This window comes from Sulfitobacter sp. EE-36 (genome assembly GCF_000152605.1).
GTDB classification, from domain to species: domain Bacteria; phylum Pseudomonadota; class Alphaproteobacteria; order Rhodobacterales; family Rhodobacteraceae; genus Sulfitobacter; species Sulfitobacter pontiacus.
Genome location: NZ_CH959310.1, coordinates 2,302,612 through 2,416,525 on the forward strand (window position 1 = coordinate 2,302,612; position 113,914 = coordinate 2,416,525).

The window sequence follows — 113,914 nt, forward strand, 5'->3', positions numbered from 1 at the left end:
TGACCCCACTAAACCTCCCCCCACACATCACCAGACGTAAAAAAAGCAGGGCAAAACCAGCCCCGCTTTCCAAATGGTATAAAATCCTGGGGTCCGGGGCAAAGCCCCGGTCCAGCGTCGCTTTGTTTACGCCGACTTTGCCATCCGTTTCCGCTCGTGCGGGTCCAGATAGCGCTTGCGCAGACGGATCGCGTTTGGCGTCACTTCAACCAGTTCGTCATCATCGATATAGGCGATGGCTTCTTCCAGGCTCAGTGTCATGGGCGTGGTCAGACGTACGGCCTCGTCGGTGCCCGAGGCGCGGACGTTGGTCAGCTTTTTGCCCTTCAGCGGGTTCACCTCAAGATCGTTCTCACGGCTGTGTTCGCCGATGATCATGCCGGTATAGACGTCAGCCTGTGCGCCGATCATCATCTTGCCGCGTTCTTCAAGGTTCCACAGGGCGAAGGCCACCGAGGTGCCGTTCTCCATCGAGATCAGGACGCCCGCGCGACGGCCGGGAATCGTGCCTTTGTGCGGTGCCCAGGAATGGAACACGCGGTTAATGACGCCTGTGCCGCGTGTGTCGGTCAGGAATTCACCGTGGTAGCCGATCAGCCCGCGCGACGGGACATGGGCGATGATGCGGGTTTTGCCGGCGCCGGCAGGTTTCATTTCAACCAACTCGCCCTTACGGGTGCCAGTGATCTTTTCGATGACCGCGCCGGAGTATTCGTCATCCACGTCGATGGTGGCTTCTTCGATGGGCTCGTGACGCACACCGTCGATCTCCTGGAACAGAACCTGCGGGCGCGAGATCGAAAGCTCGAACCCTTCGCGGCGCATGTTCTCGATCAGAACGCCCATTTGCAATTCGCCACGACCGGCAACCTCGAAGGCGTCGCCGCCGGGGGTGTCGGAGATTTTGATCGCGACGTTGGATTCGGCTTCCTTCATCAGGCGCTCGCGGATCACGCGGGACTGGACTTTCTTGCCGTCACGACCGGCCAGCGGGCTGTCGTTGATGCCGAAAGTCACGGTGATGGTGGGCGGATCGATCGGCTGGGCAGGGATGGCTTCGTTCACTGATGTATCGGCCAGCGTGTCGGCCACGGTTGCCTTGGACATACCGGCAATGGAAACGATGTCACCTGCTTCGGCCACGTCGATGGCTGTCTGCTCTAGCCCGCGGAAGGCGAGGATCTTGGTGCAGCGGAAGTTTTCAATCAATTTGCCGTCGCGCGACATCGCCTTGATGCTTTGGCCGGCTTTCAGCGTGCCTGTTTCCACGCGACCGGTCAGCAGACGGCCCAGAAAGGGGTCACCGCCCAATGTGGTTGCCAGCATGGTGAAGGGCTTGTCGGCGTTTTCGATCTGCTTGGGCGCAGGCACATGCTTGAGCACAAGCTCGAACAGCGCGCTGAGGTCTTTGCGCGGGCCGTCCAGCTCTGCATCGGCCCAGCCGGAGCGGCCGGAAGCGTACATATGCGGGAATTCAAGCTGTTCGTCTGTCGCGTCAAGGCTGGCGAAAAGGTCGAAACATTCGTCCAGTGCGCGGTCAGGCTCCGCGTCGGCCTTGTCGACCTTGTTCAGCACAACGATCGGGCGAAGGCCCAGTTTCAGCGCCTTGGAGGTCACGAATTTGGTTTGTGGCATCGGGCCTTCAGCCGCGTCGACCAGCAGGACAACACCGTCGACCATCGACAGGATGCGTTCCACCTCGCCGCCAAAGTCGGCGTGGCCGGGCGTGTCGACGATGTTGATGCGTGTGTTGTTCCAGACGACAGAGGTCGGCTTGGCAAAGATCGTGATGCCGCGCTCGCGCTCCAGATCGTTGCTGTCCATCGCGCGTTCGGTTGTGGCCTGGTTTTCGCGGTAGGTGCCGGATTGTTTCAGAAGCTCGTCAACCAGCGTCGTTTTGCCGTGGTCAACGTGAGCGATGATTGCGATGTTACGCATGTCCATTGGGGTATGCCTTTGATACGGGAGGGGGCCGCGCACGCTCTCGCACCGCAGCATTTGCGCAGCGCTTACCGTGCCCGGCATCAGAAAGCTAGCCCTAAAGGCGATTAGCCGCCGGTGCCTGTGTCTTCTGTGCTGTCGCGGCGGTCGTCGATGGGCAGCGGTTCATTAAAGGTCAGCGTGCGATAGGGGAAGGGGATCTCGATGCCCGCATCATCCAGCGCGCGTTTAACGGCGGCCACGACTTTGTCACGGCTGCTGCGGATGTCGATGGGGCGCGAGCCGGTCCACCATGTAACCTCGAAGTTGATCGCGCTATCCGCGAACTCCTGCGCAAAAATCTCGACGTCGCGCACGTCGTCGCGTACCGCATCCACACCGCGCACCGCATTGGCGATCACGTCGCGCGCAGCGTCCACATCCTCGCCGTAGGCCACGCCGCAGATCACCGTGGTCCGGCGCACATCGCGGGCAGTACGGATGGTGACGGGGTTCTTGAAGAACATCGCGTTCGGGGCGACGACAAGCTGCCCGTCGGTCTGGCGCACATGGGTATCGCGGATCGTGATCTCTTCGACCTGACCCTCAAACCCTTCGCATTCGATGTAATCCTCCACCGCAAAAGGCTCGCGGATCAGCAGCAAGATACCGGCGAGGAAGTTTTCGAACACATCCTTGAAAGCGAAACCGATGGCGACACCGCCCACACCCAGTGCGGTCAGCGCCTTGCCGGGGGTGATTGTGGGGAAGGCGATGGTCACCGCGATCAGCACCCCGAAGAGCCACATGCCCACCACGATCAGCATCATGATCACATCGACAAGCGACCGCCGCATATGGGCGCGGCGCAGGGTACCGGGCACAACGGCCTGGACGATGCGGATGATGGCCCAGAGAAAACACAGGAAAACGATCGACAGGATAAGCTGCGGCAGGACGCTCCAGAACCCGATGGCGTAGCCTTCTAGCTGATTGCGCAAAGGGTCGGGGAGGGTGCCCCAAACGGAGCTTAGTGAGTCTAACATGCGGCACTTTCGGTCGTTGCGTTACACGCTAACGCCTAAAAGCTGCTGCAGGTTCCGAGAAAGCGCGCGTCAGTGCGTGGCGCTGTGGGAAAACAGGTGGATGACCAGCACGCCGCCGATGATCATCGACAGGCCCACCACTGCGGCGAGGTCGAGCTTTTGTCCGAACACGATATAGCCGATGCCCGCGATGCAGACGATGCCAAGGCCCGACCAGATCGCATAGACGATCCCCACGGGCATCACCTTGAGCGTCAGCCCCATTAGGTAGAAAGAAATCGCATAGCAGACGACGACGCCGACTGATGGCCAAAGCCGCGTAAACTGTTGCGAGGCTTGCAAAGCGCTGGTGCCCAACGTCTCTGTCAGGATCGCGATCATCAACCAAAAGTAATGCATATCCTGACGCCCCCGTTGCTGCTTTCCGGCCCAGTCCTGCGGCGGTCACGGGCCGGTGTCAAGAGCGGGGCAGGTCTGTGGATCAGGTCGCGATATAGCGGTCGCGGCGGTGGTTGAAGGTGATGATCAGGTTCAGCACCAGTGCCCCAAGCAGCGAATAGCCCACGACAGAGGCTGGAAACAGGAACAAGGCGACCGAAAAGATCACGGCGTCGGTGATCAGCTGGACCCATCCGGCTTTGAACCCCGTGGTGTCCTGCACCAGCAGGGCGACCACTCCAAGGCCGCCAAGCGACCCGTTGTGCCGGAACATCGCCAGCAGCCCCAGACCCACCAGCGCGCCAAAGATCACCGCCGCAAGGGCAGGGCTGAGCGACTGGATCGCGAAACCATAGGGCAGGAATTCGGTCACGACCGACAGCATGGTCACGGAAATCAGCGACTTGATCGTGAACTCGGCCCCAAGCCGTTTATACGCAAGGAAATAGAATGGCAGGTTGATCAAGAAGAAGACCGTGCCAAAGGAATAGCCTGTCAGATAGGCGATGATCACCGCCAAGCCCGCCGTCTGTCCGGTGATCAGACCGGCAGAGGTCAGCACAAAAATTCCGATACCGCAGAGAAAGACCCCAAGGCTGAGGCCTTGAACATCATCTAGCGAAGAATGGTGGAGGGGATCAGCATATGTCATATCGCTCAGATAGGGCAGCTATGTTGACCTGTCTAGGGGTGCTGCAGTGCAGAATAATATTTTTCCCCATGACATCACGTCACACAGGGGGTCGTGCACAGAAAAAGGGCCACCCGGTAGGAATGGCCCTTAATTTAAGCATTCGGCTTACTGCGCGCCAAGCGCCTTGTCGAGGTTCTCGTCCACTTTTTCAAGGAAGCCCATTGTCGTCAGCCAGCCTTGGTCAGGGCCGACCAGCAGCGCGAGGTCCTTGGTCATGAAACCCGATTCCACTGTGTCCACCACGGTTTTCTCGAGCGTCTCGGCAAAGCGTGTCAGCTCGGCGTTGCCATCCAGCTTGCCGCGGTGCTTCAGCCCGCCGGTCCATGCGTAGATCGACGCGATGGAGTTGGTCGAGGTTTCCTCGCCCTTCTGGTGTTGACGATAGTGGCGGGTGACCGTGCCGTGGGCGGCTTCAGCCTCGACCGTCTGGCCATCGGGGGTCATCAGCACGGATGTCATCAACCCGAGCGAGCCGAACCCCTGCGCAACGGTGTCTGACTGCACGTCGCCGTCATAGTTCTTGCAGGCCCAGACATAGCCGCCGTTCCACTTCATCGCGCAGGCGACCATGTCGTCGATCAGACGGTGTTCATAGGTAATGCCCGCCGCTTTGAATTTATCTTCGAACTCGGTCTCGTAGATGTGCTGGAACAGCTCAAGGAAACGGCCGTCATACTGCTTGAGGATCGTGTTCTTGGTGCTCAGATACACCGGCCAGCCAAGGTTCAAACCGTAGTTCAGCGAGGCGCGGGCGAAGTCGATGATGGATTTATCAAGGTTGTACATCCCCATCACGACACCGGCGTCGGGGGCGTCGAAAAGCTCGCGTTCAATCTCTGTCCCGTCTTCGCCGACGAATTTCAGGGTCAGCTTGCCCTTGCCGGGAAATTTGAAATCGGTCGCTTTATACTGGTCGCCATAGGCATGACGGCCCACGACAATCGGCTTGGTCCAACCGGGCACAAGGCGGGGGACGTTCTTGCAGATGATCGGCTGACGGAAAATCACGCCGCCCAGAATGTTACGGATCGTCCCGTTGGGGGAGCGCCACATCTCTTTCAGGCCGAATTCCTCGACCCGGGCCTCGTCAGGGGTGATGGTCGCGCATTTGACGCCAACGCCGTATTCCTTGATCGCATGGGCCGCGTCTATGGTGATCTGGTCGTTGGTCTCGTCGCGGACCTCCATCCCCAGATCGTAATATTTCAGATCCACATCGAGATAGGGAAGGATCAGCTTTTTCTTAATGAAATCCCACATGATGCGGGTCATCTCATCACCGTCGAGCTCAACGATCGGGTTTTCCACTTTGATCTTGGTCATCATCTGCGGTCCTTTGAAATGATACTGACACCCGCATAGCCTATTCAGGCATGAATGCCTAGTCGGTATGCAATGGTATACTGAAAAGAGTTGCGCGGCTTAGCCCATATCATCGCGCTGCGACAGGCGTGTGACACGCGTGGTGGGGGATGATGGGTAGAGGGGGCGGGCAGTTAGCTCCGCGCGGCAAACCATGCAGAGACACGGGCGCGGGCAAACTCCCAAAGCCCTGGCGCGCCGGTCTGGATTTTGCTGCCGACTTTTTCCACGAATTGCGCTTCGGTCACTTTATATTCGACCCAGCTGCCGCCGCCCGCCGCGAGGTTCTGCATCGGGGGCTGGAACCGGTCGAGCGATTTCGCAAAGCGGGCTGTAGGGGTCTCATTGGCTTCAAACTCTTCCCATGTCGCGCGAAGATCATCGCGCAAGTCGTTGGGAAGGAGGCCAAAAATACGATCAGCGGCAAGCTGTTCCTGCGCTTCCATATCGGCAGTGTCGTAGCTGCCAAAGATCGGGTTGTCGCCTGCGTCAATCTCTACCAGATCATGCAGGATCAGCATCTTGATCACGCGGGTGATGTCGACATCGGGGCCCGCCTGATCCGCCAGCACCAACGCATAAAGCGTCAGGTGCCAGCTGTGTTCAGCCGAGTTTTCGGCCCGCGACGCATCGCAAAGCAACGTCCCGCGTGTGACCGACTTGAGCTTGTCCGCTTCGTTCAGAAAGGCGATCTGCTGCTCAAGTCTGGTGGTCATACGTCAGCTTTCCTTTGCACGGTGCGCGGCAAGCGCCTTGGCCATAAAGTCACGCCCCTGTGCGGCGGCAAGCCGCGTGCGGATCGCCGTGACAAAGGCTTCTTCCATCGTCTGCGACGACGCGCCCAGAACAGCAGCGACTTCCATAAAAAGCCGCTCCTGTCCGGTTTCGCGTTGGACCGCCAGACATTCTTCGGCCATTTGGTTGGCCAGTTCGACGACTGTCGGATCCGCCATTAGCGGGTTGTCTCCGTCAGGCGGCGCTTCACGTAATCTGTGGTAGAGGTGATCAGCGTCTCCATATGCGGCTCTTCAAAGAAGTGGCCGGCACCCTCGATCTCTTGGTGGGTGATGGTGATGCCTTTCTGCTCGTGCAACTTGTTCACGAGGTTCACGGTATCTGCGGGCGGTGCCACACGGTCAGCGGTCCCGTTGATCACCAGACCGGAGGCCGGGCAGGGTGCGAGGAAGCTGAAGTCATACATATTCGCCGGTGGTGCGACAGAGATGAAGCCCGTGATCTCGGGGCGGCGCATCAGCAGCTGCATCCCGATCCATGCGCCAAACGAGAAACCGGCAACCCAGCAATGCTTGGAGTTGTTGTTCATCGATTGCAGGTAATCCAGCGCCGAGGCCGCATCGGAGAGTTCACCAACCCCCTGATCGTATTCACCCTGGCTCCGGCCCACGCCGCGGAAATTGAAGCGCAGAACGGTGAAACCCATATTGTAGAAGGCATAGTGCATATTATACACGACCTTATGGTTCATCGTCCCGCCGAATTGTGGATGCGGGTGGAGCAGAATGGCGATGGGTGCGTCGCGTTCTTTTTGTGGATGGTAGCGGCCTTCGAGGCGGCCTTCGGGTCCGGGAAAAATAACCTCGGGCATGAGCGTCCCTGCTTGGGGTTCTAAGTGCAGCGGAATAGTTGACGAATTCGCTAGGGCAGTTTAGAACGGTTCTAACTTGTGTGATCCCCGTTTCTGGGGGTCAGACTTTGCGTTTAGGCATTTCAGGCGTCGTCGTCAATCAAACAGGCGCTTATGGGGAAGGGAACACTGCGATGAAGCTGTCAACCAAGGGGCGGTATGCGATGGTCGCTTTGGCCGATATAGCGCTTCAGCCTGCGGATCGTCTGGTCAATCTGGGCGATATCGCGACGCGTCAGTCCATTTCCCTGCCGTACCTAGAGCAGCTTTTCGTCAAGCTGCGCCGGGCCGATCTGGTGTCGTCGGTGCGTGGTCCGGGCGGCGGCTACCGCTTGGGGCGGCCTGCGTCGGACATTCGCGTTGTCGATATTCTGGCGGCGGTCGACGAGAAGGTCGATGCGATGCATGTGGGGGCCGGTGCCTCTGGCGGGTCATCGGGCAGCCGGGCGCAGTCGCTGACCAACCGCCTGTGGGAGGGGCTGAGCGCACAGGTCTATGTCTTTCTGCACCAGACGCGGCTGTCGGATGTTGTCGCGAACGAGCTTGCCCCCTGTCCGGCGGTGCCGAACCTCTTTGCCATCGTGGACGAGGCGGATGCGGAATGAGGGACGCTGTCCCTCACACTCCCTGGGATTTAGGACCATTTGGAAGGTGATGTGAGAGTATATCTTGATCATAACGCGACCACGCCCCTGCGGGCAGAGGCGCGCGCGGCCATGCTGGCGGCGATGGATGTGGCGGGCAACCCGTCCAGCGTCCATGCCGAAGGGCGTGCGGCCAAGATGATGGTCGAGAAGGCACGCGGGCAGGTGGCGGCTTTGGTCGGCTGCGATGTGTCGGAAGTGATTTTCACGAGCGGCGCCACCGAGGCGATTGCGGGGGTGGTGCAGGACGCGGGCAATGTGACCGGCGCAGCCGTGGAGCATGAAGCGGTACGCATCTGGTGCCCGGAGGCCGAGCAATTGCCTGTGGATCGCAATGGTCACGTGGATTTGAACGCGCTGCCGGACGGAGCCTTGGCGGGCAAAACGCTGTTTTTGCAACGTGCCAATAGCGAGACAGGGGTGTTGCAGCCGGAAAGCCTGTTGGCCGAGCTGGCGCGTTTGGGCGCGTCGCCTGCAAGCGTGTTCCGTGACGCGGTGCAAGCGGCGGGTAAGCTGTCGGATCTGGGGCGCTGGCGCTCGGATGTGGGTCGTCATGCGTCATTGGCTGTCTCGGCGCATAAGTTGGGCGGCCCCAAGGGCATCGGTGCGCTGATCGCGGGGCCGGAATATACGCCCGGATTGATGCAGCCGATGTTGCGCGGAGGCGGGCAGGAATTGGGCCGTCGTGCGGGGACAGAAAACGTTATCGGCATCGCCGGTTTCGGAGCTGCATGCGCTGCCGCAGCGCAGGATTTGGCGGATGGCGTATGGGAACGGGTTGCAGAACTTAGAAATGTTCTAGAGAAGGCTCTTGAGGCTGCGTCAAAGAAGACTATTTTTGTTGGGAAAGACGTGGCGCGTTTGCCGAACACCTCTTGCTTTATCACGCCCGGGTGGCGCGGTGAGACGCAGGTGATGCAGATGGACCTTGCGGGCTTTGCGATCAGCGCGGGGTCTGCGTGTTCTAGCGGTAAGGTGGCGACAAGCCGGGTGTTGACGGCGATGGGCTTTGACGACGCTGAGGCATCCTGTGCCGTGCGCGTATCGCTTGGGCCGGACACCACAGAAGAACAGGTCTTGCGTTTTGCAGACGCCTGGACCGCGAAATTGAAGAAACACGAGGCGCGGGCCGCTTGATGCGCGCCGCCAGTTGAAGGATAAAAAGCATGGATAGCACTTTGGTCAAGGACGACCCGAACACCGGCGTTAAAGAGGGCGTTGATCAGGAAACCGTGGATGCCGTGCGCGAAGTCGGCGGTGCCTATAAATACGGGTGGTCCACAGATATCGAGATGGACTATGCCCCCTTGGGTCTGAACGCCGATATCGTCAAGCTGATCTCGGAGAAGAACGAAGAGCCCGAGTGGATGCTGGAATGGCGTCTGGCTGCCTATGAACGCTGGCTGACCAAGAAAGAGCCGAACTGGGCGATGGTCGACTATCCGGAAATCGACTTTCAGCAGCAGTATTATTATGCGCGTCCGAAATCGATGGCCGAAAAGCCCAAGAGCCTGGATGACGTCGATCCCAAGCTGCTGGAGACCTACAAGAAGCTGGGTATCCCTTTGAAAGAGCAGGCGATTCTGGCAGGCGTCGAAGGCGCAGAGAAGATTGGCGACGAGCCCCGCAAGGTGGCTGTGGATGCGGTTTTTGACTCTGTTTCGGTCGGCACCACCTTCCAGGACGAGCTGAAAAAGGCGGGCGTGATCTTCTGCTCTATCTCCGAGGCGATCCGCGAACACCCCGAGTTGGTCAAGAAATACCTTGGTTCGGTCGTGCCGGTGAATGACAACTTCTATGCGACGCTGAACTCGGCCGTCTTCTCTGACGGGTCGTTCGTCTACGTGCCGCCGGGCGTGCGCTGCCCGATGGAGCTGTCGACCTACTTCCGTATCAACGCGGAAAACACCGGCCAGTTTGAACGCACGCTGATCATCGCCGACAAGGGGTCCTATGTGTCCTACCTTGAAGGCTGTACCGCGCCGCAGCGCGACGAGAGCCAGCTGCACGCCGCGGTGGTCGAGATCATCATCGAGGAAGACGCCGAGGTGAAATACTCGACCGTTCAGAACTGGTACCCCGGTGATGAAGACGGCAAGGGCGGGATCTACAACTTTGTGACCAAACGTGCAGACTGCCGTGGCGACCGTGCCAAGGTGATGTGGACGCAGGTCGAAACCGGCTCTGCCGTGACGTGGAAGTACCCCTCCTGCATTCTGCGCGGCGACGACAGCCAGGGCGAGTTCTATTCCATCGCCATCGCCAACAACATGCAGCAGGCCGACACCGGCACCAAGATGATCCACCTGGGCAAGCGCACCAAATCGCGCATCGTGTCCAAGGGGATTTCGGCAGGTAAGGCGCAGAACACCTATCGCGGCTTGGTCACCATGCACCCCAAAGCCAAGGAATCGCGCAACTATACCCAGTGCGACAGCTTGTTGATCGGCGACAAATGCGGGGCCCACACGGTGCCTTACATCGAGGTCAAGAATAACAGCAGCCGGGTGGAGCACGAGGCGACCACGTCAAAGGTAGACGACGATCAGCTGTTCTACTGCCGTTCGCGTGGCATGGACGAGGAAGAGGCGGTTGCCCTGGTCGTGAACGGGTTCTGTAAGGACGTGCTTCAGGCGCTGCCGATGGAGTTCGCGATGGAAGCACAAGCGCTGGTTGCGATCTCGCTTGAAGGGTCCGTGGGGTAATCACGATGATGCGCAAGCTGACATGGGACGTGACCATTGCCGCGCTCGTTTTCTGGGTGCTGATGGCGCTGTTTCGCGGGGGCGGGCTGACGCTCGTCGCCTTCGAGAACACGTTCTTCCAGATGCTGATCTTTGCGATGATCTACGCTGCGATCCGTGTGGCCCTATTGGTGCTGCGCAAGGGGGATGGCGAATGATCACCGTAGGGACCAAAGGCGCAGCGCTCTGATGCAGGCATCGGCGGACACCACTCCCTTGCGCCTGCACTGGTGGAAGGCGGTCCCGAATTTCGGGGACGCCCTCAGCCCTGTGGTGCTCGCCCATGTCGCGGGCCGGCCTGTGGAGCATGCCGGTGTGCGCAAGGCGGAGGTCTGGGCCATCGGGTCGCTTTTGCAGGTGGTCAAGCGCAACTTCAGCGAGTCGCAGGATCACCGCCCGGTGATCTGGGGGGCGGGCCTGTTGCATCCGGTGCAGGGGACGGGGTTTGTCGATCATGTCGATATCGCTCTGGTCCGTGGGCCGATCACTGCCGCGCTGCTGGGGTTGGAACTGTCGGAGTTTGGTGATCCCGGTCTGTTGATCAACGCCGTGTGGCCGCAGGAGCGCGCGCCCAACGGCAAGATCGGCATCGTGCCGCATCATTCGCTGGTGGATGACCCTGTGTTGCAGGCTCTGATCGCCAGTGACACGCGGTATCAGCTGATTGACCCGCGCGGGCAAGCGCAGGATGTCTGCGCGGCGATTGCGGCCTGTGATCATGTGTTTGCGTCTTCCCTGCACGGGTTGATCGTGGCCGATGCCTACGGCGTGCCCAACAGCTGGCTGGCCCCGATGGGGCAGTCGCGCTTGAAATATCTGGATTACGCGGCCTCGGTCGGCCGGCCTCTGCGGGCCCCGATCAACGTCGAGGACATCCCGACGGTGGTTCTGCCCGACCCGCTGTCACCGCTTTCCTATCAGGCGGGCATAGATGCCTGCCGCACCGCTCTTTATGCCCGTTTTCCCAAAGCCTTACAGGCGGGGAGGGCGGCATGAAATCTTACACCGATGACGGCCCCTCGACGGGGTTTTCATTCACTCAATTCACTGTCATTGCAGCGCCAAAGCGCAAGAAAAGGAACCCATCATGCTGAGCATCAAAGGCCTGAAGGTCAAACTGGAAGAAGAAGACAAGCAAATCCTGAAGGGTGTCGATCTGGAAGTCGAAGCCGGTAAGGTCCACGCGATCATGGGGCCGAACGGGTCCGGTAAATCCACGCTGTCCTATGTGCTGTCGGGCAAAGACGGCTACGAGGTCACCGAAGGCTCCGCCCATCTGGGTGACATCGACCTGCTGGACCTTGAGCCAGAAGAGCGTGCCGCCGCTGGCCTTTTCCTCGCCTTTCAATATCCTGTTGAAATCCCCGGCGTTGGCAACATGACTTTCCTGCGCACCGCTGTGAATGCGCAGCGCAAGGCCCGTGGCGAAGAAGAGATGTCTGCCGCGGAATTCCTCAAGGTTGTGCGCGCCCGCGCCAAAGAGCTGAAGATCGACGCTGACATGCTGAAGCGCCCCGTGAACATGGGCTTCTCGGGTGGTGAGAAGAAGCGTAACGAGATCTTGCAGATGGCGATGCTTGAGCCGAAAATGTGCATCCTCGACGAAACGGACTCCGGTCTGGACGTCGATGCGATGAAACTGGTCGCTGATGGCGTGAACGCACTGCGCACCGAAGGCCGTGGTTTCCTTGTAATCACCCACTACCAACGTCTGCTGGACCACATCAAACCCGATGTGGTGCATATCATGGCTGATGGCCGCATCATCAAGACCGGCGGACCCGAGCTGGCGCTGGAAGTCGAGAACAACGGGTATGCCGACATCCTGTCCGAGGTGGCGTAATGGCCGAAGCAGCGACACAACAAACCCCGACCGAGGCGTTGATCGCCACGTTGGACCTGCCCCAAGGGGGCTGGTCCGATGCGGCGCGCAAGGATGCGTTGTCCCGTCTGCAACAGGCAGGTCTGCCCGAGCGTCGTGACGAATACTGGAAATACACCCGCCCTGATACGCTGACCCAGCCGCAGGCGATCTCTGCCGCGGTGCGCGCGTCCGAAGACGTGGCCCTGTTTGATCAGATCGACCGGCTGAAGCTGGTGTTCGTCGACGGTGTGTTTGATGCCGATGCGTCGGACGATCTGGCGCTTGAGGGCATCACCATCGAACGGCTGGCCCAAGCGGATGCCGACCTGCATTGGGCGCGTGATCTTTATGGGACGTTGGAAAAGAACGGCCAGACGCCTGTGGCACGGCCCCTGGCGGCGCTGAACACGGCCTTTGCCGCGGATGGTGTGTTGATCCATGTAACAGACAAAGTCTCCAAGCCGGTGAATATCGTTTATCGCCGGACCTCGGAGACAGCGGATGTCATGCTGCACCACGTCGTCAAGCTGGACGCCGGCGCTGAATTCACGCTGCTGGAGAACGGCCCCGTCGCCGCGCGCTTTAACGGTGTGCTTGAGGTCGAAGTCGCGGATAACGCGTCTTTCCACCACGTGCGCGCCCAAGGCCGCGATCACGAACAACGTGCCGCGACGCATATCTTTACCCGTTTGGGGACTGAGTCCGCGTTCAAATCCTTTACCCTGACCGCCAATGGCGTGATGACGCGCAACGATTGCGTGATCGAGCTGACGGGTGACGATGCTGCGGCGCATGTCGCGGGGGCCTGTGTCGGTGATGGTGCGGATTTCCACCACGACGACACGGTGTTCATTACCCACGATGCGGTGAACTGCGAAAGCCGTCAGGTGTTCAAGAAGGTACTGCGCAACGGGGCGACCGGTGTGTTCCAAGGGAAGATCCTGGTCAAGGCCGACGCGCAAAAGACCGATGGCTACCAGATCAGCCAGTCGTTGCTGCTGGACGAAGACAGCCAGTTCCTTGCCAAGCCAGAGCTTGAGATCTACGCCGATGACGTGGCCTGTTCGCACGGCTCCACTTCGGGGGCGATCGATGAGGACGCGCTGTTCTATCTACGCTCGCGCGGTGTGCCGCATAATGTCGCGACGGATCTGCTGACCTTGTCCTTCCTGGCCGAGGCCGTGGAAGAGATCGAGGACGAGACCCTGCGCGAAGAGATCACCGCACGGCTTGCCGCGTGGCTTGAGCGGCACGCAGCCTGATGGCGGCGACACGCGATATCGTGGCCAGCTACCGCAACCCCGCCGCCGTTGTGCGGCGGTTGTTGGGGCAGGGCCCGCGGGAGGATCGCAACCTGGTCTATCTGATGGTCGCGTGTCTCATCTTTTTCGTGGCCCAGACCCCGCGTCTGGCCCGCGAAGCCCATGTCAACGGCACCGAGCTTGACATGCTGCTGGGGGCGACCCTGCTGGCATGGCTGTTCATCGCGCCGCTGATTTTCTACATGCTGGCGGCGGGGACGCAGATCATCCTTAGGGTGATGCGCGGTCGCCCCAGCGGCTATAGCACGCGTCTGGCGCTGTTCTGGGCCTTGCTTGCGTCCAGCCCGCTTGTGCTGTTGCACGGGCTGACGGCAGGGTTCGTCGGCGAAGGGATCGAATTGCGCATCGTCGGTCTGGTCTGGCTTTGCGTGTTTTTATGGTTTTGGATCAGCGGGTTGCTGGTCGCATATCGGACACGCTCATGAATGCCCCTGATACAAGATCGGTTCTGACCGAGCTGGTCGTGCTTAGCCTGCGCGACCCGCGTGCCGCCGCGAACCAGATCATGGGATGGCAGCTCGGGCGGGACGTGCTGTGGACCGCGCTGGCGCTGGCGGCGGCGATCAACACGTTGATCTTCTCGGTCAGTCTGGTGCTGCAACCGACGCCCGCGATGCCTGCGTTCTTTACCAGCCCGCTGGCGATGTTTGTCCTGCTCTCGGGCGTCTTGGTGATCACGACCCACGGGCTTTACTGGGCCGGGCGTGCGCTTGGGGGCGAAGGCGACCTTGGCGATGTGCTGGCACTGGTGGTGTTCTTGCAGGTCCTGCGCATCATCGCGCAGGTGGCGATTTTCCTGCTGATGTTCATCTCTCCGGGGGTGTCGGTGCTGGCATCCTTGGCGACGGGCCTGATCGGGCTTTGGATATTGGTCAACTTCATCGCCGCCGCCTTTAACTTTACCGGATTGGGCAAGGCTGTCGGCGTTTTGATGATTTCTATGGCGGCCATCGTTCTGGGGCTCAGCCTGCTTCTCTCTATCGTGGGCGTTGCCGCCCAAGGAGTGCTTCTTGATGTATGACCTAAACGCCATCCGCAGCGACTTTCCGATCCTGTCGCGCGAGGTGAACGGCAAGCCGCTGGTCTATCTCGACAATGGGGCCTCGGCCCAAAAGCCGCAGGTCGTGATTGATGCGATCAGCCGCTCGTACAGCCATGAATATTCCAATGTTCACCGCGGCTTACACTATCTTTCTAATCTCGCAACCGATCAGTATGAATCCGTGCGCGGCACCGTGGCGCGGTTCCTGAACGCGGGAAACGAGGATCACATCGTCTTTACCTCCGGCACGACAGAGGGGATCAATCTGGTCGCTTACGGTTGGGCCATGCCGAACCTGCAGGCAGGGGACGAGATCATCCTGTCGGTGATGGAACATCACGCCAATATCGTGCCGTGGCATTTCCTGCGCGAGCGTCAGGGCGTCGTGATCAAATGGGTCGATGTGGACGCCTCTGGCGCGCTTGATCCGCAAGCCGTGATCGACGCCATCACCCCCAAGACCAAGCTCATTGCCGTGACGCAGGTGTCGAATGTTCTGGGCACGGTGGTGGACGTCAAGGCGATCACCGCAGGGGCCCATGCCAAAGGGGTGCCCGTCTTGGTTGACGGGTCGCAGGCGGCGGTGCACATGCCTGTAGATGTGCAGGATATCGGCTGCGATTTCTACGCGATCACGGGTCACAAGCTTTATGGCCCCTCGGGGTCCGGCGCGATCTATATCAACCCCGATCGCATGGCCGAGATGCGCCCGTTTCTGGGCGGCGGTGATATGATCCGCGAGGTCACCAAAGACGGCGTCACCTATAACGATGCCCCGATGAAGTTCGAGGCGGGCACCCCCGGCATCGTGCAGACCATCGGCATGGGCGTGGCGCTGGATTATATGATGAACATCGGGATGCAGAATATCGCCGCCCATGAAGCATCCTTGCGCGATTATGCCGTGTCGCGTCTGTCGGGACTGAACTGGGTGCAGGTGCAGGGCACCACGCCGGACAAGGCCGCGATCTTCAGCTTTACATTGGACGGGGCGGCGCATGCGCATGATATCTCTACCATTCTTGATAAAAAGGGCGTGGCGGTACGTGCGGGTCAGCATTGTTGCGGGCCGCTGATGCAGCATCTGGGCCAGACCGCCACCTGCCGCGCGTCCTTCGGGATGTACAACACCAATGCCGAGATCGACACGCTGATCGAGGCGCTTGAACTGGCGCATGATTTGTTTGCGTGACCCAAGGCTGATTTTGTAATTGCAGGGGGCGGGTAGTCTGGCTATACCGCCCCTAGATGGACCCTTAGCTCAGCTGGATAGAGCGCTGCCCTCCGAAGGCAGAGGCCAGAGGTTCGAATCCTCTAGGGTCCGCCATCTTCTCTTGAATTAGATATGTTTGTGTGCGGCTTCGCCCTCAGACCTGCACGGCTTCTGGCGTGTCGCCTGTCGTTGCGGAGGTAGGGGTGTTGTCCTTGTTGCCAGCGGCTGACAGGATCACAGTGGGCTGCTGTGCGGCGACGGTGGTGAATTCCATGTGGAAGGTCGTGCCTTCGCCGACAACGCTGTCGTAGAACAATTTTCCCGACATCTGCCGGGCCAGCTGTTGCGAGATATGGAGCCCCAGACCGGACCCCTGTGTCGCATATTGTCCGCCGTTCTTGACCTGTTCAAAGCGCCCAAAGACCTGCCCCTCCATCCCCTCGGGGATGCCACGGCCGCTGTCCTTGATCGACAGGCGCACATGGCCGTTGCGGATGGATAGGCTGCCTTCAACGGTGCTGCCCTGTTCGGAGAATTTGATGGCGTTGGACACGAGGTTGTCGATGATCTGGCGGAGGGCAAAGGCGTCACCGGTGATCGTCGCGGTTTGATGGCCTTTCGGCAGCACGAGGTCGATCTTCTGCTCGGCGGCGAACATCTTGTTCTCTTCCAGGCTTTCTTTCAGTAGCGCCCCCAGATCGACCGGCAGCGCGTCAAGCGACAGCGCGTCCACGTCGATCTTTTGCGCCAGCAGGATGTTATCGACCAGACGGGACAGGCGCATCCCGTTGCGCTGCGCGATTTCGAGGGGGGAGCGGATGCGCGCGTCGATCTCGCCCAAACGCCCGCTTAGCGCCAGCGCCAACCCGCCCTTGAGCGAGGTAAGCGGCGTGCGCAGCTCGTGGCTGACGACAGAGATGAATTCGTCCTTGGCGCGGTTGGCCTCGTCGGCGCGCAGCAGCGCGTCTTCAAGGGCGCGGGTGATGACGATACGGTCGGTGATATCGACCAGCGTGATGCTCCACCCCAGAATGGCACCGTTCGGATCCAACGGGCTTTCGATTTCCTGAATACGCGGGTCATAGATGCGCTGTTCGATGGTCAGGGATGCGTCCGTCGTGCGGGGGCTGCGGGTGTCGATCTTGGCCAAAAGGGCGTCGGCTTCGCCCTTGGACAGGTTGCACAAGCCGCTGCGTTTCGCGGCAGAGTTCATCAACGTGACACGGCGGTTGTTGTCGATCAGGATCACCGGTTCGCTGGTCGTATTGAACAGGATCGACTGCCCGATCAACGCCATATCCATCGTCTTGTTTGTCAGCAGCATGAAGGTAAAGGCCAGGATACCGACGGTGAACATAAACGCCGTGGGGTCCAGCCCGAAGACGGTGAAGCCGAAAATAACGTAAGATGCATTGGCAGACAGCGGGGTGATCGTAACCACCGCCAGCATTGTCAGCAGCGGCCAGGCAGAGCGGCGGGCCCGGGCAAAGGCCTTGATCAGCGCATAGAAGGTCGCGCCGACGAAAGTATACAGCACGGCCGTGATCGCGAAGAATCCCGGCCCGTGGATATAGGTGATCTGCCGGTCACCGGGCAGGATGGTAGTCTCGGCGGTATAGACCAGCTGGTGCATACTATTGGTTGCGGCAAAGACAAAGCAGCCCACGGGCACCAGCACCAGCGCGGCCACCACACGCTTTTTCGACAGCCACTCGGCCTGATGCACATAGGCGAAGACAAAGAAGCACCACGCCACAGGTACCAGCGCATTGCCCAGCCATGCGACGACGGCCATGTCAAACTGACAGGCAAAGGACGGGGTGGAGGCTTCGGCCCCGACGGTGATCAGGGTCCAGATCATTGCGATGAAGGTCAGGGCGTAGAACCGCTTGCCGTGGAAGTGCTGGTATTTCAGCATGCAGACCATAACGACCGCGGCGACAGCGCTCACGCTTGCGGCAGCCCAGAACACGGGCTGCATTGCTACACCTTCAAAGCACGTTGTCATCAATTCACCCACGGACTGCGTCTTTGCAAAGCAATCTAGGCATACGGATGTGTTGAAACTTTGACAGAAGTTAGACAGTAGGCCCGTGCGTTCGGGGCCGTCGTTCTATGTCAAAGACAATACAAGGCATAGTATAGCTTTGTGCCGTGATCATGCGTGTGTGGGATGTGGGGTCAAGCGCTGGAGCGGTTAAACACTGGCCTGAACACAAAAGAAATCCCCGCAAAACCGTGGTTTGCGGGGATTTTGAACTTGGGGGTAGGGAGAATCCCCATTACCGGCGGCGGCCACCCTTGCGGCCGGCGCGCCCACGCCCCTCTTGACCGGCCTTGGGCGCGACCTTGTTGAACTTGATCCATTCGGTGCCGTGAGGGTCGCGGTCGAACAGGAAGTTGGCGGCGCGGATCGCCTCCATCTCTTTGCCGGGGGTGGGCTTGGTTGATCCCATCCCGAAGAGCGTCACAAAGGTTTCGTCGTCGATCTCGTCCGGCAGGATAATGCCCGCCGTCACCAGTTCGGCCTTCTTCTCGGCAATCTTGGTCTGGTTCACGGGCAGGGTGATCGGGTTCATGATCGCCGAGGTCATGCCAGCGCCCATTGCCATCGGCAGGAAAGCATTGTTGATGCCGTGACGGTTGGGCAGGCCAAAACTGATGTTGGAGGCACCACAGGTCGTGTTCACGCCCAGTTCCTCGCGCAGACGGCGCACAAGGGTAAAGACCTGATGCCCCGCGGTCGCCATTGCGCCGATGGGCATGACCAGCGGGTCGACCACGATATCATGGGCCGGAATACCGAAGTCGGCTGCGCGTTCTACGATCTTCTTGGCAACGTCGAAACGCACGTCGGGATCTTCGGAAATGCCCGTGTCGTCGTTCGAGATCGCAACCACAGGCACGTTGTATTTCTTGACAAGCGGTAGCACGAGCTCCAGCCGCTCTTCCTCGCCGGTGACCGAGTTCAGCAGCGGGCGTCCTTCACAGGCCTCAAGACCGGCTTCCAGCGCACCGGGGACCGAGCTGTCGATGCACAGCGGGATGTCGACGACGTTTTGCACGACGCGGATCAGTTCGGGCATCAGCATCGGTTCGACAAAGTTATTATCCGCATAGCGGGGGTCTTCGGCCATCTTGTTCGAGAAAACGGCACCCGAGTTCACGTCCAGAATATTCGCGCCCGCCGCGGCTTGTGCAATGGCGTCCGCCTCGACGCGGCTGAAATCGCCACGCTCCAGCTCTTCGGCGAGGATCTTGCGGCCGGTGGGGTTGATCCGCTCCCCGATCACGCAGAAGGGCTCGTCAAAGCCGATGATCGCTGTTTTTGTTTTGGATTCGACGACAGTTCTGGTCATGGTGTTCAGTCTTTCCTTAGACGGAGTTGGCTGGTTGAGCAGCGGGTCCGCCATTTTCAATGGCCCAATTGGCATTCGTCTTGATCCCACCCAGCGGGAAGAAATGCACATGGGTAATGTTGAAATCTGGGTTGGCAGCTTTGTGGGCGGCCAGTTCGGTGATCACATCTGTCGGCTCGTAGGGCAACAGCAGTTTGGTGACATCCATCGCGCGCTTTTGCAGCACCTTCAGCGAAGGGCCGACCCCGCAGGCGATGGCGAATTTGATCAGGGTTTGCAGCTTGGCGGGGCCTGCAATGCCGATGTGGATCGGCAGGTCGATGCCTGCGTGTTTCAGGCTATCGGCCCATTCGATGATCGGCTGCGCCTCGAAGGCGAATTGTGTCGCGATGGCCATCTTCGCGTCCGTCCGTTCGGAAAACCCCTGCTTCCAGCGCAGCGCATCGTCCACCCGCAGACGGGATCCATCGGTGTCGATGTCGCGGTTACCCTCGGGGTGGCCCGCGATGTGCAGCCGTTCAAACCCGTATTTGTCGAACAATCCGGTGTCCATCAACTGCATGGAGTCGCTGAAATCGCCTTGGGGCGTCGTGACGCCACCCGCCAGCAGCAAGGCTTGGCGTACGTCAGCCTCGCCCTGATACATGGCGATCCAGTTTTCCAGCGTGGCACGATCCTTGATGATGCGGGCGGGAAAATGCGGCATGACCTTGTAGCCGTCCGCACTAAGCCGCGCGGCTGTGGCGACCATGTCTTCGATCGGGGTGCCGTCGATATGCGCGATATAGACCCGTGTCCCCTCGGGCAGCAGATCGCGGAAGTCTTCGACCTTTTCCGCCGTGCGCGGCATCACCTCGATCGAGTAGTCGCGCAAAAAACCCGCGACCTCGGGGGTAGGCAGATCGGACACGGGGGCTTCTTTGCGCCGGAAGTTCAAAAGGGACATGAGCATTTCTTTCATGAAGGGATCAACTTTTGCACCGGCAACAGGCGGTCAGGCCCAGCCGTCATTGGCAATCAGCGTCTTGATGCGGTCACGGTCGAACTCTGCGTCGATGCGCGCGACCTCTGCATCGGCCACGGCGTCGGGTTCGCCGTCGACCGTATAGGGATCGGCCTTGCGCCATTCGGCCAGATAGGCATCGCTGTCATCCGCGCCGATTTTCATTGCGGCGCGGTCGATGGCCTGTTCGAACCGTTCGGGCAGCGGACGCTTGGACCCGCGACGGCCTTTGCCGACGATGACCTGCGCAGGAATATCACGCCAATAGACGATGGTAACTTCGGGCATGATTGATTCCTCTGCTGTGCTTGTTTTTCTTAGCGGCTGTTGATCTGTCCCCGTCGCCGTTTTTCGACATTCAGAACGGCGTCTGCGACGTGGTCACACTACAGCGCGCAACCGCGACAGGCGAGGGGGGCGGGGCGTCTTAATTCTCAAGATGGTTGTGAGGGCGACTATAAGCTTACGCTGCCGGATCTCTGGTTTCCCGCTTGCCCCTTGCCCGCAGAAACATTACCTTGGGGGCAACTCAATATGAAAGGCGCAATCATGGCGCCACAGCGTCCCAAAGGTGCGGGCGCGCTCGATGTACCGCCGGCTCTGAGCCCCGCGCCAGTTCCGCCCAGATCGACCGAACTTTATGCGGCCCTTGATCTGGGCACAAATAGTTGTCGCATGCTGATCGCACAGCCAAAAGGCAGCGGTTTCCATGTCGTCGATAGCTTCTCGAAGTCCGTCCAGCTTGGGGCGGGGCTTGAGAAAACCGGGCGATTGTCGCGCGGATCGATGACGCGTACCATTCAGGCATTGCGGATTTGCCAGCAAAAGCTGCGCCGTAACAAGGTGCGGCGGATGCGGCTTGTCGCGACCGAGGCGTGCCGCCGTGCCGCCAACGGTGCGGAATTCATGCAGCGTATCCAGCGCGAGACAGGGCTCAAGCTTGATATCATCAAGCCCGAGGAAGAAGCCCAGCTTGCCGTGATTTCCTGCGCGCCGCTGGTGAACCGCAAGACCCACAACCTGCTGGTGGTGGATATTGGCGGCGGTTCGACCGAATTGGTCTGGATCGACATCTCTAAGGTGCCAAAGGCGGATCGTGCGCAATCCATCATGCGGCTGCATGGGGGCTTCCATCAGGCGAAAACAGACGTGCCCGCCGCGCGTGTGGTCGACTGGATCAGCGTGCCCCTGGGCGTGGCGACCCTGCGCGATCAATTCTCTGACGTAGAAGACGACGCCGCACGCTTTGCCTTGATGAGCTGGTTCTTCGAGGAGAACCTGACCGACTTCACCCCCTATCAGTCGATCCAATCGCAGGACCATTTCCAGATTGTCGGCACCTCGGGCACGGTCACCACTGTTGCTGCCAGCCATTTGGGGCTAAAGCGCTACGACCGGACAAAGGTGGACGGGCTTCGCATGACCTCGGCGCAGATCGACAAGGTGATCCATTCCTATCTGGCGATGGGGCCGGGAGGGCGGCGTGCCGATCCGCGTATCGGGCTGGACCGTCAGGCGTTGATCATGTCAGGGGCCGCGATTTTGCAGGCGTTGATGCGGTGCTGGCCGACGGATAGATTAAGTGTTGCAGACCGTGGTCTGCGCGAGGGGCTGCTATATGCCCAGATGAGCGCGGATGGCGTTTTGGAAGAAGGATTAGGCTGATGGCGAAAACTCCGACAGGCAAGACGCCCACGGGCGGTGCGTCGGGCGGGAAGACCCCCACTGGCAAGAATACATCAGGGCGCGGCCAGCGTGACCTCAAGGTCAAGGTCAAGTCGGCCCGCGGGCGCAAACTAAGCTCGACCCGTTGGTTGCAGCGCCAGTTGAACGATCCTTATGTCAAACGCGCCAATGCCGAAGGGTATCGCGGGCGCGCGGCTTACAAGATCATGGAGCTGGACGACAAATACCGCTTTCTGGTGCCCGGTGCGCGGGTGGTCGACCTTGGCGCGGCCCCCGGTGGCTGGTGTCAGGTCGCGGTCAAACGCTGTAACGTTCTGGGCGAGAAAAAGGGCAAGAATGTCGGCACCATTCTCGGGATCGACCTGCAAGAGATGGAGCCGATTGCAGGCTGCGAATTGCACCAGCTTGATTTCATGGAAGACGACGCGGACGAGATCGTCAAAGGCTGGCTGGGGGGCAAGGCCGATGTCGTGATGTCCGACATGGCGGCGTCAAGCTCGGGTCACAAGCAGACCGACCACAACCGGATCATCGCGCTGTGCGAAGCTGCGGCCTATTTTGCTTTTGACGTGCTTGAGGATGGCGGCACGTTTGTCGCGAAAGTGCTGGCCGGCGGGGCGGAGGGCGACTTGCAACAGCTCCTCAAACGTCGGTTTACCAAGGTCGCCAATATCAAACCTCCCGCCAGCAGGTCCGACAGTTCCGAGAAATTCGTGGTCGCCACCGGTTTCAAAGGGGCGCTACCCGAAGACCAGGAGAATCTGTAGGCCCCGCACCGCCCCAAGGCGCGCGGAATTATCAAATGTGATGCGGCAGTTAGACGACTGCCGCATTTTTTTGTGCGGTGGAAGCGGTTGGTCTCTTACATATTCGTGAAATGGACCTAAATTGGATCATCGCGCCGCGGCAAAGTTCAATTGCTGCGACAAGAAGCCCTCATAAATCCGTATTTTTCCATCGCAATTTGCGAAAAGAGGGCTGGTCGTTTTGGCGTGGCTCATGACATAGTTGCGGCCATGTCTTTGTTCCTGATTATAGCCCTCCCGTTTCTTGGCGCCTTGCTGCCCGGCCTGATGTATCAGGCAGGCCGTCAAAGCTGCTTTTTGGTGACCTTTCTGGTGACGGCCTGCGCCGCGATCGGCCTTGCGACACATGCACCGGCCGTTCTTGCAGGCGAGGTCGTGACCGCCAGCCTCTCGTGGCTGCCGCAGCTGGGGTTGAACGTGAACCTGTTCCTCGACCCGCTGGGGTTGATGTTCGCGGGGCTGATCCTTGGGATCGGGATGCTGATCATCCTTTATGCGCGGTTCTATCTGTCGCGTGACGACAATATGGGCGCGTTCTTCACCTATTTGCTGCTGTTCCAAGGCGCGATGGTCGGGATTGTTCTTTCGGATAACATCTTGATGTTGCTCATTTTCTGGGAGCTGACGTCGCTGTCGTCCTTCCTGCTGATCGGGTTCTGGAAGCATCTGCCCGAAGGGCGCCAAGGCGCGCGGATGGCGTTGACCGTGACGGGGATGGGCGGTCTGGCGATGATCGGTGGCATGCTGCTACTGGGGCAGATCGTGGGCAGCTATGACCTGACCGTGATCCTTGAGAACCGCGAGCTTATTCAAGCGTCGCCGTTGTATCTGCCTGCGCTGATCCTGATCCTGCTGGGCTGTTTCACCAAATCCGCGCAGTTCCCTTTTCACTTCTGGCTGCCGCACGCGATGGCGGCCCCGACGCCTGTGTCGGCCTATCTGCACTCTGCCACGATGGTGAAGGCGGGGTTGTTCCTGATGGCGCGCATGTGGCCGGTGCTGTCGGGCACTGAAATCTGGATCGTGCTGGTCTGCTCTGCCGGGTTGATCACGATGGTGCTTGGCGCGCTGATCGCGATTTTCAAAAATGACCTCAAGGCGCTGCTGGCGTTTTCCACTGTGTCGCATCTGGGGCTGATCACCTTCCTGCTGGGCACGGGCACCTCATTTGGGGCGATGGCGGCGGTGTTTCACATTCTGAACCACGCGAGCTTTAAGGCCGCCTTGTTCATGAGCGCCGGCATCGTGGATCACGCGGTGCATACCCGCGATATGACCCGACTGGGGGGCTTGCGCCGTCTGATGCCGATCACCTTCGCGATTGCCACGTTGGCCGCATTGTCGATGGCGGGTATCCCGTTGCTGAACGGGTTCTTGTCAAAAGAGATGATGCTGGAAGAGGCGCTGCACACCACGCTGTTCGGCTCGCCCTATCTGGTGGCGGCAGTGGCGACGCTGGGGGCGCTTTTCTCGGCCGCGTATAGCTTCCGGTTTATTGCGCATACCTTCCTGGGCAAAGAGCGGAACGATTACCCCGCCAAACCCCACGATCCCGAGTTTGGCCTGTGGATTTCCCCCGCCTTGCTGATCATCCCCGTGATCGTCATCGGTATGGCACCGTTTCTGGCGGAACCCTTTGTGCGCACCGTGACCCAAGCGGTCATCGGCTCTGCTGCCGAGATGCCAAGCGCGCATATCAAGCTGTGGCACGGCTTCGTGCCCGCGCTCGGCATGTCGGCGATTGCTGTGGTGGGTGGTTTGCTGCTGCTCGCCGCCTTCGGCCCGCTGGCGCGTCTTTGGGCCGCCACACCGCGCCCCGAGGCCAAGGACATCTTTGACCGTATCATCGCCGCGGCCGTGGGTCTTGCCGGTCTGGTATCGGAGCGTCTGCACAACGGGTCCTTTACCCGCTACGCCGCCGTCTTCGTGACCGCCGTCGTCGCCATCGGGGCCCATGCGTGGTTTACCGGCACCGATGGCGCCCCCGCGCGCGAGATGCTGCCCATCACGCCCGTCGGCTTTGCCGGTTGGCTGATGCTGATGATCGCGACGGGTTTCCTCGTGACGGTACATCGCAACCGTCTGGCGGTTCTGATCCTGATGGGGATCATCGGCTTGATGGTATCGGTCGGGTTCAACTATTTCTCGGCCCCCGATCTGGCGCTCACGCAGATCTCGGTCGAGGTGGTGACGATTGTCCTGTTGTTGCTGGCGCTCAACTTCATGCCCAACAGCACACCTAAGGAAAGCACCATTCTGCACCGCAGCCGTGATATCGTGGTATCGGTTGTGGCAGGGCTGGCGGCAGCCGGCCTGATCTATTCGATCCTGATGTCGGATTTCCCGATTGCCTCTATCGCTGACTACCACCTTGCCAATTCCTACAAAGGCGGCGGCGGCACCAATGTGGTCAACGTGATCCTCGTGGATTTCCGTGGCTTCGACACCTTTGGCGAGATCATCGTTCTGGGGATCGCCGCGCTGGTCATCTATGCGCTGACAGAGGCGCTGATGTCCGGCCCTGTGCGCGCGCGTCTGCTGAACCGTGGCTATGAGGAAGAGCGCGCAGGCGATGCGCATCCGCTGATGATGGTGGTGCTGACACGCGTGTTGATGCCTGTCGTTCTGCTGGTCGGTGTCTATATCTTCCTGCGCGGTCACAACGAACCGGGCGGTGGTTTTGTCGCCGGTCTGGTGGTCGCGATCGCGGTCGTGATGCAATATATGGCCAGCGGCTTTGCCTGGGCGGACAAGCGCCAGCGCTATCATTACCACGGGATCATCGGGGCAGGGGTGCTTTGCGCTGGTCTGACCGGTATCGGTGCGTGGTTTGCCGGTGCGCCGTTCCTGTCCTCTGCCTTTGGCTACTTCCGCATCCCCCCGATGGAGAAATTCGAGCTCGCCACCGCTATGGGCTTTGACCTTGGGGTCTTCCTCGCCGTCGTCGGCGCGGTGATGCTGTCGCTGGAAAGCTTCTCGCGCTTGGGCCGTCGCGCCGGCATCGAGGAAAGCGAACACGCAATGGATATCGACCCGTCACGGGATGAACCGAAAACCGAGACGGAGACCTGATATGGAGCTTTTAGTCGCGTCCGCCATTGGCGTTCTCACTGCTGCCGGGATCTATTTGATCCTGCGTCTGCGTACCTTTCCCGTGATCATCGGCACCTCGCTGATCAGCTATGCGGTCAATGTATTCCTGTTCGCCTCCGGGCGGCTGGCGTTGAACGCCCCGCCGATCCTGCGCGACGGGGTCGAGGTCTATACCGATCCGCTGCCCCAAGCGCTGGTGCTGACGGCGATCGTGATCTCCTTTGGGATGACAGCCGTGGTCGTGATGATCGCGGTCGGGTCCTACCTCAGCGCGGGCGATGATCTGGTCAACGAACCCGACACGCTGGCCGGAGCCGATACCGCAGAACCCTCCCCACGCGGAGGAGGCCCGGCATGACCCATTGGCTTATTCTTCCGATCGTTCTGCCAGCCATGCTGGCGGCGTTCATGGTGCTGGCCGCGCGCTATCACCTGCTGATCCAACGGGTGCTGTCCCTTACGGGCACGCTGGGGTTGCTGGCACTGGCGCTTGGGCTGTTCTGGCAGGCCTCTGACGGGACGGTCAGCTTGTACCAGCTTGGCAGCTGGGCGGCACCTTTCGGTATCGTACTGGTCGCGGATCGTCTGTCGACGCTCATGGTCCTGCTGACCTGTGTGCTGGCCCTGCCGGTGCTGCTTTATGCGATCGGGTCGGGCTGGGATAACCGTGGGCGGCATTTTCATCCGCTGTTCCAATTCCAGCTTATGGGGATATTGGGGGCCTTCCTGACGGGTGACGCCTTCAACCTGTTCGTTTTCTTCGAAGTGTTGCTGATCGCCTCTTACGGGTTAATGATCCACGCGGGCGGGCAACGGCGTCTGCGCGCGGGGACGCAATATGTGCTGTATAACCTGCTGGGCTCGACCCTGTTCCTCTTTGCCCTTGGCACGATCTATGCCGAGACAGGCACGCTGAACATGGCCGATCTGGCGATGCGTGTGGCGACGCTTGATGCGGGCGATGGTGCGGGTATTCGCGTCGCGGCCGTGCTGTTGCTGCTGGTCTTTGCGGTCAAGGCCGCGATCCTGCCGCTGCATTTCTGGCTGCCCGCCAGCTATAGCGAGGCACCGGCTCCTGTGGCGGCGCTCTTCGCGATCATGACCAAGGTCGGGGCCTATTGTATCATCCGGTTCTACACGCTGGTTTTCCCCCCCGATCTTGAGATCACGCAGGGGCTGTTTGATGTCTGGCTGATGCCCGCCGCGCTGCTGACCGTCGCCCTTGGTATGGCGGGCGTGTTGGGGGCCAAAAGAGCCGACCGCATGGTCGCGTTCTCGGTGATCGGGTCGATGGGCATGCTGCTGGCCGCCGTGTCGGTCTTTACCCCCGCCGGAATTTCCGCCGCCCTTTATTATGCGATCCATTCCACTTTTGCCGCCGCAGCGCTGTTCTTGCTGATCGACGTGATCCGCAGCCGTCGCGGCGCGGCCGAGGTGTCCTTTGTCGATGCGCCGCCGCTGGCAGGTGGGGCGCTTGTCGCGGGTATGTTCTTTGTCGCGGCGATAGCCATGACCGGTCTGCCGCCGCTCTCGGGCTTTCTGGGCAAGCTGCTGATCCTTGACGCGGCACGCAGCGCTGATCTGATGTGGTGGGTCTGGGGTGTGATCCTTGTCGGGTCGCTGATCGCGGTTGTCGGTTTTTCCCGCGCGGGAAGCCAGATTTTCTGGAAAGCGCACCAGTCCGCCCCAGAGCCAGCCGAGGGTGATGAGGCACCGGTCGTTGCCGAGGGGCAGGGCGTCTTGCCGATGGTGGCCATTGGCGGGCTGCTGGCCCTGCTTGTCGCGCTGACCGTTGCGGCGGAGCCCATGACCCGCGTGCTGAATGCGACCGCTGCCCAGCTGTTCAACCCCGAACGCTATCTTGCGGTGGTCCTGACCACGCCGGGTAAAGAGATCACGGACCATTACGCAGAGGATGACCACGGCGATGCCGAAGGATCAGCCGATGCGACAGAGGACCACGGCGCAGAGGATGCCGCCGCACCAGAAAAGGATCACTGATATGTTGTCCCGACTGCTTCCGCACCCGATGCTGACGGCGATCCTCGCGATTGCATGGTGTCTGCTGGTCAATGAAATCAAGCTTGGCACCATTGTCTTTGGTGTCATTCTGGGGCTGCTGATCCCGATTGCCACCGCGGCCTATTGGCCTGACCGCCCGCCGGTCGCGAAACCGGTCAAGCTTCTGGGCTATCTGATCATGGTCATGTGGGATATTCTGGTCGCCAACGTCGTGGTTGCGATGATCGTCCTGTTCAAGTCCAACAAGAACATGCGCCCCGCCTGGGTCGTGATCCCGCTAGAACTGCGCACCCCCGAGGCGATCACCATGCTGGCGGGGACAATCACCCTCACGCCCGGTACGGTGTCGGCGGATGTGTCTGAAGACGGGAAAGCTTTGCTGGTCCATGCGCTGGATGCTGAAAACCCTGACGCGGTGCGTGACGATATCAAACAGCGCTACGAGCGTCGCCTGAAGGAGATTTTCGAATGATTCTGATTGCTCTGAATATCGCCTTTGTCGCTGTCGCGGTCTCGCAACTTCTGGCGATGCTGCGGTTGTTGAAAGGCCCCAATACCGGCGACCGTATCCTGTCGCTGGATACGATGGTGGTGAATGCGATTGCCCTGATCATCCTGCTGGGGATGCGTTTGGGCACCGACATCTATTTTGAAAGTGCGATGATCTTTGCCATGCTTGGCTTTGTGTCGACCGTGGCCATCGCGCGCTTTGTGCTGCGAGGTGATATCATTGAGTGATCTACCCCTAATCCCCGAAATCATCATCTCGGCCCTGCTGATTGTGGGCGGGTTCTTTACCCTTGTCGGTTCCATCGGCCTGATCAAGCTCGACAACTGCATGTCCCGTCTGCACGCGCCGACCAAAGCATCGACACTGGGCGTGGGGTCGCTGCTGATGGCGGCGATGATCTATTCCTTCGTCTCCGGCACAGGGTCCCTGCACGAGATTCTGGTAATGGCGTTCTTGTTCGTCACAGCCCCCATTACCGGCAATTTCATCGCCAAGGTGAATTTGCACCGGCTGCATCAGACCAAGGATATGCCGCCAGCGCCCAGTGATCATGTCTGGGGCACATACTCCGATAAATAAGCCAAGCCCGCGCCCCAAAGCGCGGGTTTTTTCTTGGGCGCAAGGTAGGTCGGGCAGGGCGTCTGACGGCGGATCAAAGAAAATTTCAATTTTCCTGCCGATCCATGCAAAACCCCGCTTGACGCCATCGCGAGCAAACCCTATCACCACCAAACGCTTCGACGGCAACGACGAAGTACGCAGTGGGCGGTTGTAGCTCAGTTGGTTAGAGTACCGGCCTGTCACGCCGGGGGTCGCGGGTTCGAGCCCCGTCAACCGCGCCACCGCTGCATTTTATCAGATATTTTGATAACAAGCACACGCCCTTCGGGGCGTGGTTTGCTTGTGCGTTCAGGCCAGTGATTTCCGCCACGAGCAGGGGATTTCCGGTGCTGATTCATGCGCAAAATGCCGTGGTGAAAATTTCCAAAATTCTTTGTAGTTTTCTGCGGTTAATCGCTTGACGCTCTGCGCTGGTTATCTTATTCCGCCCTTACTGCGCGGTTGTAGCTCAGCTGGTTAGAGTACCGGCCTGTCACGCCGGGGGTCGCGGGTTCGAGCCCCGTCAACCGCGCCACTTCTCCCTTTTTAGATTTCTGATTTACCTCGTCCTAAAAAGGGAAAAGCGGGCCGTTAGGCCCGCCCGTTTGCTTACGTCATCGCATCCAGAATACGTGCCCAGCTTCGGATTCCCTTGTGGAAGCTTTCGAGGTCGTATTTCTCGTTCGGGGAGTGGATGGCGTCGTCGTCTTTGCCGAATCCGATCAGCACCGGCGTGGTATCCAGAATTTTCTGGAAATGCCCCGCAATGGGAATCGATCCGCCACATCCGACATAGGCAGCGGGAACATTCCATTCATCGGTCAGCGCTTTGCGGGCATCTTCGAATGCGGGGGCGGTGGTCTCGAAGACCGATCCTTTGCTCGACCCGTGGGCGTGGAACGTCGCTTCGCAGTCCTCGGGTATCATGTCGGTTACCATCTTGCGAAAGCTTTCGCGGATGACGTGAGGGTCCTGGGTGCCCACCAGACGGAAGCTGATCTTGGCGTGGGCCTGCGAGGGCAGCACGGTCTTGAAACCGGCACCTGTGTATCCGCTCCACATGCCGTTGACCTCGCAAGTGGGGCGCGACCAGATCATCTCGATCGGCATGCGGTCCTGTTCGCCGGCGGGTTTCGACAGGCCCACATCGCCAAGGAAGCTGTCATGATCAAAGGCAAGCCCTTGCCACTGCGCCTGAATATCGTCGGGCAGTTCTGGCACCCCGTCGTAGAAACCGGGCACCGTGATGCGGCCCGTGTCATCGTGCAGGGAGGCGATGACCTTGGACAGGACGCGCGCGGGGTTCATCGACACGCCGCCGTACATGCCAGAGTGCAGGTCAAGATCAGGGCCGGTGATGGTGACCTCTTCGCCCATCAAGCCGCGCAGCATCGTCACGATCGATGGCACCTTGGACTGGAACATGCCTGTGTCGCAGATCATCGCGTAATCGGCGCGCAGCTCGTCGGCATTCTCTTCCATAAAGGGCACCAGCGACGGGGAGCCTGATTCTTCCTCGCCCTCGAAGAAGAAGGTCATGCGGCAGGGGAAGTCGCCATTGACCGCTTTCCACGCGCGCAGCGCCTCGACAAAGGTCATCAGCTGGCCCTTGTCATCTGCGGCACCGCGTCCGCGGATCACGCGGCCTTTTGCAGTGTCCTCGACGGCGGGATCAAAGGGATCGCGGTGCCACAGGTTCAGCGGATCGACAGGCTGGACGTCATAGTGACCGTAGAACAGGATATGCGGCTTGTCGGCGGGGCCGTCCACATGACCCACCACCATCGGGTGACCGGGGGTGGGGCGTTTGGTGGTTTTGATACCGATGCTGTTCAGATCTTCGACCAGCCAATCGGCGGCGCGGTCGCAGTCTTCCTTGAACGCGGGGTCAGTCGAGATTGAGGGGATGCGCAGCAGATCGAGCAGCCGGTCGGTGGCCGCATCCAGATCATGATCGATCCGTGCCAATACGTCGGGTAGGGACATGGGGGTAAACCTTTCTGTCAGGGTGAAGATTGCCGCGACCGTATCAGCGCGCTTGGCCGTGTCCAGTGGTCCGCCCGAGGTGCCCGCAGCTTGCGCGCCATACCGCGTGAGAATCGCTTGAGAATCAGGCCTTTGACGCAAGCGGGACAGCGTGCAGGTTTCCGATGCGCGACATCCGACTGCGATGCGATGCGCCCCGGGGCGGCACCTGCGACAATCGGTTCCTATTAAGGCATTGAATTGAATGGCTCTAAACTATATTCATTCTAAAGCACGAATATGGCGAATGATCCGGTTGCCTTTGCTGGTCCCGCCACCGACGAAGGAGCAAGGCGCAATGGACTATACCAAACAGCTTGATCAGGCGATTGACCGGCTGCACGAGGAAGGTCGCTACCGCACCTTCATCGACATTGAACGCCGCAATGGTCAATTCCCCCACGCTGTCTGGACCCAACCCGACGGGCAAGAGAAGAATATCACCGTCTGGTGCGGGAATGATTACCTAGGGATGGGGCAAAACCCTGTCGTTCTGGCCGCGATGCACGAAGCACTTGATGCGACAGGTGCAGGGTCGGGCGGGACGCGCAATATCTCGGGCACCACGATTTACCACAAACGTCTTGAGGAAGAGCTGTCGGATCTGCACGGGAAGGAAGCCGCCTTGCTGTTCACCAGCGCCTATATCGCCAATGACGCGACGCTCAGCACGCTGCCCAAGTTGTTTCCCGGCCTTATCATCTATTCCGACGAGCTGAATCACGCGTCGATGATCGAAGGAGTTCGCCGTAATGGCGGGGCCAAGCGTATCTTCCGCCATAACGATGTGGAGCACCTGCGCGCGCTTATGGCTGCCGATGATCCCGCCGCACCCAAGCTGATCGCCTTTGAATCTATTTACTCGATGGATGGCGATTTCGGCCCGATCGAGGCGATTTGCGATATTGCCGATGAATTCGGCGCGTTGACCTATATCGACGAGGTCCACGCCGTGGGGATGTACGGCCCGCGTGGGGCAGGGGTCGCCGAGCGTGATCGCCTGATGCATCGGCTGGATATTATCAACGGAACGCTGGCCAAGGCCTACGGCGTGATGGGTGGCTATATCGCGGCCTCGGCCAAGATGTGCGACGCCATCCGGTCTTACGCGCCGGGGTTCATCTTTACCACGTCCCTGCCGCCAGCGGTTGCCGCCGGTGCTGCGGCCTCGGTCGCCTACCTCAAGACCGCGCCCGAACTGCGCGAGAAGCACCAGCAGCAGGCCAAAGTGCTGAAACTGCGGCTCAAGGGATTGGGTCTGCCGATCATTGATCACGGCAGCCATATCGTCCCTGTGATTGTCGGAAACCCCGTACACACCAAGATTCTGTCGGATCGCCTGCTGGAGGATCACGGTATCTATGTGCAGCCGATCAACTTCCCCACCGTGCCCCGCGGGACAGAGCGTTTGCGCTTTACCCCGTCGCCCGTCCATGGCCCGCTGGAAATCGAAGGGCTGGTCCACGCGATGGACGCTTTGTGGTCCCATTGTGCGCTGAATCGTGCCGAAATGGCGGGGTGACCCCGAATATTTCGTATAGTCCGTTGATTTATGCTACCGATATCGAAAGAAAAGCTTAATCTCGAATCAACATGTTGTTTCGATTAAGGGCAGCGGGCATAGCTACGGGACATTTTTATGATTGGGCGGTGGTCTTCCAAGTCGGCAGATAACGAGCAAGTTGAAGCCAAAGGTTTCGACGCGTTCGACTTGCGCCTTGGTGACCTGATGCGCGGTGAACGCGCGACGCTTGGTAAATCCCTGCTGGATGTCCAACGCGAGCTTCGGATCAAAGCCTCCTACATTGCCGCGATCGAAAACGCCGACCCGGAAGCCTTTGATACACCTGGATTTATTGCCGGTTACGTGCGGTCTTATGCGCGCTATCTGAACATGGATCCAGACAAGGCGTTCGCGGCCTTCTGCGCTGAATCGGGTTTTGCCGTGGCGCATGGCATGTCCTCTAAAGCGTCGGTTGTTAAAAAGCCCACCCGCGAAGAGCGTATGACCCGCAATGGCGAGAGCGATATTTTTGCCCGCCCTGCGACGCCCTTCACACCCGTCGGTGATTCCCTTCTGGCGCGAATAGAGCCCGGTGCTTTGGGCTCGCTGCTGGTGCTCGTCGCTTTGATCGGCGGGATTGGCTATGGCGGGTGGAGCGTGCTGAAAGAAGTGCAGCGCGTGCAGGTCTCTCCGGTGGATGAAACCCCTGTTGTGCTGTCTGACCTTGATCCGCTGCAAGGCGCACTTGCCTCCGCCCCCGAAACGACCGAAGACCCCGATGCGCCGACCGCGATGGCTGTGCCACGTTCCGACGCGCTGGACCGGCTTTATCGTCCTGCCGCACTGGATGTGCCTGTTCTGGTCGCGCGGGATGCGCCGATTTCCTCGATTGATCCGCGCAGTATCGGCAGCTTTGCCTCGACCTCTCCTTCGCCTTCCGTCGGGGATGCGCTGCGCACCGCAGAGAATACCGTGGTCCAACGGGATTCGCCCGAGGTACTGCCGGGTGCCGTGCCGCAGGTGGTCGAAGGGCCCGCGCCGCAGTTGCGTATGGTTGCAGCCTATCCATCTTGGGTGCGTGTACGCGCCGCAGATGGCAAGGTTATCTTTGAAGGCATCATGAACAAGGGCGACAGCTGGGATATCCCCGCGACCGAAGAGCCCCCGACGCTGCGCACCGGCGAATCCGGCGCGCTGTATTTCGCGATGGACGGGCAGTATTTCGGGCCTGTTGGCGATCGGGGTGCTGTGACGTCGAACCTGCCGCTGCACCGTCAGGCGCTGGCGGAGCTTTACGAGCCAGCCGTAATGGAAGAGAATTCCGCGCTCGCGACAATGGTGGCCGAGCTGAAGAATGCGGCGACTTCGCCGACGGAATAAGCCGGATACCATTGCAACAACGCGACGGGCTGAATAGGTGTAGGGCGAACCGAACCTGACAGACCCTTCGACTGTTTTATTGCCAAAGGTAGCTTTGCATGTCCCTCAATCACATTCGCCCGTGGCGCAACATTTACCGCCGGAAGTCCCGTCAGATCATGGTGGGGAATGTGCCGGTCGGGGGCGATGCGCCGATCACGGTGCAGACGATGACGAACACGCTGACCACGGATGTCAAAGCGACCATCGCGCAGATTCAGGCCGCTGCCGATGTGGGGGCCGATATCGTGCGTGTGTCGGTGCCGGATGTCGAAAGCTCCAAGGCGCTGAAAGAGATCGTGCGCGAGGTCTCGGTGCCGATCGTGGCTGATATCCATTTCCACTACAAACGCGGAATCGAAGCCGCCGAGGCGGGGGCCGCTTGTTTGCGGATCAACCCCGGTAATATCGGCGATGAAAAGCGCGTCAAAGAGGTGATCAAAGCCGCGCGGGACAATAATTGTTCGATCCGCATCGGCGTCAACGCGGGGTCGCTGGAACGCCACCTGCTTGAGAAATACGGCGAGCCATGCCCCGATGCGATGGTCGAAAGCGGGATGGATCACATCAAGATCCTGCAAGACAATGATTTCCACGAATTCAAGATCAGCTGCAAAGCCTCTGACGTCTTTATGGCCGCCGCTGCCTACCAGCAGTTGGCCGAGGCGACGGATGCTCCGATCCACCTTGGCATCACCGAGGCGGGGGGGCTGACCTCTGGCACGATCAAATCGGCCATTGGCCTGGGCAATCTATTGTGGATGGGTATCGGTGACACGATCCGCGTGTCCCTGTCTGCGGACCCTGTGGAAGAGGTCAAGGTCGGCTACGAGATCCTGAAATCCCTTGGCCTGCGTCACCGTGGTGTGAACATCATCAGCTGCCCCAGCTGCGCACGGCAGGGCTTTGACGTGATCAAGACCGTCGAGGCGCTGGAACAACGGCTGGAGCATATCAAGACCCCGATGAGCCTGAGCATCATCGGCTGCGTCGTCAATGGCCCCGGTGAGGCGCTGATGACGGATGTGGGCTTTACCGGCGGGGGCAACGGGTCGGGCATGGTCTATCTTGCCGGCAAACAAAGCCACAAGCTGGGCAATGACGCGATGATCGATCACATCGTCGAACAGGTTGAAGCCCGCGCCGCCATCATCGAAGCAGAGACCCAAGCGGCAGAGCAAGCAGCCGAGTGACTTTGCCCCAAGCGGCGCATTTGCCATCGACAGATATTTGCGTATTCCATATCAATAGATATGCCTGATCACGCCGCCAAGACCCCGTCTTACGCCGAGTTTTTCTGCGGCGGTGGCATGGTGCGCGCGGCATTGCAGGACCGCTGGGATTGCGTGCTGGCCAATGATATCGATGCGATGAAATGCAAGGTCTATGCCCAGAATTGGGGTCAGGCGGCATTGCATCAGGGCGATATCGCGACCATGCCCGATGACCTTCTGACGCGTCAGATCGATATGTATTGGGCGTCGAGCCCTTGTCAGGATTTCAGCCTTGCGGGCAAGGGGCGGGGATTGGGCGGCGCGCGCAGCGGTGTCTTTGCCCATTGGGCCGACAAGATCGCCACGGCCATAAAAGCAGGCTTTGCGCCGCGTATTATCGCCTTTGAAAACGTCGTCGGGCTGGTGTCGCGCAATGGTGGGGCGGATATGAACACCGTACTCGCGACCTTTGTGCGGCTTGGCTATAAGGTCGGCGCGCTCGAGATCGACGCGCGGCGTTTCCTGCCGCAAAGCCGGCCGCGTCTGTTCGTTGTGTGCGTGCGCGAGGATATCGATATCTCGGGGCTGACGGTGCCAAAACCGTCCCATGTCTTTCACGGCAAGAAGCTGCAAAAATTTCTCGCCTCCGCCGCACGGCCGGTCCGATCCAACTGGGTCTGGTGGAAGCTGGGGGACGCCCCCGCCGACGAACAGGCGCTCGAGCGCGTGCTTGAACGGCGTGCCACCATGCCGTGGTTCAGTGCCGCGGATACCGACCGTCTGCTCACGCTGATGTCGCCCCCCAGCCTTGAACGGCTGCGTGTAGCGCGTAAAGCGGGGCGTACGGTGGTGGGCACAATCTATAAACGCGGGCGCCCCGATGCGGATGGGAATGTCCGCCAACGGGCAGAGCTGCGCACCGACGGTATTGCGGGCTGCTTGCGGACCCCTGCGGGCGGGTCCTCGCGGCAAATACTTATGTTTATCAAGGGCAACCAGACGAAGGCCCGGCTTGTTTCCTCGCGCGAGGTGGCGCGGCTGATGGGGTTGCCGGACAGCTACAAGATGCCCGACACCTACAACAACGCCTACCGCGTGGCGGGGGATGGGGTCGCCGTGCCCGTGGTACGCTATCTCGACGAGGTGTTGTTCGCGCCCCTGCTGGAACGTCAGTCGCTGGGGGCCGTCGCGTGAACGCGGCGCAGGCGTTTCGGGGCAAGGCACTGGCGGCGCTGACCAATCAGATCGGCGTCTATGCGCTGTGCGATCTGGACGGCAACCCGATTTATGTGGGCCAGTCGGTTGATGGTATCCGCACGCGGGTGCGCCGGCATCTGACATCGGCGCGGTCCGACGTGATTGCCAACCGTCAGATCGACGTGTGGGAGATCGCCTTTGTCTGGGCCTGGCCGGTGGCGACGAAGGCAGAGGTAGAACCGCTGGAACGCGCGATCTTTGCCCATTACGACGCTGAATTGCCGCTGATGAACGGCAAGGCGATGGTGGCCGATGCGCCGCTGTTCGACTGGCCGGAAAAGCAGGTGGTGCAGGTCATCGACGAAGAGGAACGACAGTCGCGCCTGACCCCGTCAAACCGGCTGCCGCGCCAGATCAAACAATATGACTTGCTGGTTGATTATATCCTCAACGTGAAAGAGGCCCCGCATCTCAAGCGGTCGCTTGATGCGCATTTCAAACGCATGGTGCGCTATCATCAGCGGTTTCTCTAGGCGCTACGGGGCGAGATACCGCCGCAGCACGATGTCGGGCATATGGCCACGCAAGATGCGGTCTGCCATCACGTAGAAGGGAGGATCGGTCATGCCAAGCTCTGCCGCAAGGGCGGCGCTGGCAGGATCAGACATCATGTGATGCGTGAAGGTGGTTCTATATGTATATGTTATCGCTTCCAATTCCGCCAGTGCGCGATCACAGTCTGCGCAGTCGTCGCCGGTAAACAACGCAATCGGCGCTCCGGCCAATACTTGATCTGTCAGGGATGAGATAAGCGCGAGATCCGCCTGCGCCTTCTCTTGATAGGCTTCGGCAGCATAGTTGCGGGGGGCCACAGCGGGTGCTGCAAGCTCCGGCTCTGCCAGAAGCAACGCCCGCACTTCTTCCCCCAAGGCGCGCCGTTCTGCATGGGTCAGCGCGCCAAAGTCGGTCTGCGCGGCCACCGGAAAGGCCGCCACGCAACAGGCTAGTGCCAAGCGCATCTTAGCCGCGTTTTTCTTCCAGAATGGCTTTCATCTGGTCGTAAGGCAGATAGCCGCGCAGCAGTTCGTCCTGCATCACAAAGGTCGGTGTGCCGGAAATCTGCAGCGTTTGTGCCAGCGCGCGGGTCTTTTCGATCTCGGCGGTGACTTCGGCGCTGTCCATCTTTTCCTGAATGGCCTCGGCGTCCAGATCAAAGCTGCTGGCCAAACGTCCCAGCGACGTCGGGGTGATGTCGCCGTTAAAGCTCATCAAAGCGTCATGCACGGATTTATAGGCCTCGTCCCCCGCAACGATCTTGGTCGCGATGGCAAAGCGCGAGGCGACCATGGATTGTTCGCCCAGAATGGGCAGTTCTTTCACGATAAAGCGGATGTTGCCGTCGCCATTGACCAGTTTTTCAACCTCGGAGAACGCTTTTTTGCAGTAGCCGCAGCGGTAGTCCATGAACTCTACGATGGTCATGTCGCCTTCGGGGTTGCCCCCGACATAGGAATAGCCGTCGTCAAAGATCGCGGCAGCATTGTCGGACACCAGCGTGAAATCCGCCTGCGCCTGTGCTTCGGCCTGACGGGCCTGCAGCTGGTTCACCGCTTCCATGATCACTTCGGGGTTTTCCATCAGATAGGCGCGGACCTCGGCGCGGAATTGCGCGCGTTCTGCATCGGTCAGTTCGGTCAGGTCCATCGCATGGGCGGGGGCTGTCAGGGAAAGGGCCACTAGGGCGGGGGCGATCAGCTTTTTCATCAGGGTCACTCGCTTGTTGTTGCGCAGGGGTGCAGGCACCGGTTGCAAGGGTGGTGCGCGATTTTGCCAGCGCGCACAAGGGTTGACGGCACCGGCGGGGTGCGGTGAAAGGTTCGGGCTCAACAGTAGGATCAAGCCCATGCGCATTTCAACCCGATCTCAGGTCGATCCCTTTATCGTGATGGATGTTATGCAGGCCGCCGCCGCCGCCGAGGCGGAAGGCCGCCACATCATCCATATGGAGGTCGGCCAGCCCGGCACGGGCGCGCCCAAAGGGGCCAGCACCGCATTGACCGCCGCGATGGAGCAGGGCGCGCTTGGCTATACCGTCGCATTGGGGCTGTCTGCGCTGCGCCAGCGGATCGCGCGGATGTACGGGGAATGGTACAATGTCGATCTGGACCCGAACCGCGTGGTGATCACCTCTGGGTCTTCGGGCGGGTTTATCCTGACGTTTACCTCGCTTTTTGACACCGGGGACCGTGTGGGCATCGGGGCACCGGGGTATCCCAGCTACCGCCAGATCCTGAAGGCGCTGGACCTTGCCCCCGTCGATCTGCCCACCTCGCTTGACAACCGCTTGCAGCCGGTGCCTGCGGATTTCGCGGGCATGGACCTGCAGGGGCTGCTGGTGGCGTCGCCGGGCAACCCGACGGGCACGATGCTGGATCACGCTGCCATGTCCGCGCTGATCGACGCGACGAAAGCGCAAGGGGCATCCTTCATCTCGGACGAGATTTACCACGGCATCGAATACGAGAAAAAGGCCGTGACCGCGCTTGAGATCACCGATGATGTCTATGTCATCAATTCGTTTTCCAAGTATTTCTCTATGACCGGTTGGCGTGTCGGCTGGATGGTTGTGCCAGAGGATCACGTGCGGGTGGTCGAAAGGATCGCGCAAAACATGTTCATCTGCGCCCCCCACGCCAGTCAGGTCGCCGCGCTTGCCGCGATGGATTGCATCGATGAGCTTGAGGCGAATATGGATGTCTACCGCGCCAACCGCGCGATGATGATCACCGGCCTGCGCGAGGCGGGATTCACCCGTTTCGCGCCGCCCGACGGGGCCTTCTATGTCTACGCCGATGTGTCCGAGCTGACGGATGACAGCCGCGCATTGGCGCGCGATATTCTGGACAAGGCGGGTGTGGCCGTGACCCCGGGGCTCGATTTCGATCCGGTGCGCGGGCATCACTGGCTGCGGTTTTCCTATGCGCGCAGCACCCAGGATATTGTCGAGGGGCTGGGGCGGCTCAAGACCTATATGGCGGCCCGCTGAAAGGCTGGCTCGGGTTGCGGCGGGGTGCTATACCTGCCGCAACCACCCCGAGCAGAACGGTGACAGGCATGCGTATTCTTCCCATTATCGCAACGGTTTGCGCGCTGTCCTTGCCAGCGTCCGCGCAGGATCTGACCGCGCTGGCGCGCGTGGACCCTACCAAAAGCGCCATCTCGGATGGCTGGTTCGGGGGCACGACGCTGACGCTTGGGCTGAGCCAAGGGGTGCCGTTTCGGGTGTTCTTGCTGGATGATCCGGCGCGGCTGGTGGTCGATTTCCGCGAGGCCGACTGGAGCGGTGTGAACACCAAAGACCTGCTGCCTGAACCCGGACGGATTACCGGTCTGCGCTTCGGCCCGTTCCAGCCCGGTTGGTCGCGTCTTGTCGCGGATCTGGCCGAACCGATGATCCCGCGCGAGATCGGGATGCCGGTCAACAAGGGCTCCGGTCACGCCACGCTTGAAATCGCCTTGAAATCCGCCACTCCCGAGGAATTTGCCGCCGCCGCCGGTGCGCCTGTCGATCCGGCGTGGACCATGGCGCTGGCCGCACCGCCCAAGGCGGTTGCCGACCTGAAAGAGGTGCCGTTTCGCGTGGTGCTGGACCCCGGTCACGGGGGCGTTGATCCGGGGGCAGAGACCGACGGTATCCTGGAGAAAGACCTGATGCTGTCCTTTGCCCAAGCGCTGCGCGATACATTGGTCCGCGATGGGGTCGATGTGGTGATGACCCGTGACACGGATCATTTTGTCGCGCTTGAAACCCGCGTCGCCATTGCGCATCAGGCCGAAGGCGATCTGTTCATCTCGCTCCATGCGGACAGTTTGCAACACGGCGGCGCAAAGGGGGCGACGGTCTATACGCTGTCGGACGACGCCAGCGATACTGCCACCGACCATCTGGCCGCACGCCACAACCGCGCCGATATTATCGCGGGGGCCGATCTGACCGGATCGGATGACGAGGTCGCCAGCGTGCTGCTTGATCTTGCCCGCCAAGAGACAGAGCCGCGGTCGGTCGCCGCCGCTAAAGTGCTGGTTGAAGGCATGAAAGCCGCCGGCGGTCCGATGAACCGCCACCCGCTGCGCAATGCGGGCTTTTCGGTGTTGAAATCGGCTGACATCCCGTCGGTCCTGATCGAAATCGGCTTCCTCAGCTCGAAGCGTGATCTTGCCAATCTGCGAGACCCGATCTGGCGGGCGGTCATGGTGTCGGCGATTGCGGATTCCATCGCCAAATGGCGCGACGCGGATGCCGCGCTCAAGCCCTTGATTCGCCAGTAAACCGCACCCGAACGCCCCTCTAGGTGTTGCGCGGGTTACCGCACAGGGCCACTGCATCGTGTTTTGACGATTCCCGCAGGGTTGCGTATAGACGGGTCACCAACCCTCCTTGCAAGGAACTGCCAGCCGTGTTTCGTTTGATCCTGTCTTTCTTCGGGGGTATTTTTACCACCCTCACCATGAGCATCGGTATGGTCGCGCTGACCATCGGCGCGGTGTTCTGGATGTATGGCCGCGATCTGCCCAGCCACGAATCCCTTGCGCAATACACGCCCCCGACGATCAGCCGGATTTATTCGGGGCAGGGGCGGTTGATTGACGAATTTGCCAAGGAACGTCGCCTGTTCGCGCCGGCCAATACGATCCCGCCGCTGATCAAACAGGCCTTCATCTCGGCCGAGGACAAGAATTTCTATACCCACGAAGGCTATGACCTGCGCGGCATCGGGGCGGCGGCCGTAGATGCGGTGCGCACAAGGGGCAAGGACGTGCGCGGTGCATCGACCATCACGCAGCAGGTGATGAAGAACTTTCTTCTGTCCGGCGACCGTCGGGCCGAACGGAAAATCAAGGAAATCATCCTCGCCGCACGGCTTGAGGAAACGCTGCCCAAGGAAAAGATCCTTGAACTTTATCTGAACGAGATCTTCTTGGGCCAGAACTCCTACGGTGTGGCCGCCGCGTCGCAGACCTATTTCAACAAGACATTGGGGGAACTCGCCCCACACGAGGCTGCGTTCCTTGCCTCGCTGCCCAAAGCACCATCTGATTATCATCCCGTGCGCCGCAAGGACCGGTTGCTGGCACGCCGGAACTTCGTGCTGCGCGAGATGAAGGAAAACGGCTATATCACCCCCGCCGTCTACGAGACCGAGGTCGCACAGCCGTTACGGTCGGTGCAGAACGGAGACTTTGAAAGCTTCAAGGCCGAACTGCCGCCGCGCGATTACTTTACCGATGAAATCCGCCGCCAGCTGTCCGAGAACTTCGGCGAGGGCGAATTCTTTACCGGCGGTCTGACCGTGCGTGCCACCATCGACAACGAGATGCAGCCCATTGCCGCACAATCCTTGCAGCAGCAGCTTGAGGAATATGATCGCGGCATCGGTATCTACCGCGGCACCGGCAAGAAGATCGCGCCCGAAAAGCTGACCACCGAGGCGGATTGGCGCGAAGCCCTGTCGGACACCCGTGTGCCACGTGACGTTGATCTGGAAAACCCGTGGTATCCTGCCGTGGTGTTGAGCCTGACCAATGACGCCGCCCGCATCGGGATCGAAGGCGTGGATGAGGACGCAGACGGTCATTTCATCCCCGCCAAGGATGTCCAATGGGCGCGCAAACGTCTTGAGAACGGCAAGCTCGGCAACCGCGCCCAAGTGCCCGCTGACCTGCTTGAGGTCGGCGACGTGGTGCTGGTGCGCCGCATGACCGCGGATAGTGACGGGTCGTTCATCCGCTGGACTTTGCGTCAGATCCCGGAAGTGCAGGGCGGCTTTGTCGCAATGGACGTGAACACAGGGCGCGTGATCGCGATGCAGGGCGGTTTCTCCTATCAGGCGTCGGTGTTCAACCGTGCGACACAGGCGAAACGCCAGCCGGGGTCGAGCTTCAAGCCCTTTGTCTATGCCGCGGCATTGGACAGCGGCTATACCCCTGCGACCATCGTTGTGGATGCCCCGATCGAGATCAACACACCCCAAGGCATGTGGCGGCCACGAAACTCGTCGAACAAGTTCTACGGGCCGACGCCCCTGCGGACGGGTATCGAACAGTCGCGGAACCTCATGACCATCCGTCTGGCGCAAGAGGTCGGAATGAACACCGTTGGCGACTATGCCGAACGGTTCGGGGTCTATGACAACCTCTCGCCGGTACTGGCCAACGCGCTTGGCTCGCAGGAAACCACGCTCTACCAGATGGTGTCGGCCTATGCGATGTTCGCCAATGGTGGCGAACGGGTGCAGCCGACGCTGGTGGACCGTGTGCAGGACCGTTATGGCCGCACTGTCTACAAACACGACCAACGCATCTGTAACGATTGCCAGCTTGAAACGCTGGCCCCCGGCGTGGGGCCGCGCATCATCTCGAACCGTGAACGGGTGATGGACCCGATCACGGCCTACCAGTTGACATCGATGATGAAGGGCGTGGTGGATCGCGGTACGGCGCGTGGGGCGGTGAACCTGCCCGTGCCAATCGCGGGCAAGACCGGCACCACCAACGACGCCAAAGACGTCTGGTTCGTCGGCTTCTCAAGCAATATCGTGGCGGGCTGCTATATCGGTTTTGACAACCCGCGCTCGCTGGGGCGTCGTGCCTATGGGGCGGGGATGTGTGGCCCTGTGTTCCAGCGGTTCATGAGCGAAGCGATCAAGAAATACGGCGGTGGCCCTTTCGAAGTGCCCCCCGGCGGTCACTTCATCAAGATCGACCGCTTCACCGGTGCACGTCTGTCTGACAGCGCCGCAGGTAATAACGTTGTGGCCGAATACTTCCGTGACGGCGAAGAGCCGCTGTTCGGGATCACCTTCGATGGTGGCTTTGCGATGGGGGCGGATCTGCCTCTGGTCGAAGAAGCCGGCGGCGGCGCGCGCGAGGTCACAACCTCTACCGGTAAGAAGGCGCGTGTCGGGCCTAAGGCAAGCTTTGGCAGCATCAGCTCCGGCGGGTTGTACTAGGCCCGGCCCCATTCTACAGCGCTTGCCCAAGTTGCGGCGCTGGTCTATTTGAAACGCGGCCCCGGCTATTCGGGGCCGCGATCTATTTAAAGGCAGGATACCATGCGCGCAGATGCACAAAACACAGCGGATAAGATCAGCAAATCGCTGGAGCTGTTGGCACAGCGTCTGGACGTCGAAACCGCGCCATACCGTCTGGAAGAATTTAACGCCCGTGTCGAAGACCCCAATCTGTGGGATGATCCCGATGCGGCGCAAAAACTGATGCGCGACCGTCAGGCGCTGGTCGATTCCATCGCCACCTACGAGGGCATCAAACAAGAGCTGGCCGATAACATCGAGCTGATCGAATTGGGCGAGATGGAAGGCGACGACGAGGTCATCGCAGAGGCCGAGACCGCGTTGAAAAAGCTGGCCGAGACAGCCGCCCAGAAAGAGCTCGAAGCGCTGTTGAACGGCGAGGCCGACGGGAATGACACCTTCCTTGAAATCAACGCAGGGGCAGGCGGCACCGAAAGCTGTGACTGGGCCAATATCCTGTCGCGCATGTATGTCCGGTGGGCCGAGAAAAAGGGCTATAAGGTCGAGCTGCAATCCGAAAGCCCCGGCGAAGAGGCGGGGATCAAATCGGCGACCTACAAGATCAGCGGCCCGAATGCCTATGGCTGGCTCAAGTCGGAATCCGGTGTACACCGTCTGGTGCGGATCAGCCCCTTTGACAGCGCCGCCAAACGGCACACGTCCTTTACCTCTATCTGGGTGTATCCGGTGGTGGACGACAACATTGAAATCGACATCAACCCCAGCGACATCCGCATCGACACCTATCGGTCCTCGGGGGCCGGTGGTCAGCACGTAAACACCACCGACTCGGCCGTGCGGATCACGCACCACCCCACCGGCATTGTGGTTACCAGCTCTGAGAAATCGCAGCACCAGAACCGCGACATCGCGATGAAGGCGCTGAAATCGCGGCTGTATCAGATGGAGCTGGACCGCCGCAACGCGGCCATCAACGAAGCCCATGAAAACAAGGGCGATGCGGGCTGGGGCAACCAGATCCGGTCTTACGTCCTGCAGCCGTACCAGATGGTCAAAGACCTGCGCACCAACTATGAAACCTCGGATACCAAAGGGGTGCTGGATGGCGACCTTGACGGGTTGATGGGGGCCGCGCTGGCACTTGCCGTGTCGGGCAAGACCCGCGCCGAGGCGCAAGAAGGCTAAGGCCAAATATCAGGCAACGACGCGCGGGCGGCCTTGTCTCGTGCAGCAGTTTTGCCGGTGCCTCTTGCATCCCGCGGCGGCCTTCCGTTCTATGACCCCGAACGGAGGGCTCGGCCATGAACATACTAGACATCGGGGCCTTGGCCCAATCGGAGGCATTGGCGAACGGCAGCCTGACGGCGCGTGCTTTGATGGAGGCCACGCTAGAGCGGATCGATGCTGTGAACGGCGCAGTCAACGCCATCGTCGCGCTGCGCCCGCGGGCCGAGCTTCTGGCCGAAGCCGATAGGGCCGATGCCACGCCTCGGGTCGGATGGCTGCACGGTATTCCCATTGCGATCAAGGATTTATCCGATGCCGAAGGCTTGCCAACCGCCAAGGGATCACCGCTGTTCGCCGGAACGATTGCCCAGAAGGACAGCGTCTTTGTCGCCCGCATCCGCGCGGCGGGGGCGATCATCATTGGCAAGACGAATACGCCTGAATTCGGGTTGGGCAGCCACACGTTCAACCCCGTCTACGGCCCGACGCGGAACCCCTATGACCACACACGCTCGGCTGGCGGGTCTTCGGGCGGGGCGGCGGCTGCTTTGGCCACGGGGATGCTGAGCATCGCGGACGGCTCCGACATGATGGGCAGTCTGCGCAACCCCGCGGGCTGGAACAACGTCTACGGCATGCGCCCCAGCTGGGGCACAGTACCGGCAGAGCCAGAGGGCGATATGTTCCTGCATCAGCTGAGCATGGCAGGCCCGATGGCGCGCTGCCCCCGCGATCTGGCGGCCTTGCTGGACACGATGACCGGAGAGGACCCCAAACAACCCCTCGGCCTGTCACCCGGCCCAAGCTTGCCGCAGATGGACACCCCGTCGCCCGCGCGCCGTATCGGGTGGCTGGGCGATTGGGGCGGGGCCTATGCCTATGAAGACGGGATCGAGGACGTGAGCAAAGCGGCCCTGGATCAACTGGCCGCCCTGGGGCATCGGGTGACCCATGTGCCAGCCCCCTTTGACGCAGACGCGATGTGGGACAGCTGGACCACGCTGCGGTCTTTTGCCGTTGCTGCCGGATTGGGCGCGCTCTACCGCGATCCGGAAACCCGCGACAAACTCAAGCCCGCCGCCCAATGGGAGATCGAGCGCGGGCTCGGGTTCACGGGGCAGGAGGTGCAGCAAGCCAGCCTGACGCGGTCGGACTGGTATCGCCGTGTCACCGCGCTGTTTGACGAGGTTGACGTGCTGGTGCTGCCCTCGGCGCAGCTTTGGCCCTTTGACGTGGATCAGGAGCATCCGACACAGATCGCCGGACGGGACATGGATACCTATCACCGCTGGATGCAGGTCGTGGTGCCCGCCGGTCTGGTGGGGCTGCCGGTTGTCAACATCCCCGCCGGTTTCGGCGCAGAGGGGCTGCCTGCGGGGCTACAGATGATCGGACCGCGGGGCAGCGATACGGCGCTGCTTCAACTGGCGCAGCAGTGGCACGCGGCAACGCAGTGGCCCCAGATGCGCCCGCCGCCGCTGGCGTAGCGGTCATTCAAAGGCGAATTCGGTGCGCAGAAGGTGGCGGTGAAAGGGTTCAAGATCGCTTGCCTCGCACAGCCCCTTCAAGCGGGCGGCCTGCAACACGGCCGACGGGGTTTGCGGCAGGTATTCATAGACCAGCCGCGTCGCCCGCAACCCGATCGAATTTTCCGGCACCGTGCGGGTGATGTATCCGACCCAGAAATTATTGTTGAACGACGCGATCCGCCCCAGATAGTTGAACGAAGAGGTCATCGCGCCGCGCCGCGAGGCGATAATGGCGATGCCTTCTTCCTGCTGCAGCACCACGCCGCGATATTCGCGCAATTCCGAATGGGTGGGTAGGCTTTGGATGCGCATGGCGTGAGGGGCCTCGTAGCCGCGCAGATATGTATGCCGGCCACTGCGAAACACCATAACCAATCCCAAGGCGAATTTCTCGGGGTAAAGAAAACTGCGACGCGAGAACCGGTAGAAACCGCTGGGAAACGTGGCTTCGGGCAGGTCCAGCGCGCCCGAAACGATGAAGTCGCCCATGAAATCCGGGGGGGTGGGTTCGATCTTCTTGATCTCTTCCAAGGGCTCCAGAAGGACACGCGCATCAACGTCGAAAAACTTGCACATCCGGTCCAGAATATCGGGGCGCGGAAAGCTTTCACCCGATAGATATCGATTGAACTGCGTGCGATTGATCCCCAGTTCCTGCGCGAGGTAAGTGATGGAGGGGTAACCTACTGAAAGTTTTTTTAAATTTGACCCGAAAATTGTCCTGATATCGGCGGGGTTCGTCATGAAATCAGTCCGTTAAAATTAATTGAACTAAACTTCACAACCTTTGAACGAATTTGCAAGGAGATTTGCAATATAGGGCTGTGTAATGACGCTAATCAGCGTCAAATTTCGGTGCGCGCGACACAAAATGATTTCGTAAAAAAATCGACAATTTGTAAAAATGACATGATTATCTCTCATGTCTGCAAGCATCTGGAAGGAACAGTTAAATGTACGGTGTGGTACTTTGGAGCGATGCCCGATCCAACAAAGCTGTGTTCTGGTGCGAGGATCACGGCGACCTTGCGTATTTCCAAGGTGACCCCGCGACAGTGAACCAGACGACGAGCTGTTTCGATGCCGGTGATCTGGTCCAGTTCGAGGTCTACCACGAGGCCAAATTGCGCAAGGCGCTTAACCCCAAGGTCGTGCGATCGAAGGCGGACGCTGATTTGCCGAACAAACTGCTGCGCCATTCCGCGGGCATTACCCGAAAGCAAACCGGCGGCGAGGTGCTTCCATTCCGCCCAAAAGCCGTCCCGCCGGTAGAGTTCCGCCACCGCGGTCAGGCTTAGTCCGGCCGAAGCCGGCCAGACCTCAGCCTGCCACCTTAGCGTATCAGTCGCCGCGCGACAGGGCTGCCACACCCGTCCGTGCCACGGACACCAGCCCCAAGGGGCGCATCAATTCGGCAAATGCGTCAATCTTCTCGGGCGCGCCGGTGATCTCGAACACGAATGTTTCCAAGGTGCTATCGACAACGTTGGCGCGGAAGATATCCGCCAGACGCAGGGCTTCGACCCGTTTGTCGCCGGTGCCATTCACCTTGAACATCGCAAGCTCACGCTCGACCACGGGGCCTTCGACGGTCAGGTCGTGCACGTCGTGTACTGGCACAATCCGCCCCAGCTGCGCCTTGATCTGCTCGATCACCTGCGGCGTGCCCGAGGTGACGATGGTGATGCGGCTAAGGTGGCCTGTGTGGTCAACCTCTGCCACGGTAAGGCTGTCGATGTTGTATCCACGGCCCGAAAACAGACCGATGACGCGCGCCAGCACACCGGGTTCGTTCTCGACCAGTACGGCCAGCGTGTGGCGTTCGATCACATCCGAGAAATTGGGACGTAGGTTATAGGCGGAATGGCTGTTGGAGCCTTTTTTGATCTTTAGGGCTGACATGACACTGTCCTTCTAAGATTTGTTCAAACTCGGCGCGCGACCCCGCGCCGATGTGTTTCCTTGTGCCGTTGGCGGCTTAGACCAAGACCGATCCTTTGGCGTCGATCACACCTTGCGTATCGACACCGGCCAGCATCATGTCGTTATGCGCTTTGCCCGACGGGATCATCGGGAAACAGTTTTCGTGTTTTTCCACCAGACAGTCAAAGATCACCGGACCGTCATAATCGAGCATCTCCATGATCGCGTCGTCCAGATCATCGGGGTCCGAACAGATGATCCCCTTGGCCCCGAAGGCTTCGGCCAGCTTGACGAAATCGGGCAGGGATTCAGACCAGCTTTGGGAATAGCGCTCGCCGTGCAGCAGCTCTTGCCACTGGCGGACCATGCCGAGGCGTTCGTTGTTCAGGATGAACTGTTTCACCGGCAGACCGTATTGCATGGCGGTGCCCATTTCCTGCATGTTCATCAGCCAGGAGGCTTCGCCCGCAACGTTGATGACCAACGCCTCAGGATGCGCCATCTGCACGCCGATGGAGGCCGGGAAACCATAGCCCATGGTCCCCAACCCGCCAGAGGTCATCCAACGGTTCGGATCCTCGAAACCAAGGTATTGCGCGGCCCACATCTGGTGCTGGCCCACCTCGGTGGTGACATAGCGGTCACGCCCCTTGGTCAGCGCTTCAAGTCGCGAGAGCGCGTATTGGGGTTTGATGATCTTGCCCTTTTGTTCGAACTTGAGGCAGTCAACGTTGCGCCATTCCTCGATCTTCTTCCACCATTTGCCAACGGCTTCGGTGTTTGTCTTGCGGCCGCGCGATTTCCAGACCTTAAGCAGATCTTCCAGCACATGGCCCACGTCGCCGACGATAGGGATGTCCACGCGGATGATCTTGTTTATCGACGAGGGGTCGATGTCGATATGCGCTTTCTTGGATTTCGGGCTGAACATGTCGACAACGCCGGTGATCCGGTCGTCGAAGCGCGCGCCGATGTTGATCATCAGATCGCAGTCGTGCATCGCCATATTGGCCTCGTAAAGACCATGCATGCCGAGCATCCCCAACCATTTGTCACCCGACGCCGGATAGCTGCCAAGCCCCATCAAGGTGGAGGTGATGGGAAAGCCTGTCGCCTCGACCAATTCGCGCAGCAGTTGCGACGCCGCAGGGCCGGAGTTGATGACGCCGCCGCCGGTATAGAAAATCGGGCGCTTGGCGGTTTCGATGGCGGCCACCAGTTCGGTGATCTCGGTCATGTCGCCTTTGACGGGCGGCTGGTAATGCGAGGTGGACGGCTTCTTGGGCGTGTATTCCCCCGTGGCGAATTGCACGTCTTTCGGGATGTCGACCAGAACGGGGCCGGGGCGCCCGCTGGTGGCCACATGGAACGCCTCGTGCAGGACGCCGCCCAGCTTGTCGGTCTCTTTCACCAGCCAGTTGTGCTTGGTGCAGGGGCGGGTGATGCCCACGGTATCGGCCTCTTGAAACGCGTCAGAGCCGATCATGAAGGTCGGCACCTGACCTGTCAGGACCACCAGCGGAATGGAATCGAGCAAGGCATCCGTCAGGCCGGTCACCGCATTGGTGGCACCGGGGCCCGAGGTGACAAGAACAACGCCCGGTTTACCGGTCGAGCGCGCATAGCCTTCGGCGGCATGCACCGCCCCTTGTTCGTGACGCACCAGCACGTGTTTGATGCTGTTTTGTTGGAACACCTCGTCATAGATCGGTAGGACAGCGCCGCCGGGATAGCCAAATACGGTATCGACACCCTGATCAATCAGGGCTTGAACGATCATTTTCGCTCCGGTCATTTTACGTGTCATCTTGGTGCTCCGTCAGGCGGTGGTTTATCAAAAAATACGTTGCGCAAAAAAAAGCCCCCGATTTTGACGGGGGCGCATGGTGACTATTATGGTCTGCCGTTACCGGCCCATGCGCGTGTGTCTTAGAATGACGACGATATCTGTCAAAGCTAGATCTGTCATAGCCAAAGGCCCCTCATTGCGTGCATGGACATTATGAGCGCCACAAAGGGGCGTCAATGCTCTATTGTCGATAAAAGTGTCGCTGGGTGCAAAAAATCTTTTCATTTATTGCGCGAAATCCTGAATTTTCTAATTTTTGCAAAATTGGGGGCATTTCTCGGGCCGATATCAGCTAGAGTCGCACTCCGGTCCCTTGCAGCACGCCGTGTTCCATCGCATAGCGCGTCAGCCCTGCGGTGGAAGAGATGCCAAGCTTGCGTTTGATATTCTTGCGGTGGGTTTCGACGGTGCGCACAGAGATATCCAAGGTCAGCGCGACCTCTTTGTTGGATTTCCCCTGTGCCAGTTGCAACAGGATCGTCTGTTCGCGTTCGGTCAGGGATTCACGCGCGGCATCCTTGGGTTCAAGCGACCCTTGCGCGCCGGTGCACAGATACCGTTCGCCGCGCATCACCGTATCGATCGCCAGCTTGATCTCGTCCGTCGGCACATCCTTGAGGATATACCCCATAGCACCGTGGCTCAGCGCCGAAGAGATATATTCGGGGTTGTCATGCATCGACAGGATCACGATGCGGGTGTCGGGCTGGCGTTCCAGCAAAATCTCGGTCGCGGACAGCCCGCCGATCTCTGGCATGTTGAGGTCCATGAGGATCACATCAGGGTCCAGTTCCGCGACGCTCTCAATCGCGGCGCGGCCATTGGGCAGACAGCCGACCACATTGATATCGTCATAGCTTTCAAGAATGGACTGGATGCCCTCGGCGACCATCGGGTGATCGTCAACGATCATCACTTTGATCAACGCGGGCGGCTGGGTGTCTGAAAGGGTCATGGGGCAGCTTTCGGGAAGGGGCATATCAGGGCTTAGGGCAGGGCGGTTGGCGGCGGGCGCAGCATATGGGTCAGCGGGACGGTGGCGGTAATCTCGGTGCCGCCTTGGGCAGAGGTTTGCATGGTCAGCGTGCCGTCTAGCTGCTCGATCCGCTCTTGCATATTGCGCAGGCCCAACCCCCCGGCGGTGGAGCGTGTCTTGGCCAGCCCCAGCCCGTTGTCAGAGATCGACAGCGTCGCGCCCTGTCGGTGACCGCGCAGATCGACGATAACTTCGGTGGCGCGGGCGTGGCGTTCGATATTGGTCAGCGCCTCTTGCGCGATCCGGTAAAGCGCGATCTTGGCCTCGTCGTCCAAGCGGTTGCGGAATACCACGGTGTCAAAGCGGCACTGAATTCCGGTGCGCAGGGCGAATTGTTCGACCAGCGTTTTCAGCGCGGGACCAAGGCCGAGATCATCCAGAATACTGGGGCGCAGGTCGCGGCTGATGCGGCGCACTTCGGCGATGGACTGTGCAAGGCTGTCGATCCCCTTTGCCAAAGGCTCTGCCGCGCGGGCATCGCCCCTTTCCAGCCGGCGTCGCGCGTTGTCGAGCGCATAGCGCACCCCCACCAAGATCTGGCTGATGCCGTCATGCAGTTCGCGCGCCACGCGGCCGCGCTCTTCCTCTTGGGCGTCAAATACCCGCTGCGTCAGCTTTTTGAGCTTCGCATCCGCAAGCCGCCGTTCACGCAGGTTGACCAGCATGCCCGTGCCAAACACCAGCAGCAGGGCGGTCACCGTAATAACGCCGATATAGAAGAACGTACGCTGCACCCGCGCCTGCACATCGGATCGCGCCGCGGCCCCGCTGGCAAGCACGTCGTCGATGAACACACCCGTCCCAACGGCCCACTGCCAGCTGGGAAAAGAGGTGACATAGGTGATCATCTGCGCATCCTCTCCGGTAGAGGGTTTGGGCCACATATAGGTGTGATACCCGCCGCCACTACGCGCGATGCGGATCAGCTCGTCCACCACGGGCGTGCCGTCGCTGTCCGTCTCGCCGGCAAAGTTGCGGTTGATCCGGTCGGTCTGGCGCGGGCTGACAAGGGCGGTGCCGTCGTAGTCATAGACAAAGAACTGACCTTCCTCGCCATAGATCATCGCCGCGAGGATCTGCGCCACCTGCGATTTCGCCGCCCCGTCATCAGGAGAGGCGGACCCGTAGACAAAGTAGAACCCGTTGCGCGCCTGTGTCACATAATTGCGCAGCTCTACCTTCTTGGCGTCCAGCAACTGCTGCTCGAGCGTTGAAATCTCGCGGTCGGCCACCGCGCGCGCCTGCAGTGCCACGACAAAGGCAATCGCCGTCACCGCCAGCACCAGCGGCACAGAGGCGATGAGCGTCAGCTTTTGGGCGTAGGTGGGGGCGATCATGAAAGACGGGCGGCGCATGCAGCGCTGATACTGGGAAATCCACGCGAATCAAAGTGCTAGATGCAGTCACAATTCACCCGCTATACGCGTGTATGCACAACATATGGCAGGTGCGGCGGGAGATTTGCCGCATATTTGGGCGGTAAATCTGCACGCTCTACGCAGTAGTTGGTATTTTCAACCATTCGCTTTTGCGTAGAGTGAACGACACTTGAAATGACCCGCGCGCATATAATGAAGCGCGGGCACCCTCATATAACTCGGGAGGAGTATCCAATATGGACCGTCGTTCATTTCTGAAGACATCCGCGCTTGGCGGGTCTGCCGCCGCTGCATCGACACTGGCCGCACCGCTGTACGCCCAAGGCAAACGCACGCTGACCATGGTCACCGCATGGCCCCGTGGCTTTGCCGTGCTTGATGACGCCGCGACCTACCTCAACAACATGGTTAACGAGATGTCTGACGGCACGTTGACCATCGAAAAGAAAGCCCCGGGCGAGCTGGTCGGCGCGTTCGAGGTCTTTGACGCCGTTTCCTCCGGTCAGGCGGACATGTATCACGCGGCTGACTACTACTTCATCGGCCAGCACCCCGGTCTGGCGTATTTCACCGCCGTGCCTTTCGGTGCCACAGCACAAGAGCTGACCAACTGGTATCTGCACGGTGGCGGCCATGACCTGCACAACCAGATCGGTGAAATCTTCAACATGAAGATGTTCCTCGCCGGTAACTCCGGTTCGCAGTCCGGTGGCTGGTTCCGCAAGGAAATCAACTCTGCCGCGGACTTCAACGGCCTGAAATTCCGTATGCCCGGTCTGGGTGGCAAGGTGCTGGGTAAACTGGGCGCGTCTGTTCAGAACATCCCCGGTGGCGAACTGTATCAGGCGCTGTCCTCGGGCGCGCTTGACGGGCTCGAGTGGGTTGGCCCCTTCGCGGATGAGCGCGCCGGCTTCCAGGAAGTCGCCAAGATCTACTATACCGCTGGTTTCCACGAGCCAGGATCGGGCCTTACTGCATCGGTCAACCTTGATGTCTTCAACGACCTGACACCGGCGCAGCAGAAGATCATCGAATATGCATCGATGGCGACCACGCACACCGGTCTGGCCGAAACACTGGCCAACAACGGTGCCGCATTGGCACGTCTGCAGCAGCAGGGTGTGAAAACCATGCAGTTCCCCGATGATGTCTGGGATGCATTCGGTGCGGCCTCCAAAGAGGTTATGGACGAGAACATGGACGACTCCCTGTTCGCCGACATCCGCAACAGCTTTGAATCCTCGCTGTCCGCATCGGCTGAATGGCTGTCCAAATCCGACGCCTACTATGTCGAACAGCGCCAGCGCGTTCTGGGCAAAATGTAAGCCATCCCCACGGGATGACAGGGGGGCTGCCTTTGGGCGGCCCCACACGCGACTTTGCGATCCGGAAAACGGGCGCGCAAAGCGAGGATAATTTTCGCACCAAGCCCACACTGAAACCGGGCGGGCGAAGGGGGGATATCAATGGCAGAAGATGCAGTATGCGCTGGATTTTTCCGCGCGGCGGAAGGGGCCAAGATCAGCTGCTTGGACCAGTTCCAAGAGGGCAACCTGATCAGCTTCATTCTGGGCAACCTACTTGAAGCGTTCTACAATTTCTTTGCAGCGGTGCTGAACCCGTCCATGTGGCTGGACTGGTCCAACAGCGAAGCCTTGATGCGGTTTATCTATTACGGTGCCTCGGTAGAGCTGTTCTTTGTCTTGCTCGTCGGACTGCTGATTGTCACGGCTGTCGGCATCTGGAAACGCAGCTTTATGTGGGGCTGTGTGCGCGGGCTTGAAGGCTTCGCCAATGTCACCGGGCGTTTCTTTGCCTGGGCCGGGCTTTTGATGGTGCTGCAACAGATCATCATCGTCTTCATGCAACGTATTTTCACCCGGCCCGATATCTCTATCGGCTTTGGTATTCCGCTGCAGTTCGACATCAGCTGGTTTGCGGAAGAGTTGAAGCTTTTCAATGCTTTGGTCGTCTGTCTTTGTGTGTCCTACACCTTTGTACAAGGCGGGCATGTGCGCGTTGACCTCTTCTATGCCGGCGCAAAATTCCGTACCAAGCGCGTGATCGACATGTTCGGTGCGCTGTTCTTCATGATCCCCTTCGCGATTGTCACATGGCTTTATGGCTGGTTCTTCCTGTGGCGCCATCTGGTGACACCGAACCCATCGGCCTCTGACCGGTTGGAGCTGCTGCTACGCAAGGCGCGCTTGCTCAAGTGGAACGTGGAAACCATCGGCTTTTCGCCCAACGGGTTCAACGGCTACTTCTTGTTCAAGATCCTGCTGTGCGCCTTCTGCGCAATGGTGATCTTGCAAGCAATATCAGTGTTTTATCGCGCTTTGTTAGAGTTCCGTGAAGGGCCTGAAAGCGAAGATAAATATCTCGACCGCGATACGTTGGGCGAGGGCGAAGAAGCCTATGAGGGCACACATTAATTCAAGGGGCGTCCCATGCTATTTGGTCTCGACGGGGTCGAAATTGGCCTGATCATTGTTTTTGCCTGCCTCTTTGGCGGCATCCTGTCCGGTTTCCCGGTGGCCTTTGCCATCGGCGGTGCTGGCATCATCTCTTTCGGTATCATCGCCGCACTCGATAGTGCGGGTCTGATGGTGCATCAGGCGATTGACCAATCGTCGCAAGCCTATCGCGATCTGGTGAACTCGGGCGTTCCCAATGACGCGGTATCGAAATTCCGCTATCCAGATTTGCCGCTGATCGGTGAATCTGTCTTCCCCCAAGGCTGGGAAGTCGCGCTGGACCGGAACGTCAGCTTTATCGTGAACCGTATGAACGAACGCGTTCTGGCGGGGCAGTCGATCGAGACGTTGCTGGCGGTTCTGATGTTCGTTCTGATGGGCATCACGCTTGAACGCTCCAAGATCGCGAACGACTTGTTGACCACGATGGCGCGCGTCTTCGGCCCGCTGCCCGGCGGTTTGGCGGTATCGATTGTGGTTGTGGGCGCGTTTCTTGCGGCCTCCACCGGGATCGTGGGTGCGACGGTTGTAACCATGGGGCTGCTGGCGCTGCCGACCATGTTGCGCAACAACTATTCGCCTGAAATTGCGACAGGTGTCATCGCAGCCTCCGGTACTTTGGGCCAGATCATTCCGCCGTCCATCGTTATCGTCCTTCTGGGCACATTGGCGGGCGATCTATACTCCGCCGCCCAGGAAGCGCGTGCCACCGCCGTAGGCTGTACCGATGCGCTGACCTACTTGGGCCAGCCCGCGGTTGTGTCTGTGGGGACGCTGTTCCAGGCCGCGTTGCTGCCGGGGATCATGCTGGCGTTGCTTTATGCGCTTTACGCCTTTGTTTATGCGCTGCTGAACCCTGAAAAGGCTCCCGCCGTGCCGATGGGGGCGACCAATGCCGAACCCATCACGCGGGGCGAAGGCTTTACCTGGTTCCTTGGCATGCCAGCCCTGCTGATCGTGGGCACGATTGTTCTGGGCAACCTTGGCATCGTGGGCAGCCAGTCGACTGTCGTGTCCAGCTTTAGCGACATCGGGCAGGGCGCCAGCCTGCGTACCAACGTCGGCGAGGCCTGTCAGGCCGCGATGATCGAACTGCATGGGCAAAGCGCATGGGATCAAGCGGTAACCGAGCAAGCCGCGATCGAGGCGGCGGGCGGTCAACAGGCCAGCGAAAAGCTGACCGAAGAAGCGCTGGCCGCCAAGCAGGCTGAAAAGATCGCCAATGCCGCCCCCATCGGGACCGGTGTTGCGATCATCCTGATCCTGCTGGCGCTGGTCATGACCACCGGTCGCGGTGTCGCACCATCGGCGGACAAACGGCCGCTGATCATCGGTGGCATCGGTCTGGTGCTGACACTGCTGGTCGATATCCTGCTGGTCGGTCCGGCTACGTCCTCGGGCGCGATGGTGCTGCTGATGGCGCTGCCTTTCGTGGCTGTCATGTATGGCGTGGTCTATGCGCTGAAGCTTTGCGCCGGTAACGAGCTGATCCGCGTGGTCTTCCCGCCGCTGGTCCTGATCGTTGCGGTACTGGGGTCGATCCTTGGCGGGATCACCAACCCGACGCCCGCTGCGGCCTTGGGGGCAGGTGGCGCGATCATGCTGGCCGCCTATCGCAAGCTCAAGGATATGGACCGGTCGCCCAAGGTGATCATCTGGTCCACCCTGGCCATCCTGATCGCGATCCTTGTCGGCGTGAACTTTGACCTGCGCATCAACCAAGAGGGCGTGAGCGTGGAAAGCTGGTTTGCCTTCTTCGTCGCCTATGGCGCGTATCTATACGCGGTGTTCGGTCTGCTGTTCTCGTGCTGGATCCTCTATACCTCGGGCGTGCTGAGCCCCGTGGTCCGCGAGACGGCCAAGGTGACCTCAATGGTGTTTACCATCCTGATCGGGTCGCAGTTGCTGAACCTTGTGGTGATCTCCTTTGGTGGCGAGCACTACATCCAGCAGTGGCTGAAAAGCTTCGACAACGAGCTGACGGTCTTCCTGATCGTGATGCTGGTGCTCTTTGTGCTGGGCTTCGTGCTCGACTTCCTCGAGATCATCTACATCGTGATCCCGATTGTCGGGCCGGTGATCTACGGCGGCACCTTCGACCCGAAGTGGGTGACGATCATGATTGCGGTGAACCTGCAAACCTCGTTCCTGACACCGCCCTTCGGCTTCGCGCTCTTCTACCTGCGCGGCGTAGCCCCCGCGAGCGTCACCACTTCGCATATCTATCGCGGGATCATTCCTTTCGTCTTGATCCAGGTCGGAGCACTGGCGCTGTTGTGGATGTTCCCGGTCATCGTGACCATCGTGCCGGACCTGATCCCCAATTGATCTGGGGTCAGGCCACCACAAAAACAAAAGGCACCCTGCGGGGTGCCTTTTTCGTTTCAGCGGGCGACAGCGGCTCAATGTGCCGCAGCGCCACGGTTTACCCTTTGGTCGGGCTCAGATCGGGGAGGGCGATATTGGCCACCTGTTCGGCAATCGGGTCGGTGTTCAGCGGATGCTGTTCGGGTTCGAAATCATCGGGGTTGCGCATCTTCTGCCACGCGCCGCCCATATAGACCTCAAGCCCCGAGAACTTGGCCTTATAGCCCATCTTGGGGCTGCCGGGCACCCAATAGCCCAGATATACATAAGGCAGACCCGCCGCACGGGCGATTTCGATGTGGTCAAGGATGATGTAATTGCCCAACCCGTCACGGGGCCGGTCAGGGCTGTAGAACGAATAGACCATGCTCACCCCGTCATCGAGCACATCTGTCAGGCAGACGCCAATCAGCTCGCGGGTTTGGGTATCGGTATATTCGATCACACGGCTGCGGATCGGGGTTTCCTCGATCATCGCGGCGAATTCGAAGACATCCATATCGGCCATGCCACCGTCCGCATGGCGGCTGTCAAGATAGGTGCGGAAGAGGTCGTATTGCTCTTCCGTGGCCCAAGGCGAAGTCGCCCGCCGCGTCAGCCCCGCGTTGCGCTTGATCGTGCGCTTCTGGCTTTTGCTGGGGGTGAAGTCGGCTACGTTGATGCGCGCCGACAGACAGGCCGCGCAATCCGTGCAAGACGGGCGATACAGTACATTCTGCGACCGCCGGAAGCCTTGCCCCGACAGGCTGTTATTCAGCTTGGTCGCAGAGTCGCCTTGCAGCGCGGTGAACAGTTTACGTTCCATCCGGCCGTCCAGATACGGGCAGGGCTGGGGCGCAGTCACATAGAACTGCGGAGCGATGGGAAGTGTATGGCGCATGAAAATCCGTTGTTGTTCGGAGGAAATTCTAACAACTGGTCCAAAGCGCGCCAAGCACAAGTTTGGGTCAGTTCACGCTTTCGACACGACGGTTCAGCGGGACTGTGCCGAGGATCACGTCGCTCAGGCTCTGATGGCGCGAGGTGGCGCAGATCAGAATGATCGAAATCACCTGCAAAGGCATCATGGCAACGCTGACCGTATAGCCCGAAGTATGCAAGAACGCCGAGGCCAGATCCAGCGGTTCATCGCGCGCCGTGCGCAATTCCATGCCGAACAGGCGCATGCCCCAAGTGGCCGACCCGCTGGCAAGCGTCGCCACACGATAGGTAAAGCCCACCATCAGCATCAGCAGCGGGAAAAAGAACAGGCCGGTGAAGGCGGTGAACGGCAGGATCAACACGCTGGCGATCAGCACCAACAGGGCGTCCACAACCCAAGCCATGAACCGCTTGGTCGGAATACCGCTATAGAATTCAGGCTGGTCGAATGGATCGGGGGTGGTGGGGGTCATCATGTCCTGTCCCTTGAGAAAATCGCCCCCCCCCGCCAAGGCGGAGGGGGTGTTGATTGAACGCGCAGGCTTTAGGCCTATTGCGCATCATCGTCGTTTTTGGAGCCTTCGGCCATGAACTGGTCGAACTCTGCCTTGTCCTTGGCGTCGCGCAGACGGCTCAGGAAGGCTTCAAAATTGGTTTGCTCTTCCTCCAGACGGGCCAGGGTGTCGGCCTTATAGGCATCAAAGGCGGCGTTTCCGGTTGAACGTCCGGTGATAGACCCACGGCGGGCGCGTTTGCTGCAAGACGAAGATTTAAACATGCGTTTGCTCCAGATCATATAGGCAAGAAGGGCAAGGCCAAGCGGCCAGAAAAGAATGAAACCGACAACCATGGCGGCGATCCAGGCACCTTTGCCCTTGTCGTCAAGAAAGTCCTCGGTACGGCCCAGCCAACTGCGTTGTGCGGTGTAGGTGGGTGCATAGGTCTGTGTCATCAAGTTCCCTTTCGGTCAGAGTGTGGTGGCCCTGAACGCTGCGGGCCGGTGCGGTGGCGGGCAATGTAAATGCCTTTCACATCACAATAGATCGGAGCGCGCCCTAAGGTTTGCAAGGGATAATGTAAATCTTTTTTACATTATTTGGATTTGCACGTGTTTGGTGGGGGTTAGCAGGTGCCACGGTGCCATTGACGACGGGCATAGAACCAGCGAATGCTTGGCGTATGAGAACACTTGCCAGTCAGACCACCCGCTGTCCCCGCATCTTTACGGCCGATCAGGCGCAGGATGCGCGCGCGCTCTTTCCCGATGCGTCGCCCGAAATTGCCGCGCTTGTGGCGGGGGCGGGATCGACGTCGCCCTATCTTCTGGGGTTGATGCAAAAGGAAACCGACTGGTGTCATGCGGCCTTCGATGATCCCGCAGGGGCGGTGCAGCAGGTGATCGACAGCGCGGGCGCGGTGCCTCCGGACCAGTTGTCCAGTCATCTACGGCAAGGCAAGCGGCGCGTGGCGCTGATGACGGGGCTGGCTGATCTGGCGGGGGCTTGGTCGCTGGAGGAGGTGACCGGCGCGCTGACCGATTTCGCCGACGCCGCCGCCCAAGCCGCGCTGACCGCAGGGCTGAAAGCGCAGATCAAACGTGGAAAGCTGCCCGGCATGTCGGAAGAGGACGCCGACAGCGGCGCAGGCATGGTCGTGCTGGCTATGGGCAAGATGGGCGCGCGCGAGCTGAATTATTCGTCCGATATCGATCTGATCTGCCTGTTCGACGAAACGCGCTTTGACGCCAGCGATTTTCACGACGCCCGCACCGCCTTTGTCCGCGCCACCCGCGCGATGAGCGGGACGCTCAATGATCTCACGGGCGAGGGCTATGTCTTTCGCACAGACCTGCGGCTGCGGCCTGATTCCGGTGTGACGCCCGTGTGCATCGCGATGGAAGCGGCAGAACGGTATTACGAAAGTCTGGGTCGCACATGGGAGCGTGCCGCCTATATCAAGGCACGCCCTGCGGCGGGCGATCTGGCGGCGGGTGATCAGTTCCTTTCGGTGCTGCGACCCTTCGTCTGGCGCAAGCATCTGGATTTTGCCGCGATTCAGGACGCCCATGACATGCGCCTTGCGATCCGCGAGCACAAAGGGTTGGGGGGCAGTGTCTCGCTTTCGGGGCACAATATGAAGCTGGGACGCGGCGGTATCCGCGAGATTGAATTTTTCACCCAGACCCGTCAGTTGATCGCCGGTGGGCGCGACGCTGATCTGCGCGTGCGCGGCACCTGCGACGGCATGGCCGTGCTGGCGGAAAAGGAATGGATCCCCTCAGAAGTGGCCGAGACGCTGTGCGATCACTACCGCGCGCATCGCACCGTGGAACACCGCGTCCAGATGATCCGTGACGCCCAGACCCATACATTGCCCCAAACGGAAGAGGGGTTCGACCGGCTGGCCGCGATGATGGATATGGATGTCCCCGCGCTGCGCAGTGACCTTGAACGGCGGCTGGATGAGGTTCACCAACTGACCGAAGGGTTCTTTGCGGGCTCGACCTCACGCCCTGAAGCGGCTGCCGCGCCCGAGGAACATGTCTTTGACGCCGCGATTGTGGACCGTTGGCTGAACTACCCCGCCTTGCGTAGCGCCCGGGGGGCGGAGCTATTTGCAGAGCTGAAACCCGGATTGCTGGCGCGTCTCGCACGGGCCACCAAACCGGACGAGGCATTGCTGGCCTTTGACGGCTTTCTTGGTGGGCTGCCCGCGGGGGTGCAGTTGTTTTCTTTGTTGAAGATCAACCCGCAACTCTCTGATTTGCTTGTTGATATCGTCAGCGCGTCACCTGCGCTCGCTGCCTATCTGTCGCGTAATGCGCAGGTGTTCGACGCGGTGATAGGTGGGGATTTCTTCAGCGAATGGCCGGCAGAAGACGCTTTGGTCGACAGTCTGACAGAGGTGCTGGAGGCCGAAGAGGATTATGAGGCGCGGCTGGATACCTGTCGTCGATGGGCCAAGGAATGGCATTTCCGTATCGGGGTGCATCACCTGCGTGGGCTGATTGATGCCGCGACGGTGGGGGCGCAATATGCCGATCTGGCGCGGGCGGTGTTGCGCGGGCTCTGGCCGGTGGTGATCGACGAATTCTCGCGCCGCCACGGGCCGCCGCCCGGGCGCGGCGCGGTGCTGGTCGGGATGGGGTCACTTGGCGCGCGCCGCCTGACCGCTGCCTCTGATCTGGATATGATTGTGGTTTACGATTCCGCTGGCGTCGAAAGCTCTGACGGCAAGCGCCCGCTGGCGTCGCGGCTGTATTATGCGCGGTTGACGCAGGCGATGATCACCGCGATGACCGCGCGGATGGCCCAAGGCAAGCTCTACGAAGTGGACATGCGCTTGCGCCCGTCGGGGACGCAGGGGCCGGTCGCGACCAGTTTAGCGAGTTTTGAAAGCTATCAGATGGGGCAGGCCTGGGTGTGGGAGCATCTGGCCCTGACCCGCGCCGATTGTGTGACCGGCCCCGATGATCTGATGCAGGATGTGGCGCGCCTGTGCGACAAGGTGCTCGCCCGTTCGCGCGACCGTGCCGATACCCTGCACGAGGTCGCGGCGATGCGCGCACGTCTGGCAACGGCCAAGGCGGCGGGCGGCATCTGGGATGCCAAGAACGGGCCGGGGCGCTTGCAGGATATCGAATTGCTGGCGCAGGCCGGGGCCTTGCTGGCGGGCACCACGGCGCGGGATATCACCTCTGCGCTTGGGGATGCGGAGGCGCAGAACGTCATCACCGCCGATCAGGCAGAGGTGCTGCGTCGCGTCTACCGCACCTGTTGGGCGCTGCAATCCGCGACGCGGTTGCTGTCATCCTCTGTCCTGCGCGAGGATTCTCTGGGGCAGGCGGGTTTGCGGTTTCTATGCCGCTCCCTCGATGTGGACACGCCCGAAGAACTGCACGCGCATCTCGCGCAAAGCTACGATCAGGCTGCGACGATCATCGCCGATGCATTGGCGGCTTATGTGGACAAAGCGAACGGGGGCGCGACATGAGCAAAGGGGACCCCAACGATCCCAAAGGGCTGATCTTTGAATCCTACCGCATAGAGGGGATCACCCAGGCGGAGTGTCGGTCAATCTTTCTGGATTGGGCGCTCAGCCTGCCAGCGGAAGCGGATACCAAAGCCGCCCTGCGCGCCTTGTTGAACAGCGTGGCAGCAGAGAACCAAGACCATCCCATGACCCAAGTGATGCAAGAGGGGTTGATCGACATGGCCACGCCCCGGCGGCGCGGCGGCTGGCGCACCCGACCGCGCAGCTAGACAGGCCGACATTAAGGCGCAAACGTGCCGAAATACCCTAATGATGCCTTAGGTTTTGAACATTATTGCCCCATTCCTGCCTTAATTGAGCAGCATTACCGTTACATGGCTGCACAATCCGTATCGTCAGCAGCTTTTGGAGGGGTAAATGAAACATCATAAACTGTTGATCGCTTTGGCCTGTGCCGCTGCCGTGTCCGGTTGTGCACCGGCGGATATTGCCAGCCGGAATGCGATGTATGACACATCCTCGACCCGCATGTCCTTGCTGGACAATCTGAACGCCTACCAGCCCGATACGTTGCTGGACGCGGTGCATATCCAGCACACCAACGTCTCTGTGCCCGATCACCTGCGGGTCGCACAAGCGCCAAGCCTGCTGCAATCGGCCGACATCGTCTGGCATGGCGAAGCAGACACGGACCGCCGCGATCAGGTGCGCGCGATCTTCGAGGCCGCGATCCGCCAGGGGGCAGTGACCGCCTATGGTCCCGTGCCCGCCGCGCTGGAGGTCGAGGTCTTGCGGTTCTACAACCCCGCCTCTGAAGCCCCGTCGGCAGAGTTTATCCTGACCGTTGTCGATGCCCGCAATGGCAACCCGCTGGCCGAGCCCCGTCAGGTCGCGGTAGAGCTGAGCAGCTTTGCGCCCCCCGTCGCAGAGGCGCAGCCGGACAATGCGGTGATGATCCATGATCTGGCCCGTGCGATCGAACAGCAGCTCGCCACACCGGGCAGCTATAAACGCACGAAGCTTGCCGCCTATTAAGGCAGCAAGCGAACTCTGCGCTTCCCCAAACGCGCGGAACCGACTAATGGGGGCGGTATGACAACGCCCCTTTCCCCTCCCGCTTCGACCGACCCTTCCGATTTGCCTGTGGTGCGCCTGCTGCCCAAGGCGAATGCCCGCGCCATCCGGCACGGGTTTCCTTGGGTTTATGCCAACGAAATGGTCACCGACCGACGCACCAAGGCGCTTGCGCCCGGCAGTCTCGCGCTGCTGGAAGACAGTGCCCGTCAGGTGATGGGGGTGGTCGCGGTGAACCCGGCCTCCAAGATCTTCTGCCGGATGCTGGACCAGAACGCGCAAGCCGTGGTGAACCAGAACTGGTTCGAGGCCCATATCAACCGCGCCGTGCAACTGCGTGACCAGATGTATGACGCGCCCTATTACCGGTTGATCCACGCCGAAGCCGATGGGTTGCCCGGTGTGGTGATCGACCGCTTTGGCGATACGGCCGTCATTCAGGCCAACGCCGCATGGGCCGATGTGCATATCGATGCGCTGACAGCAGCGCTGGTGGAACAAACCGGCGTGCGCCACGTGCTCAAGAACGCGTCGGGCCGGACTCGCAGTCTTGAAGGGCTGGATGACGTAAGCGGTGTGCTGCAGGGCGAGGCTCCAAGCGCGCCTGTGCAAGTGCCGATGAACGGCGCGATCTATATGGCTGACCTCACCGGCGGCCAGAAAACCGGCCTGTTCTACGACCAACGCCCCAACCACGCCTTCGCGGCGAACCTGACCAAAGGCAAACGCGTGCTGGATGTCTTCGCCCATGTTGGGGGGTTCTCACTCGCCGCGCTGGCACATGGCGCGTCTTCTGCGGTTGCGGTCGACGGATCGGCACCCGCGCTTGAGCTGGCGCAGCAGGGCGCGGAGGCTATGGGCGTCACGGACCGCTTTGCCACGCGCCAGGGCGATGCCTTTGACATCCTGACAGCACTGCGGGCCGAGGGCGAAGAGTTCGACGTGGTGATCTGCGATCCGCCCGCCTTTGCCCCCGGTAAACCCGCGCTTGAAGCCGGTCTGCGCGCCTATGAACGTGTGGCGCGTCTGGCGGCGCAACTGGTGGCCGAAAACGGCGTGCTGGGTCTGTGTTCCTGTTCCCATGCGGCGGATCTGACGCAGTTCCGCACCGCATCTGTGCGCGGTATCGGTCGTGCGGGACGGCGCGCGGCGCTGCTGCATACCGGTTTCGCCGGACCTGACCACCCGCAGCTGCCGCAACTGGCCGAGACGGGATACCTCAAGTCGTTGTTTTTCCGCCTGTAATGGCGGTGCGCATCCTGATTGACGCCTGCGTGCTCTATCCCACCGTCATGCGCGAGATGGTGATGGGCGCGGCGCGGGCGGGGGTGTTTGAACCGCTGTGGTCCGCGCGTCTGTTGGAAGAATGGGCGCGCGCCGCGATCAAGCTTGGCCCCGAGGGCGAGGCACAGGCACGCGCAGAGATTGCCTTGCTGCGCGCCGCCTGGCCCAAGGCGGAAGTGCCCCCGAGCCCCGGTGTGGCGGCACGGCTGTACCTGCCGGATGAGAACGACGTGCACGTGCTCGCCGCCGCGATCACCGGCCATGCCGATATTATCATGACACTGAATGCCAAGGATTTTCCCCGTGGCACGCTGGCTGAGGAGGGGTTGGCGCGGGTCGATCCCGACAGCTATCTACACGGCGTCTGGCTGGCGCGGCCTGAGGTGATGGAAGCTGTAGCCGCCCATGTTCTGGAAGAGGCACGCCGTCTGTCAGGCCACCCGTGGGAGATGCGACCGTTGCTGAAGAAAGCACGGCTGCCGCGGCTGGCAAAGGCGCTTGGTTAACGGTCCCAGGCGGTTTGCAGCGCAGTAAGAGCGCCGATCCTGTCTGCGGTCTTCGGGTGGCTCAGCAGCCAGGCGGGGGCGGTGCCGTGGTTGCTTTGGGTCAGCGCCTCCAGCTTCTCGAACAAGGAAATCTGTGGCGCGATGCCGATACCCGCTTTGGTCAGCAGGGCGGCGGCATAGGCGTCTGCCTCGTATTCATCGCTGCGCGACAGGCGCGCGGCCAGGAGCGTGGCCAGCATATTGGCGATCCAGATGCCGACACCGGGGAGGATACGCCCCAAGATCATCCCAAGCGCCGCGCGCATGGCATTCTGCCCAGAAAAATCGATCATCCGTCGCCGTGAATGCCCCAAGGCCACATGGCCGAGCTCATGTGCAATCACGCTCGCGAGCTCCTCGGCGGTGACGGCGCCGGATTTGAATTTCTCGTAAAAACCGCGGGTAATAAAGATCCGCCCATCGGGGGCGGCAAGACCATTGACGGGGGCGACTTCGTAGATATGGACCTTGATCCGCGGCAGATCGAGGGCGCTGGCCAGTTTCGAGGTCATCTCGCGCAGGGCAGGGTCGAGCAGTTCTGTCGATTTTTCATCCAGTTCCTTCGCGGTGCGCCAAGCGGAAAAGCGATACATGGCAAGCCCGTAGAGCACGGCGAGAAGTATGGGGAGGATGCGGATCATGCACCCAATATGGACGCAGGTACGCGGGGTGCAAGGGTGGAATGAGTATTTGGGAAAAGGGTGAAGGGGTCGTGGTAGGGGCCGCGAGCGGGCGCGGCCCCTGGGGTAGGGTCAGGACAGTTTTGCGTCCATCGTGATTTCGGCAGTCATCAGTTTGGAGATGGGGCAATTCTCCTTGGCGGTTTTAGTCGCCTCTTCGAACTGCTCTTGTGTGGCGTTGGGGATGACACACGCCACATCAAGGTGGATCTTCGGCACATGGAAGCCGCCGTCTTTTTGTTCAAGGAAGACCGTGGCCTTGGTTTCGATGCTATCGGCGACCAGATCGTAGTCTTCAAGGATCATCGACAGCGCCATTGAAAAACAGGACGCATGGGCCGCGCCGATCAGCTCTTCGGGGTTGGTGCCGTCTTTGCCTTCGAAACGGGTGTTAAATCCGTAGGGTTGGTCACTGATCACGCCGGTCTGGGTGGAGACATGGCCTTTGCCCTCTTTGAGGTTGCCTGTCCATTTTGCGGAGCCTGATTTCTTGATCATGGGAATTCCTTTCACCATTTGGGTTCATGGTGAAAACGCGGGGGCGCGGTGGAATGTTCCGATCTGTGGTGGGGTGGCGGCTGATTACCGGGTCAGGGTCTTCATCCCGCGGCTCAGCCCTTCGAGGGTCATGGGCACCATTGCCTCTGCGCCAAAGATTTCCTGCACCATTTTGATGGATTGTGTGTAGGGCCAGTATTTCTCGGGGATCGGGTTGATCCAGAGGTTGCTGTTCCATTGTTCGCGCGCCCGAGAGAGCCAGACCGATCCGGCCTCGGCGTTCCAGTGTTCATTGGCGCCACCGGGGTAGGCGATTTCGTAAGGGGACATGGACGCGTCGCCCACAAAGATGCATTTGTAATCCGGCCCGTAGGTGCGCAGCACTTCCATCGTGTCCAGCTGTTCTGTCCAGCGGCGGCGGTTGTCGCGCCAGACGCCTTCATACAGGCAGTTGTGGAAGTAGAAGTGTTCGAGGTGTTTGAATTCGGACTTGGCGGCGCTGAACAATTCTTCGACAGTTTTGATATGCGGGTCCATAGAGCCACCCACATCCAAGAACAGCAGCACCTTGACCGCGTTGCGCCGCTCGGGGCGGGTTTTGACATCGAGGTAGCCATGTTCAGCCGTCGCACGGATGGTGCCGCCCAGATCAAATTCGTCATTGGCGCCGTCGCGGGCCCACCGGCGCAGACGTTTGAGCGCGACCTTGATGTTGCGGGTGCCCAGTTCGACCGTGTCGTCGAGGTTCTTGAATTCGCGTTTGTCCCAGACCTTGACCGCGCGCTGGTGGCGCGATTCATTCTGGCCGATGCGCACGCCTTCGGGGTTGTAGCCATAGGCCCCGAAAGGCGAGGTGCCTGCGGTGCCGACCCATTTATTGCCCCCCTGATGGCGGCCTTTCTGTTCCTCGAGCCGTTTGCGCAGCGTCTCCATCAGCTTGTCAAAACCGCCCGCGGCCTCGATCTCGGCCTTTTCCTCGGGGGTGAGGTGCTTTTCAGCCATTTTTTCCAGCCACTCGTGCGGGATGTCCACGGCCTCCATCACATCGTCGAGGCTGATGTTTTCGAGGCCCGAGAAGGCAGCCGCAAAGGCGCGGTCGAACTTGTCGATGTTGCGTTCGTCTTTGACCATGCTGGTGCGCGCGAGATAGTAGAAGGCATCGACATCATAGGTCGCGAGCCCGGCTGCCATCCCGTCGAGAAAGGCGAGAAACTCGCGCATGGACACCGGCACCTTGTGTTGGCGCAGTTGGTCAAAGAACGGCAGAAACATGAATTACGCTCCGGTTAGGACTCGGTCCAGAACGACTGTAAGGATCATGCCGACGATGATAAAGGCCATCGCAAACCCGGCCGCATATTGTGCGATATCCTTGCGGTTGCCGTTGCGTTTTCGGGCGGTCAGCCCCCCGATAACAGCGCCGATCACGGCGAGAAGTATGACGATCATTTTAACCCGTTTCGCTAGTTATTTGAGCGGGTTAAGAGACGCGATCTCGCGCATTTTGGCCCGCACAGCCCAGTCAGAGCCAAATCCGTACCGTGCCCAGCCCAAACTGTCCAGTCTGACGGCCTGTGCCTCGGCCGCGCGGTTTTCAAGCTCGAGCGCTTCGGCACGCAGCAACAGCAGGGTGCTGAGCAGGGCGGCGTTCTCGCGTCGGCGTGCGGTGTCGATATGCGGCGCGATCAGACGTAGCGCTTCGGCACCCTGACCCTTGGAGACCGAATAAGCCCCCAGTTGCGTCGCCACATAGGCGCGGTGCAGATCGGTGCCGGGGGTGCGGGCGTAGAAGAGGTCGGACATCTTGTATTGTTCATGCGCGGCTTCGGCATCACCCGATTGCAACGCGCGTCCCATGGCGTAATGGGCAAACGCGCGGCGGTGATCCTGCCAGCCTAGGCTTTGTGCGATCTTGATAGCGCTATAGGCCGCGTCTTGGCGTTGCCCGCTGGAGCGTCCGGGCCCGAGCGCGCCCTGAACGGCGGCATTCCAGGCGCGGGGGGTGCGGGTCAGGAAGCGTGCTTTGGTCGATGTGCCGCCCGGATTGATCCGTGCCAGAATACCCGGCAGGGCGTTTGCCACTTGGCCCCGTGTCATGCCCGACCGCAGCGCCGGATCGTAGTAGGCGCGCAGGATCATCATATCAAATCCGGTCAGCACCGTATGCACGTTGTCATCGTTAAAGACGGAATCCGGCAGGCGGTAGAGATCGTTGAGCGGACCAAGCGCTTGGGCCAGTTCTTCGTGCAGACAATCGCGGACCTCTTGCGGGCTGGCGTCATTCGGGATGAAGATCGACACGCGGCTGCGGGTTTTCAGCAAGGACCAGTTGGTCTGCGCGGTGCGGCGGACTTTCTTGTATTCATCAAGGCTGCTGACATTCGGGGCCACAAAACATGCGGCCTGGGGTAGCACCTTGCTGATGGTGCGACGGCTGACAGCTTCGACGGTGATATTGGCATTCGGGCCGCTGGTGGGGCTGATGTCGATGCGGGCCTCCTGCCGCAAGCGATTGAGCAGCGCGGTCAGATCGGGGCCAAGGGTCGGAGGCGGCGCACCGATGACGCGCACGGTGACCGGACCTTCGAAACGGGTGAAAACGGGGAGCTCCTTGCCGCTTTCCATGCGGAACGACAGTTCGATAAAATCGAGGCTGAGGTCGTTGTTGGAGCGCGGTGCCGGCAGCGATTGATGCACGGTGAACCGTTTCATCGCGGGCAAAGAAGAGGTTGAGGCGGGTTCCATCGCGGCGCGGGTCACCACACCGGGATGCGAGGCCGGAACGCAGGCGCTGATCGCCAGCATCAAGGGCAGCAAAAGGTATTTCTTCATGGATGCGACCCCGTTGTGGCAGGTGCAGGGACCGCGAGGACAACTTTAACAGTCTCCAACACGCGGCGCACGAACGGAGCAAAAATCATATCCATCATCTACCTGACTGCCCTTTTGAGCTGATTACAGGTGTTTTTCGCCCGCCATCCAGACCATTCTAGGGAGCAACCATGTCAAAACAGAGAAAAATGTTAACAAATAAGGCAGGCTTATGACCATCGTTGCTTAGACGTCACAAATAGGACGGGCGCGTTTGCTGCCTTGAAATAACGCGCGAGCGGTTGGATATTCGCTTTATGCGGGATCAGGGCGCGGCGCACCGCGCCCCTTTGGGGTCACTTTTGCGCGCGTGCCATGAAGGCAAGCCGTTCGAACAGATGCACGTCCTGTTCGTTTTTCAGCAGCGCACCGTGCAACTTTGGCAGGGCGGACTTGCCGTCTTTTTTCAGATCGGCGGCATCCATATCTTCGGCCAGCAACAGCTTGAGCCAATCCAGCACTTCCGACGTGGATGGTTTTTTCTTCAGCCCTTGCTGTTCGCGGATTTCGTAGAATTGGGTCAGCGCCGTGGTCAACAGGGCTTCCTTGATGCCGGGGTGGTGGACCTCGACGATCTTGCGCAGTGTGTCCATCTCGGGGAACTGGATGTAGTGGAAGAAGCAACGGCGCAAAAAGGCGTCGGGCAGCTCTTTTTCATTGTTCGAGGTGATGATGACGATGGGGCGGTTTTCGGCTTTGATCGTCTCGCCGGTCTCGTAGACGAAGAATTCCATCTTATCGAGCTCTTGCAAAAGATCGTTGGGAAATTCGATGTCGGCCTTGTCGATCTCGTCGATCAGCAACACGGTTTTGCCTTCGGCCTCAAACGCCTGCCACAGTTTGCCCTTGCGGATGTAGTTTTTGACATCATGCACACGCTCTTCGCCAAGCTGGCTGTCGCGCAGGCGGCTGACGGCGTCATATTCGTATAGGCCCTGTTGCGCACGGGTGGTCGATTTGATGTTCCATTCGATCATGGGCAGGCCAAGGGCGGCTGACACTTGTCGGGCCAGTTCCGTTTTACCTGTGCCGGGCTCACCTTTTACAAGCAGAGGTCGTTCCAGCGTTACAGCCGCATTCACCGCAATCGTGAGGTCATCTGTGGCGACGTAATCTTGAGTACCTTGGAATTTCATCTTGTTTTCAACCTTCTTCAACGCGCTATTCTTGGTCCTTAAACCAACAAACATAAGCATTGTGTAGTGACAATCCGCTAACGCTGCGTTAGATGCACGCCACGGGAGTGATGTCGGGAGACGCGCCTTCATGACAGGATTTAAGACCGCGATGGGGAATGATATGAAGCAGGAAGTTTTTTTGGCGGATGGTTATACACCTGCCGAAGACGAGCCGTTCATGAATGATCGGCAAGTCGAATACTTCAGACGCAAACTATTGAACTGGAAAGCCGAGCTGCTGGCGGGAAGCCGGGACACGATCGAGGGCTTGCAAGACGGGACACGCAACATCCCCGATGTGAACGATCGCGCCTCCGAGGAAACGGATCGCGCGCTGGAATTGCGCACACGGGACCGCGCCCGCAAGCTGGTCAGCAAGATCGACGGGGCGCTGCGCCGCATCGATGAGGGTGAATTCGGCTACTGCTCTGTCACCGGAGAGCCGATTTCGCTGAAACGTCTGGATGCGCGTCCAATCGCCACGATGAGCCTTGAGGCGCAAGAGCGTCACGAGCGCCGCGAGAAAGTCCACCGCGACGATTGATCGTCCGGTAACGGGCTGCAAATGACTGCATTTGCGCGAGAACGATAATGAAAGCGCCGCGGTGAGAGCCCGGCGCTTTTGTGTATGAAGCTGGCAAGACAGGCTAAAGCGAAATGGGCATCAGCAACGCAATCGTTATTGGTGGGGGTATCGGCGGCTTGGCCGCCGCAGCGGCTTTGTCGCGCCGCGGCATGGCTGTCACGCTGCTGGAGCAAGCTCCAGCGATCACCGAGGTTGGTGCAGGCCTCCAGATCAGCCCAAACGGTATCGCGGTGTTGCGAGCGATGGGGCTTGACGCGAAGCTGACCGAACGCGCGGCGGTGCGCGGGCAGGCGGTGGTCTTGCAGGATTATAAGGCCGGCGCGCGGGTGGCGCGGTTGGACCTGATGCGCGGGCAGGGGGCATATCCCTATATGTTCGTGCACCGCGCCGATCTGGTGGACATCCTGCTGGGCGCGGCCAAACGGGGCAATGTGACGGTAGAGCTCGGGGCCGAGGTGGCAGAGGTGACCCCCGGTGCCACACCGCAACTGCGCCTGACCGATGGGTCGCGCCGACGGGCAGAGCTGATCGTTGATGCCAGCGGGATCCACAGCCGGGCGCGTGCGGTGTTGAATGGCGCGGATCAGGCAAAGTTCACCGGTCAGGTCGCGTGGCGCGCCGTTGTGCGCAATGATTTCAACCACCCCGACGAGGCCCATGTCACCATGGGGCCGGGCCGGCATCTGGTCAGCTACCCTTTGCGCGGCGGGCAGCAGGTCAATCTGGTCGCGGTGGAAGAGCGTGAAAGCTGGGCCGCCGAAGGCTGGAACCATGCGGACGATCCGGCAAACCTGCGAAACGCCTTTGCGGGTTTTGGCGGGCGGGCTGCCGCGATGATCAATGCGGTTGAGTCCTGCACGCTTTGGGGGCTCCACCTGCATCCGGTTGCGCAGACGTGGCATCAGGGCGGGGTTGCTTTGCTGGGGGATGCCGCGCATCCGACACTGCCGTTCCTTGCGCAGGGGGCCAATATGGCGCTTGAAGATGCATGGGTGCTGGCCGACAGCGTGCTGAACCACCCCGCAGAACAAGCGCTCGCCCGTTACCAAAGCCTGCGCCAACCCCGTGTTACCCGTGTCGTCAAAGCGGCGGCAGGCAATGCCGCGCGCTATCACTTGCGCCCCGGGCCTTTGCGGTCGGCCGCGCATCTGGGACTGAAACTAGGCAGCACCCTTGCACCTTGGGCGATGGTCGGCGCGTTCAACTGGCTGTACCACCATGATGTGACCGCGCCGAAATAGGCTGCCGTCGCCGTTACTTGGCCCGTTGCAACATGCCGAACAGATCCCGCGGATCTTCGGGGTCGGCCAGCAGGTCAAGCGGGTCGAACAGATCGGTCGCTTTGATCTGGTCGCGCACATAGCGCAGCGCCGAGAAATCCTCGATCGCGAAGCCGACGCTGTCGAACAGGGTGATCTGCTTGTCATCTGTGCGCCCCTGCGCCTGACCGGTCAGCACCTGCCAGATCTCGGTCACAGGGTGATCCGGTTCAAGCTGCTGTATCTCTCCCTCGATCCGGGTCTGCTCGGGATATTCTACAAAAATCCCTGCGCGGTGCAGGATCGCGGGGGCCAGTTCGGTCTTGCCCGGACAGTCGCCGCCGATGGCGTTGATGTGGATGCCGCTGCCGACCATATTATCTGTCAGGATGGTGGCATATTGCTTGTCCGCCGTGCAGGTAGTGACGATCTGCGCGCCCAGCATCGCTTCTTCCGCGGTGTCGCAGGGCACGACCTTGATGCCCAGATCTTGCAGGTTGGCGGCGCATTTGGCGGTGGCGTCCTTGTCGATGTCATACAGCCGGACCTCGTCGATGCCGACAATGGCCTTCATGGCGAGGGTCTGGAATTCGGATTGCGCCCCGTTCCCAATCATCGCCATCACATGCGCGCCCTTGGGGGCAAGCAACCGCGCCACCACGGCAGAGGTCGCCGCCGTGCGCAGCGCCGTCAGCATCGTCATCTCGGACAGCAACACCGGATAACCGTTGGCCACATTCGCCAGCAGGCCAAAGGCGGTCACAGTCTGCAAACCGTCTGCGGTGTTCGAGGGGTGGCCGTTCACGTATTTGAACCCGTAGACCTCGCCGTCCGAGGTCGGCATCAGCTCGATCACGCCTTGTTCCGAATGGCTGGCCACGCGCGGGGTCTTGTCAAACAGCTCCCACCGTTTGAAGTCCGCCTCGATATACTCCCCAAGCCCGATCAGCATGGGTTCAATCCCGATATGGTGAATCAGCTTCATCATATTGTCGACGGAAACAAAGGGCACCAGCGCCTTGTCAGAGGGGGTCAGATTGGTCATGGTCGTGGTCCTTTACTCAAATCAATAGGCGCGGGTGGGGCGGTCGAATACGCGGCGGCCAAAGGCAGAGGCGGCCAGATCGACCATCAGCTGCGCGGTGCGGCCCCGTTCATCCAGAAAGGGGTTCAGCTCTACCAGATCAAGCGAGGTCATCAGCCCGCTGTCATGCAGCATTTCCATTACCAGATGGCCTTCGCGCACGGTTGCACCGCCGGGGACGGTCGTGCCAACCGCGGGGGCAACCGACGGATCAAGGAAATCCACATCAAGCGAGACATGCAGCATCCCGTTCGCCGCAGCGACCTTTTCAAGGAAGGTGTTCAGCGGCGTGGCGATCCCCGTCTCGTCAATCTCGCGCATGTCGACGCGCTGGATAGTGGTTTCCTGCAGGGCCGCACGCTCTGCCGCGTCGACAGAGCGCAGGCCAATGATGGCGATATTGTCATGCGGCAGCGGGTAGGGAAGATCGGGGAAGGCATCAAAGCCCTCGCGCCCTGTTACATAGCCTAAAGGCGTGCCGTGCAGGTTGCCGCTGTCGGTGCTTTCGGGCGTGTGGAAATCGCTATGCGCGTCCAGCCACAGCACAAACAGGGGGCGTTCCTGCGCCTGCGCATGGCGCATCGCGCCCAACACGGTGCCTGAGGCAAGCGCATGATCGCCGCCCATGATGATCGGGGTGCCATCCTGCAAGGCGGCTTGGGTGGCCTCGGCCAGACTGTGAGTCCAGGCGATGGTTTCCTCAAGCGCGTGCAGTTTCGGGTGCTGGCCAGGTGTAAAGGGCGCAGGCGCGACATTGCCACGGTCTGTGACGCTATGGCCCAGGTCGGTCAGCGCGCCCGCCAATCCTGCGGTGCGATAGGCATCGGGGCCCATCAGACAGCCCAACCGGCGCTTGCCGCTATCCAGCGGGGCCCCAAGAAGAATACAGTTTTGTCCAGACATGGGTGAGATCCTTTCGTCAACGTTTCCAAGACGATATCTAGCTGGTCTGGTCAGAAACAATCATCTAAAGTGATCAAAGCGGAGATTATTTGACCAAACTGGACAGCTAAAATGGACACAACGGACGAAGCAATTCTGGCAGCGCTGCGCGACGACGCGCGGGCGTCTCTGTCTGATCTGGCGGCGGCCTTGCGGCTGTCACGTACCACCGTGCGCGCGCGTCTCGCCCGTTTGCAACAAAGCGGAGAGATACTGGGCTTTACCGTCGTGACGCGCTCGGACGTGCGTGCCGATCCGGTGCGCGGGTTGATGATGATCGAGATCGAGGGCCGTGGCGCTGACCGCATCACCCGCACGCTGGCCGGAATGGCGGCGTTGCGTGCCGTGCATTCGACCAATGGCAGATGGGATGTGATCGTCGAGATCGGCACCAAAACGCTTGAGGAGTTCGACGAGGTTCTGGCCCGCATCCGCAAGCTAGACGGGGTGGTCGCGAGCGAGACGAGCCTTTTGCTCAAGACGCGCAAGGCAGGGCAGGCCGCACCCTAGGGCGGCGGCCTGCGAGATGGTTCAGCGCGGGGCGCGCGCGGCAGAGACCCAGAACGCCAGCAGGATGGCACAAATGACCGTGTTCCAACCCGCCATGGACAGACCGAAAAGCTGCCATACGATGTCATCACACATGACCAGACCGGACGGCGCGCTGGTGGACAGAAGATCGCTGCCGCTCATCGCGCCAAGGTCCATGCCACCGCCTGTGCAGGACGACGGACCGGGCCAGAATTTCCATTCCACCCCCGCATGATAAACCCCGATCAGCCCCGTGATCGCCACCGACAGCGCGCCCAGCCAGATCAACGCACGCGGCGCACCAAAGAGCACGATCACTCCGATCAGGATCGCCGCCGAATGGGGCCACCGCTGCCACAGGCACATTTTGCAAGGCGCATAGCCGCCGATGTGTTGGAACCCAAAGGCCCCCAACAGCAGCGCAGCAGACCCCAGCGTAGCGATCAGGACATAGGTGTTTCGCGTCATCACAGATACCTCAGCAAGAAGAAGCTGCCGAACAGCAGCACGACAAATACCGTAAATACCAAAGGCAGACGGCGTTCAATAAAGTCGCGGATAGGTGCGCCAACTTTCCACAGCAGCGCCGCCACGATGAAGAACCGCAGCGCGCGCGCAAGGATCGAGGTCACGATAAAGGTCGCCAGAGGCATCCCCGTCCACCCCGACATGATCGTGATTACCTTGTAGGGGAAGGGCGTGACACCCGCAGTCAGCACAGCCCAGAAGCCGACGCCGTTGAACCGGTCCGAGAATTCCGCCATCGCGTCGCCTTTGCCAAGGCTGGCAAGGATCGGTTGGCCCAGTTGTTCAAAAGCCAGCGCACCGATGGCGTATCCCAGCAGGCCCCCCAAGACCGACGCGACAAGCGCGATCCCCGCGATGAGCCATGCGCGGTTCGGGCGCGCAAGGATCATCGGAATCATCAGCACATCCGGCGGAATGGGAAAAACAGAGCTTTCAAGGAATGCCACAACCGCAAGGGCCCAAAGCGCGTGCGGGTGGTTTGCCAGGCCCAGAACCCAGTCATATAGCCGTCGGATCATACTGCGGTCTCCGGTATTGTTTTCTGTTCAATGGCAACACCAGAACAATCGGACGGGGTCAAGCAAAAGCGGTAAAATTGCTCTTGCCGTGGGGCGCGTGGCACGGTAACAGACCCCCATTGTGCCCAAGTGGCGGAATGGTAGACGCAGGGGATTCAAAATCCCCCGCCGCGAGGCGTGCCGGTTCGAGTCCGGCCTTGGGTACCACCTTGTTCTTGCAAGGCTTTCCGTAAAATTCAGTTTTGATCGTCGATAGGTGTGAAGGTTGCTTTTGCGGCCTTGGTGATGTCGCGTGCTCTTGTCCGTTGCATATCAAAAGCCGCGCAGGGAATTGCTGCGCGGCTTTGCGAAAGGGTCCGTCTGGGGGTGGTGTCTGCGTTAAAGCTCGTTCGCCCAAGGCGGGTTGGCACCGGCGCGTGACACGGTGATGGCGGCAACGCGGGCACCATAAGTCATCGCGTCGCGCAAAACGTCGGGATCAAGTGTGCCAAGGGCTTCGGGCGTCAGCAGGTCCAGTTCGGACAGCTTCGCCAGAAATCCCGCATTGAACGTATCACCTGCACCGATTGTATCGACGACGTTGGTCTTTACCGAAGGCACCGTGATGGATGTACCGTCGGCAAGCGTTGCGATGGCACCCGCGGCCCCTTGGGTGACAATCACAACCGACGGGCCGGTGTCGAGCATTGCGCTGATCTTTTCGGCCTGCGTCAACGGGGCGGGGTTCAGCCAGTTAAGATCCTCGTCCGAGACTTTGACGATATCCGCCTGTCTGATCATCGCCGCCATCCGACGGCGGTAGCCCTCTGCGTCAGTGATAAACAGTGGGCGGATGTTGGGATCGATCATCACCGCCCGCGGCCCGCCCTGACGTTCCAGCAAGGCAGCATAGGCGCTGGCACTGGGATCGCTGGCAAGGCTGATACCGCCAAAGAACAGCGCGGTAATATCGCTCGGCAACGCTGGCATATCCTCGGGGCGGATCATCCGACCGGCGGAGTTTTCGTCGAAGAATGAATAGCTTGCCTGCCCATCTTCAAGTTTCACAAAAGCCAATGTGCTAGGGCGGTCAGAGCGGATGATATGCGTGGTATCCACGGCACTGGCCTTCAGCGCATCGGCGAGCTGGTCGCCGAACATATCGCGCGACATTCCGGTCAGCATGCCCGCGCGGGCCCCCAATCGGCCAAGCGCGATAGCGGTGTTAAAGACCGCGCCGCCCGAATGAGGCACAAACCCGTCCGGCCCGTCGAGCGACGGGGCCGCGACCATATCGATCAATGCCTCCCCGCAACACAGGATCATTGCCCCATCCCCGCGCGGTCACCGGCCAATGCGGCGGCCACATCCGGCTGATCGGTATAGACCGCAAGCGCGGCCTCGCAGCCTTCTGCCCAGATGAGCGAGAGCCAGTGCTCAAACGCCTCGGCAAAGGCCTGATGCTCGGCCAGATCGCCATAGATATGACGTTGCGCAAGCCAAAGCTGCGGCGCTTCGCGCGCGGCCAGGGCCACAGCGTTGAGGCGCGCCCACTGCGGGTCGTTCGGCTCGATCTCTGTCCCGTCCATGCGGGTGCCTGCACACATACGGGCCCATAGCGCCTCTACCAGGGCCAGACCGGAGCAGCTGCCCTTTGCCGCCAAGGCGTCGCGCAGTACCGGCAGGACAAATCCCGGATGCCGTGATGACCCGTCAAAAGCCACGCGCCGTGTGGTGTCGCGGATTGCGGGGTTGGCGAAACGTTTGGCAATCAGTTCGACATAGGCCGCCGGTTCTTGACCGGGCACGGCGGCGACGTATGGGGCGATTTCCTCTGCCTCGATCTTGCGGAACATGGCAGAGGTCAAGGGGTGCGCCATGCAATCGGCGATGGTTTCCAGGCCTAGCAACTCTCCGGCGTTGGCCAAGACCTGATGTCCTGCGTTGAGGATGCGGATTTTCATCGCCTCGTAGTCATGCACCGCGTCGGTAAAGATCGCCCCCGCCCTGTCCCAGTCGGGGCGTCCGGCGCAGAAGTCGTCTTCGATCACCCATTGGCGGTAGTTCTCATGGGTCACCGGTGCCGCGTCATCGACGCCAAGGCTTTGCGCCAGTGCGATTTCGTCAGGGCCGGTGGCGGGCACGATGCAATCCACCATAGAGTTCGGGAAGCTGCCGTTTTGCTCGATCCACTGGGCAAGCGCCGTGTCACTTTGGCGGGCGAGGGTCACGACCGCCTGGCGCGTGGCGGTGCCATTGCCGCGCAGGTTGTCGCAGCTTTGGACGGTAAACGGACCGTGGCCCGCATCGCGCCGCAGCTTGAGCGCGGCAATGATCGCGCCGAAAACCGTCTTGGGCTGATCGGGCTGCGCGCGGTCATGCTGGATATCGGCGTGGGTCAGATCAAGCCCGCCGGTTTCGGGGTCGATGAAATAGCCGCCTTCGGTCACGGTCAGCGACACGATGCGGATCGCGGGATCTGCCATCGCGGCAATCAGCGGCGCGTTGTCTTCGGCGATGGGAGTGTAGTCGATCATTGAGCCGACGACCTCTGCCGTGACACGACCGGGGGCAAGCTCGATCAAGGTGGTCAGATAGTCCTGCGCTTTAAGCTTGTCGCGCATCGCGCTGTCATAGGCCCGCACACCGGCGCCGATCAGCGCCCAATCCTGCGCCAGACCTTGTTGCATCAGCTTGTGCAGATACCACGCCTGATGGGCGCGGTGGAAATTGCCCAGACCGATGTGGATGATCCCCGCCGTGAGCGCGGCGCGATCGTAGTCGGGCGTACCGATACGGGCGGGCAGGTCACCAAGGCGGTCCAGGGACAGCGGCACCGGAGGCGGCGCGTCGGTGTTTGTTATGGTCGGTTCATTCATGAGACCGCTTTCGTAGGAAGCAAAGTTAAAGGGCAGGGGCACGCGGCGCTTCATGCGATGCGTAGGCCGTTGGCGTCGAAGCGGTGAAGCGAGTCCTCGCGCGGGGTCAGGAACACTCGGTCGCCGTGGCGCAAGCCCACTTCGCCGCGGGCACGGACGGTCATCATCTCGGTCAGGCCGGTGTCATAGACGTGGAAGAACGTGTCCGACCCCAAATGCTCCGACACTTTGACGACGCCGCTCCAGGTGCCTTCGGTTGTCGATACGTCGATGTGTTCAGGGCGGATGCCGATGGTATGCGCCCCGTGTTTGGCCGCTTCGGGGCCCGAGATCAGGTTCATTTTGGGCGAGCCGATAAAGCCCGCGACAAAGGTGTTGCGGGGTGTGTGGTAAAGCTCAAGCGGGGAGCCGACCTGTTCGATCACACCGGCCTGAAGCACCACGATCTTGTCGGCCATTGTCATCGCTTCGACCTGATCATGGGTCACGTAGATCATTGTCGTCTCAAGCCGTTTATGCAGCTCGGAGATTTCAAGCCGCATGCCCACGCGCAACGCGGCGTCAAGGTTGGACAGTGGTTCGTCGAACAGGAAGGCTGCGGGTTCACGGACAATCGCCCGACCAATCGCGACACGCTGGCGTTGCCCGCCCGACAGCTGGCCGGGTTTGCGGTTCAGATAAGCGGTAAGGTTCAGCGCTTTCGCCGCGGCATCGATGCGGCGGTTCTGTTCGTCCACGGGGATGCCCGCCATGCGCATCGGAAAGGCGATGTTCTTGCGCACGGACATATGCGGATACAGCGCGTAGGACTGGAACACCATTGCCAGACCGCGCTTGGCAGGGGGCACATGGGTGGCGTCCTGCTTGTCGATGCGGATTTGCCCGCCCGAGGTATCTTCGAGCCCTGCAATCAGTCGCAGCAGGGTGGATTTGCCACAGCCCGACGGGCCGACAAAGACGGTGAATTCGCCGTCTTCGATGGTCAGGTCCAGCGGCGGGATGACTTCGACGTCACCGAAGCGCTTGGAAACCTTGTCTAATGTGATGCGTCCCATGGTGTTGTTTCCTTATTTCACTGCGCCAAAGGTCAGGCCGCTGACAAGTTGTTTCTGGCTGAACCAGCCAAGGATGAGGATCGGCGCGATGGCCATGGTCGAGGCCGCGCTGAGCTTGGCGTAGAACAACCCCTCGGGGCTGGAATAGCTGGCGATAAAGGCCGTCAGAGGGGCAGCCTTGGCGGCGGCGAGGTTGAGGGTCCAGAAGGCTTCGTTCCAGGCGAGGATCACGTTCAGAAGCAGCGTGGAGGCGATGCCGGGGATCGCCATCGGCGTGAGGATATACAGCACCTCTTCGCGCAGGCTGGCACCATCCATACGGGCTGCCTCCAGGATCTCGCCGGGGATTTCCTTGAAGTAGGTGTAAAGCATCCAGATGATGATCGGCAGGTTGATCAGCATCAGCACCACGACCAGCCCCAGCTTGCTGTCCAGCAGACCCATTTTGATAAAGATGAGGTAGATCGGATACAGCACCCCGACCGCTGGCAGCATCTTTGTGGACAACATCCACAGCAGGATGTCTTTGGTCCGGTTGGAGGGGACAAAGGCCATCGACCAGGCGGCGGGAACGGCGATCAGGATGCCCAGAAGGGTAGAGCCCCCCGCGATCACCACCGAATTCCACAAGAACCGGCCGTAGTTCGAACGTTCCTGCACCGCGGCGTAGTTCTCCAGTGTCCAGTCGAAGAACAGGAACACCGGCGGGTCTGCAATCGCCTGGGCTTCGGTCTTGAAGCTGGTCAGGATGGTCCAGAGGATCGGGAAGAAAATCAGCAGCCCGACGCCCCATGCGAGTGCGGTGTTCAGAGCCTTGCGTTGTGTGGTCGTTGCACGTGCCATGACGGACTCCTTATGCGTCGAGGTTCTTGCCAACCATGCGCATCAGGAAGATGGCAACGATATTGGCGAGGATGATGGCATAGACACCGCCGGCAGAGCCGAGCCCGATGTTCTGGCTTTCCAGCACACGCTGGAAGATCAGATAGGTCAGGGTTTTGGTGCCAAAGGCGCCTTGGGTGGTCACGAAAATTTCGGCAAAGATAGAGAGCAAAAAGATCGTCTGGATCAGCACCACCACGGTGATCGCCCGCGACAGGTGGGGCAGGGTGATGAAGCCAAAGCGTTTGACCGGCGATGCGCCGTCCATCTCGGCGGCCTCCAGTTGTTCACTGTCCAGCGACTGGATCGCGGTCAGCAGGATCAGCGTCGCAAAGGGCAGCCACTGCCAGCTTACAATCAGAATAATGGATTGGGTCGAGGCCTCGGTCAGCCACACCAGCGGTTCAGCCCCGAACAGGCCCCACAGGTGGGCGAGCAGCCCGTTGACCGGATCCATGAACATGTTTTTCCAGACCAGCGCCGATACGGTCGGCATCACGAAGAACGGGGCAATCACGAGGATCCGAACGATCCCTTGACCCCACATCGGCTGGTTCAGCAAGACGGCCAGCAACACACCCAGAACGACGGTGATGAACAGGACGCCGCCCACGATCACCAGTGTCGCCTGAACCGACGGCCAGAAGGCGCTGGACGATACAAAGCGGACGTAGTTGTCAAAGCCGACCCACCCCAGATCACCGCCGCGCAGGGGCAGGTATTTGCGAAAGGAAAAATACAGCGTCATCGTCAGGGGGACGAGCATCCATCCCAGAAGCAGCACGACAGCGGGGGCCATCATCAGACGGGCGGCCGATCGTGAGTGTTGCGTTGCCATTGAATATACCTCCTCCGTTGACGGGCTAGGGCCGTCCCGGACGATCATGCACGTGTTGGAAAAAAGGGGCCAGTCAGCAAGGGGGAGCTTTGCTGACTGACCCCGAGGGCGATCAGATCAGTAGCCGGCGGCTTCCATCTCATCGGTGGTCAACGCTTGTGCGTTGGCCAGGGCTTCATCGACGGACTGTTGTCCTGCCAGCGCGGCAGAGAACTCTTGTCCGACCTGTGTGGCGATGCCTGCAAACTCCGGGATAGCTGCAAACTGCACACCGACGTAGGGCACCGGATCCACGGTTGGCGCGGTGGGATCAGCCGACAGGATGCTGTCCAGTGTCATCTGCGCGAAAGGCACCTTTTTGTATTCGGCGTTTTCGTACAGCGATGTCCGCGTGCCGGGAGGAACATTTGCCCAACCGTCTTTCTCGGCGACCAGCTCAAGATACTCTTTGGACGTGGCCCATTCGATGAATTCTTTCGCGGCGGCTTCGTTATCGGTGCCGGCAGGGATGCCAAGCGCCCAAGCCCACAGCCAGTTGCCGCGTTTGCCTTTGCCGGTGTCAGGTGCCAGCGCAAAGCCGACCTGATCCGCGACGGTGGAATCTGTCGGGTTGGTCACAAAGGACGCCGCAACAGTCGCGTCGATCCACATGCCGCATTTGCCCTGTTGGAACAGCGACAGGTTTTCGTTGAACCCGTTGTTCGCCGCACCCGGAGGGCCCGCGTCGTTCATCAGGTTTACATAGAACTCAAGCGTTTCTTTCCATGCGGGCTGGTCAAACTGCGCGGTCCAGCTTTCGTCGAACCAGCGTGCGCCGAATGCGTTTGCTGTCGCGGTGAGGAACGCCATGTTCTCGCCCCAACCGGCCTTGCCACGCAGACAGATGCCGTTGATGCCGGCGTCACGGTCGGTCATGGCGCGGGCGGCCTCAGCGACGAATTCCCATGTGGGCGCGTCGGGCATCTCCAGTCCGGCTTTCTCCATCAGGTCCTTGCGGTACATGATCATGGAGCTTTCGCCATAGAACGGGGCCGCATAAAGCGTGCCGTCGACGCTCAGACCGCCGCGCATCGCGGGCAGGATGTCGTCGGTGTCATAGTCTGCAGACAGATCGTCCAGCGGCACCAGCCAGCCTTGCTTGCCCCAGATCGGGGTCTCGTACATGCCGATGGTCATGATGTCGAACTGCCCACCTTTAGTGGTGATGTCCGTGGTCACACGTTGACGCAGGACATTCTCCTCCAGCGTGACCCATTCAACCTCGTGGCCGGTTTTGGCAGTAAAATCATCGGTAAAACCCTGCATCCGGATCATGTCGCCGTTGTTGACTGTAGCGATTGTGATCGTATCCGCAGAAGCAGCGGCTGCCGTCAAAAGTGAAATGGCGGTCGCCGTTCGAAACGCGTTCAAAACAAACATCTTCTACCTCCCTGATGAGATGTTAGCGACAAGCTTACGGCTATTGGTGAACTCGCGTCAATTTGAATTTTACGCGCGTCTAGTTTTGCGATTTAGACGGGTGTTTTCAATTGCCTAGGCGGAGCCCCTGAGCACAAGCTTGCCGTCAAACAGCGTCTCTGTACGCGAATCAAGAGAATCATCCGCCTCGATCAGGGCCAGCAGGGTGGTCGCGCTTTTCTCGGCAATGGCTTCGTAGTCTTGGGACACGGTGGTCAGGCGCGGGCAGGTGAAGCGCGAGAAAGGATGGTCGTCATGGCCCGCGACGCGGAAGTCGTGGCCGGCCTCGATCCCGACGCTCATCCCCGCCTCGAAAATGGCGGACAACAGCCCGATGGCCAAACGATCGTTGCTGCACAGTATTGTTTTTGACGGCAGGCTCCGGTCGCGGATCACGCGGGTGCCTTCGCGAAACCCGATCTCTTCGAATTCCCATCCCTCGCCACCGACCTGGATCAGATGCGGCGTTTGGCCCAGACGTTCCATCGCCCTGACATAGGCCGCACGCCGTTTGTAGGCGTTGGGGTTCATCGGGTCTTTCATCTCGAAAAAGGCAGGCGGCTCGCCCGTGCGGCACAGATAGTCGACGATCAGATCAACGCTTTGTTCATTGTTGGAGCCTATGAACGCCTTGCCGACCTTTTCGATGTTCGCATCGAACAGGACGGTAGGGACCTCTTCGGTAAAGGTCTGGATCTGCGCGTGGTCAGAACTGCGCCCGAAAGCGGCCAGCAATACGCCCGCCGGTTTCAGCATGCGCAGGTTTTCGAGGTTCTCCAGTTCCATCTCGGGGCTGCCGTGCGACCCGAGCAGAACGGGCCGGAAGCCCTGCCGCAGGATGTGTTCTTCGATCGTGCGGGCAATCTTGGCAAAGAAAGGGTCGGCCAGATGCGGCACCACGACGCCGATGTTCTTGGTCAAACGGCGGTTCTGGTTCATGGCATAAAGATTGGGCCGATAGTCATATCGGTCCAGCGCTGCCTCAACCCGTTTGCGGGTGCTGCTACGCACGCTGGTGGGGTCGTTGAAGAACTTGGAAAGCGTCGGACGGGAGATCCCGCTGACGGCGGCAAACTCTTCCATATTCTTGATTTTCCGACTGCTCATCAAACGCTTCTTCTGGTGGTGGCAGAGGCCAAGTGACGACGCCATGTTCCTGTATCTGTTGGATCAACATACTTGTCGCGCGGTAAATATCACCCCCTAACATCATGAGACAGTGGGATTTTGCTGCGAATTTGACCAAAATACCCTCTTGCGGTTGTAGCGGCAGATGTTCGCTCAAACGCATGTCCTCGTGTCAAACTTATGGTGTCGGGCCTTAATAATCGGCATATGCCACCCCTACCTGAGGTGCTGAAAACTATCCTTTAGGTGGTATTGCGATTCGGTTTCCTGCTGGCAAACTGGCGGCGTTTTCGAAAAAATGGGCGCGGTCGCAAGCTATTGGTTCCAAATCGCGAATTCACGCCCCGCCACAGTCCCGCCACGCCGAATTTAATCGCAAAGATGGTTTATTGTATCTGCCTGCGAAACAGTGCCGAAGGTTGGGTTTGGGAAATCATTAAAATTAAGTGAAAAATCCCAAAAACCACCCACATCATCGAAATTCGCACCCTGAGATGGGAAACAATGCGCTACCTATGCGTGCATATTCCGCGCCGCCGTCGAGTCAAAAAAGGCGGAAAAGAGGCGCGTCTGCGAATTCTTGCCATTTTTTCCTTCCAGCAACGTCAACGGGTAGGTAAGAAGAACGTGCCCAACTGGGGGGCAAAGTTTTTTAGGTTTCGGGGGCGACCGCATCGAACGCACATGTTGTGCGGGGAAGATGTGTTCGCTTGGCTCTTAAGAGCCGATGAATATACCACTGCCGGTTGCGCGGCAGCGGGCAGCTGTCTGCGGCTGATCCTCCCTTCAGGACGGTAGAGTTCTTTGTGTGTCGTCTGTGACCGCGGAGCTTTGTTAGGGGTATTGTGCGCCGTTTTTTAACGGCCCGCCACGTTGGCGGAAGGAGGAGAAACTGATGGGACACTGTATCTACAGACCACGACTGCCGGACCGTTCGGGTATGGGTGATGTTGCAACTCTGCGTTGCTCCGCCGCTACCGACACCGTCTTGATTTCTTCCCCGAAGCGCCGTTTTCGGATCACAACAAGAACACAAATGACCCGTATCCAAACGGCTGCAGATTTGGGCGTGTCACGCGATGCACCCGTCCGCGCGCCGTATGTTTCATTGCAGCAGCGTCGCGGACAGGGCGTTGCTTTGTCCCGCCTTAGTACCCCGGCACAGAATTGGTGCCATGTGAATTAATTAGCTTCGCCCATGACTGGGCATCCTCGTTTTACGGCTGACGGTACAACCGTAGCGTGCCTGACCTGATTTTGGAGACGACCGATATGACCATCTTTTTGAATAAACTGTGGCTCTTTGGAAAAACCTCGACCGCCGAGGCCGAGAAAACCGCGACCGAGGCTCCGGCCGACGGGCCGAACGGGATCGTGGACGGTAACCAGCAGGGCAACAAGATCGACGCCAGCTATAATGATGACCCAAGCGGTGACCGTGTTGACGGTAACGACGCGGTATTCGGCAACATCGGGTCCAATGATGACATCATCCTCGCACGTGGCGGCAATGATACGGTCAACGCGGGTTTGGGGAATGATACGGTCGTTGCAGGGTCGGGCAATGATTATGTTGACGGGGGCAAGGGCAACGACATCCTGATCGGTGATGGCGCGACCAAGGGCAACTACGGCGACACCCGCGAAAGCTTTGAATGGTCCAAGGCACCCGACCCATCCGGCGACGGTTCCGCGATCGACGACAATGACAACCTCAAGGGCGGGTTCACGCAGAATACCGGCACCGTCAACGTCACATTCGAGCTCAAGAGCTTTTCGCCGCGTAACAATGCGGACCAGGAATTCAGCGATAGCAAACAGTTCACCGGAAATGTCGAGGGCGATGCCCACGGCGTGAACGATAACAGCTCCTTTGAATCGCTGGCCAACTGCACCGGCGAAACAAAGTTCGAACTGCGGTTTGACGAGGCCGTTGGCAACGTGTCCTTCAACGTGAACGACATCGACAACAGCGGCGCTGTAAAAGTGCTGGCCTACGACGCTTCCGGCAAGATGATCGACGTCGATATGATCGCCAACAGCAGCTCCAGCAAAGTGAAGCTGACAGACAGTGACGGCAAGTTCGGCGTAGACACGGCCACCAGCGAGGGCGGCGACGATTCCCCCTCGTCGAGCAAGTATTCCGTTAACGTGTCCATCGACGGTCCCGTATCGCGGATCGAGTTCATCCACACCGGTGCCACAAGCGGCAACTCGGGCGTCAATGTAACCGATGTGTTCTTTGACAACCCCGCGGCCTTGCTGGCGGATGACGACGGCACTGTCGGCAACGACACGCTGCATGGCGGCGAAGGCGATGACATCATCTTTGGCGATAGCGCCGGCCTGACCAAAGCGCAGCCCGTCTCGAAGACTGTTGAGCCTGTGTCGGGTGCGGATCATACCGTTCTAACGTGGGATCTGGCAAATGTGACGGTGGCTGGCGGTTCAAGCCCCTTCCAGAACAGCGATGTGGGCTCCGGCGATCTGTCTGGCAAGTCGTTCACCATCAACGAAAATTCAGCACCTGTTGCGGTTGGCATCAATGATGACGACGATAAGCTGAATGACAACGACAACTCGCAAACCTTGGCGAAAACCACCAAATTGGATGGCAACACCGAATACGCCGGCGACAAGATCATCCCCGAGTATTCTTACATTGTGCGTCCCGAAGGCGCGGTGGATTCCTCGCAGGATGTCACAGTCTATGTCGTGAACTTTGACGGCAACGATGCCGTCGGTTTCGTGACAGACAAACCGCTGGAAGTCGGCAAATCCTACGATTTTGTCAGCCACAACTCTAACCTGCCGTCGATCAACTACGATCACATCGCAAAAACCTACACCGTGACCGACGACAGTACGTCCCCGACCGATGGCACCGTTGGTGGCGACGATGTGCTGACCGGTGGGAATGGCAACGACACGATCTTTGGTGAAGGCGGCAACGACAGCATCGAAGGCAACGCGGGCCACGATTCGATCGAGGGCAACCACGGCGATGACACCATTTCCGGTGGCACCGGCAATGACACGATCTATGGCGACAACAACACCGGCGGTGCCTCTACGCCCGGTGGCACGACAGAGCGTGAGAGCTTTGAGTGGGACAAGGCACCAGACCCCCATGACAACTCGGCTGTCGATAATAACGACAATCTGGGCGGTGGATTTGTTCAGGACACGGGCAACGTCAATGTGACCTTCTCGGTCACCGGCAGCAGCAAAACGCCCGAGACGACATTCTCCACTGACCAGCAGAAGGTGCATTCGATCACCGGCGACGGTCAGGCGACCAATGCGAACAGCTCTTTGGCGTCTTTGGCGAACCAGGATGGCGAAAGCGCGACCTATCGCTTGGACTTCTCGAAGGATGTGACCAACATCAGCTTCCGCATCAATGACATTGATAACGCGTCGAAAGTTGTGATCGTGGCCGTTGGCCCCGATGGCGCGCGCACGCCGATCAACGTCAGCACAGGTGGCGGCATTCAGGCGCAGAACCAGGACGGCGTTGGCGGGAATGAAACGCTGATCAGCCGCGGTGCCGATGGCCCGGATACAGATCCGAGCCACTCTGCGCTGGTGAACATTTCGGGGCCGGTGGATTATCTCGAAATCACCCACACGATGGATCAAAGCCTGTCGCCCGGCAACCACGCGGGCATCAACATCACCGACGTTTATTTTGACGCGCCCGTGGGCGGCGTTGACGGTGGTGCCGGCAATGACCTGCTGATGGGCGACGACGGCGACGACTTTATCGACGGTGGCGCAGGCGACGACACGCTGTTTGGCGGCGATGATGACGATACGCTGATCGGCGGCGACGGTGATGACCAGCTCACCGGCGGCGAAGGCAAAGACAACATTAGCGGCGGCGCGGGCAAGGATACCATCTTTGGCGGCACCGATGGCGATACGGTTGACGGTGGTGCCGGCGGCTTCAATGCCGACCCTGCGCTGAACACCGACGATGACACGCTTGATTTGACTGGCCTCAATTTCCGCTTGCGTGATCTGGAACCAGATAGCAACGGCAATGGTCAGAACGGTACGGTTGATCTGTACAACGACGACGGCACATCCGCGGGCTCGTTCAAATTCACCGAGATCGAAAACATCATCGGCGAAGAGATGGCCGGCCCTGTTGATGGTCTGGACAGTGGCGAGGATATGGCCCCGGGCTACACCGACGCCCAAGGCGACCAGATCGACGGCACCGACGGGATCAACGATACGATCTTTGGTAACGGTGGCGACGACACGATCGACAGCGGGTTGGGCGACGATACCGTTGACGGCGGCGCGGGCGATGACACGTTCACACTGACCGATGGCGTCGATAACGACATTATCATCGGCGGCGAAAGCGGCGAAACCGACGGCGATGTGATCGACAGTACGGCTGTGAACGACGACCTGACAGTCACTTTCACCGACAAAGAGGAAGGGACACTGACCAACGGGTCCGGCACCACCGAATTCTCGGAGATCGAGAGACTCGAACTGGGTGGCGGTGACGATACGGTTACAGGCTCTGGCGGTGACGAGAATGTCATGACCGGTGACGGCAACGACGTGGTGAATGCCGGCGGTGGCGATGATACCATTGATGGCCAGGGCGGCAATGATACCATCGACGGTGGTAAATATGATGACAGCCTGATCGGTGGTGACGGCAACGACTCCCTCGTCGGTGGTGAGGGTGACGACGTCCTGATCGGCAACAAGCCCGGTGCGATTGGCGTGCCCGACACGGACGTTCCACTGGTCTCCACACCCTTTGATCAGGATACCAACCCCAACGACGACAAAGACACGCTGATCGGCGGCGCGGGGAATGATACGATCGATGGCGGTGATGATGCCGACTATATCGACGGTGGCGACGATGATGATGTCATCGAAGGCGGCATCGACAACGACACCATCTATGGCGGCAGCGGCAACGACACCATCACCGATGTCCAAGGTGCGGACGAAATCTATGGCGGTGACGGTGACGATCTGATCGAAGCGGGTATCGACACCTTCTCTGATTATGCGAATGATCAACCGACCGTCGGTGGACGACCCAACCCATTCTTCAACTCCGGCGATCCGAACAAGGACGATGGTCGTGATTTCGTCGATGGCGGCAGCGGAAACGATACGATCCGCACCGGCGACGACTCTGACACCATCTACGGCGGTACGGGCGACGATTCTATCAACGCGGGTATCGATGACGATTTGGTCTACGGCGACGACGGCGACGACAGCATCATCGGCAGCCACGGGTCTGACAGCCTGTATGGCGGTGAAGGCAATGACACCATCTATGGTGGCTTTGGCAACGAACCGATCGCCGGCTACGAGGGAGAGGAAGTCGACGCCACCGATCCGCAGCCGAATAACGGCAAGGACTATATCGAAGGCGGTGCCGGCAATGACGTGCTTTACGGTGAAGACGACAACGACACCATCCTGGGTGGTGCCGATGACGACTACATCGACGGTGGCATTGACGACGACAGCCTAGATGGCGGTCAGGGCAACGATACGATCTTGGGTGGTCAAGGCAACGACACCATCCGCGGCGCACAGGGCCATGATGAGATTGATGGGGGGGACGGTGACGACTCCATCCTCGCGGGCAATGGCGACGACGACGTTAAAGGCGGTGCCGGGAACGACACCATCGACGGTGGTCAGGGCCACGACACCATCGACGGCGGTGACGGCGATGATTCCATCCTTGGGGGCTTTGGCGATGACTCCATCCTCGGGGGTGCCGGAAACGACACGATCATCGCGGCCGGTGACAATGATACCGTAGACGGTGGGACCGGTGACGACTCCATCAGCGGTGTGCGCGGCGACGACATCTTGTTCGGTGGCGAGGGTGACGACACCATCGACGGCGGTGAAGACAACGACAGCATCGACGGCGGCGACGGCGACGACAGCCTGCTGGGTGGCTTTGGCGATGACACCATCGAAGGTGGTGACGGCGACGATACCATCAGCGCAGGTGGCGGTGACGACATCATCAGCGGTGGCGCGGGCAATGACAGCCTGCACGGTAATGACGGACGCGATACCTTCACCAACGTCAACGGTGGCGACACCATCGACGGCGGTGCCGGCACAGATGCCTCCGACTACGACGTCATCGATCTGAGAGGCGCGCTGAGCCCCGGCGGCGGTTATCGTCTTGAAAACGTCACGCCGGATAATGATGCCGGTGACACAATCGACGGCGACAGCCCGAACGATGGTATCGACGGTACGATCGTCTTTACGGATGCGGACGGCACTGAAACCGGTCGTCTCGACTTCACCAACATCGAAGAGATCATTCCCTGCTTCACACCGGGCACCTTGATCGCTACGCCGAAAGGGGAACGGCGGGTCGAAGATCTGGTGGTGGGCGACCGTGTCATCACACGTGACAACGGTATTCAGGAAATCCGCTGGGTCGGTGCCCGCGAGATGACCGGACAAGAGCTGGCGCACAAAGCGCATCTGCTGCCGGTTCTGATCCGTCAGGGCGCTTTGGGCAACAATCTGCCCGAGCGCGACATGCTGGTCAGCCCCAACCACCGCGTTCTGGTGGCCAACGACAAGACAGCGCTCTACTTCGAAGAGCGCGAGGTTCTGGTCGCGGCGAAACACCTGACCGGTCTGGAAGGTGTTGATATCGTTGAAACCTCTGGCACGACTTACATCCACGTGATGTTCGACCAGCACGAGGTGATCCTGTCTGACGGCACATGGACCGAAAGCTTCCAGCCGGGCGATATGAGCCTTGCAGGCGTCGGCAACGCGCAACGCAACGAGATCCTGGAGCTTTTCCCGGAACTGGCAACGCGCGAAGGGGTGGACGGCTACGTCGCCGCGCGTCGCACGCTGAAAAAGCACGAGGCGAAACTTCTGACGAAGTAAGCGCCACAATATATGCAGCAACAGGCCTGCATCCCCTTGGGGGTGCAGGGCGAAGAACGGGGCAGGCGACTGTCCCGTTTTTTCGTGTTCAGGGGTACGTGGTCAGGGGCCGGTCAGCGCGCCGCGCGCCATGCGGCCCATGCTTCGGGCGTATCAAGGTCCAGTCGCGCGCGGTTCTCCGGCAGGGGGATCAGCAGCGTCTGGTCCTGGGCCTGAGCGATGATCTCTTTCCCGCCGGTGTCACCTTGCATCCGTGCAAAATGATCAAAATGGCAGGCGGCAAATACCGTCGGGTGACCCGGCTTTCCATCCGTCGTCGCACCGCGCCATATCGTGTAATTTGATTTGATATCAACGGCGTGAAAGACGGTGTTCAAGTCATCGTCAGTCAGTTCTGGCAGGTCGGCAAGCAGCACCATCGCGGCAGGCGCACCGGCGGGAAGGGCCGCAAACCCCGCGCGAAGCGAGGCGTTCATCCCCTCTGCCGCATCCGGAACGGGGAGCGCTTTAACCTCCATGTCAGCCACAAGCGCGTAGCGCGGGTGGGGCGCAGGTGGCAGCGCCACAATGACCGCCCCTCGCGTCGCCGCCCGCGCAATCCGTGCCTGTCGGCGCAGCAGCGCTTCGCCCTCCACGATCTCAAGCAGTTTGTCACGCCCCCGCATCCGCGAGGATTGCCCCGCGCCCAGCAGGATGATGGGGATGTCATGGCTCATACACCGACCATAGCCAGAATTCCCAACCACCGTAAGAGCATAGCATCAGTCCCACCCGCTGATTTAGCCCGGCATTTTTGAACCATCGGGCGGAATAGGGCGTTGGGCTTGTAAGCCAGGTGATCTCCGCGCAAGCTTGTTGAACATGGCACTTCATGACGCGGACATACCCTATGAACCTTGACTTCCTTTTGCCATCGACACTGCTCCGCAAGGGCCGTGAATACAGCCGCAAGCTGTGGGTGCGGGTGTTGATCATGGGGTTGTTGGCGGTCTTGTCGCTGCTGCTGAGCATGTTGATCGAACGCTGGATCCCGCAATCACTCGCGACCTATCTGACCGGCAGTGCGGCGGACCGGTTGCTGTCGATCATCGCCAACGCGATGCTTGCGGTCACCACCTTTTCGCTTAGCGTCATGGTCACGGTATATCGCAGCACCTCGACCCAATGGACGCCGCGCATTCACCGCTTGATCGTGCAGGACCGCACCACCCAGAATACGCTGGCCGTCTTTATCGGGGCCTATGTCTATGCGCTGATCGCCATCATCCTGCGCGAGCTTGGGGTGTTCGACGACAAGCGGTCTTTCGTGTTGTTCGTGATGACGGTGATCGTATTGACGGTGATCGTGTTCAGCCTGATCCGCTGGGTGCTGCATTTGCAGACCTTTGGCAGCCTGATCGATACCTCGCGACAGGTGGAGGATCAGACACGCCGCACCTTCAAGGAACGCCTGCATAATCCCTGCCTCGGGGCCAATCCGCTGACAGGTGATATCCCCGACAGTGCAAAGCCGTTCACCGCGGATGAAAACGGCTATATCCAGCATATCTATCCCGAAGCGTTGAATACCGTGGCGGAAAACCACGGGGTGAAGATCTACCTCAAGCGCAACATCGGCAGCTTTGTTTTCGTCAACGAACCTTTGATGATGATCGATCGCGTGGGGCAGCCCAAGGATGATGAACACACCGATGAAACGCTGCATGCAGGGATCAATGCCAGTATCACCATCGGCGATCTGCGTACCTATGACCAAGATCCGCGCTTTGGTCTCATCGTGATGGGAGAGGTCGCGTCAAAGGCGCTGTCGCCCGGCGTAAATGACCCCGGCACCGCGATCGACGTGATCACCCGCATTGGCCGCATCCTGAGCTTTTACGAGGACGAGACAGAAAGGGACCGCGACGAGGTGCTGGACCACATCTATGTCGCACCACTGGACCCGTCTGACCTGATGCAGGACGCTTTTGGCGCGTTGGCGCGGGACGGGTGTACAGTGGTCGAGGTGCAGCAGCGGCTTCAGGCCACGCTGAACGGCCTGATGCGTCACCCTGACGAAGGGCTGCGCATCGCCGCGCGCAGGGCTGCCGAACGTCACCTCAGACGCGCGCTTGCCAAGATCGACTTTGAACCCGACCGGGCGCAGTTGATGGAAAGCGCCAGCCAAGACGTGCGCGATGCGGTCCGTGACGCGGTAAAGCGCAGCGATACAGAGGATGACGCGCCAAAGATGGACAATGATACCGACACCACCTGAGGGCGGCTTTTACAGGGGGCGGATTTTCAGCTGTGTGATCCGGTTGCCATCGCGGGCGATGACCTCGAACCGGAACCCGTGGAAAGAGAACACCTGATTGGGCGTCGGGATCATCTGCGCTTCGTGGATCACCAGACCGGCGACGGTATTGGCTTCTTCGTCGGGCAAGTCCCACTCCGTGGCGCGGTTCAGGTCGCGGATCGTCATGGCCCCATCGACGAAATATTGCCCGTCCTCGGCCTTGGTCACGCCGTGGTCCGCATCTGGGTCGAATTCATCGGTGATCTCGCCCACAATCTCTTCAAGGATATCCTCGAGCGTGATCAACCCCTGAAGCGAGCCATATTCATCCACCACCAGCGCAAAATGGGTGCGGCGCCGTAGGAACTGGCGCATCTGTTCGTCCAGCGTGGATGTCTCGGGCACGAAATAGGGTTTCATCGCGATATCGGCGATTTTGAACGTCTTGAACGGTTTGTCATCCTCGGCACCGCTGATGTGCTTGTACATGGCACGCAGCAGGTCTTTGGCATGGATCACACCGATGATGTTCTCGGGATCATCGCGGTAGACGGGCAGGCGGGTGTGGTTGCTTTCAAGGATCTGTTCAAGGATCTGCGAAGGGTCATTGGCGGCATCGATCATCTCGATCCCTGACCGGTGGAGCATCACCTCTTCCACCATACGTTCGCGCAGATCAAGGGCACCAAGAATACGGTCGCGGTCTTCCTTCTCTACCACCCCTTCGGAGCGGCCGATTTGCAGCGCCCCCGCGATTTCCTCGCGTACGGCAAGGATGTTGCTGTCAGGGTCGATGGTCACGCCGAAAAGGCGCAGGATGCCGCGGACCAGAAACCGCACGGCTGACACCACGGGGCTGAAGATCAGCACCACCAGCGCAATGGGCCGCGACACGGCTGCGGCGGCGGTTTCAGCATTGGTGATCGCATAGGTCTTGGGCAGAACCTCGGCAAAGATCAGGACCAGCAGAGTCATCACCAGCGTCGCCAGCGCCACACCGGATTCGCCAAAGACCCGCGTGAACAGCGCTGTTGCAAGCGAGGCTGCAAGAATATTCACAAGATTGTTGCCCAGCAGGACAGAGCCGATCAGCCGCTCGTTATCCTCGGTGATCTTGAGCGCACGTTCCGCCCCCTTGGACCCTTTATCCGCCTGACCCCGCAGCTTGCCCCGCGATGCCGCCGTCAGCGCCGTTTCCGAGCCCGAAAAGAAGCCGGAAAGCACCAGAAGAAACAGGATAATACCGCTGCTGATCCAAAATGCGCCGTCTAGGATTGCGGGGGCCGTGTCCATTTGTGAGTATACCTTATCCGTTTGCTCATAGGGTTATGGGCGTGTGTGCGGTTTCATTCAAGGGATGAGCAGGGTGAACCATCAAGATTTGGGACAATTGAACGGGCCGATTGTGCTGTTCGGCGGTCCGTATTCCAACCTGCAGGCGCTAGACGCGCTGTTTAACCACGTGCGGGCCTTAGGGGTGGGGGCAGAGCGGATGATCTGCACCGGCGATGTGGTGGCCTATTGCGCCGATGCCCATGCCGTCAGCGACAGGATGCAGGACAGTGGTATCGCGGTGGTGGCAGGGAATTGTGAAAAGCAGCTTGCCGCAGGTGCGATGGACTGCGGCTGCGGGTTCGAGGATGGCAGCGCCTGCGATCTGCTGTCGGTCGGCTGGTACGGCTACGCCAGCGCGCAGATCACCCAAGCGCAGCGCGACTGGATGGGGCAGGTGCCGGACATCCTCAGCTTTCACCACGCCGGAAAGCGCTATGCCGTGATTCACGGGGGGCACCATGATATCGCCCGCTTCATCTGGCCCGTCTCGCCCGAGGCCGTTTTCGACGCGGAATGGCAGGCGGTAGAGCACAGCATCGGTCCGGTGGACGGGATCATCGCAGGGCACTGCGGGGTGGCGTATGAACGGCAGGCAGCGCGGGGGATGTGGATCAACGCCGGTGTCATCGGGATGCCGCCCAACGACGGCGCACCGCAGACGCGTTTTGCGGTGCTTGATGCGGGGCAGGTGTCGTTTCACAGGCTTGACTATGACCATGCCGCCGCCGCCCGCGCGATGGTGCAGGCGGGGCTGACCCAAGGATACCATAAAGCGCTAGAGACGGGTCACTGGCCGTCAGAGGATGTCTTGCCGCCGGAACTGCGCCGCGCCGCCTTGGCCAGCGGATGATTTTCCAGCACCAGCTCGGACAGACGTGCCTCTAGTACATGGGTGTAGATTTCGGTCGTGGCGACATCGGCGTGCCCCAGCATCGTCTGGATCGCCCGCAGATCGGCCCCATTGGCCAGCAGATGCGTTGCAAAGGCGTGACGCAACGTGTGGGGGGTAACCTTGGACGGATCAACACCGGCGGTCAGGGCGAATTCCTTGATCAGCAGATAAAAGCGGTGGCGCGTCAGATATCCGGCGCTGCCGCGACTGGGGAAGAGGTAGATCGACGCGGGTTTGCCCTTGGCCTGTGCGGCCTCGTCGGTTCTATCGCGCTGCACCAGCCATGCCGCCAGCGCCTCGCGCGACGGGTCAGACAGGGGCACCAGACGTTCCTTGCCGCCTTTGCCCATGATCAAAAGTAAACGCGGATCGCCGCGGGCCGCGCTGACCCTAAGGCTCACCAGCTCGCTCACCCGCATGCCGGTGGCGTAAAGCAGCTCCATCAAACAGGTGTTGCGCAGCTGGTCCGAGGTGTTGCGCCCCGAGTGGCGCGCCGCGTCGAGCAGCTGGTCAACCTCGTCTTCCGACAGCACCTTGGGCAGACGCTTGTCCTGCCCCGGACCGGCAATCTGGATCGCGGGGTTATCGCTGCGCCACCCTTCTTCAAAGGCGAAACGGTACAGCTGTTTGATCGCCGACAGCCGCCGCGCGCGGGTGGATTTGGCAAGCCCCTGCGCGTCGCACCAGACCAGATAGGCCTCGATATCCTTGCGACCGACCGTGACGAAATCCAAGGTGCGGCGGGCGAGGAAACTGTCAAAATCCTTCAGATCGCGCCCATAGGCGAGTTGTGTGTTCGTGGCCGCGCCCAGTTCCGCCGCCTGCGCCTCTAGGAAGGTCGAAATCCAGTGCAGCAACTCGGTCTGCATCAGTTACGCTCCAGCAAAGACGTCTGCAAGGCAGCCCGCCGCGCGGCATCTTCCAGCCCTAGGGCCCGTAGGGTAGAGATGGCATCGCGCAGGGCAGCCGTGTCGCCGCGGGCGCCGTCCTCTAGCAGGGCAATTGTATGCAGGATGGCGCTGCCCAACTGACCGTTTTGCGCCATTTCAACCAGCCCCTCACGTGGCGTTGGCGTCGTGAACGCGCTGGCAATCCCCTGTGCGTGGGGGATGTCGGGCGTGGTTTTCGGGGCCTCGCCGCGCGCGATCTGCGACAGGAATGTAATCTCTGCCGGTGTCGTATCGGCGCTGGCGACCTGCTCGTAGAGCGGTGACAGCAGCAGGATACGGTCGCGCAGGGCCGCACTGGCACCGGTAAGGTCGGTGTCCTGCAAATCCTCGGCATAGAGGGTGGCGAAGGTCACTTCGGTCTCGGCCTGCTGCATGGCGCGCCACGCGGGGCGCAGGGCTTTGGCGATTGCCTCTGTATTGCCGCTGGACATGGCCGTGTCGAACCGCTGGAGGGCTTCGACACGGTCCCACACCCCGCCAGAGGCCGCAGGCTCACGGTCTGTATAAATGCCCAGAAACCGGTTGTCGGGCAGGGCGCCGATACGGGTCAGGCGCTCCGCCGCATCGAGCTGCGCTTTCCAGCCCGCGATATCGCGCAGATCGGCCACAGCATAGGCGGCGGGCAGGTTCCGCGTGGGCTGCGGCTCTCCGATCGCCTCGAGAAGCCGGAACTTGAGCGGCGTCATCTCGCGCGGGCCGGGCAGGGGCGCGGCCCCTTCGTAAAGGTCAGGGTTGAGGAACCGGTCCAGCAGCGACAGATCGCTTTCGGGCAGCAGCGCCAGCGCTTGGGCAGACCCCAACGTCAGCGCCGCCGTGTCCCATTCCCCCGACCGCGCAGCGCACAGGATGCGCACGCCGTAATCCGTTGTCAGGAAGGGCTTGTCCTTCAGCCGCAGGCAGGCACGATCTTCTGTGCCCAAAAGCAGGCTCACCTGCATCCATAGGCCAAAGTGATCCGGCGAAGTCTCGACACCCGCCTGTTCGATCAGCGACATCGCGGGGTCAAGCGCCGCAGCATCCATCAAGCTGCGCACTCGGGCGAGGGCAAGCGCATCGCCCTGTTTCGCATCCCCCTGCGGCGCGGTTGCTTGCGCCAGCAGCAGGGTAAACAGCAGCGAATGGGCTACGGGCAGGTGAAGCTCTGGCAGACGGTCAAGCTGATGGACGATGTCTTCCGCGGTGCTGCCCGTCCAAAGATCCTGCGGCAGCCCTGTCACCTTGGTTGGCACCAACCCGATGGCGCGCGGCCCGCCTTTGCCCAAGGGGGCCACGGTCACGACAGGGGGCAGCGCGGTCCGCGCCACGGGGGCCTCGTCCGGCTTTACGGGGGCCTTGCGCGTCGGTTGCGGCGTCTTGGGACGTTCGCCGAGCCAGTCGATCACCGACAAAGGCGCGTTGCGGTCATTTTGCGCCGCGGTTTGCGCGGCGACACCAAGGGGCAGGGCAATCAGGCAAAAAACGCTTAGCTGCCTGACAAATCGGATCATTGCTGCTCCAACGTCACGGATTCGCGGATTTCGACCTGGGGTGGTGCAAAGTCCGCCCCGAAGAACGGCCCCACATAGGCATAGACCGCAAGGCCGATGAACCCGATAATTGCGAGGTAAATCAGAAACTTGATCAGCTTGCCCATGGAATCCGCCTGCTTTCTTCTGCATCTTTTGACTATTCTATATATGGCCTTTTGGGCAAGATCACGTCATTCACACAAGAATGAGCGAAATTCAGCAATCCCCAGCCGATACGGCCCAAAACACCCCTCGGTACCATCTTAAGAAGACGGTTGTCATGGTGGGTATGATGGGCGCAGGTAAAACCGCCGTGGGCCGCGCTTTGGCCGCGAAACTTGGCGTGCCCTTTGTGGACAGCGACCACGAGATAGAGGCCGCTGCCAATCTGACCGTGCCCGAAATCTTTGAGCGCGACGGCGAACCCTTCTTTCGCAAGCGCGAGACCGAAGTGATCTCGCGTCTGCTGGATAAAGAGCCCGGCATCCTGTCGACCGGCGGGGGCGCCTTTCTGGCGGAAGCCAACCGCGAGAATATCTCGGCCCGCGGAGTGTCGGTGTGGCTGGATGCGGATCTTGACCTGCTGTGGAACCGTGTGCGGTACAAGACCTCGCGCCCGTTGCTGCGCACCGCTGACCCGCGCGGCACCCTGACCGAGCTTTACGAAAAACGTGTGCCGATCTACCGGCTTGCGGATATGACTGTTGCCAGCACGCCGGCACTGTCGATTGACGCGATGGCGCAGCGCGTGGTGGATGCGCTGGCGGATCGTCCAGATGTACTTGAGGTGCTGTGATGCGAGAAACGGTTCATGTCGGTCTTGAGGGCCGCGCCTATGATGTGGTGATCGGCCCCGATTTGTTGGCGCAAGCAGGCGCGTTGATTGCCCCGCTGTTGCGCCGCAAACGTGTTGTGGTGGTCAGTGATGAGACGGTTGCGGCGCACCATCTGGACAGTTTACGCGCCGGACTGGACGCCGCTGACATCAACGTCGAGGCGCTGGCATTGCCGCCGGGCGAGGCCACAAAATGTTGGGCAGAGCTGACCCGCACGGTCGATTGGCTGATGGATCAGAAGGTCGAACGCAACGATATCGTGATTGCCTTTGGCGGCGGTGTCATCGGCGATCTGGTGGGCTTTGCCGCCGCGATCCTGCGCCGTGGTGTGCGCTTTGTGCAAATCCCGACCTCGCTTCTGGCACAGGTCGACAGCTCGGTCGGGGGCAAGACGGGGATCAACGTATCACAGGGCAAGAACCTTGTCGGCGCGTTTCATCAGCCGTCCCTTGTATTGGCCGATACGGCCGTGCTTGGCACATTGCAGGCGCGTGACTTCCTTGCCGGATATGGCGAGGTCGTCAAATACGGGCTGCTGGGGGATGCGGCCTTCTTTGACTGGCTCGAGGTGAACGCCCCCGCGATGGCCGCTGGCAATATGGCGCTGCGCGTAGGGGCGGTGCGCCGGTCTGTCCAGATGAAGGCCGACATTGTTCTGCGCGACGAAAAAGAACACGGCGACCGCGCGCTGTTGAACCTTGGCCATACCTTCTGTCACGCGCTTGAGGCGGCGACGGGCTATTCCGACCGGTTGCTGCATGGCGAAGGTGTGGCGATCGGCTGTGCGATGGCGTTCGAATTGTCCGCCCGTTTGGGGCTTTGCGCGCAAGAGGACCCCAGCCGCGTCCGCGCGCATCTGCGGGCCATGGGGATGAAAACCGACCTGCGCGACATTGACGGAGATCTGCCGGACGCCGCTTATCTGCTTGATCTGATGGGGCAGGATAAAAAGGTCATCGACGGCAAGCTACGCTTTATTCTGGCTCGAAGCATTGGCGATGCTTTTGTCACCGCCGATGTCCCCAGGGACGCGGTGCTGCAACTGCTGGATGACGCACTGGCTGAACGCCACTAGGGGGCGTCGCCCACCCGTCTTGAGTCACGACAAAGAAAAGGCGGGGAATTCCCCGCCTTAACTACGTTTTGTATCCGATTAATATCAGAATGGGATTTCATCATCCAGATCGCGCGAGGAACCGCGACCACCGTCGTTGCCGCCGCCCGAGGGGCCACTGTCATAGCCGCCACCGTAGCCGCCCTGATCTGACGGGCCGCTGTCGTAGCCACCGCCGCCGCCGCCGTAGTTGCCACCACCACCGGAACCTCCACCGTCGCGGCCATCGAGCATGGTCAGCGTACCGCCAAAGCCCTGCAGGACAACTTCTGTGCTGTATTTATCTTGACCGGACTGATCTTGCCATTTGCGCGTTTGTAGCTGGCCTTCGATATATACTTTGGAACCCTTCTTCAGGTATTGCTCTGCAATGCGCACAAGCCCTTCCTGAAAGATCGCCACCGAATGCCATTCGGTCTTTTCGCGGCGCTCGCCGGTGTTGCGGTCTTTCCATGTCTCGGATGTCGCGATGCGCAGGTTGCACACTTTGCCGCCGTTCTGGAACGAACGCACTTCGGGATCGCGCCCCAGATTCCCGATTAGGATCACTTTATTCACTGAGCCGGCCATGATGCCCCCATTTGCTGCAAGTTTACGGGCCACGCGCGAATCCCGCACGCACCTTGGATTGGCCGACGTTATACCCAGCACGGTTTGCGATAAACAGGGGGGAGGCGGGATTATCGCCGTTGCGACCCACGCAGATGTGACGGGGAGCAATAAAGGGTGGCACCAACGGGTCAGTTTGATATGGTCTTCGGGAATTGAGACTGCGTGGGGCAGGGACAATATGCGAATTTTACTAACGGCGGCGCTGTGCTGCCTTTCTGTGGGCGCAGCACCGGTTGCCGCTGATGTGTTTTCATCCAAGAACCGGACCAAGCTTTTTGCGTCCCAGACCAAGATTTTGGACACACGGGCGTCAAAACAATATGCGGCCTCTGTCCGGCTGCAGCCACAACGCGTGGTCACCCCGACAAAATGGGACACACCCAAATATCGCGGCAAGTACAAGGGCGTCTATCTTGGCATGGCGCGCGAAGCCGCGATGCGCCACGGCATTCCGGCGGATCTCTTCTTGCGTCTCGTGCAGCAGGAAAGCGGCTGGAACCCTGCGGCGCGGTCGCATAAAGGCGCGCTTGGTCTGGCGCAGCTTATGCCTGAAACGGCGCGTATCCTGCGCGTGGACCCGACCGACCCCTACGAGAACCTTGATGGCGGCGCACGATACCTCAAGCGTCAATATCAGGCGTTCGGGTCATGGAACCTCGCGCTTGCGGCCTATAACGCGGGGCCGGGGGCGGTGAAGAAATACGGTGGCATCCCGCCCTACGCCGAAACCAAGAACTATGTGAAGGTGATCGCGGATCTGTGATGCACCCCGATAAGTAGCTGAAAATACTATGTATTTCGCCGCTTGATGCTGATTTCCGCTTGCCGTTTTTCGCGGCGATGGAACCATATCGCCACGGCTGATGTTCCCTTTCCACAGCGTCAGCAGGTCGTCTTCTACGGTCTGCGCGCATCAGAAAGATAAGGAGCATTCGCATGTTCAACTCAGTTAAATCGATCGCCTTGGCCACAGGTGTAAGCTTGGCCGCATTGTCCACTGCCGCATTTGCGGACGAGAAGGTCGCCTTCTCTGCGATTGACGTAAGCTCGTCCATCGACGCCGCGCAGGACGCTAACGCGATGGAATATTACCCCCAGATCACCGAGGACCTGAAAGCCGCCGTGGCCGCCCGCGTCTTGGGCAGCGATGACGCCAGCGATCCGACGATCAACATCGACATCCGCAAAATCTCGCTGGATGGGGATACGATGCTGAGCGATAGCCAGGAATTTAACGAGATCGAAGGTGTGGTGGACATCACATCGCCCAATGAATCGATCGGCGCACGCAGCTTCCCTGTGAATGTCGCCGCCTATTCGGTCGATCAGGTCGTGCCCGAGGGTTACGTCGCCGTGGCCCCGACCGAGGGTGTGTTCTACGAAGTCATGATCAACGGTTTTGCCGATGAGGTGGCCGAACAGGTCGGCAATCTGAACACCGCAGGTAGCGGCGTCAGCAAATAAGCCACCCTGCCTCGATCAGGCAGAAGCGGCCATCGCACATGCGGTGGCCGTTTTTTGATGCGTAGCGAAGGGTTCAGCGCGCCGTAACGTCCATCTCGATCACCGGCTCCATCGCCGCAAGCTGCGCGTCATCCAGATGACATTTTACCGTATGCCCCGCCGCCAGCGCCCGCAACTCTGGCACCTGCGTCTCGCACAGATTTCCCGGCACCTGAGATTTCCATCGGCAGCGCGTCTGAAAGGGGCAACCGGGCGGCGGGTTCATCGCCGAGGGGACATCGCCTTCCAGCACGATATGTTTTTTCTTCACCCGCGTGTCGGCGATCGGCACCGCCGACAGCAGCGCTTCGGTATAGGGGTGGTAGGGCGGAGAGAACACCTGATCCGTCGTGCCCAATTCGACCACATGCCCCAGATACATCACCATCACCCGGTCGCTAAGATATCGCACGATGCTCAGGTCATGGCTGATGAACAAAAGGCAGGTCTGCTGCGCCTGCTGGATCTCCATCAAAAGATCCGTCACCGCCGCCTGAACCGAGACATCAAGCGCCGAGACGGGTTCATCCGCCACCACGATCCGTGCGTCTCCGGCAAAGGCACGGGCAATCCCCACGCGCTGTTTCTGCCCGCCCGACAGTTGGCGCGGCATGCGGGTTGCGAATTCCCGTGGGAGTTTGACCAAATCCAGCAGCTCCAGCATACGCGCCTTACGGTCACGCGCGGATGTGCCCACGCCAAACACTTCAAGCGCGCGGATGATCTGGCGGCCCACGGTCATTGACGGGTTCAATGTGTCGAAAGGGTTCTGGAACACCATCTGGATATCAGCGACGGTCTGTGTCCCCCGATCCTCGATCGCGGTGGTGCCGATATCACGGCCATCCAGCAGCAGGTGACCGGCTGTGGCCGTCTCTAGCCCCATAAGAACCTTGGCAAAAGTGGACTTGCCGCAACCGGATTCCCCAACGATGGCAAGGGTTTCACCCGCCCGCGCTTCAAAGCTCAGCTCTTCGTTTGCTTTAACCACTTTGGTACCGGTGCCGCCAAACATGGAATGCGCCGCCACCTGATAGTATTTCTTGAGCTTGTCCATTTTCAGAACGACGTCGCCAACCTCGCCCTTCGACTTGGTCGCCGCATGCGCCATCGGCGCGGCCCAGTCTATCTCATCGTGGCGGATACAGCGGGTCGCGTGTCGCGTGTTTTCGGGCACATCCAGCATCGGAATGGCACCCTGATCGCAGCGCCCCGCGACAAAGTAATCGCAGCGCGGGCCAAAGTTGCAGCCCTCGGGGCGTTCATGGGGCAGGGGAAAATTGCCGGGGATAGCGACCAGCGGGCGCGCGGTCTTGTCGGCACCGGGCAGCGGAATCGACCGGAACAGAGCCTGTGTATAGGGATGGCGCATGCCGTCGAACACATCCGCAATCGACCCGCGCTCGACCGCCTCGCCGGAGTACATGACACAGATGCGATCGCAGGTGTCCAGCACCAGCCCGAGGTTGTGGCTGATGAACAGCATAGAGGTGCCGTATTTGCGCCCCAGATCTTTGACCAGATCAATGATCGCCGCCTCGACCGTGACATCCAATGCTGTGGTGGGCTCGTCCAGGATCAGCAAGGACGGCTCTGACATCAGGGCCATAGCGATAACAATGCGCTGCTGTTGACCGCCTGACAGTTGATGCGGGTAGGCCTTGAGGATACGTTCGGGGTCCGGCAGCTTGACGTCGGTCACCAGTTGCAAGGCGCGGGCATGGGCCTCGCGTTTCGACATGCCACCGTGGATCATCGGCACTTCCATCAACTGCTGCCCGATCCGCATGGCGGGGTTCAAAGAGGCCATAGGCTCTTGATAGATCATCGCGATCTCGCTGCCCCTGATCTGACGCAACTCAGCGGCGCTCATCTGGGACAGATCGCGCCCCTTGAACTTGATGGACCCGCCCACGACACGCCCGTTCACCCCAAGGTCCTGCATCACACCCAAGGCGACCGTTGATTTACCACAACCGGATTCACCAACCAGCCCCACAGCCTCGCCCGGTTTGACCAAGACCGAAAAATCCATCACCGCTGGAATTTCGCGCAGCCGTGTGAAGAAAGAGATCGACAGCCCGTCGATCTCCAGAATTGGCCCGTCATATGCCTCGCCCATGTCCAACTCCCTTACCTTCAACCGCAACCATATACTTCATTTTGCCAAGTAAACTCCGGGGGTGCGGGGGCTGGCCCCCGCGTCGGCCATCCCAAATCAATCCCGCAAACTCTCTTCGCGCAGCCCATCCGCGAGCAGGTTCAACCCCAGCACAAGGCTTAGCAAGGCCAGCGCCGGCGCGATTGCCGCATGGGGGTAGAGCGCCAGCAGGCGCCGCCCTGCGTTGATCGTGGTGCCCCAATCGGGGCTTTCGGATTCCAGCCCCAGCCCAAAGAACCCCAGCGTGCCAAGCAGGATCGTGGTATAGCCGATGCGCAGGCAGAAATCGACGATCAGGGGGCCGCGGGCATTGGGCAGGATCTCCCACAACATGATGTACCACGGTCCTTCGCCGCGGGTCTGCGCGGCCGCCACGTAGTCGCGTGTCTTGATGTCCAGTGCGAGCCCGCGCACGATCCGGAATACTGTGGGCGCATTGACGAAAACCACGGCGACAAAGACCACCAGCAACCCCGGCCCGATGTCGAGGAAATCCAGAAACGCGGGCAGGCCCGGGATCTCGTAGGTCTGGGTCCGCACCAACGCCCCATCGTCCGAGATCATCGCGAGGTAAAGCCAGCCCACCAGCCCCAGTACCATGACCAGCACCGGCGTGCGGGTGCTTGGCTGCGTGCGCAGACGTGTGTTGAGCAGCACCCAAAGGAACACCAGCGGAAAGATGAACAGCACAATTGCCATGTAATTCGGCAGTCCGGTCAGCACGATCTCGGGGGTGACCAGAAGGTAAAAGATCAAGATCACCGGAAAGGCGAGGATCAGATTGGCTAGAAAGCTCAGGAATACGTCCAGTTTACCGCCATAATAGCCCGCAGGCAGCCCCAGCGTGATCCCCACCATAAAGGCAAAGACCGTCGCCATCGGCGCAATCTGGATCACCACCCAGGCACCCTTGATCAGGCGGCTGAACACATCGCGGGCAAGGTTATCGCCGCCCAGCAGGAACCACGGGTACTCGCCGTCCTCGGCACGGGCCAGCGGTGTGCCGGGAAGCTTGTTCTTCATGCCCGAGGTCTGGCTGAGGCTATCATGGGTCGCGATCATGTCGAACACCCCGCCGAACAGCCCCGTATAGACCCAGAACATCACCAGCCCAAAGCCGATCATGCCAACGGTGCTGTCAAACAGTTTGCCATAAAGCCCCAGCCGGCGTTTGAAGGCGATCGACAGGGCAAAGGTCACGATCAGTGCAATCCAGACCGGCAGCAGACGCTGCGCCATGCCGCCAAAAATGCCGGCCTCGGCACCCATGAAAATGCCCCCGACGACATAGACCATCAGCAGCGCCGTCGCCGCCGCGATCCCCGCGGTGGTGAGCTGCCCCAAGCGGCGCGTACCCGCAGGGGAAGTCGGCAGCAGGGGCCAGACCATCTGCATCGCGATGCCAAGCAGCACGACCAGTACCGCGCCCCCCAGCAATGGGTTTACCCAGTCCAGCGCACCTGTCCATGTCAATGGGTCCATCTGCATTGTCTCCTCAGGTGATCCGGATGCGCGGGTTCAGCACGACATAACCGATGTCCGAGATCAGCTGCGTTGTCAGCACCACGATCACCGACACGACCGACACGGCCAGCAACAGCTCGATGTCATTATTCGACGCGGCGCGGACCAACAGCCAGCCGAAGCCCTTGTAGTTAAAGAGGGTCTCGACGATGACGACTCCGTTCAGAAGCCACGGGATTTGCAGCATGATTACCGTGAACGGCGCGATCAGTGCGTTGCGCAGGGCGTGTTTCAGGACGATGTTGCCAAAGCTCACCCCCTTCAGCCGCGCCGTGCGGATGTACTGCGCGGTCATCACCTCGGTCATCGAGGCACGGGTCATGCGCGCGATATAGCCCATCCCGTAAAGCGAGATGGTCAGCACCGGCAAAAAGAAATTCCAGAAGGTCGCGTCTTTCATCGCACTGGCGGCGGAGCCCAGAAACAGCGTTTTGCTGTCGATCCAGCCCCAGTCGGCCAGCAGAGGCGACAACCCAAATCGCGACGAGGCGAGCAGGGCGATGAACACGACACCAGACACATATTCAGGCGTCGCGGTTGTCAGGATTGAAAAGGTCGACAGGGTCCGGTCCGTCCGCGACCCTTCGCGCATCCCCGCCAGCACGCCCACAATCAGCGCCATCGGCACCATCAGCAGGATCACGCAGCCCATCAACTTGCCCGTCAGCGCCAACCGGGTCAGGACAGTGGGGCCGACATCCTCTTGGAAAACAGTGGAAAATCCCCAATCCCCTTGCAAGATACCGCAAAAGCTGCGGCGGTCGTCCTCGGGCGTGTCCTTGGTAAAGCACCGCCCGAAACTGGTGCCGTCATCCTCTTGCGTCACCCATCCGGGCATGACGCCCAGCCATTGGCCGAATTTGACCGGCAGCGGGTCAAGATAGCCGCGATCCCCCAGATAGCTTGCGACCGCTTCGTCCGACATGCGGAAGTTGCCTTGGGTCTTGGCGAGCTTTTCGAGGTTCGGATAGAGGTTCGTCAGCCAGAACACGATAAAGGTCAGGCATAGCGCTGTTACCACCATCACGCCCAAACGGCGCAATATGAAAATACCCATGTGATGACCCTGTTGCGCGGCGGTACGGCGGCACCTTGAAGGCGCGCGGCTGCGTTTGAATTTGTCGCAGCGCGGTCCGGCTTTTGCCGATACGTTGCGCGCTGCGCGGCTCCCTTATTGTCCGCTTTCGGCCATGACATGGGCGGTGCGGATGCGTTTTTCTTGAATACCAGTCAGCCACAGGTCGCGGTGGCAGGTCAACTCGGTACTTTGGAAATGGGCGCTACCCCGAGCGTCCTTGCAGCCACCGGCCCCGACGCGTCAGGCCGCCGTTGCCCGCAGACGCGAGGGTGTGAGGCCCGTGTGTTGCTGCATGAACCGTGTGAAATAGGCGGCAGAACCAAAGCCGAGGTGGCGCGCGATATCCTGTGCGGAATGCTCTGTCGTGCCAAGCAGGTGCCGTGCCTCATGCACCACCCGTTCGGTCAGGATATCCGCCGCAGTCTTGCCGGTGGCGGATTTTACGGCCCGTGACAGATGCGTCGGCGTGACCTCCAGGCTTTCGGCATAGTGCGCCATCGGCGCGCCGCTGCTGTAGTGTTCGCAGACCATCTGGCAGAACCGCGCGCTGAGCCGTGCGGCGGCGTTGCGCCGGTTGGGCACATGTTCGTCCTGCATAATCTGGCGCCGCAGCCAGACCGACATCAGCGCCGCGTGCCCCTCTAGCGCGTCATGATACAGCGGGCGCTTGGCCTGTTGTTCGCGCTGCGCGGCTTCGATCAGGCCGGTCAGTTCGGTCTGGGCCTGCACATCCCGAATACGCAGGTGGCGCGGCATTTGGGGCAGGCGCAGCTCGGTGCCGTCGGGGATCACCACCGCTTGCCCGATGCCCTGCCGCCCCATATCAAGGGCAAAGAGCGCACGGGCAGGGATAAACACCGCGTTATGCGCCCCCAAGCCGCGCCGCTGGCCGTCAAGCTGCAGCAACCCCTGACCGCGGGTGATCCAGATCAGCATATGCACAGGCCGGTCATGACAAAGCTGCACGCGCCAGTCCTGCCCTTGCGATAGTTGCGCCAGTGTCAGCAATTCGATCGTGTTCTCTGTCATTGCATGACCCTATCAGCAAAAGACAAGTAAACACTATCGTTATACAGAGATACGGAAAGATAAAGGCAGTAAAAGATAATTTCGCCGTTTTGGCAGCCGCGTGCTACCCCGGCACATATTGCAGCCAATCGGCGGTGTTCTTGCGCATCCACGTGCGCTGCCGTTTGGCATACTGCCGTGTCGCGATGATGGCATCCTGTCGCGCTACGTCAAGCGGTGTTACGCCGTCAAGGTAGCGCATCAGCTCGGGTGCGCCGATGGCACGGTGCGCGGGCAGGGTGGGGTCGTAATCGGGGCGCACGGCGGCAACTTCGTCCAGCGCGCCTTGGTCCAGCATCTGGTCAAAGCGACGGATGATCCTGTCGTTCAGCCAGTCCTTCGACGCGGCAACGGCAACAGGCTGACAGCGCTCCATCGGCAGGACGGGCGGCGGCGTATCATCTTGCCACGCGGCCAGCCCGCGCCCTGTGGCTTGCTGCACCTCCCACGCACGCTGGACACGCATGGGGTTATAAAGATCGATGCGGCGCGCCGTCTCTGGATCAAGCGCGTCGATCATCGCTGCGCGGGTCATGGTGTTGCCCGCGTCGCGCACCGCATCGGGGGTCGGCGGAATGTCCACCAGCCCCTTGGTCAGCGCCGCGAAGTAAAGCCCCGTGCCACCGACAATGATCGGGCGTGCGGGCTGGCGCAGCACCTCGGTCACCTCGCGCAGCCAGTGGCCGACCGAATAGGGGTCGTGTGCTGCGACATGGCCATACATCAGATGCGGTGCCAAGGCCTCTTCCTCGGCTGGCGGGCGGGCCGAGATCACGCGCCAGCAGCCGTAGACCTGACTGGCATCCGCGTTCACAATCACCCCGCCCTGAGCCTGCGCAATCGCAAGCGCCAGCGCCGATTTACCCGAGGCCGTGGGCCCCGCAATCAGGACAGGCGCGACAGGGTCGATAGAGGAAACCACGTCAGAGACGCGGGACAGCGGGGCATCTGGCATTTCTTTGCGTGAACCTCTGACGGAGCATTGAATGTTTGCGCTATTTGCGACATTTTACGGCGCAATGAAAACCCCTCCCACACCCTGAAAGGTGCGCCCATGCCCGAGAGCCAGTCAAAAGTAACATTCAACCGGGTCATGCTGAAGATTTCAGGCGAAGCATTGATGGGCGATCAGGGGTTCGGGCTGAACCCGCCAACCGTGCAACGCATCGCGAATGAGGTCAAATCGGTTCACGATCTTGGCGTCGAAATCTGCATGGTCATCGGGGGCGGCAATATCTTCCGCGGGCTGCAAGGATCGGCCCAGGGGATGGAACGTACCACCGCCGATTATATGGGGATGCTGGCCACCGTGATGAACGCGCTGGCGATGCAATCCGCGCTGGAGGAACTGGGCATCCACACGCGGGTGATTTCCGCGATCACAATGAACGAGGTCGCCGAACCCTATATTCGCCGCCGCGCCGTGCGCCACCTTGAGAAAAAGCGCGTGTGCATCTTTGCCGCGGGCACCGGCAACCCCTATTTCACCACTGATACCGCCGCGACCCTGCGCGCCAATGAAATGGCTTGCGAAGCGATCTTCAAGGGCACCAAGGTCGATGGTGTCTATGATAAAGACCCCGCCAAATTCGACGATGCGGTCCGCTATGATGCCGTCAGCTATGACGACGTGCTGCAAAAGCGCTTGGGGGTCATGGATGCCTCTGCCATCGCCTTGGCGCGCGACAACAACCTTCCGATCATCGTCTTCTCTCTGGACGAGCCGGGCGGCTTCAAGGGGATTCTCGCGGGCGAGGGCACATACACACGGGTTCAGGGCTAGGCCCCAACCTACGATAGATGCGGGGCTCCCTATACAAGGGGGGCTTGATCGCGTTATATCGGTTCAAATCTAGATAGTTACAAAACCACCGGGGACATCATGTCAGACGATTTTATGCTGGACACAGACGATCTTGAGCGGCGCATGAACGGCGCAATCGCATCGTTGCGCACCGAATTTGCCTCTTTGCGCACAGGCCGCGCGTCCGCCTCTATGCTGGAGCCTGTGATGGTCGACGCCTACGGCAGCAGCACGCCGATCAACCAGGTGGGCACCGTCAACGTGCCCGAGCCGCGGATGGTCACCATCAACGTCTGGGACAAGGCGCTGGTCGGCAAGGTCGAAAAGGCGATCCGTGAATCCGGTCTGGGTATCAATCCGCAGTTGAACGGCACGATCATCATGCTGCCGATCCCCGAGCTGAACGAGGAACGCCGGACCCAGCTGACCAAGGTCGCGGGGCAATATGCCGAAAGTGCCCGTGTATCGATCCGTAACGTGCGCCGCGACGGTATGGACCAGATCAAGAAAGCCAAGGCCGACGGCATGTCGGAAGACGATCAGAAAGTCTGGGAGGGTGAGGTTCAGGACATGACCAACAAGTTCATCGCCCAGATCGACGAGCAGCTTGAAAGCAAACAAGCCGAGATCATGCAGGTTTAAGTACCTTACTCGATGCGCGCGACCCCAGGGTCCGCGCATCGGCCTGCAGTTCGATAAGGATAGATGATGCCTGCTGCGACCGACCAGACCTTCCAGCTTGTCCCAGGGGCACCGCGCCATGTTGCGATCATCATGGACGGAAACGGCCGTTGGGCGACCCAGCGGGGGCGTCCGCGTCTGTTCGGGCATCACGCCGGTGCCAAGCGTGTGCGCGAAATCGTCGAGGCATGCCCCGATTTCGGCGTCGAATATCTGACGATCTTTGCCTTCTCGACCGAGAACTGGAAACGTACTCAGGTCGAGGTGGCGGGGCTCATGAGCCTGTTCCGCCGCTATATCACCAAAGAGACCAAGGCGCTGAAAGCCAAGGGCGTGCGCGTCCGATTTATTGGTGACCGTGTCCGGCTGGATGCGAAACTGGTCAAGCTGATGAATGTGCTAGAGGCAGAGACGGCGGAAAACACCCGTACCCATCTGACGATTGCCCTGAACTACGGCGGTCGCGACGAGGTCGCGCGCGCGACGCAGCGGCTGGCGCAGGACGTTGCAGCGGGTCTGCTCAGCCCTGAGGACGTCGACGAAGAAACCCTGCCGCGCTATCTGGACACCCATGTATTGCCGGACCCCGATCTGGTGATCCGCACCAGTGGCGAGGCGCGGATATCGAACTTTCTGCTGTGGCAATCCGCCTATGCGGAATATGAATTCATTGATACGCTCTGGCCCGACTTCACCAAGGCCGAGTTTGGCAATCTTTGTGCGGCCTTTGGTAATCGCGACCGGCGCTTTGGTGCCGTGTCCTCCTGATCGTACGACGAAAGGAAAGCACTATGACACCTTCTTCGGAACGCTGGTCCGACCTCACGGCGCGCGTCGGTTCGGCGCTGGCGATGATCGTGGTCGGTCTGGGTGGTATCTATCTGGGCGGGCCCGTGTTCCACGTTCTCGTCGCGATCATTTGCGGCGTCATGGCGTGGGAACTGGTGGGGATGTTGAACCCGTCAAACCGCGGTGCGCGGATGCAGATGGGCTTGCTGGTGGGCGCGGCGACGCTCGCCGCGATCTACCTGCCCGTGGGCTTTGCCCTGCCGGTGCTGCTGGCCCCCGCGTTGGTGGGCTTTGGCCAGTTGGAAAAGCACCGCACCATTTTCATGTGTTTCACCGTGATGATCATGCTGGCCGGTTTCGGGCTGACGCAAGTCCGCGATGATTTCGGCTTTGGCTGGCTGATGTGGCTGGTGTTGGTTGTGGTGATCACCGATGTCGTTGGCTATTTCGCCGGACGTGCCATCGGGGGGCCGAAGTTCTGGCCCAAGGTCAGCCCCAAGAAAACATGGTCCGGCACGGCTGCGGGCTGGATCGGGGCGGCGGCTGTCGGTTTCCTGTTCTCGATCAACACCGGTGTAGGCTTGCAGCTGGTCGGTGTCTCTGTCGCCATGTCGATGGCGTCGCAGATGGGAGATATGGCGGAATCCGGGATGAAGCGTCGCTTGGGGGTCAAGGACAGCTCTAACCTGATCCCCGGTCATGGTGGTTTGCTGGATCGGTTCGACGGTATGCTGGGGGCGGCGCTGTTCCTGCTGATCATTGGTCGTTTCCTGACCATCACCCCCGCGCTAAGCTGATCCCCACCCCATGAAGAAAGTCAGTATTTTCGGGGCCACGGGCTCTATCGGGCAGAACACCATTGATCTGATCGCGCGCGCCCCCGACGCCTATGATGTCGTCGCGTTGACCGGTGCCAGCAATATCGCGCAGCTGGCCGAAGATGCGCAGCGGTTGAACGCGCAGCTTGCCGTCACGGCCCATGAGCATCTGCTGGACGACCTGCGCGACGCGCTATCGGGCACGGGGGTAGAGGCCGCCGCCGGAACACAAGCCATCAACGAGGCCGCCGCACGCCCCGCCGATTGGGTCATGTCCGCCATCATCGGGGCAGCGGGTCTGGCACCGGGGGTGGAGGCCTTGAAACAAGGCGCGACGCTGGCCCTTGCGAATAAAGAGTCGCTGGTCTGCGCCGGTCAGCTGATGCTGGATACGGCCATGGCACATGGGGCCACCATGCTGCCGGTCGATAGCGAACATTCCGCCGTTTTTCAGGCTCTGATCGGCGAGGATATCTTGGCGGTGGAACGGATCATCATCACCGCCAGCGGCGGGGCGTTTCGCGATTGGCCGCTGGAAAAGCTCGCCGATGCCACGCTAGAGCAGGCGTCGAGCCATCCGAATTGGGATATGGGCCAGCGCATCACCATCGACAGCGCGTCAATGTTCAACAAGGCGATGGAAGTCATTGAAACGCGTGAATATTTTCGCGTGGACCCCGGCCAGATCGAAGTATTGGTGCATCCGCAGTCGATGATCCATGCGCTGGTGGGGTTCAACGATGGTGCCTTGATGGCGCATATCGGCCCGCCCGACATGCGCCACGCCATCGGCTTTGCCCTGCATCACCCCGACCGAACGCATTTGCCGGTAGAACGGCTGGATCTGGCAAAGATCGGCAGTTTTGACTTCCGCGCCCCCGATGACATCCGTTGGCCCGCCCTGCGCCTCGCGCGCGAGGTGATGGCGCGTGGTGGCATGGCCGGTGCGGTGTTCAACGCCGCCAAAGAGGTCGCGCTGGACGGGTTTATCGGCGGCAAGCTGCGCTTTCCCCAGATGGCAGAGATCGTCGAAGACACGATGGAAGCGCTTTTCCCTGACAATGGGGTGATCGATGCGGCCATCACACTTGATAACGTCGCACAGGTGGACCATCTGGCAAGGCAGGCCGCATGGGCCGCAATAACAAAGAGGGCAGGGTAGAGTTTTGGATATTATGGCATTGATTCCGCAGTTTGGCGGGCTGATCTGGACGCTTCTGGCTTTTGTGATTGCCCTGTCGGTGATCGTCGCGATCCATGAATACGGTCATTATATCGTCGGACGCTGGTCCGGCATCCATGCCGATGTCTTCTCTCTCGGGTTTGGCCCTGTGATCTACAGCCGCTACGACAAACGCGGCACCAAGTGGCAGATCGCGGCGCTGCCCTTTGGCGGCTACGTGAAATTCGCGGGCGATGCGGATGCGGCCTCGGGCAAGGATGTGGCCGCGATGGAAGCGGCCGAGGCGGACCCGAAGCGGTTGCGTGCCACCATGCATGGTGCGCCGCTATGGGCGCGTGCAGCCACGGTCGCTGCGGGGCCGGTTTTCAACTTTGCCCTGTCCATTCTGGTTTTCGCGGCCATCGGCCTGTCGGTCGGCGTTCCGCGTGACCCGATGACCGTCGGGGAATTGCACCCGCTGCCGTTTGAACAGAATGAACTGGTGGAAGGGGACGAGATCGTCTCTATCGGCGGGGTGACCCTGCCGCCGGTGTCCGATGCCACCGCCTATGCCGATGCTTTCGCCAGCATCCCGCTGGACCAGCCGCTGCCCTATGAGGTGAACCGTGGCGGGGACGTCGTGACGGTGGATGGGCCTTACGTCATGCCATCGCTGGTCAAGCAGGTGATGCCGCAATCCGCGGCCTATGAGGCCGGACTGAAAAGCGGCGATGTGATCACCTCGGTCGACGGGGCAGAGATTTTCGCCTTCCGCCAGTTGAAGACCGCTGTTGAAGCGTCTGAAGGCACGCCGCTTGAACTTGATATCTGGCGCGATGGGCAAATGCTGGACATCACCCTACGCCCCAAAGTGACGGACGAACCGCAGCCAGACGGCAGCTTCAAGTCGCAGATGCGCATTGGCATTGTGGGCGGCACCGCCTT

General features: G+C 60.4%; 104 protein-coding genes and 4 tRNA genes (1 of these 108 cut by a window edge). 57 read left to right on the plus strand and 51 right to left on the minus strand.

The window, feature by feature from the left end; translation table 11 throughout:
* Positions 1-126: 126 nt before the first annotated feature.
* From typA to EE36_RS13775, 8 genes are all read right to left on the minus strand, one after another.
* Positions 127-1,944 (minus strand): translational GTPase TypA, encoded by a 1,818-nt coding sequence (typA, locus tag EE36_RS13740; RefSeq protein ID WP_005853208.1) that lies wholly within the window; start codon positions 1,942-1,944, stop codon positions 127-129.
* A gap of 104 nt (positions 1,945-2,048) precedes the next feature.
* Entirely contained in the window at positions 2,049-2,921 is an 873-nt protein-coding gene (locus tag EE36_RS13745; RefSeq protein ID WP_005853210.1) for a mechanosensitive ion channel family protein, read from the minus strand.
* 114 nt (positions 2,922-3,035) lie between these two features.
* A complete protein-coding gene (locus EE36_RS13750) occupies positions 3,036-3,365 on the minus strand; it encodes a multidrug efflux SMR transporter (protein ID WP_005853213.1) in 330 nt (109 codons plus the stop codon).
* A gap of 82 nt (positions 3,366-3,447) precedes the next feature.
* Complete coding sequence (locus EE36_RS13755) at positions 3,448-4,056, minus strand: YitT family protein (protein WP_005853215.1); 609 nt, start codon at positions 4,054-4,056, stop codon at positions 3,448-3,450.
* A gap of 147 nt (positions 4,057-4,203) precedes the next feature.
* Positions 4,204-5,421 (minus strand): NADP-dependent isocitrate dehydrogenase, encoded by a 1,218-nt coding sequence (locus tag EE36_RS13760; protein ID WP_005853217.1) that lies wholly within the window; start codon positions 5,419-5,421, stop codon positions 4,204-4,206.
* Between the two features lie 173 nt (positions 5,422-5,594).
* Complete coding sequence (locus EE36_RS13765; RefSeq protein WP_005853220.1) at positions 5,595-6,176, minus strand: HD family hydrolase; 582 nt, start codon at positions 6,174-6,176, stop codon at positions 5,595-5,597.
* A gap of 3 nt (positions 6,177-6,179) precedes the next feature.
* On the minus strand, positions 6,180-6,413 hold the full coding sequence (locus tag EE36_RS13770; protein ID WP_005853222.1) for a hypothetical protein: 234 nt from the start codon (positions 6,411-6,413) through the stop codon (positions 6,180-6,182).
* Positions 6,413-7,066: an alpha/beta hydrolase gene (locus EE36_RS13775; protein WP_005853224.1), complete on the minus strand. Its 654-nt coding sequence runs from the start codon at positions 7,064-7,066 to the stop codon at positions 6,413-6,415. The genes EE36_RS13770 and EE36_RS13775 overlap by 1 nt, the downstream gene beginning before the upstream one ends.
* Positions 7,067-7,239: 173 nt before the next feature.
* Here EE36_RS13775 and EE36_RS13780 point away from each other — a divergent pair, with 173 nt between their 5' ends.
* The 11 genes from EE36_RS13780 to EE36_RS13830 all read left to right on the plus strand — a co-directional run bounded on the left by EE36_RS13780 (position 7,240) and on the right by EE36_RS13830 (position 16,048).
* Positions 7,240-7,710 (plus strand): Rrf2 family transcriptional regulator, encoded by a 471-nt coding sequence (locus EE36_RS13780; RefSeq protein WP_005853226.1) that lies wholly within the window; start codon positions 7,240-7,242, stop codon positions 7,708-7,710.
* Positions 7,711-7,761: 51 nt separating this feature from the next.
* Positions 7,762-8,886 carry a cysteine desulfurase family protein gene (locus EE36_RS13785; RefSeq protein WP_039912281.1) on the plus strand — a complete coding sequence of 375 codons (1,125 nt, stop codon included), beginning with the start codon at positions 7,762-7,764 and terminating at the stop codon, positions 8,884-8,886.
* 29 nt (positions 8,887-8,915) lie between these two features.
* Entirely contained in the window at positions 8,916-10,454 is a 1,539-nt protein-coding gene (gene sufB, locus EE36_RS13790; protein WP_005853229.1) for a Fe-S cluster assembly protein SufB, read from the plus strand.
* A gap of 5 nt (positions 10,455-10,459) precedes the next feature.
* Positions 10,460-10,651, plus strand: coding sequence for a hypothetical protein (locus EE36_RS13795; RefSeq protein ID WP_005853232.1), 192 nt, complete (start codon positions 10,460-10,462; stop codon positions 10,649-10,651).
* Between the two features lie 31 nt (positions 10,652-10,682).
* Positions 10,683-11,489 (plus strand): polysaccharide pyruvyl transferase family protein, encoded by an 807-nt coding sequence (locus tag EE36_RS13800; RefSeq protein ID WP_005853234.1) that lies wholly within the window; start codon positions 10,683-10,685, stop codon positions 11,487-11,489.
* A 91-nt stretch (positions 11,490-11,580) separates the two neighbouring features.
* Positions 11,581-12,336, plus strand: coding sequence for a Fe-S cluster assembly ATPase SufC (sufC, locus tag EE36_RS13805; RefSeq protein ID WP_005853235.1), 756 nt, complete (start codon positions 11,581-11,583; stop codon positions 12,334-12,336).
* Entirely contained in the window at positions 12,336-13,619 is a 1,284-nt protein-coding gene (locus EE36_RS13810; RefSeq protein WP_005853237.1) for a SufD family Fe-S cluster assembly protein, read from the plus strand. Before sufC ends, EE36_RS13810 begins: the two co-directional genes overlap by 1 nt.
* Positions 13,619-14,104 carry a hypothetical protein gene (locus EE36_RS13815; RefSeq protein ID WP_005853239.1) on the plus strand — a complete coding sequence of 162 codons (486 nt, stop codon included), beginning with the start codon at positions 13,619-13,621 and terminating at the stop codon, positions 14,102-14,104. The genes EE36_RS13810 and EE36_RS13815 overlap by 1 nt, the downstream gene beginning before the upstream one ends.
* On the plus strand, positions 14,101-14,700 hold the full coding sequence (locus EE36_RS13820) for a Yip1 family protein (protein ID WP_005853241.1): 600 nt from the start codon (positions 14,101-14,103) through the stop codon (positions 14,698-14,700). The genes EE36_RS13815 and EE36_RS13820 overlap by 4 nt, the downstream gene beginning before the upstream one ends.
* On the plus strand, positions 14,693-15,913 hold the full coding sequence (locus EE36_RS13825; RefSeq protein WP_005853243.1) for a cysteine desulfurase: 1,221 nt from the start codon (positions 14,693-14,695) through the stop codon (positions 15,911-15,913). The genes EE36_RS13820 and EE36_RS13825 overlap by 8 nt, the downstream gene beginning before the upstream one ends.
* A gap of 58 nt (positions 15,914-15,971) precedes the next feature.
* Positions 15,972-16,048: transfer RNA gene (locus tag EE36_RS13830), tRNA-Arg, on the plus strand.
* A 40-nt stretch (positions 16,049-16,088) separates the two neighbouring features.
* Here the strand turns inward: EE36_RS13830 and EE36_RS13835 are convergent.
* The 4 genes from EE36_RS13835 to EE36_RS13850 all read right to left on the minus strand — a co-directional run bounded on the left by EE36_RS13835 (position 16,089) and on the right by EE36_RS13850 (position 20,584).
* Complete coding sequence (locus EE36_RS13835; protein WP_005853245.1) at positions 16,089-17,915, minus strand: histidine kinase N-terminal 7TM domain-containing protein; 1,827 nt, start codon at positions 17,913-17,915, stop codon at positions 16,089-16,091.
* Positions 17,916-18,216: 301 nt separating this feature from the next.
* On the minus strand, positions 18,217-19,293 hold the full coding sequence (locus tag EE36_RS13840; RefSeq protein WP_005853246.1) for a methyltetrahydrofolate--corrinoid methyltransferase: 1,077 nt from the start codon (positions 19,291-19,293) through the stop codon (positions 18,217-18,219).
* Positions 19,294-19,309: 16 nt separating this feature from the next.
* Positions 19,310-20,239, minus strand: a complete 930-nt coding sequence (locus EE36_RS13845; RefSeq protein WP_039912283.1) for a methylenetetrahydrofolate reductase — start codon at positions 20,237-20,239, stop codon at positions 19,310-19,312.
* 48 nt (positions 20,240-20,287) lie between these two features.
* Positions 20,288-20,584, minus strand: coding sequence for a virulence factor (locus EE36_RS13850; protein WP_005853250.1), 297 nt, complete (start codon positions 20,582-20,584; stop codon positions 20,288-20,290).
* Between the two features lie 261 nt (positions 20,585-20,845).
* Here EE36_RS13850 and EE36_RS13855 point away from each other — a divergent pair, with 261 nt between their 5' ends.
* From EE36_RS13855 to EE36_RS13900, 10 genes are all read left to right on the plus strand, one after another.
* Positions 20,846-21,961 carry a Ppx/GppA phosphatase family protein gene (locus tag EE36_RS13855; RefSeq protein ID WP_005853251.1) on the plus strand — a complete coding sequence of 372 codons (1,116 nt, stop codon included), beginning with the start codon at positions 20,846-20,848 and terminating at the stop codon, positions 21,959-21,961.
* Positions 21,961-22,749, plus strand: a complete 789-nt coding sequence (locus EE36_RS13860) for an RlmE family RNA methyltransferase (protein WP_005853253.1) — start codon at positions 21,961-21,963, stop codon at positions 22,747-22,749. The genes EE36_RS13855 and EE36_RS13860 overlap by 1 nt, the downstream gene beginning before the upstream one ends.
* Positions 22,750-22,998: 249 nt before the next feature.
* Positions 22,999-25,860, plus strand: a complete 2,862-nt coding sequence (locus EE36_RS13865; protein ID WP_005853255.1) for a monovalent cation/H+ antiporter subunit A — start codon at positions 22,999-23,001, stop codon at positions 25,858-25,860.
* Position 25,861: 1 nt separating this feature from the next.
* Positions 25,862-26,239 (plus strand): Na+/H+ antiporter subunit C, encoded by a 378-nt coding sequence (locus tag EE36_RS13870; protein WP_005853256.1) that lies wholly within the window; start codon positions 25,862-25,864, stop codon positions 26,237-26,239.
* On the plus strand, positions 26,236-27,882 hold the full coding sequence (locus tag EE36_RS13875) for a monovalent cation/H+ antiporter subunit D (RefSeq protein ID WP_005853258.1): 1,647 nt from the start codon (positions 26,236-26,238) through the stop codon (positions 27,880-27,882). The genes EE36_RS13870 and EE36_RS13875 overlap by 4 nt, the downstream gene beginning before the upstream one ends.
* A gap of 1 nt (position 27,883) precedes the next feature.
* Positions 27,884-28,375, plus strand: coding sequence for a Na+/H+ antiporter subunit E (locus EE36_RS13880; RefSeq protein WP_005853260.1), 492 nt, complete (start codon positions 27,884-27,886; stop codon positions 28,373-28,375).
* Positions 28,372-28,641, plus strand: coding sequence for a K+/H+ antiporter subunit F (locus tag EE36_RS13885; protein ID WP_005853262.1), 270 nt, complete (start codon positions 28,372-28,374; stop codon positions 28,639-28,641). The genes EE36_RS13880 and EE36_RS13885 overlap by 4 nt, the downstream gene beginning before the upstream one ends.
* On the plus strand, positions 28,634-28,993 hold the full coding sequence (locus EE36_RS13890; protein WP_005853264.1) for a Na+/H+ antiporter subunit G: 360 nt from the start codon (positions 28,634-28,636) through the stop codon (positions 28,991-28,993). The genes EE36_RS13885 and EE36_RS13890 overlap by 8 nt, the downstream gene beginning before the upstream one ends.
* 186 nt (positions 28,994-29,179) lie before the next feature.
* Positions 29,180-29,256, plus strand: a tRNA-Asp gene (locus EE36_RS13895).
* Between the two features lie 216 nt (positions 29,257-29,472).
* Positions 29,473-29,549: transfer RNA gene (locus EE36_RS13900), tRNA-Asp, on the plus strand.
* Between the two features lie 74 nt (positions 29,550-29,623).
* On the opposite strand, the gene EE36_RS13905 is transcribed toward EE36_RS13900, so the two are convergent.
* On the minus strand, positions 29,624-31,000 hold the full coding sequence (locus EE36_RS13905) for a M20/M25/M40 family metallo-hydrolase (protein WP_005853265.1): 1,377 nt from the start codon (positions 30,998-31,000) through the stop codon (positions 29,624-29,626).
* 337 nt (positions 31,001-31,337) lie between these two features.
* Here EE36_RS13905 and hemA point away from each other — a divergent pair, with 337 nt between their 5' ends.
* The 5 genes from hemA (at position 31,338) to EE36_RS13930 (ending at position 36,906) form a co-directional block, all read left to right on the plus strand.
* The gene (gene hemA, locus EE36_RS13910) at positions 31,338-32,561 is read left to right on the plus strand and encodes a 5-aminolevulinate synthase (RefSeq protein ID WP_005853267.1); all 1,224 of its coding nucleotides are present in this window, start codon (positions 31,338-31,340) and stop codon (positions 32,559-32,561) included.
* 117 nt (positions 32,562-32,678) lie between these two features.
* The gene (locus tag EE36_RS13915; protein WP_005853270.1) at positions 32,679-33,923 is read left to right on the plus strand and encodes a helix-turn-helix domain-containing protein; all 1,245 of its coding nucleotides are present in this window, start codon (positions 32,679-32,681) and stop codon (positions 33,921-33,923) included.
* Between the two features lie 98 nt (positions 33,924-34,021).
* Positions 34,022-35,155 carry a flavodoxin-dependent (E)-4-hydroxy-3-methylbut-2-enyl-diphosphate synthase gene (ispG, locus tag EE36_RS13920; protein WP_005853271.1) on the plus strand — a complete coding sequence of 378 codons (1,134 nt, stop codon included), beginning with the start codon at positions 34,022-34,024 and terminating at the stop codon, positions 35,153-35,155.
* 60 nt (positions 35,156-35,215) lie between these two features.
* Positions 35,216-36,370: a DNA cytosine methyltransferase gene (locus EE36_RS13925; RefSeq protein WP_005853272.1), complete on the plus strand. Its 1,155-nt coding sequence runs from the start codon at positions 35,216-35,218 to the stop codon at positions 36,368-36,370.
* Positions 36,367-36,906: a GIY-YIG nuclease family protein gene (locus EE36_RS13930; RefSeq protein WP_005853274.1), complete on the plus strand. Its 540-nt coding sequence runs from the start codon at positions 36,367-36,369 to the stop codon at positions 36,904-36,906. The genes EE36_RS13925 and EE36_RS13930 overlap by 4 nt, the downstream gene beginning before the upstream one ends.
* Positions 36,907-36,909: 3 nt before the next feature.
* On the opposite strand, the gene EE36_RS13935 is transcribed toward EE36_RS13930, so the two are convergent.
* Both EE36_RS13935 and EE36_RS13940 read right to left on the minus strand, forming a co-directional pair.
* Positions 36,910-37,392, minus strand: coding sequence for a hypothetical protein (locus EE36_RS13935; RefSeq protein WP_005853276.1), 483 nt, complete (start codon positions 37,390-37,392; stop codon positions 36,910-36,912).
* Between the two features lies 1 nt (position 37,393).
* Positions 37,394-38,137 carry a DsbA family protein gene (locus tag EE36_RS13940; protein ID WP_009826938.1) on the minus strand — a complete coding sequence of 248 codons (744 nt, stop codon included), beginning with the start codon at positions 38,135-38,137 and terminating at the stop codon, positions 37,394-37,396.
* Between the two features lie 139 nt (positions 38,138-38,276).
* Between EE36_RS13940 and EE36_RS13945 the strand changes: the two genes are divergently transcribed.
* The 5 genes from EE36_RS13945 to EE36_RS13965 all read left to right on the plus strand — a co-directional run bounded on the left by EE36_RS13945 (position 38,277) and on the right by EE36_RS13965 (position 46,139).
* The gene (locus EE36_RS13945) at positions 38,277-39,419 is read left to right on the plus strand and encodes a pyridoxal phosphate-dependent aminotransferase (RefSeq protein ID WP_005853280.1); all 1,143 of its coding nucleotides are present in this window, start codon (positions 38,277-38,279) and stop codon (positions 39,417-39,419) included.
* Positions 39,420-39,487: 68 nt separating this feature from the next.
* Positions 39,488-40,702, plus strand: coding sequence for an N-acetylmuramoyl-L-alanine amidase (locus tag EE36_RS13950; protein ID WP_005853281.1), 1,215 nt, complete (start codon positions 39,488-39,490; stop codon positions 40,700-40,702).
* Positions 40,703-40,830: 128 nt separating this feature from the next.
* Positions 40,831-43,383 (plus strand): penicillin-binding protein 1A, encoded by a 2,553-nt coding sequence (locus tag EE36_RS13955; RefSeq protein WP_005853282.1) that lies wholly within the window; start codon positions 40,831-40,833, stop codon positions 43,381-43,383.
* Between the two features lie 102 nt (positions 43,384-43,485).
* The gene (prfB, locus tag EE36_RS13960; protein WP_005853284.1) at positions 43,486-44,610 is read left to right on the plus strand and encodes a peptide chain release factor 2; all 1,125 of its coding nucleotides are present in this window, start codon (positions 43,486-43,488) and stop codon (positions 44,608-44,610) included.
* A 116-nt stretch (positions 44,611-44,726) separates the two neighbouring features.
* Positions 44,727-46,139 carry an amidase gene (locus tag EE36_RS13965; protein WP_005853291.1) on the plus strand — a complete coding sequence of 471 codons (1,413 nt, stop codon included), beginning with the start codon at positions 44,727-44,729 and terminating at the stop codon, positions 46,137-46,139.
* Between the two features lie 3 nt (positions 46,140-46,142).
* Here the strand turns inward: EE36_RS13965 and EE36_RS13970 are convergent, their stop codons facing one another.
* Positions 46,143-46,925, minus strand: coding sequence for a helix-turn-helix domain-containing protein (locus EE36_RS13970; RefSeq protein ID WP_005853292.1), 783 nt, complete (start codon positions 46,923-46,925; stop codon positions 46,143-46,145).
* Between the two features lie 209 nt (positions 46,926-47,134).
* Here EE36_RS13970 and EE36_RS13975 point away from each other — a divergent pair, with 209 nt between their 5' ends.
* A complete protein-coding gene (locus EE36_RS13975; RefSeq protein WP_005853295.1) occupies positions 47,135-47,479 on the plus strand; it encodes a hypothetical protein in 345 nt (114 codons plus the stop codon).
* 43 nt (positions 47,480-47,522) lie between these two features.
* Here the strand turns inward: EE36_RS13975 and ilvN are convergent, their stop codons facing one another.
* The 4 genes from ilvN to EE36_RS13995 all read right to left on the minus strand — a co-directional run bounded on the left by ilvN (position 47,523) and on the right by EE36_RS13995 (position 52,344).
* Positions 47,523-48,083: an acetolactate synthase small subunit gene (gene ilvN / locus EE36_RS13980; protein WP_005853297.1), complete on the minus strand. Its 561-nt coding sequence runs from the start codon at positions 48,081-48,083 to the stop codon at positions 47,523-47,525.
* 76 nt (positions 48,084-48,159) lie between these two features.
* Entirely contained in the window at positions 48,160-49,911 is a 1,752-nt protein-coding gene (locus tag EE36_RS13985; RefSeq protein ID WP_037966446.1) for an acetolactate synthase 3 large subunit, read from the minus strand.
* Positions 49,912-50,245: 334 nt separating this feature from the next.
* Positions 50,246-50,908 carry a response regulator transcription factor gene (locus EE36_RS13990; RefSeq protein WP_005853301.1) on the minus strand — a complete coding sequence of 221 codons (663 nt, stop codon included), beginning with the start codon at positions 50,906-50,908 and terminating at the stop codon, positions 50,246-50,248.
* Positions 50,909-50,940: 32 nt separating this feature from the next.
* Positions 50,941-52,344: a cache domain-containing protein gene (locus EE36_RS13995; protein WP_005853302.1), complete on the minus strand. Its 1,404-nt coding sequence runs from the start codon at positions 52,342-52,344 to the stop codon at positions 50,941-50,943.
* A 260-nt stretch (positions 52,345-52,604) separates the two neighbouring features.
* On the opposite strand from EE36_RS13995, the gene EE36_RS14000 reads away from it, so the two are divergent.
* The 3 genes from EE36_RS14000 (at position 52,605) to EE36_RS14010 (ending at position 57,173) form a co-directional block, all read left to right on the plus strand.
* Positions 52,605-53,693 (plus strand): TRAP transporter substrate-binding protein, encoded by a 1,089-nt coding sequence (locus tag EE36_RS14000; RefSeq protein WP_005853304.1) that lies wholly within the window; start codon positions 52,605-52,607, stop codon positions 53,691-53,693.
* Between the two features lie 141 nt (positions 53,694-53,834).
* Complete coding sequence (locus EE36_RS14005; protein ID WP_005853306.1) at positions 53,835-54,803, plus strand: TRAP transporter small permease subunit; 969 nt, start codon at positions 53,835-53,837, stop codon at positions 54,801-54,803.
* Between the two features lie 15 nt (positions 54,804-54,818).
* A complete protein-coding gene (locus EE36_RS14010; protein ID WP_005853308.1) occupies positions 54,819-57,173 on the plus strand; it encodes a TRAP transporter large permease subunit in 2,355 nt (784 codons plus the stop codon).
* 97 nt (positions 57,174-57,270) lie between these two features.
* Here EE36_RS14010 and EE36_RS14015 read toward each other — a convergent pair whose 3' ends face one another.
* The 3 genes from EE36_RS14015 to EE36_RS14025 form a co-directional block, all read right to left on the minus strand.
* Entirely contained in the window at positions 57,271-58,092 is an 822-nt protein-coding gene (locus tag EE36_RS14015) for an arginyltransferase (protein WP_005853310.1), read from the minus strand.
* A 67-nt stretch (positions 58,093-58,159) separates the two neighbouring features.
* On the minus strand, positions 58,160-58,609 hold the full coding sequence (locus EE36_RS14020) for an RDD family protein (protein WP_009826952.1): 450 nt from the start codon (positions 58,607-58,609) through the stop codon (positions 58,160-58,162).
* A 74-nt stretch (positions 58,610-58,683) separates the two neighbouring features.
* Positions 58,684-59,085, minus strand: a complete 402-nt coding sequence (locus EE36_RS14025; RefSeq protein ID WP_005853314.1) for a DUF2852 domain-containing protein — start codon at positions 59,083-59,085, stop codon at positions 58,684-58,686.
* A gap of 227 nt (positions 59,086-59,312) precedes the next feature.
* Here EE36_RS14025 and EE36_RS14030 point away from each other — a divergent pair, with 227 nt between their 5' ends.
* The 5 genes from EE36_RS14030 (at position 59,313) to EE36_RS14050 (ending at position 64,990) form a co-directional block, all read left to right on the plus strand.
* Positions 59,313-62,126 (plus strand): bifunctional [glutamine synthetase] adenylyltransferase/[glutamine synthetase]-adenylyl-L-tyrosine phosphorylase, encoded by a 2,814-nt coding sequence (locus EE36_RS14030; protein ID WP_005853316.1) that lies wholly within the window; start codon positions 59,313-59,315, stop codon positions 62,124-62,126.
* Positions 62,123-62,395 carry a hypothetical protein gene (locus EE36_RS14035; RefSeq protein WP_005853318.1) on the plus strand — a complete coding sequence of 91 codons (273 nt, stop codon included), beginning with the start codon at positions 62,123-62,125 and terminating at the stop codon, positions 62,393-62,395. The genes EE36_RS14030 and EE36_RS14035 overlap by 4 nt, the downstream gene beginning before the upstream one ends.
* A 148-nt stretch (positions 62,396-62,543) precedes the next feature.
* On the plus strand, positions 62,544-63,161 hold the full coding sequence (locus tag EE36_RS14040; RefSeq protein WP_005853320.1) for a DUF6778 family protein: 618 nt from the start codon (positions 62,544-62,546) through the stop codon (positions 63,159-63,161).
* Positions 63,162-63,218: 57 nt separating this feature from the next.
* Entirely contained in the window at positions 63,219-64,445 is a 1,227-nt protein-coding gene (locus tag EE36_RS14045) for an RSP_2647 family RNA methyltransferase (protein ID WP_005853322.1), read from the plus strand.
* Complete coding sequence (locus EE36_RS14050; protein ID WP_005853324.1) at positions 64,445-64,990, plus strand: RSP_2648 family PIN domain-containing protein; 546 nt, start codon at positions 64,445-64,447, stop codon at positions 64,988-64,990. The genes EE36_RS14045 and EE36_RS14050 overlap by 1 nt, the downstream gene beginning before the upstream one ends.
* Here the strand turns inward: EE36_RS14050 and EE36_RS14055 are convergent.
* The 6 genes from EE36_RS14055 to EE36_RS14080 all read right to left on the minus strand — a co-directional run bounded on the left by EE36_RS14055 (position 64,987) and on the right by EE36_RS14080 (position 70,214).
* Positions 64,987-65,670, minus strand: coding sequence for a M48 family metalloprotease (locus EE36_RS14055; RefSeq protein ID WP_009826958.1), 684 nt, complete (start codon positions 65,668-65,670; stop codon positions 64,987-64,989). The two genes, EE36_RS14050 and EE36_RS14055, sit on opposite strands and share 4 nt — an antisense overlap.
* 111 nt (positions 65,671-65,781) lie before the next feature.
* Positions 65,782-66,207 carry an OsmC family protein gene (locus EE36_RS14060; protein ID WP_005853328.1) on the minus strand — a complete coding sequence of 142 codons (426 nt, stop codon included), beginning with the start codon at positions 66,205-66,207 and terminating at the stop codon, positions 65,782-65,784.
* A gap of 84 nt (positions 66,208-66,291) precedes the next feature.
* On the minus strand, positions 66,292-67,479 hold the full coding sequence (locus EE36_RS14065; protein WP_005853329.1) for a VWA domain-containing protein: 1,188 nt from the start codon (positions 67,477-67,479) through the stop codon (positions 66,292-66,294).
* A gap of 3 nt (positions 67,480-67,482) precedes the next feature.
* A complete protein-coding gene (locus tag EE36_RS14070; RefSeq protein ID WP_005853331.1) occupies positions 67,483-67,656 on the minus strand; it encodes a hypothetical protein in 174 nt (57 codons plus the stop codon).
* An 18-nt stretch (positions 67,657-67,674) separates the two neighbouring features.
* On the minus strand, positions 67,675-69,039 hold the full coding sequence (locus tag EE36_RS14075) for a DUF2927 domain-containing protein (protein WP_005853333.1): 1,365 nt from the start codon (positions 69,037-69,039) through the stop codon (positions 67,675-67,677).
* Positions 69,040-69,374: 335 nt separating this feature from the next.
* Complete coding sequence (locus EE36_RS14080; RefSeq protein WP_005853335.1) at positions 69,375-70,214, minus strand: MoxR family ATPase; 840 nt, start codon at positions 70,212-70,214, stop codon at positions 69,375-69,377.
* A 163-nt stretch (positions 70,215-70,377) separates the two neighbouring features.
* Between EE36_RS14080 and dksA the strand changes: the two genes are divergently transcribed.
* Both dksA and EE36_RS14090 read left to right on the plus strand, forming a co-directional pair.
* Entirely contained in the window at positions 70,378-70,800 is a 423-nt protein-coding gene (gene dksA, locus EE36_RS14085; protein WP_037945012.1) for an RNA polymerase-binding protein DksA, read from the plus strand.
* A gap of 113 nt (positions 70,801-70,913) precedes the next feature.
* Complete coding sequence (locus EE36_RS14090; protein ID WP_005853339.1) at positions 70,914-72,083, plus strand: FAD-dependent monooxygenase; 1,170 nt, start codon at positions 70,914-70,916, stop codon at positions 72,081-72,083.
* 13 nt (positions 72,084-72,096) lie between these two features.
* On the opposite strand, the gene EE36_RS14095 is transcribed toward EE36_RS14090, so the two are convergent.
* Positions 72,097-73,146, minus strand: coding sequence for an ornithine cyclodeaminase (locus tag EE36_RS14095; protein WP_005853341.1), 1,050 nt, complete (start codon positions 73,144-73,146; stop codon positions 72,097-72,099).
* A gap of 21 nt (positions 73,147-73,167) precedes the next feature.
* The gene (gene rocF / locus EE36_RS14100) at positions 73,168-74,088 is read right to left on the minus strand and encodes an arginase (RefSeq protein WP_005853343.1); all 921 of its coding nucleotides are present in this window, start codon (positions 74,086-74,088) and stop codon (positions 73,168-73,170) included.
* A 111-nt stretch (positions 74,089-74,199) separates the two neighbouring features.
* Between rocF and EE36_RS14105 the strand changes: the two genes are divergently transcribed.
* Entirely contained in the window at positions 74,200-74,637 is a 438-nt protein-coding gene (locus EE36_RS14105) for an Lrp/AsnC family transcriptional regulator (RefSeq protein ID WP_005853345.1), read from the plus strand.
* Positions 74,638-74,658: 21 nt separating this feature from the next.
* On the opposite strand, the gene EE36_RS14110 is transcribed toward EE36_RS14105, so the two are convergent.
* Positions 74,659-75,126, minus strand: coding sequence for a disulfide bond formation protein B (locus EE36_RS14110; RefSeq protein ID WP_005853347.1), 468 nt, complete (start codon positions 75,124-75,126; stop codon positions 74,659-74,661).
* Entirely contained in the window at positions 75,126-75,704 is a 579-nt protein-coding gene (locus EE36_RS14115; protein WP_005853349.1) for a YqaA family protein, read from the minus strand. The genes EE36_RS14110 and EE36_RS14115 overlap by 1 nt, the downstream gene beginning before the upstream one ends.
* A 123-nt stretch (positions 75,705-75,827) precedes the next feature.
* On the opposite strand from EE36_RS14115, the gene EE36_RS14120 reads away from it, so the two are divergent.
* Positions 75,828-75,911 (plus strand) — tRNA-Leu (locus EE36_RS14120).
* 171 nt (positions 75,912-76,082) lie between these two features.
* Here EE36_RS14120 and EE36_RS14125 read toward each other — a convergent pair.
* The 7 genes from EE36_RS14125 to EE36_RS14155 form a co-directional block, all read right to left on the minus strand.
* Positions 76,083-77,009: a carbohydrate kinase gene (locus EE36_RS14125; RefSeq protein ID WP_005853352.1), complete on the minus strand. Its 927-nt coding sequence runs from the start codon at positions 77,007-77,009 to the stop codon at positions 76,083-76,085.
* Positions 77,006-78,562 carry a mannitol dehydrogenase family protein gene (locus EE36_RS14130; protein WP_254655593.1) on the minus strand — a complete coding sequence of 519 codons (1,557 nt, stop codon included), beginning with the start codon at positions 78,560-78,562 and terminating at the stop codon, positions 77,006-77,008. The genes EE36_RS14125 and EE36_RS14130 overlap by 4 nt, the downstream gene beginning before the upstream one ends.
* Before the next feature lie 50 nt (positions 78,563-78,612).
* Positions 78,613-79,617 (minus strand): ABC transporter ATP-binding protein, encoded by a 1,005-nt coding sequence (locus EE36_RS14135; protein WP_005853356.1) that lies wholly within the window; start codon positions 79,615-79,617, stop codon positions 78,613-78,615.
* 12 nt (positions 79,618-79,629) lie between these two features.
* Positions 79,630-80,460: a carbohydrate ABC transporter permease gene (locus tag EE36_RS14140; RefSeq protein ID WP_005853358.1), complete on the minus strand. Its 831-nt coding sequence runs from the start codon at positions 80,458-80,460 to the stop codon at positions 79,630-79,632.
* A 10-nt stretch (positions 80,461-80,470) separates the two neighbouring features.
* Complete coding sequence (locus tag EE36_RS14145; protein ID WP_005853360.1) at positions 80,471-81,337, minus strand: carbohydrate ABC transporter permease; 867 nt, start codon at positions 81,335-81,337, stop codon at positions 80,471-80,473.
* A 117-nt stretch (positions 81,338-81,454) separates the two neighbouring features.
* Positions 81,455-82,756, minus strand: coding sequence for a sugar ABC transporter substrate-binding protein (locus EE36_RS14150; RefSeq protein ID WP_005853363.1), 1,302 nt, complete (start codon positions 82,754-82,756; stop codon positions 81,455-81,457).
* A 114-nt stretch (positions 82,757-82,870) separates the two neighbouring features.
* Positions 82,871-83,902 (minus strand): LacI family DNA-binding transcriptional regulator, encoded by a 1,032-nt coding sequence (locus tag EE36_RS14155; RefSeq protein ID WP_005853365.1) that lies wholly within the window; start codon positions 83,900-83,902, stop codon positions 82,871-82,873.
* Between the two features lie 1,293 nt (positions 83,903-85,195).
* Here EE36_RS14155 and EE36_RS14160 point away from each other — a divergent pair.
* Positions 85,196-90,856 (plus strand): Hint domain-containing protein, encoded by a 5,661-nt coding sequence (locus tag EE36_RS14160; protein WP_254655594.1) that lies wholly within the window; start codon positions 85,196-85,198, stop codon positions 90,854-90,856.
* A gap of 113 nt (positions 90,857-90,969) precedes the next feature.
* Here the strand turns inward: EE36_RS14160 and EE36_RS14165 are convergent, their stop codons facing one another.
* The gene (locus EE36_RS14165; protein ID WP_005853369.1) at positions 90,970-91,572 is read right to left on the minus strand and encodes an NTP transferase domain-containing protein; all 603 of its coding nucleotides are present in this window, start codon (positions 91,570-91,572) and stop codon (positions 90,970-90,972) included.
* Between the two features lie 173 nt (positions 91,573-91,745).
* Here EE36_RS14165 and EE36_RS14170 point away from each other — a divergent pair, with 173 nt between their 5' ends.
* Complete coding sequence (locus EE36_RS14170; RefSeq protein ID WP_005853371.1) at positions 91,746-93,113, plus strand: DUF2254 domain-containing protein; 1,368 nt, start codon at positions 91,746-91,748, stop codon at positions 93,111-93,113.
* A 9-nt stretch (positions 93,114-93,122) separates the two neighbouring features.
* On the opposite strand, the gene EE36_RS14175 is transcribed toward EE36_RS14170, so the two are convergent.
* On the minus strand, positions 93,123-94,427 hold the full coding sequence (locus EE36_RS14175; RefSeq protein WP_005853373.1) for an HlyC/CorC family transporter: 1,305 nt from the start codon (positions 94,425-94,427) through the stop codon (positions 93,123-93,125).
* Positions 94,428-94,491: 64 nt separating this feature from the next.
* Here EE36_RS14175 and EE36_RS14180 point away from each other — a divergent pair, with 64 nt between their 5' ends.
* A complete protein-coding gene (locus tag EE36_RS14180) occupies positions 94,492-95,319 on the plus strand; it encodes a metallophosphoesterase (RefSeq protein ID WP_039911974.1) in 828 nt (275 codons plus the stop codon).
* Here EE36_RS14180 and EE36_RS14185 read toward each other — a convergent pair.
* Genes EE36_RS14185 through EE36_RS17640 form a run of 3 tightly spaced genes read right to left on the minus strand, consistent with a single transcriptional unit; the run spans position 95,256 to position 97,944 of the window.
* On the minus strand, positions 95,256-96,230 hold the full coding sequence (locus EE36_RS14185) for a site-specific tyrosine recombinase XerD (protein ID WP_005853377.1): 975 nt from the start codon (positions 96,228-96,230) through the stop codon (positions 95,256-95,258). The two genes, EE36_RS14180 and EE36_RS14185, sit on opposite strands and share 64 nt — an antisense overlap.
* Entirely contained in the window at positions 96,230-97,798 is a 1,569-nt protein-coding gene (locus EE36_RS14190) for a hypothetical protein (protein ID WP_005853379.1), read from the minus strand. Before EE36_RS14190 ends, EE36_RS14185 begins: the two co-directional genes overlap by 1 nt.
* The gene (locus tag EE36_RS17640; protein WP_005853380.1) at positions 97,795-97,944 is read right to left on the minus strand and encodes a hypothetical protein; all 150 of its coding nucleotides are present in this window, start codon (positions 97,942-97,944) and stop codon (positions 97,795-97,797) included. The genes EE36_RS14190 and EE36_RS17640 overlap by 4 nt, the downstream gene beginning before the upstream one ends.
* Before the next feature lie 80 nt (positions 97,945-98,024).
* Here EE36_RS17640 and EE36_RS14195 point away from each other — a divergent pair, with 80 nt between their 5' ends.
* Both EE36_RS14195 and aroB read left to right on the plus strand, forming a co-directional pair.
* Positions 98,025-98,615, plus strand: a complete 591-nt coding sequence (locus EE36_RS14195; protein ID WP_009826981.1) for a shikimate kinase — start codon at positions 98,025-98,027, stop codon at positions 98,613-98,615.
* Complete coding sequence (gene aroB / locus EE36_RS14200; RefSeq protein WP_005853384.1) at positions 98,615-99,730, plus strand: 3-dehydroquinate synthase; 1,116 nt, start codon at positions 98,615-98,617, stop codon at positions 99,728-99,730. Before EE36_RS14195 ends, aroB begins: the two co-directional genes overlap by 1 nt.
* Before the next feature lie 84 nt (positions 99,731-99,814).
* On the opposite strand, the gene EE36_RS14205 is transcribed toward aroB, so the two are convergent.
* Complete coding sequence (locus EE36_RS14205) at positions 99,815-100,339, minus strand: single-stranded DNA-binding protein (RefSeq protein WP_005853386.1); 525 nt, start codon at positions 100,337-100,339, stop codon at positions 99,815-99,817.
* Positions 100,340-100,559: 220 nt separating this feature from the next.
* Between EE36_RS14205 and EE36_RS14210 the strand changes: the two genes are divergently transcribed.
* A complete protein-coding gene (locus EE36_RS14210; RefSeq protein WP_050752201.1) occupies positions 100,560-101,144 on the plus strand; it encodes a lytic transglycosylase domain-containing protein in 585 nt (194 codons plus the stop codon).
* 173 nt (positions 101,145-101,317) lie between these two features.
* Positions 101,318-101,845, plus strand: a complete 528-nt coding sequence (locus tag EE36_RS14215; protein ID WP_005853390.1) for a hypothetical protein — start codon at positions 101,318-101,320, stop codon at positions 101,843-101,845.
* 73 nt (positions 101,846-101,918) lie between these two features.
* On the opposite strand, the gene EE36_RS14220 is transcribed toward EE36_RS14215, so the two are convergent.
* From EE36_RS14220 to miaA, 5 genes are all read right to left on the minus strand, one after another.
* Entirely contained in the window at positions 101,919-104,006 is a 2,088-nt protein-coding gene (locus EE36_RS14220) for an ABC transporter ATP-binding protein (protein WP_005853391.1), read from the minus strand.
* Positions 104,007-104,102: 96 nt separating this feature from the next.
* Positions 104,103-105,527 carry an ABC transporter permease gene (locus tag EE36_RS14225; protein WP_005853393.1) on the minus strand — a complete coding sequence of 475 codons (1,425 nt, stop codon included), beginning with the start codon at positions 105,525-105,527 and terminating at the stop codon, positions 104,103-104,105.
* A 13-nt stretch (positions 105,528-105,540) separates the two neighbouring features.
* Positions 105,541-106,626, minus strand: a complete 1,086-nt coding sequence (locus EE36_RS14230) for an ABC transporter permease (protein WP_005853395.1) — start codon at positions 106,624-106,626, stop codon at positions 105,541-105,543.
* A 261-nt stretch (positions 106,627-106,887) separates the two neighbouring features.
* Positions 106,888-107,676: an AraC family transcriptional regulator gene (locus EE36_RS14235; RefSeq protein WP_005853398.1), complete on the minus strand. Its 789-nt coding sequence runs from the start codon at positions 107,674-107,676 to the stop codon at positions 106,888-106,890.
* A 103-nt stretch (positions 107,677-107,779) separates the two neighbouring features.
* On the minus strand, positions 107,780-108,670 hold the full coding sequence (gene miaA / locus EE36_RS14240; RefSeq protein ID WP_005853400.1) for a tRNA (adenosine(37)-N6)-dimethylallyltransferase MiaA: 891 nt from the start codon (positions 108,668-108,670) through the stop codon (positions 107,780-107,782).
* A 99-nt stretch (positions 108,671-108,769) separates the two neighbouring features.
* Here miaA and pyrH point away from each other — a divergent pair, with 99 nt between their 5' ends.
* The 6 genes from pyrH to rseP all read left to right on the plus strand — a co-directional run.
* The gene (gene pyrH, locus EE36_RS14245) at positions 108,770-109,498 is read left to right on the plus strand and encodes a UMP kinase (protein ID WP_009826990.1); all 729 of its coding nucleotides are present in this window, start codon (positions 108,770-108,772) and stop codon (positions 109,496-109,498) included.
* Between the two features lie 99 nt (positions 109,499-109,597).
* Positions 109,598-110,161 (plus strand): ribosome recycling factor, encoded by a 564-nt coding sequence (frr, locus tag EE36_RS14250; protein ID WP_005853404.1) that lies wholly within the window; start codon positions 109,598-109,600, stop codon positions 110,159-110,161.
* 63 nt (positions 110,162-110,224) lie between these two features.
* The gene (uppS, locus tag EE36_RS14255) at positions 110,225-110,968 is read left to right on the plus strand and encodes a polyprenyl diphosphate synthase (protein ID WP_005853406.1); all 744 of its coding nucleotides are present in this window, start codon (positions 110,225-110,227) and stop codon (positions 110,966-110,968) included.
* A gap of 23 nt (positions 110,969-110,991) precedes the next feature.
* On the plus strand, positions 110,992-111,786 hold the full coding sequence (locus tag EE36_RS14260; protein WP_005853409.1) for a phosphatidate cytidylyltransferase: 795 nt from the start codon (positions 110,992-110,994) through the stop codon (positions 111,784-111,786).
* Between the two features lie 10 nt (positions 111,787-111,796).
* Positions 111,797-112,969, plus strand: a complete 1,173-nt coding sequence (dxr, locus tag EE36_RS14265) for a 1-deoxy-D-xylulose-5-phosphate reductoisomerase (protein ID WP_005853411.1) — start codon at positions 111,797-111,799, stop codon at positions 112,967-112,969.
* A gap of 4 nt (positions 112,970-112,973) precedes the next feature.
* A protein-coding gene (gene rseP / locus EE36_RS14270; RefSeq protein ID WP_039911979.1) for an RIP metalloprotease RseP crosses the window boundary here: on the plus strand, positions 112,974-113,914 show its 5' portion. Its footprint extends 412 nt past the window's final position; 941 of the gene's 1,353 nt are visible here — the first part of the coding sequence; the start codon lies at positions 112,974-112,976; its stop codon lies off the right edge, out of view.

Excerpts from the sequence above, each read along its gene's own strand:
- EE36_RS13870 (WP_005853256.1), top strand. The coding sequence starts at position 25,862 with ATGGAGCTTTTAGTCGCGTCCGCCATTGGCGTTCTCACTGCTGCCGGG.
- EE36_RS14095 (WP_005853341.1), bottom strand. The coding sequence starts at position 73,146 with ATGACCAATCTGACCCCCTCTGACAAGGCGCTGGTGCCCTTTGTTTCC.
- EE36_RS13950 (WP_005853281.1), top strand. The coding sequence starts at position 39,488 with ATGCGTATTCTTCCCATTATCGCAACGGTTTGCGCGCTGTCCTTGCCA.
- EE36_RS13970 (WP_005853292.1), bottom strand. The coding sequence starts at position 46,925 with ATGACGAACCCCGCCGATATCAGGACAATTTTCGGGTCAAATTTAAAA.
- dxr (WP_005853411.1), top strand. The coding sequence starts at position 111,797 with ATGAAGAAAGTCAGTATTTTCGGGGCCACGGGCTCTATCGGGCAGAAC.
- EE36_RS13760 (WP_005853217.1), bottom strand. The coding sequence starts at position 5,421 with ATGACCAAGATCAAAGTGGAAAACCCGATCGTTGAGCTCGACGGTGAT.
- dksA (WP_037945012.1), top strand. The coding sequence starts at position 70,378 with ATGAAGCAGGAAGTTTTTTTGGCGGATGGTTATACACCTGCCGAAGAC.
- EE36_RS14170 (WP_005853371.1), top strand. The coding sequence starts at position 91,746 with ATGAACCTTGACTTCCTTTTGCCATCGACACTGCTCCGCAAGGGCCGT.
- EE36_RS14130 (WP_254655593.1), bottom strand. The coding sequence starts at position 78,562 with ATGAATGAACCGACCATAACAAACACCGACGCGCCGCCTCCGGTGCCG.
- EE36_RS13880 (WP_005853260.1), top strand. The coding sequence starts at position 27,884 with ATGTTGTCCCGACTGCTTCCGCACCCGATGCTGACGGCGATCCTCGCG.
- EE36_RS14080 (WP_005853335.1), bottom strand. The coding sequence starts at position 70,214 with ATGAAATTCCAAGGTACTCAAGATTACGTCGCCACAGATGACCTCACG.
- EE36_RS13860 (WP_005853253.1), top strand. The coding sequence starts at position 21,961 with ATGGCGAAAACTCCGACAGGCAAGACGCCCACGGGCGGTGCGTCGGGC.
- EE36_RS14060 (WP_005853328.1), bottom strand. The coding sequence starts at position 66,207 with ATGATCAAGAAATCAGGCTCCGCAAAATGGACAGGCAACCTCAAAGAG.
- ispG (WP_005853271.1), top strand. The coding sequence starts at position 34,022 with ATGTCCCTCAATCACATTCGCCCGTGGCGCAACATTTACCGCCGGAAG.
- EE36_RS14135 (WP_005853356.1), bottom strand. The coding sequence starts at position 79,617 with ATGGGACGCATCACATTAGACAAGGTTTCCAAGCGCTTCGGTGACGTC.
- EE36_RS14035 (WP_005853318.1), top strand. The coding sequence starts at position 62,123 with ATGAGCAAAGGGGACCCCAACGATCCCAAAGGGCTGATCTTTGAATCC.
- EE36_RS13905 (WP_005853265.1), bottom strand. The coding sequence starts at position 31,000 with ATGTCCCTACCCGACGTATTGGCACGGATCGATCATGATCTGGATGCG.
- EE36_RS14030 (WP_005853316.1), top strand. The coding sequence starts at position 59,313 with ATGAGAACACTTGCCAGTCAGACCACCCGCTGTCCCCGCATCTTTACG.
- EE36_RS14070 (WP_005853331.1), bottom strand. The coding sequence starts at position 67,656 with ATGATCGTCATACTTCTCGCCGTGATCGGCGCTGTTATCGGGGGGCTG.
- EE36_RS14000 (WP_005853304.1), top strand. The coding sequence starts at position 52,605 with ATGGACCGTCGTTCATTTCTGAAGACATCCGCGCTTGGCGGGTCTGCC.
- EE36_RS13840 (WP_005853246.1), bottom strand. The coding sequence starts at position 19,293 with ATGACCAGAACTGTCGTCGAATCCAAAACAAAAACAGCGATCATCGGC.
- EE36_RS14215 (WP_005853390.1), top strand. The coding sequence starts at position 101,318 with ATGTTCAACTCAGTTAAATCGATCGCCTTGGCCACAGGTGTAAGCTTG.
- EE36_RS14145 (WP_005853360.1), bottom strand. The coding sequence starts at position 81,337 with ATGGCAACGCAACACTCACGATCGGCCGCCCGTCTGATGATGGCCCCC.
- EE36_RS13750 (WP_005853213.1), bottom strand. The coding sequence starts at position 3,365 with ATGCATTACTTTTGGTTGATGATCGCGATCCTGACAGAGACGTTGGGC.
- EE36_RS13780 (WP_005853226.1), top strand. The coding sequence starts at position 7,240 with ATGAAGCTGTCAACCAAGGGGCGGTATGCGATGGTCGCTTTGGCCGAT.
- EE36_RS14160 (WP_254655594.1), top strand. The coding sequence starts at position 85,196 with ATGACCATCTTTTTGAATAAACTGTGGCTCTTTGGAAAAACCTCGACC.
- EE36_RS13875 (WP_005853258.1), top strand. The coding sequence starts at position 26,236 with ATGACCCATTGGCTTATTCTTCCGATCGTTCTGCCAGCCATGCTGGCG.
- EE36_RS14195 (WP_009826981.1), top strand. The coding sequence starts at position 98,025 with ATGAGCGAAATTCAGCAATCCCCAGCCGATACGGCCCAAAACACCCCT.
- uppS (WP_005853406.1), top strand. The coding sequence starts at position 110,225 with ATGATGCCTGCTGCGACCGACCAGACCTTCCAGCTTGTCCCAGGGGCA.
- EE36_RS14235 (WP_005853398.1), bottom strand. The coding sequence starts at position 107,676 with ATGACAGAGAACACGATCGAATTGCTGACACTGGCGCAACTATCGCAA.
- EE36_RS13845 (WP_039912283.1), bottom strand. The coding sequence starts at position 20,239 with ATGTCCCTTTTGAACTTCCGGCGCAAAGAAGCCCCCGTGTCCGATCTG.
- miaA (WP_005853400.1), bottom strand. The coding sequence starts at position 108,670 with ATGCCAGATGCCCCGCTGTCCCGCGTCTCTGACGTGGTTTCCTCTATC.
- EE36_RS13925 (WP_005853272.1), top strand. The coding sequence starts at position 35,216 with ATGCCTGATCACGCCGCCAAGACCCCGTCTTACGCCGAGTTTTTCTGC.
- typA (WP_005853208.1), bottom strand. The coding sequence starts at position 1,944 with ATGGACATGCGTAACATCGCAATCATCGCTCACGTTGACCACGGCAAA.
- EE36_RS14075 (WP_005853333.1), bottom strand. The coding sequence starts at position 69,039 with ATGAAGAAATACCTTTTGCTGCCCTTGATGCTGGCGATCAGCGCCTGC.
- EE36_RS13815 (WP_005853239.1), top strand. The coding sequence starts at position 13,619 with ATGGCGGCGACACGCGATATCGTGGCCAGCTACCGCAACCCCGCCGCC.
- EE36_RS14225 (WP_005853393.1), bottom strand. The coding sequence starts at position 105,527 with ATGGACCCATTGACATGGACAGGTGCGCTGGACTGGGTAAACCCATTG.
- pyrH (WP_009826990.1), top strand. The coding sequence starts at position 108,770 with ATGCCCGAGAGCCAGTCAAAAGTAACATTCAACCGGGTCATGCTGAAG.
- EE36_RS14055 (WP_009826958.1), bottom strand. The coding sequence starts at position 65,670 with ATGATCCGCATCCTCCCCATACTTCTCGCCGTGCTCTACGGGCTTGCC.
- EE36_RS13825 (WP_005853243.1), top strand. The coding sequence starts at position 14,693 with ATGTATGACCTAAACGCCATCCGCAGCGACTTTCCGATCCTGTCGCGC.
- EE36_RS14185 (WP_005853377.1), bottom strand. The coding sequence starts at position 96,230 with ATGCAGACCGAGTTGCTGCACTGGATTTCGACCTTCCTAGAGGCGCAG.
- EE36_RS14210 (WP_050752201.1), top strand. The coding sequence starts at position 100,560 with ATGCGAATTTTACTAACGGCGGCGCTGTGCTGCCTTTCTGTGGGCGCA.
- EE36_RS14005 (WP_005853306.1), top strand. The coding sequence starts at position 53,835 with ATGGCAGAAGATGCAGTATGCGCTGGATTTTTCCGCGCGGCGGAAGGG.
- EE36_RS14110 (WP_005853347.1), bottom strand. The coding sequence starts at position 75,126 with ATGACGCGAAACACCTATGTCCTGATCGCTACGCTGGGGTCTGCTGCG.
- EE36_RS14045 (WP_005853322.1), top strand. The coding sequence starts at position 63,219 with ATGACAACGCCCCTTTCCCCTCCCGCTTCGACCGACCCTTCCGATTTG.
- EE36_RS14025 (WP_005853314.1), bottom strand. The coding sequence starts at position 59,085 with ATGACACAGACCTATGCACCCACCTACACCGCACAACGCAGTTGGCTG.
- EE36_RS14230 (WP_005853395.1), bottom strand. The coding sequence starts at position 106,626 with ATGGGTATTTTCATATTGCGCCGTTTGGGCGTGATGGTGGTAACAGCG.
- aroB (WP_005853384.1), top strand. The coding sequence starts at position 98,615 with ATGCGAGAAACGGTTCATGTCGGTCTTGAGGGCCGCGCCTATGATGTG.
- EE36_RS13835 (WP_005853245.1), bottom strand. The coding sequence starts at position 17,915 with ATGCAGCCCGTGTTCTGGGCTGCCGCAAGCGTGAGCGCTGTCGCCGCG.
- EE36_RS13935 (WP_005853276.1), bottom strand. The coding sequence starts at position 37,392 with ATGCGCTTGGCACTAGCCTGTTGCGTGGCGGCCTTTCCGGTGGCCGCG.
- EE36_RS14010 (WP_005853308.1), top strand. The coding sequence starts at position 54,819 with ATGCTATTTGGTCTCGACGGGGTCGAAATTGGCCTGATCATTGTTTTT.
- EE36_RS14180 (WP_039911974.1), top strand. The coding sequence starts at position 94,492 with ATGAGCAGGGTGAACCATCAAGATTTGGGACAATTGAACGGGCCGATT.
- EE36_RS14015 (WP_005853310.1), bottom strand. The coding sequence starts at position 58,092 with ATGCGCCATACACTTCCCATCGCTCCGCAGTTCTATGTGACTGCGCCC.
- EE36_RS14105 (WP_005853345.1), top strand. The coding sequence starts at position 74,200 with ATGGACACAACGGACGAAGCAATTCTGGCAGCGCTGCGCGACGACGCG.
- EE36_RS13885 (WP_005853262.1), top strand. The coding sequence starts at position 28,372 with ATGATTCTGATTGCTCTGAATATCGCCTTTGTCGCTGTCGCGGTCTCG.
- EE36_RS13800 (WP_005853234.1), top strand. The coding sequence starts at position 10,683 with ATGCAGGCATCGGCGGACACCACTCCCTTGCGCCTGCACTGGTGGAAG.
- EE36_RS13995 (WP_005853302.1), bottom strand. The coding sequence starts at position 52,344 with ATGCGCCGCCCGTCTTTCATGATCGCCCCCACCTACGCCCAAAAGCTG.
- EE36_RS13810 (WP_005853237.1), top strand. The coding sequence starts at position 12,336 with ATGGCCGAAGCAGCGACACAACAAACCCCGACCGAGGCGTTGATCGCC.
- EE36_RS14125 (WP_005853352.1), bottom strand. The coding sequence starts at position 77,009 with ATGATCCTGTGTTGCGGGGAGGCATTGATCGATATGGTCGCGGCCCCG.
- EE36_RS14205 (WP_005853386.1), bottom strand. The coding sequence starts at position 100,339 with ATGGCCGGCTCAGTGAATAAAGTGATCCTAATCGGGAATCTGGGGCGC.
- hemA (WP_005853267.1), top strand. The coding sequence starts at position 31,338 with ATGGACTATACCAAACAGCTTGATCAGGCGATTGACCGGCTGCACGAG.
- EE36_RS13755 (WP_005853215.1), bottom strand. The coding sequence starts at position 4,056 with ATGACATATGCTGATCCCCTCCACCATTCTTCGCTAGATGATGTTCAA.
- EE36_RS13820 (WP_005853241.1), top strand. The coding sequence starts at position 14,101 with ATGAATGCCCCTGATACAAGATCGGTTCTGACCGAGCTGGTCGTGCTT.
- sufB (WP_005853229.1), top strand. The coding sequence starts at position 8,916 with ATGGATAGCACTTTGGTCAAGGACGACCCGAACACCGGCGTTAAAGAG.
- EE36_RS13985 (WP_037966446.1), bottom strand. The coding sequence starts at position 49,911 with ATGACACGTAAAATGACCGGAGCGAAAATGATCGTTCAAGCCCTGATT.
- EE36_RS13850 (WP_005853250.1), bottom strand. The coding sequence starts at position 20,584 with ATGCCCGAAGTTACCATCGTCTATTGGCGTGATATTCCTGCGCAGGTC.
- EE36_RS14065 (WP_005853329.1), bottom strand. The coding sequence starts at position 67,479 with ATGTTTCTGCCGTTCTTTGACCAACTGCGCCAACACAAGGTGCCGGTG.
- EE36_RS14155 (WP_005853365.1), bottom strand. The coding sequence starts at position 83,902 with ATGAGCAGTCGGAAAATCAAGAATATGGAAGAGTTTGCCGCCGTCAGC.
- EE36_RS14165 (WP_005853369.1), bottom strand. The coding sequence starts at position 91,572 with ATGAGCCATGACATCCCCATCATCCTGCTGGGCGCGGGGCAATCCTCG.
- EE36_RS14040 (WP_005853320.1), top strand. The coding sequence starts at position 62,544 with ATGAAACATCATAAACTGTTGATCGCTTTGGCCTGTGCCGCTGCCGTG.
- EE36_RS14175 (WP_005853373.1), bottom strand. The coding sequence starts at position 94,427 with ATGGACACGGCCCCCGCAATCCTAGACGGCGCATTTTGGATCAGCAGC.
- EE36_RS14150 (WP_005853363.1), bottom strand. The coding sequence starts at position 82,756 with ATGTTTGTTTTGAACGCGTTTCGAACGGCGACCGCCATTTCACTTTTG.
- EE36_RS14260 (WP_005853409.1), top strand. The coding sequence starts at position 110,992 with ATGACACCTTCTTCGGAACGCTGGTCCGACCTCACGGCGCGCGTCGGT.
- EE36_RS13855 (WP_005853251.1), top strand. The coding sequence starts at position 20,846 with ATGGCGCCACAGCGTCCCAAAGGTGCGGGCGCGCTCGATGTACCGCCG.
- EE36_RS14090 (WP_005853339.1), top strand. The coding sequence starts at position 70,914 with ATGGGCATCAGCAACGCAATCGTTATTGGTGGGGGTATCGGCGGCTTG.
- EE36_RS13940 (WP_009826938.1), bottom strand. The coding sequence starts at position 38,137 with ATGAAAAAGCTGATCGCCCCCGCCCTAGTGGCCCTTTCCCTGACAGCC.
- EE36_RS14190 (WP_005853379.1), bottom strand. The coding sequence starts at position 97,798 with ATGATCCGATTTGTCAGGCAGCTAAGCGTTTTTTGCCTGATTGCCCTG.
- EE36_RS13975 (WP_005853295.1), top strand. The coding sequence starts at position 47,135 with ATGTACGGTGTGGTACTTTGGAGCGATGCCCGATCCAACAAAGCTGTG.
- EE36_RS13770 (WP_005853222.1), bottom strand. The coding sequence starts at position 6,413 with ATGGCGGATCCGACAGTCGTCGAACTGGCCAACCAAATGGCCGAAGAA.
- EE36_RS13775 (WP_005853224.1), bottom strand. The coding sequence starts at position 7,066 with ATGCCCGAGGTTATTTTTCCCGGACCCGAAGGCCGCCTCGAAGGCCGC.
- EE36_RS14050 (WP_005853324.1), top strand. The coding sequence starts at position 64,445 with ATGGCGGTGCGCATCCTGATTGACGCCTGCGTGCTCTATCCCACCGTC.
- EE36_RS13915 (WP_005853270.1), top strand. The coding sequence starts at position 32,679 with ATGATTGGGCGGTGGTCTTCCAAGTCGGCAGATAACGAGCAAGTTGAA.
- ilvN (WP_005853297.1), bottom strand. The coding sequence starts at position 48,083 with ATGTCAGCCCTAAAGATCAAAAAAGGCTCCAACAGCCATTCCGCCTAT.
- rocF (WP_005853343.1), bottom strand. The coding sequence starts at position 74,088 with ATGTCTGGACAAAACTGTATTCTTCTTGGGGCCCCGCTGGATAGCGGC.
- sufC (WP_005853235.1), top strand. The coding sequence starts at position 11,581 with ATGCTGAGCATCAAAGGCCTGAAGGTCAAACTGGAAGAAGAAGACAAG.
- EE36_RS14140 (WP_005853358.1), bottom strand. The coding sequence starts at position 80,460 with ATGGCACGTGCAACGACCACACAACGCAAGGCTCTGAACACCGCACTC.
- EE36_RS13795 (WP_005853232.1), top strand. The coding sequence starts at position 10,460 with ATGATGCGCAAGCTGACATGGGACGTGACCATTGCCGCGCTCGTTTTC.
- EE36_RS14115 (WP_005853349.1), bottom strand. The coding sequence starts at position 75,704 with ATGATCCGACGGCTATATGACTGGGTTCTGGGCCTGGCAAACCACCCG.
- EE36_RS17640 (WP_005853380.1), bottom strand. The coding sequence starts at position 97,944 with ATGGGCAAGCTGATCAAGTTTCTGATTTACCTCGCAATTATCGGGTTC.
- EE36_RS14220 (WP_005853391.1), bottom strand. The coding sequence starts at position 104,006 with ATGGGCGAGGCATATGACGGGCCAATTCTGGAGATCGACGGGCTGTCG.
- EE36_RS13865 (WP_005853255.1), top strand. The coding sequence starts at position 22,999 with ATGTCTTTGTTCCTGATTATAGCCCTCCCGTTTCTTGGCGCCTTGCTG.
- EE36_RS13945 (WP_005853280.1), top strand. The coding sequence starts at position 38,277 with ATGCGCATTTCAACCCGATCTCAGGTCGATCCCTTTATCGTGATGGAT.
- prfB (WP_005853284.1), top strand. The coding sequence starts at position 43,486 with ATGCGCGCAGATGCACAAAACACAGCGGATAAGATCAGCAAATCGCTG.
- frr (WP_005853404.1), top strand. The coding sequence starts at position 109,598 with ATGTCAGACGATTTTATGCTGGACACAGACGATCTTGAGCGGCGCATG.
- EE36_RS14020 (WP_009826952.1), bottom strand. The coding sequence starts at position 58,609 with ATGATGACCCCCACCACCCCCGATCCATTCGACCAGCCTGAATTCTAT.
- EE36_RS13765 (WP_005853220.1), bottom strand. The coding sequence starts at position 6,176 with ATGACCACCAGACTTGAGCAGCAGATCGCCTTTCTGAACGAAGCGGAC.
- EE36_RS13990 (WP_005853301.1), bottom strand. The coding sequence starts at position 50,908 with ATGACCCTTTCAGACACCCAGCCGCCCGCGTTGATCAAAGTGATGATC.
- EE36_RS13965 (WP_005853291.1), top strand. The coding sequence starts at position 44,727 with ATGAACATACTAGACATCGGGGCCTTGGCCCAATCGGAGGCATTGGCG.